The 112295-nt window shown below is 62.7% G+C and carries 106 protein-coding genes, 3 tRNA genes and 1 pseudogene; 53 read left to right on the top strand and 57 right to left on the bottom strand.

Features of this window, described 5'->3' with window-relative positions:
* The 3 genes from N8H22_RS10325 to N8H22_RS10315 form a co-directional block, all read right to left on the bottom strand.
* On the bottom strand, window positions 1-696 hold the full coding sequence (locus N8H22_RS10325; RefSeq protein WP_264590415.1) for a GNAT family N-acetyltransferase: 696 nt from the start codon (window positions 694-696) through the stop codon (window positions 1-3).
* A 98-nt stretch (window positions 697-794) separates the two neighbouring features.
* The gene (locus N8H22_RS10320) at window positions 795-1142 is read right to left on the bottom strand and encodes a TfoX/Sxy family protein (RefSeq protein WP_264590414.1); all 348 of its coding nucleotides are present in this window, start codon (window positions 1140-1142) and stop codon (window positions 795-797) included.
* Window positions 1143-1222: 80 nt separating this feature from the next.
* Window positions 1223-1948, bottom strand: a complete 726-nt coding sequence (locus N8H22_RS10315) for an NAD(P)H-dependent oxidoreductase (RefSeq protein ID WP_264590413.1) — start codon at window positions 1946-1948, stop codon at window positions 1223-1225.
* Window positions 1949-2065: 117 nt separating this feature from the next.
* Here N8H22_RS10315 and gcvA point away from each other — a divergent pair, with 117 nt between their 5' ends.
* Window positions 2066-2971 (top strand): transcriptional regulator GcvA, encoded by a 906-nt coding sequence (gene gcvA / locus N8H22_RS10310; RefSeq protein WP_264590412.1) that lies wholly within the window; start codon window positions 2066-2068, stop codon window positions 2969-2971.
* Between the two features lie 45 nt (window positions 2972-3016).
* On the opposite strand, the gene N8H22_RS10305 is transcribed toward gcvA, so the two are convergent.
* The 5 genes from N8H22_RS10305 to N8H22_RS10285 form a co-directional block, all read right to left on the bottom strand.
* Entirely contained in the window at window positions 3017-3547 is a 531-nt protein-coding gene (locus tag N8H22_RS10305) for a transposase (protein ID WP_264590411.1), read from the bottom strand.
* Between the two features lie 475 nt (window positions 3548-4022).
* Complete coding sequence (locus tag N8H22_RS10300) at window positions 4023-4529, bottom strand: transposase (protein WP_264590410.1); 507 nt, start codon at window positions 4527-4529, stop codon at window positions 4023-4025.
* Window positions 4530-4713: 184 nt separating this feature from the next.
* Complete coding sequence (locus N8H22_RS10295; RefSeq protein WP_264590409.1) at window positions 4714-5517, bottom strand: hypothetical protein; 804 nt, start codon at window positions 5515-5517, stop codon at window positions 4714-4716.
* A 119-nt stretch (window positions 5518-5636) separates the two neighbouring features.
* Window positions 5637-6884: a ribonucleotide-diphosphate reductase subunit beta gene (locus N8H22_RS10290; protein WP_102895811.1), complete on the bottom strand. Its 1248-nt coding sequence runs from the start codon at window positions 6882-6884 to the stop codon at window positions 5637-5639.
* Between the two features lie 309 nt (window positions 6885-7193).
* Window positions 7194-10061 carry a ribonucleoside-diphosphate reductase subunit alpha gene (locus tag N8H22_RS10285; protein WP_264590408.1) on the bottom strand — a complete coding sequence of 956 codons (2868 nt, stop codon included), beginning with the start codon at window positions 10059-10061 and terminating at the stop codon, window positions 7194-7196.
* A 693-nt stretch (window positions 10062-10754) separates the two neighbouring features.
* Between N8H22_RS10285 and N8H22_RS10280 the strand changes: the two genes are divergently transcribed.
* Window positions 10755-11477, top strand: coding sequence for a winged helix-turn-helix domain-containing protein (locus N8H22_RS10280; RefSeq protein ID WP_264590407.1), 723 nt, complete (start codon window positions 10755-10757; stop codon window positions 11475-11477).
* 11 nt (window positions 11478-11488) lie between these two features.
* On the top strand, window positions 11489-13105 hold the full coding sequence (locus N8H22_RS10275) for an ATP-binding protein (RefSeq protein ID WP_264590406.1): 1617 nt from the start codon (window positions 11489-11491) through the stop codon (window positions 13103-13105).
* Between the two features lie 9 nt (window positions 13106-13114).
* On the opposite strand, the gene N8H22_RS10270 is transcribed toward N8H22_RS10275, so the two are convergent.
* Window positions 13115-13828: a 4'-phosphopantetheinyl transferase superfamily protein gene (locus N8H22_RS10270; protein WP_264590634.1), complete on the bottom strand. Its 714-nt coding sequence runs from the start codon at window positions 13826-13828 to the stop codon at window positions 13115-13117.
* Between the two features lie 132 nt (window positions 13829-13960).
* Here N8H22_RS10270 and pap point away from each other — a divergent pair, with 132 nt between their 5' ends.
* Together pap and N8H22_RS10260 are read left to right on the top strand one after the other, a co-directional pair.
* Window positions 13961-15454 (top strand): polyphosphate:AMP phosphotransferase, encoded by a 1494-nt coding sequence (gene pap, locus N8H22_RS10265; RefSeq protein ID WP_264590405.1) that lies wholly within the window; start codon window positions 13961-13963, stop codon window positions 15452-15454.
* Window positions 15455-15563: 109 nt separating this feature from the next.
* Window positions 15564-16748: a thiolase family protein gene (locus N8H22_RS10260; protein WP_264590404.1), complete on the top strand. Its 1185-nt coding sequence runs from the start codon at window positions 15564-15566 to the stop codon at window positions 16746-16748.
* A gap of 239 nt (window positions 16749-16987) precedes the next feature.
* Here the strand turns inward: N8H22_RS10260 and N8H22_RS10255 are convergent, their stop codons facing one another.
* Window positions 16988-18382 carry a class II fumarate hydratase gene (locus tag N8H22_RS10255; protein ID WP_264590403.1) on the bottom strand — a complete coding sequence of 465 codons (1395 nt, stop codon included), beginning with the start codon at window positions 18380-18382 and terminating at the stop codon, window positions 16988-16990.
* A gap of 146 nt (window positions 18383-18528) precedes the next feature.
* Here N8H22_RS10255 and N8H22_RS10250 point away from each other — a divergent pair, with 146 nt between their 5' ends.
* The 5 genes from N8H22_RS10250 (at window position 18529) to N8H22_RS10230 (ending at window position 22919) form a co-directional block, all read left to right on the top strand.
* Complete coding sequence (locus N8H22_RS10250; protein WP_264590402.1) at window positions 18529-19035, top strand: DUF2059 domain-containing protein; 507 nt, start codon at window positions 18529-18531, stop codon at window positions 19033-19035.
* Between the two features lie 10 nt (window positions 19036-19045).
* The gene (locus N8H22_RS10245) at window positions 19046-19342 is read left to right on the top strand and encodes a BolA family protein (RefSeq protein WP_264590401.1); all 297 of its coding nucleotides are present in this window, start codon (window positions 19046-19048) and stop codon (window positions 19340-19342) included.
* A 144-nt stretch (window positions 19343-19486) separates the two neighbouring features.
* Window positions 19487-20422, top strand: a complete 936-nt coding sequence (locus N8H22_RS10240) for a rhodanese-related sulfurtransferase (RefSeq protein ID WP_264590400.1) — start codon at window positions 19487-19489, stop codon at window positions 20420-20422.
* Between the two features lie 93 nt (window positions 20423-20515).
* On the top strand, window positions 20516-21148 hold the full coding sequence (locus N8H22_RS10235; protein ID WP_264590399.1) for a DsbA family protein: 633 nt from the start codon (window positions 20516-20518) through the stop codon (window positions 21146-21148).
* A complete protein-coding gene (locus N8H22_RS10230; protein ID WP_264590398.1) occupies window positions 21141-22919 on the top strand; it encodes an ABC transporter ATP-binding protein in 1779 nt (592 codons plus the stop codon). The genes N8H22_RS10235 and N8H22_RS10230 overlap by 8 nt, the downstream gene beginning before the upstream one ends.
* 72 nt (window positions 22920-22991) lie before the next feature.
* Here the strand turns inward: N8H22_RS10230 and N8H22_RS10225 are convergent, their stop codons facing one another.
* Window positions 22992-23723 (bottom strand): TorF family putative porin, encoded by a 732-nt coding sequence (locus N8H22_RS10225; protein ID WP_264590397.1) that lies wholly within the window; start codon window positions 23721-23723, stop codon window positions 22992-22994.
* A 326-nt stretch (window positions 23724-24049) separates the two neighbouring features.
* Here N8H22_RS10225 and N8H22_RS10220 point away from each other — a divergent pair, with 326 nt between their 5' ends.
* Window positions 24050-26002: a methyl-accepting chemotaxis protein gene (locus N8H22_RS10220; RefSeq protein ID WP_264590396.1), complete on the top strand. Its 1953-nt coding sequence runs from the start codon at window positions 24050-24052 to the stop codon at window positions 26000-26002.
* A gap of 75 nt (window positions 26003-26077) precedes the next feature.
* Here N8H22_RS10220 and N8H22_RS10215 read toward each other — a convergent pair whose 3' ends face one another.
* Complete coding sequence (locus N8H22_RS10215) at window positions 26078-27118, bottom strand: metal-dependent hydrolase (RefSeq protein ID WP_264590395.1); 1041 nt, start codon at window positions 27116-27118, stop codon at window positions 26078-26080.
* Window positions 27119-27253: 135 nt separating this feature from the next.
* On the opposite strand from N8H22_RS10215, the gene arfB reads away from it, so the two are divergent.
* Window positions 27254-27667 carry an alternative ribosome rescue aminoacyl-tRNA hydrolase ArfB gene (gene arfB, locus N8H22_RS10210; protein WP_264590394.1) on the top strand — a complete coding sequence of 138 codons (414 nt, stop codon included), beginning with the start codon at window positions 27254-27256 and terminating at the stop codon, window positions 27665-27667.
* A 13-nt stretch (window positions 27668-27680) separates the two neighbouring features.
* Here arfB and N8H22_RS10205 read toward each other — a convergent pair whose 3' ends face one another.
* From N8H22_RS10205 to N8H22_RS10195, 3 genes and pseudogenes are all read right to left on the bottom strand, one after another.
* On the bottom strand, window positions 27681-28985 hold the full coding sequence (locus N8H22_RS10205) for an MFS transporter (protein ID WP_264590393.1): 1305 nt from the start codon (window positions 28983-28985) through the stop codon (window positions 27681-27683).
* 156 nt (window positions 28986-29141) lie between these two features.
* The gene (locus N8H22_RS10200) at window positions 29142-30467 is read right to left on the bottom strand and encodes a DUF2254 domain-containing protein (protein ID WP_264590392.1); all 1326 of its coding nucleotides are present in this window, start codon (window positions 30465-30467) and stop codon (window positions 29142-29144) included.
* A gap of 72 nt (window positions 30468-30539) precedes the next feature.
* Window positions 30540-30761 (bottom strand): annotated as a pseudogene (locus N8H22_RS10195) (LysR substrate-binding domain-containing protein); the annotation flags it as partial.
* A gap of 198 nt (window positions 30762-30959) precedes the next feature.
* Here N8H22_RS10195 and N8H22_RS10190 point away from each other — a divergent pair.
* Window positions 30960-31850: an alpha/beta hydrolase gene (locus tag N8H22_RS10190; protein ID WP_264590391.1), complete on the top strand. Its 891-nt coding sequence runs from the start codon at window positions 30960-30962 to the stop codon at window positions 31848-31850.
* Window positions 31851-31862: 12 nt separating this feature from the next.
* Here the strand turns inward: N8H22_RS10190 and N8H22_RS10185 are convergent, their stop codons facing one another.
* Together N8H22_RS10185 and N8H22_RS10180 are read right to left on the bottom strand one after the other, a co-directional pair.
* A complete protein-coding gene (locus tag N8H22_RS10185; protein WP_264590390.1) occupies window positions 31863-32786 on the bottom strand; it encodes a hydroxymethylglutaryl-CoA lyase in 924 nt (307 codons plus the stop codon).
* 132 nt (window positions 32787-32918) lie between these two features.
* Window positions 32919-34121 (bottom strand): CaiB/BaiF CoA-transferase family protein, encoded by a 1203-nt coding sequence (locus N8H22_RS10180; RefSeq protein ID WP_104098189.1) that lies wholly within the window; start codon window positions 34119-34121, stop codon window positions 32919-32921.
* A 176-nt stretch (window positions 34122-34297) separates the two neighbouring features.
* On the opposite strand from N8H22_RS10180, the gene N8H22_RS10175 reads away from it, so the two are divergent.
* The 3 genes from N8H22_RS10175 (at window position 34298) to acs (ending at window position 38725) form a co-directional block, all read left to right on the top strand.
* Window positions 34298-35197: a LysR family transcriptional regulator gene (locus tag N8H22_RS10175; RefSeq protein WP_264590389.1), complete on the top strand. Its 900-nt coding sequence runs from the start codon at window positions 34298-34300 to the stop codon at window positions 35195-35197.
* A gap of 146 nt (window positions 35198-35343) precedes the next feature.
* A complete protein-coding gene (locus N8H22_RS10170; RefSeq protein ID WP_264590388.1) occupies window positions 35344-36342 on the top strand; it encodes a TRAP transporter substrate-binding protein in 999 nt (332 codons plus the stop codon).
* A gap of 427 nt (window positions 36343-36769) precedes the next feature.
* Complete coding sequence (acs, locus tag N8H22_RS10165) at window positions 36770-38725, top strand: acetate--CoA ligase (RefSeq protein ID WP_264590387.1); 1956 nt, start codon at window positions 36770-36772, stop codon at window positions 38723-38725.
* A 16-nt stretch (window positions 38726-38741) separates the two neighbouring features.
* Here acs and N8H22_RS10160 read toward each other — a convergent pair whose 3' ends face one another.
* Together N8H22_RS10160 and N8H22_RS10155 are read right to left on the bottom strand one after the other, a co-directional pair.
* Window positions 38742-39875 (bottom strand): mechanosensitive ion channel family protein, encoded by a 1134-nt coding sequence (locus N8H22_RS10160; protein WP_264590386.1) that lies wholly within the window; start codon window positions 39873-39875, stop codon window positions 38742-38744.
* 136 nt (window positions 39876-40011) lie between these two features.
* Window positions 40012-40368 (bottom strand): rhodanese-like domain-containing protein, encoded by a 357-nt coding sequence (locus tag N8H22_RS10155; RefSeq protein WP_264590385.1) that lies wholly within the window; start codon window positions 40366-40368, stop codon window positions 40012-40014.
* Window positions 40369-40828: 460 nt separating this feature from the next.
* On the opposite strand from N8H22_RS10155, the gene N8H22_RS10150 reads away from it, so the two are divergent.
* Both N8H22_RS10150 and N8H22_RS10145 read left to right on the top strand, forming a co-directional pair.
* Entirely contained in the window at window positions 40829-41260 is a 432-nt protein-coding gene (locus tag N8H22_RS10150) for a hypothetical protein (protein WP_264590384.1), read from the top strand.
* 127 nt (window positions 41261-41387) lie between these two features.
* A complete protein-coding gene (locus tag N8H22_RS10145) occupies window positions 41388-43178 on the top strand; it encodes a bifunctional diguanylate cyclase/phosphodiesterase (protein WP_264590383.1) in 1791 nt (596 codons plus the stop codon).
* A 25-nt stretch (window positions 43179-43203) separates the two neighbouring features.
* Here N8H22_RS10145 and N8H22_RS10140 read toward each other — a convergent pair whose 3' ends face one another.
* Complete coding sequence (locus N8H22_RS10140; RefSeq protein ID WP_264590382.1) at window positions 43204-44187, bottom strand: lipid A deacylase LpxR family protein; 984 nt, start codon at window positions 44185-44187, stop codon at window positions 43204-43206.
* Between the two features lie 111 nt (window positions 44188-44298).
* Here N8H22_RS10140 and N8H22_RS10135 point away from each other — a divergent pair, with 111 nt between their 5' ends.
* Complete coding sequence (locus tag N8H22_RS10135) at window positions 44299-44463, top strand: hypothetical protein (protein ID WP_264590381.1); 165 nt, start codon at window positions 44299-44301, stop codon at window positions 44461-44463.
* A gap of 163 nt (window positions 44464-44626) precedes the next feature.
* Here the strand turns inward: N8H22_RS10135 and N8H22_RS10130 are convergent.
* Window positions 44627-44716: transfer RNA gene (locus N8H22_RS10130), tRNA-Ser, on the bottom strand.
* A 224-nt stretch (window positions 44717-44940) separates the two neighbouring features.
* Here N8H22_RS10130 and N8H22_RS10125 point away from each other — a divergent pair.
* From N8H22_RS10125 to N8H22_RS10105, 5 genes are all read left to right on the top strand, one after another.
* Window positions 44941-46239 (top strand): HD-GYP domain-containing protein, encoded by a 1299-nt coding sequence (locus tag N8H22_RS10125; protein ID WP_264590380.1) that lies wholly within the window; start codon window positions 44941-44943, stop codon window positions 46237-46239.
* Between the two features lie 138 nt (window positions 46240-46377).
* A complete protein-coding gene (locus N8H22_RS10120) occupies window positions 46378-47070 on the top strand; it encodes a crotonase/enoyl-CoA hydratase family protein (RefSeq protein ID WP_264590379.1) in 693 nt (230 codons plus the stop codon).
* Window positions 47071-47208: 138 nt separating this feature from the next.
* Window positions 47209-48429: an aspartate aminotransferase family protein gene (locus N8H22_RS10115; protein ID WP_264590378.1), complete on the top strand. Its 1221-nt coding sequence runs from the start codon at window positions 47209-47211 to the stop codon at window positions 48427-48429.
* A gap of 57 nt (window positions 48430-48486) precedes the next feature.
* Entirely contained in the window at window positions 48487-48768 is a 282-nt protein-coding gene (locus tag N8H22_RS10110) for a topoisomerase II (RefSeq protein ID WP_264590377.1), read from the top strand.
* Window positions 48769-48783: 15 nt separating this feature from the next.
* Window positions 48784-49761, top strand: a complete 978-nt coding sequence (locus tag N8H22_RS10105) for a succinylglutamate desuccinylase (protein WP_264590376.1) — start codon at window positions 48784-48786, stop codon at window positions 49759-49761.
* A gap of 43 nt (window positions 49762-49804) precedes the next feature.
* Here N8H22_RS10105 and N8H22_RS10100 read toward each other — a convergent pair whose 3' ends face one another.
* Together N8H22_RS10100 and N8H22_RS10095 are read right to left on the bottom strand one after the other, a co-directional pair.
* On the bottom strand, window positions 49805-50173 hold the full coding sequence (locus N8H22_RS10100) for a YgaP-like transmembrane domain (RefSeq protein WP_264590375.1): 369 nt from the start codon (window positions 50171-50173) through the stop codon (window positions 49805-49807).
* 188 nt (window positions 50174-50361) lie between these two features.
* Complete coding sequence (locus tag N8H22_RS10095; protein WP_264590374.1) at window positions 50362-52395, bottom strand: S9 family peptidase; 2034 nt, start codon at window positions 52393-52395, stop codon at window positions 50362-50364.
* A gap of 438 nt (window positions 52396-52833) precedes the next feature.
* Between N8H22_RS10095 and fadB the strand changes: the two genes are divergently transcribed.
* From fadB to N8H22_RS10070, 5 genes are all read left to right on the top strand, one after another.
* Complete coding sequence (gene fadB, locus N8H22_RS10090) at window positions 52834-54981, top strand: fatty acid oxidation complex subunit alpha FadB (protein WP_264590373.1); 2148 nt, start codon at window positions 52834-52836, stop codon at window positions 54979-54981.
* 18 nt (window positions 54982-54999) lie between these two features.
* Entirely contained in the window at window positions 55000-56175 is a 1176-nt protein-coding gene (gene fadA, locus N8H22_RS10085) for an acetyl-CoA C-acyltransferase FadA (protein ID WP_264590372.1), read from the top strand.
* 141 nt (window positions 56176-56316) lie between these two features.
* Window positions 56317-56544 (top strand): DUF1653 domain-containing protein, encoded by a 228-nt coding sequence (locus tag N8H22_RS10080; protein WP_264590371.1) that lies wholly within the window; start codon window positions 56317-56319, stop codon window positions 56542-56544.
* A gap of 247 nt (window positions 56545-56791) precedes the next feature.
* The gene (gene topA / locus N8H22_RS10075) at window positions 56792-59392 is read left to right on the top strand and encodes a type I DNA topoisomerase (protein ID WP_264590370.1); all 2601 of its coding nucleotides are present in this window, start codon (window positions 56792-56794) and stop codon (window positions 59390-59392) included.
* 166 nt (window positions 59393-59558) lie between these two features.
* Window positions 59559-60077 carry a DUF6586 family protein gene (locus N8H22_RS10070; RefSeq protein WP_264590369.1) on the top strand — a complete coding sequence of 173 codons (519 nt, stop codon included), beginning with the start codon at window positions 59559-59561 and terminating at the stop codon, window positions 60075-60077.
* Window positions 60078-60092: 15 nt separating this feature from the next.
* On the opposite strand, the gene N8H22_RS10065 is transcribed toward N8H22_RS10070, so the two are convergent.
* On the bottom strand, window positions 60093-60938 hold the full coding sequence (locus tag N8H22_RS10065; protein WP_264590368.1) for a DMT family transporter: 846 nt from the start codon (window positions 60936-60938) through the stop codon (window positions 60093-60095).
* A gap of 172 nt (window positions 60939-61110) precedes the next feature.
* Between N8H22_RS10065 and N8H22_RS10060 the strand changes: the two genes are divergently transcribed.
* Window positions 61111-61350 carry a hypothetical protein gene (locus N8H22_RS10060; protein WP_008570830.1) on the top strand — a complete coding sequence of 80 codons (240 nt, stop codon included), beginning with the start codon at window positions 61111-61113 and terminating at the stop codon, window positions 61348-61350.
* Window positions 61351-61408: 58 nt separating this feature from the next.
* On the opposite strand, the gene sulA is transcribed toward N8H22_RS10060, so the two are convergent.
* Both sulA and lexA read right to left on the bottom strand, forming a co-directional pair.
* Window positions 61409-61876, bottom strand: coding sequence for an SOS-induced cell division inhibitor SulA (gene sulA, locus N8H22_RS10055; protein ID WP_264590367.1), 468 nt, complete (start codon window positions 61874-61876; stop codon window positions 61409-61411).
* Window positions 61877-61886: 10 nt separating this feature from the next.
* Window positions 61887-62495, bottom strand: coding sequence for a transcriptional repressor LexA (lexA, locus tag N8H22_RS10050; RefSeq protein WP_264590366.1), 609 nt, complete (start codon window positions 62493-62495; stop codon window positions 61887-61889).
* A gap of 208 nt (window positions 62496-62703) precedes the next feature.
* Between lexA and N8H22_RS10045 the strand changes: the two genes are divergently transcribed.
* The 8 genes from N8H22_RS10045 (at window position 62704) to N8H22_RS10010 (ending at window position 69674) form a co-directional block, all read left to right on the top strand.
* A complete protein-coding gene (locus N8H22_RS10045; RefSeq protein WP_264590365.1) occupies window positions 62704-63411 on the top strand; it encodes a TetR/AcrR family transcriptional regulator in 708 nt (235 codons plus the stop codon).
* Window positions 63412-63450: 39 nt separating this feature from the next.
* A complete protein-coding gene (locus N8H22_RS10040; RefSeq protein ID WP_264590364.1) occupies window positions 63451-63987 on the top strand; it encodes a L,D-transpeptidase in 537 nt (178 codons plus the stop codon).
* Between the two features lie 4 nt (window positions 63988-63991).
* Entirely contained in the window at window positions 63992-64990 is a 999-nt protein-coding gene (nagZ, locus tag N8H22_RS10035) for a beta-N-acetylhexosaminidase (protein WP_264590363.1), read from the top strand.
* Window positions 64991-65016: 26 nt separating this feature from the next.
* Window positions 65017-65751 carry an S-methyl-5'-thioinosine phosphorylase gene (locus N8H22_RS10030; RefSeq protein WP_264590362.1) on the top strand — a complete coding sequence of 245 codons (735 nt, stop codon included), beginning with the start codon at window positions 65017-65019 and terminating at the stop codon, window positions 65749-65751.
* Window positions 65752-65889: 138 nt separating this feature from the next.
* Entirely contained in the window at window positions 65890-66387 is a 498-nt protein-coding gene (locus N8H22_RS10025) for an LEA type 2 family protein (protein WP_264590361.1), read from the top strand.
* A gap of 10 nt (window positions 66388-66397) precedes the next feature.
* Window positions 66398-66589, top strand: a complete 192-nt coding sequence (locus N8H22_RS10020; protein WP_264590360.1) for an SEC-C metal-binding domain-containing protein — start codon at window positions 66398-66400, stop codon at window positions 66587-66589.
* A gap of 7 nt (window positions 66590-66596) precedes the next feature.
* Window positions 66597-67061, top strand: coding sequence for a DUF2489 domain-containing protein (locus N8H22_RS10015; RefSeq protein ID WP_264590359.1), 465 nt, complete (start codon window positions 66597-66599; stop codon window positions 67059-67061).
* A gap of 78 nt (window positions 67062-67139) precedes the next feature.
* Complete coding sequence (locus N8H22_RS10010) at window positions 67140-69674, top strand: penicillin acylase family protein (protein ID WP_264590358.1); 2535 nt, start codon at window positions 67140-67142, stop codon at window positions 69672-69674.
* A gap of 45 nt (window positions 69675-69719) precedes the next feature.
* On the opposite strand, the gene tsaA is transcribed toward N8H22_RS10010, so the two are convergent.
* The 11 genes from tsaA to N8H22_RS09955 form a co-directional block, all read right to left on the bottom strand.
* Window positions 69720-70412, bottom strand: coding sequence for a tRNA (N6-threonylcarbamoyladenosine(37)-N6)-methyltransferase TrmO (gene tsaA / locus N8H22_RS10005; RefSeq protein WP_264590357.1), 693 nt, complete (start codon window positions 70410-70412; stop codon window positions 69720-69722).
* Between the two features lie 97 nt (window positions 70413-70509).
* Window positions 70510-71718, bottom strand: coding sequence for a tryptophan synthase subunit beta (gene trpB / locus N8H22_RS10000; protein WP_264590356.1), 1209 nt, complete (start codon window positions 71716-71718; stop codon window positions 70510-70512).
* 409 nt (window positions 71719-72127) lie between these two features.
* On the bottom strand, window positions 72128-72670 hold the full coding sequence (locus N8H22_RS09995; RefSeq protein WP_264590355.1) for a MerR family transcriptional regulator: 543 nt from the start codon (window positions 72668-72670) through the stop codon (window positions 72128-72130).
* Between the two features lie 62 nt (window positions 72671-72732).
* Window positions 72733-72927 (bottom strand): hypothetical protein, encoded by a 195-nt coding sequence (locus N8H22_RS09990; protein ID WP_264590354.1) that lies wholly within the window; start codon window positions 72925-72927, stop codon window positions 72733-72735.
* Between the two features lie 222 nt (window positions 72928-73149).
* Window positions 73150-73566: a hypothetical protein gene (locus N8H22_RS09985; protein WP_264590353.1), complete on the bottom strand. Its 417-nt coding sequence runs from the start codon at window positions 73564-73566 to the stop codon at window positions 73150-73152.
* Window positions 73567-73675: 109 nt separating this feature from the next.
* Window positions 73676-73885, bottom strand: a complete 210-nt coding sequence (locus N8H22_RS09980) for a hypothetical protein (RefSeq protein ID WP_264590352.1) — start codon at window positions 73883-73885, stop codon at window positions 73676-73678.
* A gap of 207 nt (window positions 73886-74092) precedes the next feature.
* Window positions 74093-74506: a hypothetical protein gene (locus N8H22_RS09975; protein ID WP_264590351.1), complete on the bottom strand. Its 414-nt coding sequence runs from the start codon at window positions 74504-74506 to the stop codon at window positions 74093-74095.
* A 187-nt stretch (window positions 74507-74693) separates the two neighbouring features.
* Window positions 74694-75593 (bottom strand): hypothetical protein, encoded by a 900-nt coding sequence (locus N8H22_RS09970; protein ID WP_264590350.1) that lies wholly within the window; start codon window positions 75591-75593, stop codon window positions 74694-74696.
* Window positions 75594-75785: 192 nt separating this feature from the next.
* Complete coding sequence (locus tag N8H22_RS09965) at window positions 75786-76364, bottom strand: hypothetical protein (protein ID WP_264590349.1); 579 nt, start codon at window positions 76362-76364, stop codon at window positions 75786-75788.
* 107 nt (window positions 76365-76471) lie between these two features.
* Window positions 76472-76705: a hypothetical protein gene (locus tag N8H22_RS09960; protein WP_264590348.1), complete on the bottom strand. Its 234-nt coding sequence runs from the start codon at window positions 76703-76705 to the stop codon at window positions 76472-76474.
* Between the two features lie 83 nt (window positions 76706-76788).
* On the bottom strand, window positions 76789-77181 hold the full coding sequence (locus N8H22_RS09955) for a hypothetical protein (RefSeq protein ID WP_264590347.1): 393 nt from the start codon (window positions 77179-77181) through the stop codon (window positions 76789-76791).
* Between the two features lie 152 nt (window positions 77182-77333).
* On the opposite strand from N8H22_RS09955, the gene N8H22_RS09950 reads away from it, so the two are divergent.
* Entirely contained in the window at window positions 77334-78293 is a 960-nt protein-coding gene (locus N8H22_RS09950; RefSeq protein ID WP_264590346.1) for an integron integrase, read from the top strand.
* A gap of 42 nt (window positions 78294-78335) precedes the next feature.
* On the opposite strand, the gene rimO is transcribed toward N8H22_RS09950, so the two are convergent.
* On the bottom strand, window positions 78336-79658 hold the full coding sequence (rimO, locus tag N8H22_RS09945) for a 30S ribosomal protein S12 methylthiotransferase RimO (protein WP_264590345.1): 1323 nt from the start codon (window positions 79656-79658) through the stop codon (window positions 78336-78338).
* A gap of 158 nt (window positions 79659-79816) precedes the next feature.
* Entirely contained in the window at window positions 79817-80692 is an 876-nt protein-coding gene (locus N8H22_RS09940) for an AraC family transcriptional regulator (protein ID WP_264590344.1), read from the bottom strand.
* A gap of 291 nt (window positions 80693-80983) precedes the next feature.
* Here N8H22_RS09940 and N8H22_RS09935 point away from each other — a divergent pair, with 291 nt between their 5' ends.
* From N8H22_RS09935 to N8H22_RS09870, 14 genes are read left to right on the top strand one after another with little or no spacing between them, the layout of a single operon-like run.
* Entirely contained in the window at window positions 80984-81178 is a 195-nt protein-coding gene (locus tag N8H22_RS09935) for a Flp family type IVb pilin (protein ID WP_264590343.1), read from the top strand.
* 14 nt (window positions 81179-81192) lie between these two features.
* On the top strand, window positions 81193-81711 hold the full coding sequence (locus tag N8H22_RS09930) for an A24 family peptidase (RefSeq protein WP_264590342.1): 519 nt from the start codon (window positions 81193-81195) through the stop codon (window positions 81709-81711).
* Between the two features lie 14 nt (window positions 81712-81725).
* Entirely contained in the window at window positions 81726-83048 is a 1323-nt protein-coding gene (locus tag N8H22_RS09925) for an AAA family ATPase (RefSeq protein ID WP_264590341.1), read from the top strand.
* 12 nt (window positions 83049-83060) lie between these two features.
* Window positions 83061-83852 (top strand): Flp pilus assembly protein CpaB, encoded by a 792-nt coding sequence (gene cpaB / locus N8H22_RS09920; protein ID WP_264590340.1) that lies wholly within the window; start codon window positions 83061-83063, stop codon window positions 83850-83852.
* A 43-nt stretch (window positions 83853-83895) separates the two neighbouring features.
* On the top strand, window positions 83896-85410 hold the full coding sequence (locus tag N8H22_RS09915) for a type II and III secretion system protein family protein (RefSeq protein ID WP_264590339.1): 1515 nt from the start codon (window positions 83896-83898) through the stop codon (window positions 85408-85410).
* Window positions 85411-85424: 14 nt separating this feature from the next.
* Window positions 85425-85694: a hypothetical protein gene (locus N8H22_RS09910; RefSeq protein ID WP_264590338.1), complete on the top strand. Its 270-nt coding sequence runs from the start codon at window positions 85425-85427 to the stop codon at window positions 85692-85694.
* A gap of 10 nt (window positions 85695-85704) precedes the next feature.
* Window positions 85705-87033, top strand: coding sequence for a TadE/TadG family type IV pilus assembly protein (locus N8H22_RS09905; RefSeq protein WP_264590337.1), 1329 nt, complete (start codon window positions 85705-85707; stop codon window positions 87031-87033).
* A gap of 9 nt (window positions 87034-87042) precedes the next feature.
* Window positions 87043-87513: a TadE/TadG family type IV pilus assembly protein gene (locus tag N8H22_RS09900; RefSeq protein ID WP_264590336.1), complete on the top strand. Its 471-nt coding sequence runs from the start codon at window positions 87043-87045 to the stop codon at window positions 87511-87513.
* Complete coding sequence (locus N8H22_RS09895; protein ID WP_264590335.1) at window positions 87513-88013, top strand: TadE family protein; 501 nt, start codon at window positions 87513-87515, stop codon at window positions 88011-88013. The genes N8H22_RS09900 and N8H22_RS09895 overlap by 1 nt, the downstream gene beginning before the upstream one ends.
* Window positions 88007-89224 carry an AAA family ATPase gene (locus N8H22_RS09890; protein WP_264590334.1) on the top strand — a complete coding sequence of 406 codons (1218 nt, stop codon included), beginning with the start codon at window positions 88007-88009 and terminating at the stop codon, window positions 89222-89224. The genes N8H22_RS09895 and N8H22_RS09890 overlap by 7 nt, the downstream gene beginning before the upstream one ends.
* A 2-nt stretch (window positions 89225-89226) precedes the next feature.
* A complete protein-coding gene (locus N8H22_RS09885) occupies window positions 89227-90660 on the top strand; it encodes a CpaF family protein (RefSeq protein ID WP_264590333.1) in 1434 nt (477 codons plus the stop codon).
* Entirely contained in the window at window positions 90657-91643 is a 987-nt protein-coding gene (locus N8H22_RS09880) for a type II secretion system F family protein (RefSeq protein ID WP_264590332.1), read from the top strand. The genes N8H22_RS09885 and N8H22_RS09880 overlap by 4 nt, the downstream gene beginning before the upstream one ends.
* Before the next feature lie 14 nt (window positions 91644-91657).
* On the top strand, window positions 91658-92635 hold the full coding sequence (locus tag N8H22_RS09875; RefSeq protein ID WP_264590331.1) for a type II secretion system F family protein: 978 nt from the start codon (window positions 91658-91660) through the stop codon (window positions 92633-92635).
* Window position 92636: 1 nt separating this feature from the next.
* Window positions 92637-93677 carry a tetratricopeptide repeat protein gene (locus tag N8H22_RS09870; protein WP_264590330.1) on the top strand — a complete coding sequence of 347 codons (1041 nt, stop codon included), beginning with the start codon at window positions 92637-92639 and terminating at the stop codon, window positions 93675-93677.
* 10 nt (window positions 93678-93687) lie between these two features.
* On the opposite strand, the gene N8H22_RS09865 is transcribed toward N8H22_RS09870, so the two are convergent.
* From N8H22_RS09865 to N8H22_RS09780, 18 genes are all read right to left on the bottom strand, one after another.
* The gene (locus N8H22_RS09865) at window positions 93688-94758 is read right to left on the bottom strand and encodes an acyltransferase (protein ID WP_264590329.1); all 1071 of its coding nucleotides are present in this window, start codon (window positions 94756-94758) and stop codon (window positions 93688-93690) included.
* Between the two features lie 49 nt (window positions 94759-94807).
* Window positions 94808-95806, bottom strand: coding sequence for a glycosyltransferase (locus tag N8H22_RS09860; protein ID WP_264590328.1), 999 nt, complete (start codon window positions 95804-95806; stop codon window positions 94808-94810).
* A gap of 118 nt (window positions 95807-95924) precedes the next feature.
* A complete protein-coding gene (locus N8H22_RS09855; RefSeq protein WP_264590327.1) occupies window positions 95925-96137 on the bottom strand; it encodes a hypothetical protein in 213 nt (70 codons plus the stop codon).
* 35 nt (window positions 96138-96172) lie between these two features.
* The gene (locus N8H22_RS09850) at window positions 96173-96463 is read right to left on the bottom strand and encodes a hypothetical protein (RefSeq protein WP_264590326.1); all 291 of its coding nucleotides are present in this window, start codon (window positions 96461-96463) and stop codon (window positions 96173-96175) included.
* Between the two features lie 36 nt (window positions 96464-96499).
* The gene (locus N8H22_RS09845) at window positions 96500-97690 is read right to left on the bottom strand and encodes a glycosyltransferase family 4 protein (RefSeq protein ID WP_264590325.1); all 1191 of its coding nucleotides are present in this window, start codon (window positions 97688-97690) and stop codon (window positions 96500-96502) included.
* A 100-nt stretch (window positions 97691-97790) separates the two neighbouring features.
* On the bottom strand, window positions 97791-98897 hold the full coding sequence (locus tag N8H22_RS09840) for a glycosyltransferase family 1 protein (RefSeq protein ID WP_264590324.1): 1107 nt from the start codon (window positions 98895-98897) through the stop codon (window positions 97791-97793).
* A 71-nt stretch (window positions 98898-98968) separates the two neighbouring features.
* The gene (locus tag N8H22_RS09835) at window positions 98969-100279 is read right to left on the bottom strand and encodes a hypothetical protein (RefSeq protein WP_264590633.1); all 1311 of its coding nucleotides are present in this window, start codon (window positions 100277-100279) and stop codon (window positions 98969-98971) included.
* 8 nt (window positions 100280-100287) lie between these two features.
* Window positions 100288-101604, bottom strand: coding sequence for a hypothetical protein (locus N8H22_RS09830; protein WP_264590323.1), 1317 nt, complete (start codon window positions 101602-101604; stop codon window positions 100288-100290).
* Entirely contained in the window at window positions 101543-102808 is a 1266-nt protein-coding gene (locus tag N8H22_RS09825) for a glycosyltransferase family 4 protein (RefSeq protein WP_264590322.1), read from the bottom strand. The genes N8H22_RS09830 and N8H22_RS09825 overlap by 62 nt, the downstream gene beginning before the upstream one ends.
* A gap of 67 nt (window positions 102809-102875) precedes the next feature.
* Window positions 102876-103382, bottom strand: a complete 507-nt coding sequence (gene rfaH / locus N8H22_RS09820) for a transcription/translation regulatory transformer protein RfaH (RefSeq protein ID WP_264590321.1) — start codon at window positions 103380-103382, stop codon at window positions 102876-102878.
* A 57-nt stretch (window positions 103383-103439) separates the two neighbouring features.
* A complete protein-coding gene (locus N8H22_RS09815) occupies window positions 103440-104186 on the bottom strand; it encodes a WbqC family protein (protein ID WP_264590320.1) in 747 nt (248 codons plus the stop codon).
* Between the two features lie 23 nt (window positions 104187-104209).
* A complete protein-coding gene (locus tag N8H22_RS09810; protein WP_264590319.1) occupies window positions 104210-106420 on the bottom strand; it encodes a polysaccharide biosynthesis tyrosine autokinase in 2211 nt (736 codons plus the stop codon).
* Window positions 106421-106463: 43 nt separating this feature from the next.
* Complete coding sequence (locus tag N8H22_RS09805; protein WP_264590318.1) at window positions 106464-107396, bottom strand: glycosyltransferase; 933 nt, start codon at window positions 107394-107396, stop codon at window positions 106464-106466.
* Window position 107397: 1 nt separating this feature from the next.
* Window positions 107398-108927 carry an oligosaccharide flippase family protein gene (locus N8H22_RS09800; RefSeq protein ID WP_264590632.1) on the bottom strand — a complete coding sequence of 510 codons (1530 nt, stop codon included), beginning with the start codon at window positions 108925-108927 and terminating at the stop codon, window positions 107398-107400.
* Window positions 108928-108951: 24 nt separating this feature from the next.
* Window positions 108952-110130, bottom strand: coding sequence for a DegT/DnrJ/EryC1/StrS family aminotransferase (locus N8H22_RS09795; protein WP_264590317.1), 1179 nt, complete (start codon window positions 110128-110130; stop codon window positions 108952-108954).
* Between the two features lie 79 nt (window positions 110131-110209).
* Complete coding sequence (locus tag N8H22_RS09790; protein ID WP_264590316.1) at window positions 110210-111004, bottom strand: hypothetical protein; 795 nt, start codon at window positions 111002-111004, stop codon at window positions 110210-110212.
* Between the two features lie 1003 nt (window positions 111005-112007).
* Window positions 112008-112084 (bottom strand) — tRNA-Met (locus N8H22_RS09785).
* A 137-nt stretch (window positions 112085-112221) separates the two neighbouring features.
* Window positions 112222-112295, bottom strand: a tRNA-Met gene (locus tag N8H22_RS09780).

Here is a 112295-nt window from a genome sequence, read left to right as displayed (position 1 = left end):
CTAGTGCAAGCGTTTGGCTAACGAGTCTCTCTCGACCAAATGGAGCGCCTGCTGTGCCAGCTGATCGAGCAGGCGGTCACGCTGTTTCTCCGCCTCGCTCATCGCCTTGCGGCCGTTCTGCTGCACCAGGTAGTTGTAGATCTGCCGGACTTCCTTGGACTGGAAGATCGGCTCCAGATCCTGCACCGCCACCACACCGTGGGATGCCTGGCTGCGGGTGTTCATCACCACCTGCGGGCCACGCGCCGCCAACGGCAGGAAGCCCAGCGCCTCGAAGTACGGCACCTTGCCGGCCACGCAGGCCACCTCGGCGTGGGGATAGCGCGTCACCATCGATGCGACCATGGCCCGGCCGATGCCCTGCCGACGATGCTCGGCCTGCACGGCCAGATAAACCAGCGCACAGGCTTCGGGATCGTCCATATACGGCAGGTACAGCGCGAAACCGAGCAGGGTTGCCGGGTCGTCGGCATCCAGCGCCATGATCAGCTCGGGCTTGCCGGCTTGCGCACCGTCCATGCTGTCCAGGTAGCGGTGCACCTCGAAACCCACCACGTACTGGTACAGCTGATACAGCGGGTTGCTCGGCGTGAGCGAGACGGGGCTGATGTCGCCGAGGTAGTCCACCACCATCTGCAACAGCTGACTTTTCAGCGATTCCGGCGGCGGGGTGTCGAGATGGGCGAGGGTGAACATGGCGGTGCTCCGGGGCGGTACGGAAAATGGCGGCATTGTACCGGGCGGTGTACCACGGGCGAGGGCAGGGGAGATGAAGAGCCCGCCCTGTTGGAAACTCATGTCGCTGCGTCTGGCTTCTTCTTCCTCAGTTTGCGCGGCGCCGGCACCGGCATGAGCCGCGCCGTTTCGATCACCAGGCGGCGGAGTTCGTCGGCATCGTCCAGCAGTTCGTCGGCCAGCGGATAGTTCTTCGCGCCGGGATAGGGCGGGGCTTGCGGCAGATCCGGCGCAAGCGTCGCGGCCGCCGGCGAAGGCTTGATGAACAGGCTGTTGTCGCAGACGAACGCGACGACCTTTTCATCCAGATAAAGGGCGTACTCGCCGAACATCTTCCTGTACGTCAGCCGGCTGCCCAGGCCTATCTGCTCCGCCACGTACAGCATGAAATCTCTATCGGTAGCCATGCTCGCTCCGCTGTCTCGCCCGGGTATCAGGCCATGGAGGGTAGCGTGGAAAACCGGGCGTTTTCCACGCCCGGCTCGCATCACACCGGATCGGGCTCGGCCTGCCTCTGCTGCGTGCGGGGAGTGGGTGCTGTCACAGTCGCCTGCAGCCGCGCCACCAGCGCATCCACCTGACGCAGCGCCTCGGCCACCGAATTGGCCAGCAGCTCGCCGCCGATCTCCTGACCTTCGATGGCGATCTGATGGATGCGGGTGATGCCGATGAAACCCAGCGCCGTCGCCAGATTCGGCTCCAGATGGTTCATGTGCGCCATCGCCTCGCCCGGGTTGAAGCCGATGCCGCCTCGGGCGGTGAGGATGACCGCGTGCCGTTCCCGTTCCGCCAGCATGGGCACGTAGGGATCGAGCGGATTGCTCTCGTCCATCCCGACTGTGCGGTTCAGGCGCACCACCTGATCGACCCAGGCCTTGAGCGCCGCCGGCATGCCGAAGTTATAGAGGGGCGTGCCGATGACCAGCAGATCGGCGGCCAGTAGTTCATCCACCAGGGTGTCGCTTTCGGCCAGCGCGTCATTCATCCACGGCTCCCGGCGCTCCTCTGGCGTGAAGGCCGAGGCGATCCAGTCATGGCTGACGAAGGACGGTGGGTTCTGGCCGATGTCCCGGTAGGTCACGCCATCCTGCGGGCGACCGGCCAGCCATTGGCTGACGAAGCGCTGGCTGAGGTGGCGGCTGTGCGAGCCGTGTTCGTCCTTGCCGGCAAGGCCGGGGCGGGCGCTGGCATCGAGGTGCAGAAGGTGCGTCATGGCGAATCTCCTCTGTAAAAGAATTCATCTGTCATTCGCGGCAGAGTCAGCCTAGGGTTAGGCTCTACAGGCGACAAACGACGATTTCTTCCAGATACAGATGAGGAAAACTCAGCCATGGCGCACCGTTGGTTACCCTCACTTTCCGCCTTGCGCGCCTTCGAAGCGGCCGCCCGCCACGAAAGTGCCAAGCAGGCCGCGGAAGAGCTGTCCGTCACCGCCACGGCGATCAGCCACCAGATTCGTTCGCTGGAGGAATCCCTCGGTGTGGCGCTGTTCCTGCGCAAACCGCGCAAGCTGGAGCTGACCGACCAAGGGCGGGAGCTGCAACAGACGTTGGAGACGGCATTCGACAGCATCAGCGCCTCGGTCGAACGCCTGAGCGCGAAGCCCTGTCGCCAGGCGATCACGCTCAGCACTACGCCGGCCATCGCCGTACGCTGGCTGGTGCCTTGGGTCTGCCTGCTGCGCGATTCGCATCCGGATATCGACCTGCGCTTCCATACCTCCCACGAGCCGGTGGCGCTGGATGGTGTCACGGCAGATATCGCCATCCGCTACGGTGACGGTCGCTGGTCGGGGCTGGTGGCGGAAAAGCTGTTCGACAACACCTTCGTCCCGGCCTGCAGCCCGCTGCTTGGTTTGCATTCTGCGGCGGACCTGCCCAAGCACTCGTTGATTCACTTTCGCGCGCAAGCCGCCGTTTCGTCTCCGCGCGATTGGGCTGCGTGGCAGAAGCTCGCCAACGTGCCGGGACTGGACGTCAGCGCCGGGCTGGTCTTCTCCGACGAAACCCACGCCATCTCCGCGGCCATCGGCGCGCAGGGTGTGGCGCTGATGAGTCGACAGCTGATCGAGGACGAACTGAGGGAAGGGCGGCTGGTACAGCCATTCGGGCCGGAACTGGAGGGCAAGCCGTTTCACCTCGTATACCCGGAGAGCCGCCGGGATGACCCGACGATTCGGGCGGTGAGGGAGTGGGTGATGGCTGTGCCGGGTGGGTTGTGTGAGCTGACTGGCTAGTTCGCCACAGCGTAGGGTGGAAAACGGCGAAGCCTTTTCCACGCGTCAGCCCGCATCCCCTGCGAATCCCTCCGCCTCATCACCGCACCAATCAACCGGGTAGACCCCAGCTTCGACTGCCCGATGAAAACTCGAATATGGCCAGTCGACGACACGCTCCACCAAACCGTGCTTTAACGGATTCCGATGCACATAGTCGACGTGATGCCGGTAATCCCGTTCATCCTGAATCAGGTGTTCCCAATAGCGCCGTTGCCAGATCCCGCGTTCGCCGCGGGAGCGCTGGGTTGCCGTCAGTACCTCGGTCTTTGGTAGGCGTCGGGCAAAAGCGAATTTGATGACTTTCCAGCGCAGGGCGAAATCAGCATCGCCGTCCGGTAGCGTCCAGACGCAATGCATGTGGTTGGGCAGAACGACCCAGGCGTCGATAAGGAAGGGATGGCGTAAGCGTGTGGCTCGCACCGTATCGCGTAGCAGGTCGATATGGCGGACCAGCAGGTCGCTGCGACGGTTGAGCAGATTGACTGTGAAGAAATACGTGGCGCCCGGCACTTGGGCGCGTCGGTAGCGGGACATGGCGGCTCATCCTTGAGCGTTGTGTTGGCGGGAGGTCCGTATCGGTGGATAAGCAAAGCGTTATCCACCCTACGCCATCTCAACCGCCCACACCGCCGACACATCGACGTTGCCGGAGGTAGGGTGGAAAACGGCGAAGCCTTTTCCACGCGCCACTTTCAGGCTACCTCGCTCCGGGTCCGTTTGCTCCATCGCCATTCCAGGGGCACGCCGCGAAGGGCCATCCCTGGCCCATCGCGGCTCTCGCGGCATCCATGCCGCTCAACCCCTTCCACGGCGATTCCACTCACCCTCCTGAAGGGGCGGTTGGTGTCGCCTGCCGGTCCGTGCAGAAGAAGCAAATAAAACCAAAGAGCACTCGGGGCGACTCGAAGTCCGTCCCCGTCAGACGGCCGAGTGGAGGTGTTGCGTAGCAGTGTAGGGTGGAAAACGGCGAAGCCTTTTCCACGCGTCATTCCAGATCACCTGCGTATCCCTATGGCTCATCACCGCACCAATCAACTGGGTAGACCCCAGCTCCAACGGCTCGATGAAAACTCGAATAGGGCCAGTAGGCGACACGCTCCACCAAGCCGTGCTTTAACGGATTTCGATGCACATAGTCGACGTGATGCCGGTAATCCCGTTCATCCTGGATCAGATGCTCCCAGTAGCGCCGTTGCCAGATCCCTCGTTCGCCGCGGGAGCGCTGGGTTGCCGTCAGTACCTCGGTCTTTGGTAGGCGTCGGGCAAAAGCGAACTTGATGACTTTCCAGCGCAGGGCGAAGTCAGCATCGCCGTCCGGTAGCGTCCAGACGCAATGCATGTGGTCGGGCAGAACGACCCAGGCGTCGATGTGGAAGGGATGGCGTGAGCGTGTGGCTCGCACCGTCTCGCGGAGCAGGTCGACATGGCGGACCAGCAGGTCGCTGCGACGGTTGAGCAGATTGACCGTGAAGAAATACGTGGCGCCCGGCACTTGGGCGCGGCGGTAGCGGGACATGGCGGCTCATCCTTGAGCGTTGTGTTGGCGGGAGGTCCGTATTGGTGGATAAGCAAAGCGTTATCCACCCTACGCCATCTCAACCGCCCACACCGCCGACGCATCGACGTTGCGTAGGGTGGAAAACGGCGAAGCCTTTTCCACGCGTCACTTCCAGGCTACCTCGCTACTCGCTGGAAGTCCTTTAAGCAGCTTTTTGTATGGGTTCCGGTATTTCGATTATCTGAAGAAGCTTTTTTATTGTGTCAATTTGAGGTTGAATTAAAGGGTGAATATCTTTTTTAAAATTTTCAAGCTTTCCAAAGGCGTTAGCCTCTGTTGAATCTATATTTATGACGCCGATTTTTTTAGGTCCGGCGGTTAGCGGGATAGACAAAATGGATTTGTAGCTTTTGTTGGAAAAAAACTGAGAGATTTCTTTTGCTTGTGTGTCTTTGATGTAGTGAATTTTGTTTTCTTCGATGGCCTTTGGAGCCCCCGGAAGGTTGTTTCCAAGCTTTATGGTGATTGGCTCTCTTCCAGCTAGACGTGTTCCCCAGTGTGTCAAAGTGAGAGAAGGTCCGACTTTTCGTTGGGTTCGGTGGATCATACAGTTGGCGCTTATTTCATGGCCTTCGTGTCTGCTTTTCCCCAAGGATACTTCAACGATGGTTTCTATTTGCCTGAGCGCGGACTCAATTGCTTGACTGCAATCCTTACTCTCGAAACGTCCATGCTGTAGGAGCGTTGTAACGGTTGCGCCGGTTTCGCGAGATGCGCGTTGAAGTGGGTTAAAAGCTTTCTTCGTTTTGTGGTTTTTTACGGCATCTTTTATGTAGTCGGCTGCGATTAAAAGTGCTAATGATAGTGCGGCATAAAGCATGACGTCGGAAGGCCAGCTTTCAAAAGGTAGAATGAATGTTTCTTTGTATTTGTTGAATATGAAGAGTGGTATGCCAATTATTGCTAGGCGTGCAATGAAGCCAAGAATAAATAGAAATATTTTCATGAGGCTTTCAGGTTGTGTTAATAAAAGCCCCGCGCTAGACGGGGCTTTATTTGTCTCGCTATCCGGTTTTATATTCAGATAAGCGATTCTGTGTGTTTCCTATTAGTGTTGGCCTAAGCTCAATCCCAACTCAACGCCCCACCAGTCTGATACTCAATAACCCGCGTCTCAAAGAAGTTCTTCTCCTTCTTGAGGTCCATGATCTCGCTCATCCATGGGAACGGGTTGGTGGTGCCCGGATACTCTTCCTTCAAACCAATCTGCGTCAGACGGCGGTTGGCGATGAATTTGAGGTAGTCCTCCATCATCGCGGCGTTCATGCCGAGGACGCCGCGGGGCATGGTGTCGCGGGCGTATTCGATTTCCAGTTGGGTGCCCTGGAGGATCATCTGGGTCGCTTCGTCCTTCATCTCGGCGTCCCACAGGTGCGGGTTCTCGATCTTGATCTGGTTGATCATGTCGATGCCGAAGTTCAGGTGCATGGACTCGTCGCGCAGGATGTACTGGAACTGCTCGGCGGTGCCGGTCATCTTGTTGCGGCGGCCCATGGAGAGGATCTGGGTGAAGCCGCAGTAGAAGAAGATGCCTTCGAGTACGCAGTAGTAGGCGATGAGGTTGCGCAGGAACTGCTTGTCGGTCTCCGGGGTGCCGGTCTGGAAGGTCGGGTCGGAGATGGAGCGGGTGTATTTGAGGCCCCAGCTGGCCTTTTTCGCGACGCTCGGGATCTCGTGGTACATGTTGAAGATCTCGCCTTCATCCATGCCCAGCGACTCGATGCAGTACTGGTAGGCGTGGGTGTGGATCGCCTCTTCGAAGGCCTGGCGCAGGATGTACTGGCGGCACTCGGGGTTGGTGATCAGGCGGTAGGTGGCCAGCACGAGGTTGTTGGCGACCAGGCTGTCGGCGGTGGAGAAGAAGCCGAGGTTGCGCTTGACGATGCGGCGCTCGTCTTCGCTGAGGCCGTCCTTGCTCTTCCACAGGGCAATGTCGGCGTTCATGTTCACTTCCTGCGGCATCCAGTGGTTGGCGCAACCATCCAGATACTTCTGCCAGGCCCAGTCGTACTTGAAGGGTACGAGCTGGTTGAGGTCGGCGCGGGCGTTGATCATGCGCTTCTCGTCGACGCGTACGCGGGCCGCTTCGCCTTCCAGTTCATTGAGGCCTTCGCGGACGTCCAGTTCGTCCAGCGCGCGCTTGGCGCGGGCGATGGCGTCGGAATCGTCAGCGGCAACGGCGCGGGCTTCTTCCACGGAGCCGGCGGCCTCGTTGTCCAGCTTGGCGGCGGTCTGGCTTGCCGGCTGTGCGGCAGCGGTGGCCGGCGCGGCGGTGGTGGTTTCTTCTTCGTCGAATTCGTCCCAGCTCAGCATGTGCGATTGCTCCTGATGGGGGACCGGGGCTTGGCCGGTCGGATGTATGGGGGCTTTTGCTTGTGCACGCAAAAGCGCGAAATCTGGTTTGGTGTTGCGGGCCATCGAGTGGGGCAACGGTGGATGTGGAAAGCGACATCCACCCTACGAATCAGCCCACAACTCCCACTCGGTGTAAGGGCGGAGCTGGGCGAGTGAGCGCAAGGCGCCTGTCGAGTCGGAATCCCTGAGCGTACAGCTGTACGTGATGGGGTCCGGCTCAGCAGGCAACGCGGCGATCGCCGTCCAGATGCGTCCGCCTCCTTTTTGTTACTGACAGGCTTCGCAGTCGGGGTTATCGATACTGCACGCCTGCGGCACCGGGGCCGGCTTCGGCTCCGCGCTCAGGCTTTCGTCGATCACCGAGCTCACGGCGTTCAGCTTGCCGGTGTTGATGGTGGACTTCTCGGTGCTGGTCGCGGCCAGGGCACGGAGGTAGTAGGTGGTCTTCAGGCCACGGAACCAGGCCATGCGGTAGGTCACGTCGAGCTTCTTGCCCGAGGCGCCGGCGATGTAGAGGTTCAGCGACTGGGCCTGGTCGATCCACTTCTGGCGGCGGCTGGCGGCCTCGACGATCCACTTGGTTTCCACTTCAAAGGCGGTGGCGTACATGTCTTTCAGATCCTGCGGGATGCGCTCGATCTGCTGTACGGAGCCGTCGTAGTACTTGAGGTCGTTGACCATCACCGGGTCCCACAGGCCGCGGGCCTTGAGGTCGTGGACCAGGTACGGGTTGATGACGGTGAACTCGCCGGACAGGTTCGATTTGACGTACAGGTTCTGGTACGTCGGCTCGATGGACTGCGATACGCCAACGATGTTGGAGATGGTCGCGGTCGGGGCGATGGCCATGATGTTGGAGTTGCGGATGCCTTTCTTGACGCGCTCGCGGATCGGCGCCCAGTCTAGGGATTCAGTCAGGTCGACATCGATGTACTTCTGGCCCCGGGCCTCGATGAGGATCTGCTGGGAATCCAGCGGCAGGATGCCCTGAGACCACAGCGAGCCCTGGAAGCTGGAGTAGGCGCCGCGCTCGTCGGCCAGGTCACAGGAGGCCTGGATGGCGAAGTAGCTGATGGCTTCCATGGACTTGTCGGCGAAGTCGATGGCGGCATCGGAACCGTAGGCGATGTGCTGCAGGTACAGCGCATCCTGGAAGCCCATGATGCCCAGGCCCACCGGGCGGTGCTTGAAGTTGGCGTTCTGCGCCTGCGGCACGCTGTAGTAGTTGATGTCGATGACGTTATCGAGCATGCGCACAGCGGTGCGTACGGTGCGCTCCAGCTTGGCCGAATCCAGCTTGCCGTCCTTGATGTGGTTGACCAGGTTGATCGAGCCCAGGTTGCAGACGGCGATCTCGTCCTTGTTGGTGTTCAGCGTGATCTCGGTGCAGAGGTTGGAGCTGTGCACCACGCCGACGTGCTGCTGCGGGCTGCGCAGGTTGCACGGGTCCTTGAAGGTCAGCCACGGGTGGCCGGTCTCGAACAGCATCGAGAGCATCTTGCGCCACAGGTCCTTGGCCGGCAGGGTCTTGAACAGCTTGATCTTGCCGTACTTGGTCAGCTCCTCGTAGTACTCGTAACGCTCCTCGAAGGCGCGGCCGGTGAGGTCGTGCAGGTCGGGGACGTCGGACGGGGAGAACAGGGTCCAGGGGCCGTCGTCGAAGACGCGCTTCATGAACAGGTCCGGAATCCAGTTGGCGGTGTTCATGTCGTGGGTACGGCGACGGTCGTCACCGGTGTTCTTGCGCAGCTCGAGGAATTCCTCGATGTCCAGGTGCCAGGTTTCCAGGTAGGCGCAGACCGCGCCCTTGCGCTTGCCGCCCTGGTTGACCGCGACGGCGGTGTCGTTGACCACTTTCAGGAAGGGCACGACGCCCTGGGATTTGCCGTTGGTGCCCTTGATGTAGGCGCCCAGGGCGCGCACCGGGGTCCAGTCGTTGCCCAGGCCGCCAGCGAACTTGGAGAGCAGGGCGTTATCGCGGATGGCGTCGTAGATGCCGCCCAGGTCATCCGGCACGGTGGTCAGGTAGCAGGACGACAGCTGCGGACGCAGGGTGCCGGCGTTGAACAGGGTCGGCGTCGAGGCCATGTAGTCGAAGGACGACAACAGGTTGTAGAACTCGATGGCGCGGGCTTCTTTCTGCTCTTCCTCGATGGCCAGGCCCATGGCCACGCGCATGAAGAAGATCTGCGGCAGTTCGAAGCGAATGTCGTTCTTGTGGATGAAGTAGCGGTCGTAGAGGGTCTGCAGGCCGAGGTAGGTGAACTGCTGGTCACGCTCATGGTTCAGTGCCGCGCCCAGCTTGGCCAGGTCGTAGCTCTTCAGCTTGGAGTCGAGCAGTTCGAACTCGACGCCTTTCTCGATGTAGGCGGGCAGGGCCTTGGCGTAGAGGTCAGCCATCTCGTGATGGGTGGCGCTTTCGGCAACGCCGAGGAAGCCCAGGGCTTCGGCACGCAGGGTGTCCATCAGCAGGCGCGCGGTGACCTGGCTGTAGTTCGGCTCACGCTCGACCAGGGTGCGGGCAGTCATCACCAGGGCGGTGTTGACGTCCTTCTCGGCCACGCCGTCGTAGAGGTTCTTCAGGGTCTCGCGCTCGATCAGCGCGCCATCGACTTCGGCCAGGCCTTCGCAGGCTTCGGCGATGATGGTCTGCAGACGGCCCATGTCCAGCGGCTGCTGGCTGCCATCGGCGCGGGTGACGCGGATGCTCGGGTGCGGCTGAGCGATGTCGCTGCCGGCTGCGGCGCTGGCGCTCTTGCGCTCCTGGGCGCGGGCTTCGCGGTAGATCACGTAATCGCGGGCGACCTTCTGCTCGCCGGCGCGCATCAGGGCCAGTTCGACCTGGTCCTGGATTTCCTCGATGTGGATGGTGCCGCCGGAGGGCATGCGACGACGGAAGGTGGCGGTGACTTGCTCGGTCAGGCGCGCGACGGTGTTATGGATACGCGAGGAAGCGGCAGCGTTGCCGCCTTCCACTGCGAGAAATGCCTTGGTGATGGCCACGGTGATCTTGTCGTCGGTGTAGGGGACGACGGTACCGTTGCGCTTGATCACGCGCAGCTGGCCCGGGGCGGTAGCCGCCAGATCCGGTGCATCGGCTGATAGCGGGTTCTCGCGAGTGGATTGGTTTTGCATGGGGGCTCCGGATTCTCTTTTGGTCGCGGTATTCGTTCTGGTTTCGGGCTTACTGCGCCCGCAAGGTTCGTCTGCATGTGTCGTGCCGGGGGCCGGTTCATCGATGGCAATGATTCCGGTCAAGGGCGTTCGAGTGACGGAAGAATAGCTTCGTGAAAAACACTGTCAACACAATATGTAGTGTTCTGTTGATTTGTCTGGCACTAGCCTGGAAGTTGTCGGCGACGACGCGCCAGGGTCATTTTCCTGGCGGTGTGTGGGCTCGCCCATCAGCCTGAAACCGTTATTTCGAGCGTTCGGACGAGCGAACCACTTGCCAACACCGCTTTCACGCGGTTTGTGTCTGTCATTGGCTGAGACCCCAAGATGTAGGGTCTGCGCTGCAGCGGGCGACACCATAATGCCGGCCCGGGCCCATTGCAAGGCACCGTCCCTGAACAAGCTGTGGATAAGATGTGGGTGCTTTGTGGGTGAAAAGTGCAGTCGCCAGCGTAGCCCGCGTGCCGTCGAGGGCTGCCCGGCGGGCGACGAAATACCCGATTTTTTCTGCTGCCGATGGCGCTGGCTGATGCCGGCGGCCAACACTATATGTTGTGTTTGTTGCAAGCTCATTTTGTAGGCTTCTGGACGGGCGGGCGTTGGGTACAATGCCGCGCGTTTGTTTCGGTCTGGCGGTGTTGGTCGGAGGCATGGATGGAGCAAGAAGCGTGGCGGATCCTCATCGTCGAGGATGATCGGCGGCTGGCGGAGCTGACCCAGGAATATCTGCAGGGTGCCGGCGCATTCGACGTGGCCATCGAGGCCGACGGTGCTCGTGCGGTCGAGCGCATCGTCAGCGAGCGCCCCGACCTGGTGGTGCTCGATCTGATGCTGCCGGGCGAAGATGGCTTGTCCATCTGCCGCCAGGTACGCGATCGCTATGACGGGCCGATTCTGATGCTCACCGCCCGCGCCGACGATCTCGATCAGGTGCTGGGCCTGGAAACCGGCGCCGACGACTACGTCTGCAAACCGGTGCGTCCACGCCTCTTGCTGGCGCGTATCCGCGCACTGCTGCGGCGCCGCGAAGGCAACGAGGCGCCGGTGACGGACGTCAAGCGTCTGCAGTTCGGCCCGCTGGTGATCGACAGCGCGCTGCGCGAGGCGTGGTTGCGCGGCAAGGGTATCGAACTGACCGGCGCCGAATTCGATCTGCTCTGGCTGCTGAGCGTCAACGCGGGGCGCATCCTTTCCCGCGAGGAAATCTTTTCGCAGCTGCGCGGCATCGAGTACGACGGCCAGGACCGCTCCATCGATGTGCGCATCTCGCGCATCCGACCGAAGATTGGTGACGATCCGGAGCATCCGCGGCTGATCAAGACGGTTCGCGGCAAGGGCTATCTGTTCGTTTCCGAAGCCGCCGAAGCGCTGGTCTAACCGGACGCCCGATGAATTCGATCTTCCTGCGCATCTACGGCGGCATGCTGGCGGTGCTGGTGCTGGTGGCGCTGCTCGGCGCCGGCGGTCTGCAGCTGCTCAATCAGTTTCGTGCGGACGACCACCGCGAGCGCCTGGCCGCCGGCACCTTCCGCCTGATGGCACACAACATGAGCAGCATGACGCCGGTCGAGCGGCGCCAGGCGGCCAACCTGTGGGGGCGTCTGCTGGGGATTCCGTTGCGGGTGCGCACGCTGGATGACGTCAGTCTGGAGGATCGCCTGGAGGCCCGTCTGCTGCGCGGCCAGGTGCTGGTCGAGCAGATTCGTCCGCAGAGCACCACTGTGTTCAGCCTGGTCAGCGCTCGCGACGGGCTGGTGCTGACCGGCGAAGTGGAGCAGGTCAGCGAACAGCTGGCGCGGGCGACCATCTATCTACTGATCGACGAGTTGATCCGCTATCCGGAAACCGAACAGCCGCAGCGGCTGGCGGAGCTCAAGCAGGCACGCGGCTTCGGCTATCCGCTGCAACTGCTGACGCGCGACAGCGCCAGCCTCGACGACGACCAGCGCCGTCGCCTCGACGAGGGCGACACGGTGATGGCGCTGAACAAGGGCGGCGATGGCGTGCGGGTGTTCGCCGCGATTGCCGGCACGTCGTGGATCATGCAGCTCGGTCCGCTGTACCCGATGGATGCCTATCCGCCGCATCTATTGCTGTTGATCGGCCTGCTCGGGCTGTCGCTGATCGGTCTGACCGTCTATCTGCTGGTGCGCCAGCTCGAGCAGCGCCTGAGCGTGCTCGAGGCCGCCGCCACGCGCATCGCCGGCGGTAACCTCGCAGCGCGGGTGCCGGATGCCGGCAGCGACTCGGTCGGCCGTCTGGCAACAGCGTTCAACGGCATGGCCAAGCACTTGCAGCGGCTGTTGGCGGTGCAGCGCGAGATGGTCAGTGCGGTCGCTCACGAACTGCGTACGCCGGTCGCGCGCCTGCGTTTCGGCCTGGAGATGAGTGCCGACGCGCAGAGCGACGAGGCGCGGCGCAAATACCTGGCCGGGATGGACGCCGACATCGACGATCTGGACCGTCTGGTGGACGAGATGCTGGTCTATACGCGCCTCGAGCAGGGCCTGCCAGCCCTCAAGTTCACCCCGGTAGATCTGGCCGCACTGGTGGATCAGGTGATTGGCGAGCTGGCACCGCTGCGTCCGGCGATCCGGGTCGAACGCGGCCACTGCGTGCCGGCGGCCGACGGCAGCAGCTGGGCCGATGCCGAACCGCATTATCTGCGGCGTGCGCTGAGCAACCTGATCACCAATGCCACCCGCCACGCCCAGACGCAGGTGCAGGTCAGCTATGCCATCGACGGCGAGCAGGTCTGGCTGCGCGTCGAGGATGACGGCCCCGGGGTGCCGGAGGCGGACTGGGAGCGCGTATTTACCCCGTTCCTGCGTCTCGATGACAGCCGCACGCGGGCATCCGGCGGGCATGGGCTGGGGCTTTCCATCGTGCGGCGAATCATCTACTGGCATGCGGGCCGCTCGCAGGTTGGTCGTAGCGAGCTGGGCGGGGCCTGTTTCAGCCTGCGCTGGCCGCGTCGCCGTGCGCAGGTGGTGAACGAGGGTTGAGGGCATGCCTCAGAGGGGCACGCTCACCAGGCTCAGCAGATAGCCATCGAACTCGCAGAACTGACCTTCCAGCTCCACGCCACGCCGCCATTGCGCGGAAAGGTCGGTGAGCAGACGCAGGCGCGCGTAGCCGCTGTCGTCGAACGCCAGCAGCTCGGCATCCTGAAAGTAGAAGCGCTGGTTCACCAGCGGGTAGAGCGCCTTGAACAGGCTTTCCTTGAGCGAGAAGGTCAGCGTCACCCGTTGCGCGCGTCGCGCCGCAGACAGATCGGCGTAACCGAGCAGCTCGTTGGCGGTAAGAATCTCGCCGACCAGCCGGTCGGCCCGCTCGGTCGGCAGGCGCTTCTCGATATCCAGGCCAAGGCCGAGCCAGTCGTTGCGTCGGGCAACCACCACACCGGCCCAACCGGCCCCGTGAGTGATCGAACCGACCACACCGGCGGGCCAGCAAGGGGAGCGATCCGGCGCCACGCTCGGCACCGAGGGCACTCCGGTCAACCCTTGCAGCGCTTGGCGCGCGCACAGCCGGCCGGCGAGAAATTCCGCCTGGCGCTTGCTGACGCCATTGGGCAGCGGGATGCCCCAGCGCGGGAAATCCTCGGCATCGAGCAACGCCGGATCGAAGCGCGTACTCAGCAGGCGTACGCCCGGCAGTGCGCGTGGCAACGGCCAGTGGTCGTTCAAGCCAGTGCAGCAGCGGGGCAGGGGTGGCAGCGTGGTCATGCGGCGCATTCTGCCTCAAGCGGGCGTGTTGCGCAGTGCGTCTGCGCTCGCCTTTCATGCGTCGCGGCGGCGCTCGCACGCGCGGCCACCGGCCTGCTAGGGTGAGCGACATTGCCAGACAGGGAGAAACCGATGTTCGAATCCGCCGAGATTGGCCACGCGGTAGACAAGGCCACCTACGACGCCGAGGTGCCGACACTGCGCGAAGCGCTGTTGCAGGCGCAGTACCGGCTGCGGGAACAGGCGCGCTTTCCGGTGCTGATCCTGATCAACGGCATCGAGGGCGCCGGCAAGGGCGAGACGGTCAAGCTGCTCAATGAGTGGATGGACCCGCGGCTGATCACCGTCGAAAGCTTTGAGGTGCCGAGCGACGAGGAGCTGTCGCATCCGCCAGCCTGGCGTTACTGGCGGCGTCTGCCGCCGAAGGGGCGCACCGGCATCTTCTTCGGCGACTGGTACAGCAAGATGCTCGAAGATCGCGTGCACGGGCGCATCGACAAGGCCGAGCTGGAGCTGGCCATCGCCCGCGCGCAACGGCTGGAGCGCCTGCTCTGCGACGAAGGCACGCTGATCTTCAAGTTCTGGTTCCACCTGTCCAAGGCGCAGATGAAGGCGCGACTGGATTCGCTCAAGGACGACCCGCTGCACAGCTGGCGCATCAGCCCGCTGGACTGGCAGCAATCGAAGACCTACGACAAGTTCGTGCGCTACGGCGAGCAGGTGCTGCGCCGTAGCAGCCGTGACTTCGCGCCCTGGTACGTGATCGAGGGCGTCGACGAACGCTACCGCAGCCTGGCAGTCGGTCGCCTGCTGCTCGAGGGATTGCAGGCCGCGCTGGCCGCGGCGGAACAGCCGGTGAACGGCATCTCGCACCCTCATTCGGCGCCGCTCGCGCTGGACCTCGACCGCCTGACGCTGCTCGACAGCCTCGACCTCAGCCAGAAGCTCTACAAGGACAGCTATCAGGTTCAGTTGGCCGAGGAGCAGGCACGCCTGTCGCGGCTGCTGCGCGATCGGCGGATACGCAAGCGCGGCGTGCTGGCGCTGTTCGAGGGCCACGATGCGGCAGGCAAGGGCAGCACCATTCGCCGGGTCACCGGGGCGCTCGATCCGCGCCTGTACCGCACCGTGCAGATCGCCGCGCCGAGCGAGGACGAACGCGCCCAGCCCTGGCTGTGGCGCTTCTGGCGCAATGTGCCGGAGCGCGGCAAGTTCACCATCTTCGACCGCTCCTGGTACGGCCGCGTGCTGGTCGAGCGCGTCGAAGGCTTCTGTACACCGGACGAGTGGTTGCGCGCCTACAGTGAGATCAACGACTTCGAGGAGCAGTTGGTGGATGCCGGCGTGGTGCTGGTGAAGTTCTGGCTGTCGATCGACCAGGACACCCAGCTCGAGCGCTTCAAGGAGCGCGAAGAAACGCCGTTCAAGCGCTTCAAGATCACCGAGGAAGACTGGCGCAACCGCGAGAAGTGGGACGCCTATGCCGGCGCCGTGGCTGACATGGTCGACCGCACCAGCACCGAGATCGCGCCCTGGACGCTGGTCGAGGCCAACGACAAGCGCTTCGCCCGCATCAAGGTGCTGCGCACGCTCAACGAGGCGCTGGAGGCCGCCATCGCCAAGTAGCCGGCGGTGGACGATGGCCGTGCATAGGCGGGCTGAATGGTCGTCGCCAGCGGCGCGTCGGCGACACTATGCTCGGGACATCGCCAACAACAAGATCCTGAGGTGAGCCATGCGTGAAGTGGTAATCGTCGACAGCGTGCGGACCGGCCTGGCCAAGTCCTTCCGCGGCAAATTCAACATGACCCGTCCCGATGACATGGCGGCCCATTGCGTCGATGCGCTGCTGACGCGCAACGACCTCGATCCGCGACTGGTCGAGGACTGCATCGTCGGCGCCGGTTCCAACGAGGGCGCGCAGGGCTACAACATCGGGCGCAATGTCGCGGTGCTGTCGGGGTTGGGCATCGACTGCCCGGGCATGACGCTCAACCGTTATTGCTCGTCGGGCCTGCAGGCCATCGCCATCGCCGCCAACCAGATCGCATCCGGCTGCAGCGACGTGATCGTCGCCGGCGGGGTGGAGTCGATCACCCTCACGGCCAAGAGCCGCAACACTGACCACCTCTACAACCCGATCATCCAGGAGCGGGTACCGGGCATCTACCACAGCATGGGGCAGACCGCCGAACTGGTCGCCCGCCGCTACAACGTCACCCGCGAGCAGCAGGACCGCTACGCGCTGCAGAGCCAGCAGCGCACCGCGCGGGCGCAGGCCGAGGGGCTGTTCGTCGACGAGATTGTGCCGATGCAGGTGCGCTATTTCACCGAGGACAAGGCCACCGGCGAGCGGACCGAGCACGACGGCGTGGTCGATCGCGACGACTGCAACCGTCCGGATACCAGCTACGAGAGCCTGGCCGGGCTCAAGCCGGCATTCGCTGACGATGGTTCAGTGACCGCCGGCAACGCCTCGCAGCTCTCCGATGGTGCCTCGATGACCCTGGTGATGAGCCTGCAGAAGGCCATCGAGCTGGGCCTCAAGCCGCGTGCGTTCTTCCGTGGTTTCACCGTCGCCGGCTGCGAGCCGGAGGAGATGGGTATCGGTCCGGTGTACTCGGTGCCGCGCCTGCTCAAGGCCAAGGGGCTGAAGATCGACGATATCGACCTCTGGGAACTCAACGAAGCCTTCGCCTCGCAGTGCCTGTATTGCCGCGACAAGCTGGAAATCGACAACGAGAAGTTCAACGTCAACGGCGGTTCGATTTCCATCGGCCACCCGTTCGGCATGACCGGCTCACGCACCGCCGGCCACCTGATCCGCGAACTGCAGCGACGCAACCTGCGTTACGGCGTGGTGACCATGTGCGTCGGCGGCGGCATGGGCGCTTCCGGGCTGTTCGAAGCGGTGGGCTGAGCCGAACGGCGATCAATAAAAGAAACCCGCGCCACGGCGCGGGTTTCTTTTTGGCGTTGTAGGGTGGATAACCGCGACAGTGTTATCCACGGTTACCTGCCGACGCTGGCCGATCGTTGCCTCTGGGGTGGCAAACCGGTGGATGGCTGCGGCCATCCACCCTACGATCCGACCGGACACTGTAGGGTGGATAACCGCGCAGCGTTATCCACCGGCAGCGCCGCGCCAGACAAGCCTGCTCAGCCCTGCTGACCGGATTCGAGCATGCTTTCCGGGCGTACCCACTGATCGAACTCCTCATCGGTCAGGTAGCCCAGCTCCAGCGCCGCCTCGCGCAGCGTCTTGTTCTCGGCGTAAGCCTTCTTGGCGATCTCCGCCGCCTTGTCGTAGCCGATATGCGGGTTCAGCGCAGTGACCAGCATCAGCCCGCGCTCCAGGTGCTCGGCCATGCGCGCGGCATCCGGCTCCAGGCCCACCACGCAGTGCGTGTTGAAATTGCGGCAGCCATCGGCCAGCAGGCGGATCGATTGCAGCAGGTTGTGGATGATCACCGGCTTGAACACGTTGAGTTGCAGATGGCCCTGGCTGGCGGCGAAACCGATGGTCACGTCGTTGCCCATGACCTGGCAGGCGAGCATCGACAGCGCCTCGCACTGGGTCGGATTGACCTTGCCGGGCATGATCGAACTGCCGGGCTCGTTGGCCGGCAGCCGCACCTCGGCGAAACCGCCACGCGGGCCGGAGCCGAGCAGGCGCAGGTCGTTGGCGATCTTCATCAGTGCTACGGCGAGCGTCTTCAGCGCGCCGGACAGCGCCACCAGCGGCTCATGGCCGGCCAGTGCCGCGAACTTGTTCGGCGCCGAGACGAAGGGCAGGCCGGATAGCGCCGCCAGTTCCGCGGCGATCGCTTCGGCGAAGCCGTGCGGCGCATTCAGCCCGGTGCCGACCGCGGTGCCGCCCTGGGCCAGCTCATAGACCGCCGGCAAGGTCTGGCGAATTGCGCGCTCGGCGATATCCAGCTGGGCGACGAAGGCCGACAGCTCCTGGCCGAAGGTGATCGGCGTGGCGTCCATCATGTGCGTGCGCCCGGTCTTGACCAGCTTGCCATGGCGCGCCGCCTGCTCGGCAAGGCCGCCGGACAACTCGGCGATGGCCGGCAGCAGGTCTTGCTGGACCGCCCTCGCAGCGGCGATGTGCATCGCCGTGGGGAAGCAGTCGTTGGAGCTTTGCGCGCGGTTGACGTGATCGTTGGGGTGCACCGGACTCTTGCCGCCGCGGTTGCCGCCGGCCAGCTCGTTGGCGCGCCCGGCGATCACCTCGTTGACGTTCATGTTGCTTTGCGTGCCGCTGCCGGTCTGCCAGACCACCAGCGGGAACTGGTCATCGTGCTGGCCGTGCAGCACTTCGTCGGCAGCCTGCTCGATCAGTCGGGCGACGTCAGGCGGCAGGTCGCCGATGCGGTTATTCACGCGCGCGGCGGCCTTCTTGATCAGAGCCAGCGCGTGCAGTACGGCCAGCGGCATGCGCTGGTCGCCGATGGCGAAATTGACCAGCGAACGCTGGGTCTGCGCCCCCCAGTAGGCCTGCTCGGGTACCTCGATCGGGCCCAGACTGTCGGTTTCGGTGCGTGTCATGCTGTGCTCCTGATGAGTGATCAATGCTTAGGCTGTCCGGGCGCGGTGCGGGTTCCGTGCGTCGGCGCCGGTTCTTGAGGCATTGGAACTCCGGGCGCAGAATGTGTCCATTGAGGGCTACCTATTGCCCATTCAGGAAAAATCCAATGTCCATGTTTCGTGTTTTCGGCTTCTGCACCGCTGTGTTTCTCACCCTTGTCAGCGCCGCCGCCCATGCCGACCAGGCCAGCCATGCGCGCAATGCCGAGCGCTTCCTGCAACTGGCCAACGCTGACCGACTCGCCGTGCCGGTGTATGCGCAGGTGCAGCAGATGTTCGCCCAGCGCTTCGCCGAAACCCAGGCGCCGGAGAGCAAGAAGGCGCTGCTCGAGCGCTATCAGGCCAAGGCCGATGCGGCACTGGACAAGGCCATCGGCTGGAAGAAGCTCGAGCCCGAGCTGATCACTCTCTATACCACCCAGTTCACCGAGCAGGAGTTGGCCGGGCTGATCGAGTTCTACCAGTCGCCGCTGGGTAAGAAAATGCTCGCCAAGCTGCCGGAGCTCAATGCGCGTTCGGCCCAGCTGACCCAGCAGAAGCTCGAAGCCGCCGTGCCGGAAGTGAACAAGCTGTTGGCCGAGATGACGGCCGAACTCGATACCCAGAAGCCCTGACGGAGCCAGAATGTCCAAGATCGAACTGATTCAGAACGCCCTGCAAGCGCTCGAGCCGCAGCACCTTGAGGTGTTCGACGAGAGCCACATGCACAGCCGCGGGCAGGAAACCCACTACAAGGCGGTGATCGTGAGCCCGCAATTTTCCGGGCTCAATTCGGTCAAGCGCCATCAGAAGGCCTATGCGGCCATGGGCGAGCTGATGCAGCAGGTGCATGCGCTGGCGCTGCACACCTACACCCCCGAGGAATGGGCACAGCAGACCGCCGTGCCGGCGTCGCCGGTGTGCGCCGGCGGGCACAAGTAACCTCGCCGAGGTCGTTCGGCGGCTGCGAGCACGCCAGCAGCGACTTGTTTGCTAGAATCCGCACCCCGCGCCGGCTCACGCCGGCGCTTTCGTTTTGCTTGCCCCGTCCGCCCTTTGCGAGGGCGACCACCGGAGGAAATCAGCATGACCGCGAAGATCGTCGTCGCGGCGCTGTACAAGTTCGTCGCTTTGCCGGACTACGTCGCGCTGCGCCAACCCCTGCTCGATACGCTCACCGCCCATGGCATCCGCGGCACGCTGCTGCTGGCCGAGGAGGGCATCAACGGCACCGTGTCCGGCAGCCGCGCGGCGATCGATGCGCTGCTCGCCTGGTTCGCCCGCGACTCACGCCTGGCCGATATCGACCACAAGGAGTCGTACTGCGATGAGCAGCCGTTCTACCGCACCAAGGTCAAGCTGAAGAAGGAAATCGTCACCCTCGGCGTGCCCGGGGTCGATCCCAACCAGCGCGTCGGCACCTACGTCGAACCGAAAGACTGGAACGCGTTGGTCGACGATCCCGAGGTGCTGCTGATCGACACGCGCAACGACTACGAAGTCGCCATCGGTACCTTCGAGGGTGCGGTCGATCCCAAGACCGCCTCCTTCCGCGAGTTTCCCGAGTACATCAAGGTGCATTACGACCCGGCCCGGCACAAGAAGGTGGCGATGTTCTGCACCGGCGGCATCCGCTGCGAGAAGGCGTCGAGCTACATGCTCGGCGAGGGCTTCGAGGAGGTCTATCACCTCAAGGGCGGCATCCTCAAATACCTCGAGGAGGTGCCGGAGGCCGAGAGTCGCTGGCGTGGCGACTGCTTCGTGTTCGACAACCGCGTGACCGTGCGCCACGACCTGTCGGCCGGCGATTTCGACCTGTGCCACGCCTGTCGCAGCCCGATCTCCGTGGAAGACCGTCAGTCCGAGCACTACGCTGCCGGTATCAGTTGCCCCCACTGCTGGGACACGCTCAGCGAGAAGACCCGCGCCAGCGCCCGCGAACGGCAGAAGCAGATCGAGCTGGCACGCCAGCGCAACCAGCCCACACCCATCGGGCGCGATCCGCGGCAACCGGACGCATGACCGCCGCGGCGATGGCGGCCTAGGCTGCGCTCCGCGACGACCCGATACTGCGATTCACCCGACCGTCCCATCCGCCACTGGCCCGGAGAAACCATGAGCGCTCGACTGATCTATGTGATGGACCCGATGTGCTCCTGGTGCTGGGGCTTCGCACCGGTGCTGCAGGTACTGGCTGAGCAGGCGCGGGTCAGCGACGTGCCGTTGACACTGGTGGTCGGCGGCTTGCGCCGCGAGCACGCGGCGATGGATCAGGCCGGTCGGGTTCGCACGCTGTCCTACTGGCAGGCGGTGCACGAGGCCACCGGCCAGCCGTTCAACTTCGATGCCGGCCTGCCCGAAGGACTGGTTTACGACACCGAGCCGGCCTGCCGCGCGCTGGTGGCCGCGCGCAGTCTCGAGCCAAGCTGCGTCTGGCCGCTGGCCCAGCTTATCCAGCAGGCGTTCTACGCCGAGGGCCGCGATGTGACCCTGCCGGCGCAGCTGGTCGAACTGGCCGAAGCCGCCGGCATCCCGCGCATCGAGTTCGCCGAGTGCTTCGACTCGCCGGACTGCCGGACCGCCACTGCGGGCGATTTCGCTTGGGCGCAGAATCTGGGTATTGCCGGTTTTCCGACCCTGCTCGCCCAACGCCACGGCCAGCTGGCATTGCTGACCAACGGTTACCAGCCGCAGGAGCTGCTCGCACCGCTGCTGGCGCGCTGGCTGGAGCGCAACGCCCATGCCTGACCAGCTCAGCTGGGCGGAGATTCGCCGCCTCGCCCTGCGTCATCGCAAGGCGCTGTTCCTTGCCAATCTGGTGGCGGTGCTGGCGACGCTGTGCAGCGTGCCGATTCCGCTGTTGCTGCCGTTGCTGGTGGACGAAGTGCTGCTGGGGCAGGGTGACAGCGCGCTGCAGGTCATGGACCAGCTGCTGCCGCAGACGTGGCAGACGGCGGTTGGCTATATCGGCCTGATGCTGGGCGTGACCTTGCTGCTGCGCAGCTCGGCGCTGGTGTTCAACGTCCTGCAGGCGCGATTGTTCGCGCGGCTGTCGAAGGACATCGTCTACCGCATCCGCGTGCGGCTGATCGAGCGGCTCAAACGCATCGCCCTGGCCGAGTACGAAAGCCTCGGCGGTGGCACCGTGGCGGCGCATCTGGTCACCGATCTGGAAACCATCGACAAGTTCATCGGCGAGACCCTCAGCCGTCTGCTGGTGGCGCTGCTGTCGATCGTCGGCACCGCGGCCATTCTGGTGTGGATGCACTGGCAGCTGGCGCTGCTGATCCTGCTGTTCAACCCGCTGGTGATCTACGCCACGGTGCAGCTGGGCAAGCGGGTCAAGCATCTGAAGAAGCTGGAGAACGACAGCACCGCCGGCTTCACCCAGGCGCTGACCGAAACCCTCGACGCGATACAGGAAGTGCGCGCCGGCAATCGCCAGGGTTTCTTCCTTGGCCGGTTGGGGCTGAAGGCGCGCGAGGTGCGCGACTACGCGGTGGCCTCGCAATGGAAGACTGATGCCTCCAACCGCGCCAGCGGCCTGCTGTTCCAGTTTGGCATCGATGTGTTCCGCGCCGCGGCGATGCTCACCGTGCTGTTCTCCGACCTGTCCATCGGCCAGATGCTCGCGGTATTCAGCTACCTGTGGTTCATGATCGGCCCGGTGGAGCAGCTGCTCAGCCTGCAGTACGCCTTCTACGCCGCCGGTGGCGCGCTGACGCGCATCAACCAGCTGCTGGCGCGCGCCGACGAACCGCAGTATGCCGGTAGCCAGGACCCATTCGCCGGGCACGACACCGTGGCCATCGAGGTGCGCGGGCTGCACTTTTCCTATCAGGACGAGCCGGTGCTGGAGGGCTTGGACCTGACCATTGCCGCCGGCGAGAAGGTGGCCATTGTCGGCGCCAGCGGTGGCGGCAAGAGCACGCTGGTGCAGTTGCTGCTGGGGCTGTATCAGCCGCAGGCCGGGGAAATCCGTTTCGGCGGCGTGCCGCTCGCGGACATCGGTCTGAACACGGTGCGCGACAACGTCGCGGTGGTGCTGCAGCATCCGGCGCTGTTCAACGACACGGTGCGCGCCAACCTGTGCATGGGTCGCGAGCGCGACGATGCCAGCTGCTGGCGGGCGTTGGAAATCGCTCAGTTGGCCGATACCGTGCGCCAGTTGCCGCAGGGTCTCGACAGCATCGTCGGGCGCTCCGGCGTGCGTCTGTCGGGCGGGCAGCGCCAGCGTCTGGCGGTGGCGCGGATGGTGCTGGCCGAACCCAAGGTGGTGATTCTCGACGAGGCCACCTCCGCGCTGGATGCGGCCACCGAGTACGCGCTGCATCAGCAGCTGACGCGTTTTCTCAAGGGGCGTACCACGCTGATCATCGCCCACCGCCTGTCGGCGGTGAAGCAGGCGGATCGGGTGCTGGTGTTCGATGGCGGCCGCATCGCCGAGCAGGGCGAGCATCAGCAGCTGATCGCCGAGGGTGGTCTGTACGCCAAGCTGTACGGCCACCTGCAGCACTGATCAGCGGTCGCTGCGTGGAAATGGCCTGACGCGGTTGTCGCCTCCCCCAACGGCAACCGCGCAGGCGCTGACTCAGAAGCTCTTGGAGACCGACAGGGTCAGGTTGGCGTCGCAGTCGTCGTCATCGGTGTAACCCATGTTGGCGACGCACTCGGAGATGTCGGTGTCGCTGTACATCAGCGCAACGTCGAGCGTGGCAATGGTCTTGCTGAGGGTGACGCTCCAGTCGTTGTACTGCTCATCGGCGTCCAGCTCGGCATTCTTGGTGTCGGTATGTCCGTAGGCCAGGCCGAGGCCGATCTCGTAAGGCAACTCGTACTCATAACTGATGAAGGAGTACAGCGCGCTGCTTGGGTCGTAGGCGTACTTGGCGCCGACCGTGAAGCCGTAGGCGCTGAGCTTGCCGATCCATTCGTCGACGTTGTACGAGCTGGCCTGCGGATAGGTGTAGGTGTTCCAGGACAGGTCGTAGCTCAGCCAGTCGGTCAGGTCACCGCCGTAGCCGACGTAGTAGTCGACCTCCATGTCGGCGCCACCGGAATTGCCGGTGAACACCTGATCGTCGACGTTGGATGCCCAGGCGCCGATGTACAGCCCGCTTTCGTGGGCGATGTCCAGGCTGCCCTGTACGGCGCCCGAACCCCCGGTCTGCGATTGCCCGCGCCAGATGTAATCGCTCGCCAGGGTGGCGGTCATGCTGACATCGAAGTCGCCGATGGCCGAAGGTACCGTCTCGCTGGCGGCCAGCGCGCTGAAGCCCATGGTCGAAACAGCGGTGAGCGCAACGGTGAGTTGCTTGAGCATGGTGATGACTCCCTGTTGGTAACGCGAGGGTGTGCCCCTCGTCGCGGAACCTGATCGCTATCAGGCGGGAGCGTCATAGCAGTTTGCTTGCCAATCTCGGAAAAAGCCTTTCCAGTCATGTGGTTATGAGGTTTAGGGATGTGCCTCCCGCTTCGGCAAGCGGCATGATCGCGCTAATTTGAGGCGATAAACGGTCGATTGATCGAGCTCGCACTCTTTTGGGGCTACCGTCAGTCTTAAGGCGCCAAAAAAAGCTAACTATTTGCTCAACTATTAGTACCCTTTGCCGACTTCCAAGCCGTGCCTCACAAAACGGAAATTTTCTGATGCGATCATTTGCCCAACTGTTCACCCACCTGTCCGTCGGTAAGAAGCTGACTCTCGGTTTCGGCATGGTGCTGTTGCTGACCATGGCCGTGGCGGCGACCGGCTTCGTCGCGGTGGATACCACCGTTACGCGGTCGCGGCAGATCAACCAGGTGGCGCAGATCAATGCGGACATCCTTGCGGCCCGCGGACAGGAGCGTGACTACGCGCTAACCCGCCAGGAGCAGTCGGCTGCCGCATTGCGCGAGACGCTGGCCAAGCTGAACGGTGAAATCGACGAGCTGGCAACGGGCGCCAGCAGTGCCGAGCAGGCCAATCTGCAGCGCATTCGGCAGGCCGCAGCGGAATACGGACGCCTGTTCGACCAGTACGGTCAGCTCATTGCCCACGGCGTCGAGCTGCGCAAGCGGATGGGAGTGGCCGCGCAGAAGAGCCGTGAAGAGTTCGAATATATCGAACTGGACATGTACGACGCGGTTCGCGTGTTGCGCCTGGAAGGCGACCGCCTCAAGGGCAGCGATCCGCTGACCGTCGCCGAAGCCACGTCCGGCCTGACCAAGAACATCCTCGACCTGCGCACCCAGGAAAACGCCTATGTCGCGACGAGTGCCCAGGAGGCGGCGGACAGCTGGAATTCGCTGCACTCGGACGTCGTCACGATCGGCAGCAACCTGAAGATCTGGCTGAACGACGAGCAGAAAGGGTCGATGGACACCGCCCTGGCCGAACTGGAGAGCTATCGTCGCGCCTTCGACGAGTTCCGCGACAACCGTAGCAAGCGCCTCGAGGTAGAGCGGCAGATGGCCGAACAATCCCGCCTGGTGATCGAGGCCGCCGATCAGACGCTGGTCGCGGCCACCGAGGAAATGCGCGCCCAGCGTGCTAGCACTTACCTGCTGCTGGCAGTGATCGGTGCGCTGGCGATCATCATCGGCCTGGTTGCCGCCGCCAGCATTTCGCGGATGATCGTGGTCCCGCTGCGCCAGACCGTGGTGCAGGCCCAGCGGGTGGCCAGCGGTGATCTGACCCAGTCCCAGGCGAGCACGCGCGGCGACGAGCTGGGCCAGCTGCAGAATGCCATGCACGACATGACCGACAGCCTGCGCGGCCTGATCGGGCGCATAGGCGGCGGCGTCAGCCAGATCGCGGCGGCGGCCGAGCAGCTGTCCTCCGTCACGGCGCAGACCAGTGCCGGTGTGGAGAAGCAGCGCGAGGAGACCGATCAGGTCGCCACCGCCATGAACGAAATGGCCGCGACGGTGCAGGAAGTCGCGCGCAACGCCGAGCAGGCGTCGGTCGCCGCACAGCAGGCGGACCAGCAATCGCGCCAAGGTGATCGGGTGGTCAGAGGCGCGATCGGCGAGATCGGCAATCTGTCTGCCGAAGTGGAGCATTCGGCACAGGCTATCGAGGCCTTGAACACCGAGAGTGGGCGCATCGGCAGCGTGTTGGAGGTGATCCGTGCGGTCGCCGAGCAGACCAACCTGCTGGCGCTCAACGCCGCCATCGAAGCCGCGCGTGCCGGCGAGCAGGGTCGCGGCTTCGCCGTGGTGGCCGACGAGGTGCGTGCGCTGGCGCGGCGTACCCACGACTCCACCGAGGAGATCGAAGGGCTGATCGGCAACCTGCAGCGCGTCGCGCAGCAAGCGGTCGAGCAGATGGAGACCAGTCGCAACCTGACCCAGCACACCGTCGAACTGGCCAACGAGGCCGGGACGGCTCTGGGCCGTATCACCGAGTCGGTATCGACCATCGAGCAGATGAACCAGCAGATCGCCGCCGCTGCCGAGCAGCAGAGTGCGGTCGCCGAAAACATTTCCGAGAGCGTGACCCGTGTGCGCGACATCGGCGAGCAGAGCGCCAGCGCCAGCGAGCAGACCGCGGCCGCCAGTGCCGAGCTGGCCAGACTCGGGGCCGAACTGCAGGGGCTGGTCCGGCAGTTCCGCACCTGATGGCTGCTCGCTGAACAATCTACCCCGGCCTGGCGCCGGGGTTTTTGTTGGTGTCGATTGCGCCGGCTGCCGGCCTCAGCGTCGGCTCAGGTCGGTTGCCCAGTCGCCCAGCGGCACGTCGGGATGTTGCTGCCAGATGCGCCGCCAGAGCACTTCGAGGCGGCTCAGATCGCCGCGTTCGGCGGGCAGACGCTCAGCATTGTCGAGCAGCGTCCAGCCGCTGCCGTTGCGTTCGGCCAGCGGGAAGCGGAACGGATGGAAACCGGTCATGCCCAGTCGCAGATCGGTGACCAGCAGCTGGCCGTCCTCTTCGTCGTAGCGCAACAGGCCGCCAGTGAACCATTGCAGGCGTGCATGGTGCGGCGAGTCGGTGAGTGCCGCCGCCAGATGCTGGCCGCGTGGCAACGCCACCAGCTGCGGCGGTGCCTCGTCGAGCCAGCCGACCAATGCCTCGTGGTAGCGCTCGCCGTCTACCAGGATTACCCGCCAGAGCAGGCTGTTGAACGGCGTTGGTGTGCTGAACATGCGCTCCGCCTGAATACCCTCGCGCGTCATCTCCGCCAGGACACGTTGCTCGGCCATCTGCTTGCCGGCCACGGTGAAGCCAAGGTAGAGCGAAGACAGCAGCAGCGCGACGGCTGGCCAGTGCGCGGCGCGGCCGCGCAGGCCGGTCAGCCCGGTGACCAGCACCGCCAGCAGTAGCGGCACGCTGTACAGCGGATCGATGATGAACACGCTGGACCAGGCGATTGGCGGCGTATCCAGCGGCCACAGCAGCTGCGTGCCGTAGCTAGTGAAGGCATCGAGTAGTACATGGGTGAGCAGCACCAGCCAGAGCGTGAGAAACAGGCGCGCAGCGGAGTAGCCCGGATCGGGCCGGAATCGGCGTGCGAGGACCGCCAGCAGCAGAGCGAGGCCGCTGACCACGAACAGCGAGTGGCTGAAACCGCGGTGATAGGTCATGTTCGCCACCGCATCGCCATAGTCGATGACCACGTCGAGATCTGGCAACGTGCCGAGCATGGCGCCATATAGCAGGGCCTTGCGGCCTTGCCAGCGACCGAGCAGCGCCGCCTGCACGCTGGCGCCGAGTACTGCCTGGGTGATCGAATCCATCAGCAGGTCCGTGAATCTGGGTGGTTTACCTTAGCCGAGGCCTCGGGGCTGATTGCACGGAAATTGTGTTCAAACCTGTCCGTCATGCCGCGCGCGTAGGACAATCCCGCCAACTCCCTGCGTGCCGAAGGCCCCATGCTGGAAATTTCCAACACCGTGCAGCTGCCCGATGCCGAGATCGAGCTCACCGCGATCCGTGCCCAGGGGGCCGGCGGGCAGAACGTCAACAAGGTATCCAGCGCGTTGCACCTGCGCTTCGATATCAACGCCTCGTCGTTGCCGTCGTTCTACAAGGAGCGCCTGCTGGCGCTACGCGACAGCCGTATCACCAGTGACGGCGTGATCATCATCAAGGCGCAGCGCTATCGGACTCAGGAGCAGAACCGCGCCGACGCGCTGGAACGCCTCGTCGAGCTGATCCGCAGCGTCACCAAGGTGGAGAAGGCGCGACGCCCGACCCGACCGACCCTGGGGTCGAAGACGCGCCGGCTGGAGGGCAAGAGCAAACGCGGTGCGATCAAGGCCGGGCGCGGCAAGGTGGATTTCTGAGGCGCGGCAGCTGTCAGGTGCCGGTGCGTTTTTCCTCGAGCGGTTCTTCGGGCGGCAGGTCGTCCAGGTGCTCCTCGTTGAGCGGTTCGGCAGGCACTGTTTCCGGCGCATCGGGCATCAGCTCCATCACCGTAGGGCTGGTGCGCAGCATCGGCGTGAAATGGCCGTGGGGTTCGGTGACCAGGTCGACAACCCTGCGTGGGCGGTAGATGGCATAGAAGGCCAGAATGCCGAGCGACACCGCGTAGAACAGCGGCAGCGCGACCGGCCCTGCCAGATGCATCAGGCCACCGGCGATGACGGGGCCGAGCGCGGCACCGAAGCCGTTGGCCAGCAGCAGACCACTGGAGCCGGAAAGAATCTCGTCGGGGTTCAGGTGATCGACCATCTGTGCCACAGCGATGGAGTAGATCGAAAACGCCAGTCCACCCCAGACGAACATCAGCCCCAGCAGCGCCGGCCCGGCCTCGAGCACTGTCAGGCCCAGTGGCAGCGCCGCGGCCAGAGCCGCCACCCAGAGCAGTACCGTGCGCCGCTCGAAGCGATCGGAGAGCAGACCGACCGGCCATTGCAGCACCGCGCCGCCGAGGATGGTCATGCTCATCATCAGGCCGATACCTGCGGCATCGAAGCCCACTTCGCTGGCATAGACCGGCGCCAGTCCCCAGAAACCGCCGAGGGTGAATCCCGAGATGCCGGCCGCCATCAGCGGCAGCGGAGCGATGCGCGCCAACTGCAGTAGGTCAGTCGGCGGTACGTCCGGGAGCGTTGGCTGCGGCTGGCGGGTGAGGGTGATGGGCATCAGCGCGCCGCCGATGAGAATGGTCGCCACGGCAAAGAGGGTGAACTCCAGCGGGCTGCCCAGCCCCAGCAACTGCTGGGCGGCTGCCAGCGAGCCGAGGTTCACCGCCATGTAGACGGCGAACACCTGGCCACGCTTCTCGCCATTTACCTGAGCGTTGAGCCAGCTTTCGATGACCATGTACAGCGTCACCAGCGCGACCCCGTACATCACGCGTAGCACCAGCCACACCCAGGGGTTGACGATCAGTACGTGCAGCAGCACCGCGGTTGCCGCCAGCGCGGCGTAGAAAGAAAAGGTCCGGATATGTCCGATGCGCCGGATCAGCGAGGGCGCGAGCCAGGTGCCTATCAGGAAGCCGGCGAAGTAGCCGGACATCAGCAGGCCGATCAGGCCGGTCGAGTAGCCCTCGGCCACCCCGCGCAGCGTCAGCAGTGTATTCAGCAACCCGTGCCCCAGCAGGAGCAGGGCCACGCCGGCGAGCAGTGAGCTGATGGGGGCGATCAAGGACTTCATTAGCGACACCCTAGGTAACGAAGTTAGCGAAAGCAAGTTGCGACGCGACTGGCGTGGTTGACGCTGGGCTGCAACTGGATGATTCGAAAGAAAATGCGGCGACGAGGCTTTCTGAGCGGAGCGGAGCTCCGCCATGTCGTCGACAGCAGGCTGCGCTCAGGATTCCCCTGCGAGGGAGTTCGCCAGCGGCTCGGCAAGTCGCACGGCCTGATTCAGCGACTGCACCGCCTCGGCCACCGCTTGCCGATCCAGCGCACCTTCCAACGAGGTAGCCGCCTGCTCGACGATTGCCTGGGCATGGCGCAGCAGGACGCGCTCGCTGTCGAGATCGGTGGCGCTGAACAACAGGTTCTTGCAGGCCTGCAGCAGCGTCAGCAATACCTGCAGGTCATTGCGGCCGTAGCAGCGCAACGCCCCGAACGCCAGGTGCAGCAAGTGGTGCAGGTCCAACTCGCTGAAATAGATTCGTGGCACGCCTTGTTCGGGGGCGACGTCGTGGGCCGGCAATTTCATGCGTTCGGCGAACAGCACGCCCATCATGTCGATCGCCTTGATCGCCGTGCCGGGGTCGTTGATCCCCGGGCTCAGTGCGCGCACGGCGATCTCGACGATCTGCTTGAAGCCGAAGAAGAAATGCCGGTGGGCATATTCCTCGACGTAGAAATCGAAGCAGTCCAGCAGCTGCTCGACGCAACGCTCGTCCAGCTCGCGGTCCAGCCGTATGAGCGGGTGCCCGGGCATGACGAAGAAGCCGTAATGCACCTGCACGGTCATGCACGCATCCTGCTCGTCCAGCAATGCCTGCGCGGCGCTGACGTTCAGCGCCTTGAAATAGCCCGAGCGCCGAGCCCTTATCGTCAGCCATCGGCGGTCGTCAGGCCAATCCGGGAGCGGGCGTCGGGCCTGTCTTTCGCACCGCTGCTGGAGTTGTGCGTGGGTCTGCTTGTAGACGCGGTTGAGGATGAAGTCGACCTGGATCGACAGCGAGATGGAGCGGATGAAGTACACGAACAGGCACAGGCAGACCACGCCGAGACCCAGCGCGAGGAAGATTCCCAGGCTCGGCACGTTGATGTCGGCGCCTTCCTGAATGGTCGAGATGAGCATCAGCGAGTCGATGATCGTGCCCAGATAAACGCCCAGCACTAGCTGGTGGCTGCGGCTGCTGATCAACCCAGGGATCACCCGCGGCGATAGCGACGAAGCGGCCGAGTTGAGCACTACCATTACCATCGAGAAGCTGAACACCATCAACGAGATGATGCCGCCGACCAGGGTGCCGAGAATCAGCCGGGCGTTGTCGGCATTCTTCACCAGCCCCAGGTCGAGGTCTTCCTTGTAGGGCTGCAACCAGGTCATTTCCAGCACGATGGTGACGAGACACAGGCAGACGAGGCCCAGGGCGATCAGTGTCGGATAGAAGGCGATGCTGCCGATCACCCGGTGATACAGGCGGAACAGCCTGTTGGTCAGTGCGGACATGGTGGCTCCCTGCGATGGTCCGCCGAAGCGGGACTACCCGCCTTTCGGCAGCATCCGGGGCGTAACGTTCGCTCAGGCCGTGTCGCCGGGCGTCAGTGTTGCGATCAGCGCGAGCACGTAGCCGGGCAGGGCATCCCGCTCGCGCACCAGGATGCTGCGTTCGCGCACCGCCCAGGGTTCGTCGAGCGGTACCAGGGCGAACTGCATGGTGCGGCTGCGCCGGCGCGCGGCGGCTTCCGGAATGATGCCGGTGCCGACACCGGCCTCGATCATCCGGCACACCGCCTCGAAGCTCGGCAGCCAACCGCTCCTGAAACCAAGCGGGCTGCCGGCGAAGAGCGCCGCGCAGCCGCGCGGGCAGGGTGCCGTGTGACCTCGCCCAGCTTCTTCGCCAATCAATTTCGCGGCGCCTGTGCAGATGAGACAGGCCCGCTTTTTTTACCCAGGCGAACGCTTATGCTGACCGCTCGACCAACGTAAGGAGACGCCGGCATGAGTCGTTATGCCTTTGTCAGCACGCCGGTGCTGGATATCGCTTATCTCGAATGGAATCCCCGTGGCCAGCAGGTAGCCGTGCTTGTACACGGCTGGCCGGATTGCCCGGAAGGCTGGATCGCCGTGGCCGAGCGCCTTGCCGCGGCTGGCTATCGCGTGCTGTGCCCGACACTGCGTGGTTTCGGGCGGACGCGCTTTATCGACCCGCTGACCCCGCGCAGCGGGCAGCTGGCCGCACTGGGGCGTGACCTGCTGGATTTCATCGACGCGCTGCGCCTCGATCAGCCGGTGCTGGTCGGTCACGACTGGGGCGCGCGCGCAGTGGCCAACGCCTGCGGGCTGCGACACCACGCGGCGGCACGGCTGGTGATGCTGGCGGTGGGCTACGGCACCAATGACCCGAACCAGCACATCTCGCTGAGTCAGGCGCGCAACTACTGGTATCACTGGTACATGGCCACGCCACGCGGTGAGCACACGGTAGTCGAGGATCGCGCGGCCTTTACGCGGCTGCTGTGGGATACCTGGTCTCCGGCCGGCTGGTACGCCGAGGCGGATTTCATCCAGGCGCTGAAGGCGTTCGACAACCCGGACTGGGCTGCCGTGGTACTGCATTCCTATCGCCACCGCTGGGGCTTCGTCGACGGTGATCCGGCCTATGCACAGGACGAGGCGCTACTGCAGCCGGCCCCGGTGCTCGCTGTGCCGACGCTCGTGCTGCACGGCGAGGCCGATACCTGTAACGCACCGGAGACCTCGGCCGGGCGCGAAGCCATGTTCAGCGGGCCCTACCACCGACAGTTGTTGCCTGGAGTAGGTCATTTCCCTCAGCGCGAGGCGCCGCAAGCGGTGGCCGAGGCGATCCTGCAGTTCTGTCAGGGCGTCTGATCAGACGCCTGCTTACTCCATCCACTTCGGTTTCGGATAACGGCGATCGGCCTTGCCTGCCTTGAGTACCGCGCCCGGCACGTCGTGGCCGACCAGTTGGGGCAGGTCGGCGGCGCATTGCAGCAGGCGGTCGAGATCGACGCCGGTGTCTAGGCCCATGCGCTGGAACATATGCACGAGATCTTCGGTGCAGATGTTGCCGCTGGCGCCGGGCGCGTAAGGGCAGCCGCCGAGTCCGCCGAGCGAGGCATCGAAGCGGTCGATGCCGGCGTTCAGCGCTGCCAGCGCGTTGGCCAGGCCCATGCCGCGGGTATTGTGGAAGTGTGCGGTGAATACTGCCTGTGGCCAGCTGTTCAGCACTTCGCGGCAGATTCGCTCGACCTGCGCCGGGTCGGCCATGCCGGTGGTGTCGCAGAGGGTGATGCCCTGCACGCCGATCTCCAGCAGGCGTCGCACCAGCTCATAGATGCGCCGCTCGGGCACATCGCCCTCGAAGGGGCAGCCGAAGGTGGTCGATAGCGAGGCGTTGATGAACACGCCACTGCCGCGAGTGACTTCGATGATTTCGCGGAACTGCACCAGCGACTGCTCAGGCGTCATGCGCAGGTTGGCCAGGCCGTGGGTATCGCTGGCCGACATCACCAGGTTGATCTCGTCCACCTCGCAGGCCAGGGCGCGCTCGCAGCCCTTCACGTTGGGCACCAGCACGGTGTACTCGACGCCCTCCGCACGGCGGATGCTGCGCATCACGTCCTCGGCGTCGCGCAGGTTGGGGATGGCCTTGGGCGAGGTGAAGGAGGTGACCTCGATCTTCGCCAGCCCGGTTTGCGAGAGGCGGTCGATCAGGGCGATCTTGGCTTCGGTTGGCACGAAGTCCGCTTCGATCTGGAAGCCGTCGCGGGTGGCGACTTCCTGGATATAAAGGCGTTTGCTCATGGGAATCCTGTCGGTTGGGCCTTGGCGTAGGGTGGATGACGCTCTACCCATCCACCGTTGTGGTTTGCTGGCTGGTGGACAAGCTTCGCGTTGTCCACCCTACGTATGGGCGCAGGGTGGATGACGCACTGTTCAGATGATCCCGCGCTCGCGCAGGCCCTGGCGTTGTTCATCGGTGAGGCCGAGGCCGGCCAGCACATCGTCGGTGTGCTCGCCCAGTTGCGGGCCGCCTTCGCCGATGCGCCCGGGCGTGCGTGACAGCTTGGGCAGCACGCCCGGTACCTTGAGCGGGCCGGCGAAGGTCTGCACCTGCTCGATCATCTGCCGCGCCAGGTAGTGCGGGTCCTTGACAATATCGGCGGCGGTGTAGGGATAGCCGGCCGGCACGCGGGCGCCCTTGAGTGCTTCGATCACCTCGTCGCGGCTGTGCTGGATGGTCCATTCGCCAATGGCGGCATCGATCAGCTCGGCGTGCTGGGCGCGGCCGTCGTTGTGGGCGAAGCGCGGATCATCGGCAAGGTCTTGGCGGCCCATCAGGGTCATCAGGCGCTTGTAGATGCTGTCGCCATTGCCGGCGATCAGCACGTAGGCGCCGTCGTTGCACAGATAGGAATTGGACGGCGTGATGCCGGGTAGGGCACTGCCAGCCGGCTCGCGAACGTAGCCGAAGGCGTCGTATTCGGGCACCAGGCTTTCCATCATGGCGAACACCGACTCGTACAGCGCCACGTCGATTTCCTGACCCTGGCCGCTACGGTTGCGCTCCTGCAGGGCGAGTAATACACCGATCACGCCATACAACGAGGACAGCGAATCGCCGATGCTGACGCCAACCCGCACCGGCGGCTGGCCCGGATAGCCGGAGAGGTGGCGCAGGCCACCCATGGCTTCGCCGATCACGCCGAAGCCAGGCAGGTCGCGATAGGGGCCGGTCTGGCCGTAGCCGGAAATGCGCAGCATGATCAGCCGAGGGTTCAGCTTCGACAGCTCATCCCAGCCCAGGCCCCATTCTTCCAGCGTGCCGGGGCGGAAGTTCTCCACCAGAATGTCGGCTTCGGCCACCAGCTGGCGGACGATTTCCTGGCCTTCCGCGGCCTTGAGATCGAGCGTCACCGAGCGCTTGTTGCGCGACTGCACATGCCACCAGAGCGAGGTGCCGTCCTTGAGCTTGCGCCACTTGCGCAACGGGTCGCCGACCTTGGGCGGCTCGATCTTGATCACATCGGCGCCGAATTCACCGAGCAGCTTGCTGGCGAAGGGGCCGGCGATCAGCTGGCCCATCTCGATCACCTTGAGGCCCTGCAGCGGCAGGTTCTTGTCTGTCTGTTCGCTCATCACGACACCTGTGCCGGTTGATTCATGGTGCCGAGCATGACCGACCCATCGGCAGCGGACAATTGGCCGTTGGCCAAGTAAGGTTTCGCGCCTCACGAAGGCTAAGACGAAAGGAGCTTTGAAAAGCTTAGGTCGGGCAGCGCATGCTTCGTCTACCGCGAATACGGGAATCCAATATGCGTCGCATTGATTTCGTTACTCTGCGCCTGTTTGTCGCCATCGCCGACGAGCGCAGCCTGACCCGCGCCGCCGAGCGCGAGCATCTGGCGCTGGCGGCGGTGAGCAAGCGCGTCAGCGATCTGGAAGGGCAGCTCGGCGTCAGCCTGCTCTATCGCCAGCCCAAGGGCGTCGAGTTGACGCCGGCCGGCCACGCGCTGCTGCACCACGCGCGCAACCTGCTGGACAACCTGCAGCAGCTGGACGCTGACCTCAGCGAGTTCAGCCAGGGCGTGAAGGGCCATGTGCGCATCCACGCCAACACCTCGGCGGTGATCGAGTTCCTGCCCGAAGACCTGAGCGCCTTTGCCCGCCAGCACCCGGAAGTGAAGATCGACCTGGAGGAGCGCGTCAGCAGTGACACCCTGCGCGCCCTGCGCGAGGGGCTGACCGATATCGGCCTCTTCGCCGGGCACATGCCGGCCGAGGACCTGCAGGTGTTTCCCTACCGCGAGGATCGGCTGGTGCTGGTCACGCCACGTGAGCATCCGCTGGCCGGCCGCGAATGCATTGCACTGCGCGAGGCGGCAGGCTTCGACTTCATTGGCCTGCAGCAGGACGCCTCGCTGCATGCCCTGCTGCAGCAGTCGGCACAGCAGATGGGCACGCCGCTGCGCCTGCGCATCCAGGTGCGCAGCTTCGAGGCGATCTGCCGGATGATCCACACCGGCATGGGCATCGGCGTGCTGCCTGAGCAGGTGGTGCGCAACTACCTGCCGGCGCTGGACGTGGCCATGGTGCCGCTGACCGATGTCTGGGCGCGGCGCGAACTCAAGCTGGGCGTGCGCAACCTGGAAAGCCTGTCGGTGACTGCCCGGCAGATGCTCGAGCACCTCACGCTTCGCGAAGGCCAGGCCTGAACGAAGCCGTTCAGCGGCGCGATCGCGTCACGGCCTTCGCCAACCACGAAGTCGCGCTTGGCCAAATAGCAATTCAGCGCATAGCTGGTGCCGGGGTAGAGTCGGACCAGCTGCATGGCTCACACAACTACAAAACGGAGCTCTCCATGGCACGACTCACCCGTGGCATCACCCGTCTGCTCGCCGCTTCGGCGCTATTCACCGTGCTCGGCGCCCAGGCCGATCCGATCCTGATCAAGTTCTCCCATATCACCGCCGACAGCACGCCGAAGGGCCAGGGCGCGCTGATGTTCAAGAAGCTCGTGGAAGAGCGCCTGCCCGGGCAGGTGGAGGTGCAGGTGTTCGCCAACTCCTCGCTGTACGGCGACGGCAAGGAGATGGAGGCACTGCTGATGAACGAGGTGCAGCTGCTGGCGCCGGCACCGTCGAAGCTTGAGCAGTACACCAAGCAGCTGCAGCTGTTCGACCTGATGTTCCTGTTCGACGACATGGCCGCCGCGCAGCGCTTTCAGCAGTCGGACAAGGGCCGCGCCATGCTCAAGTCGATGGAGGACAAGGGCATCACCGGCCTGGCCTACTGGCTCAACGGCATGCGCCACTTCACTGCCAACAAGCCGCTGCGCGAGCCGGCCGACGCCCGCGGGCTGAAATTCCGCGTACAGCCCTCGGACCTGCAGGCCGCCCAGTACACCGCCCTGCGGGCGGTGCCGCGCAAGATGGCCTTCGCCGAGATCTACCAAGGCCTGCAGACCGGCGTGGTCAATGCCCAGGACAATCCCTGGTCGAACATCTACAGCCAGAAGTACCACGAGGTGCAGAAGTACATCACCGAGTCCGGCCACGGCATCGGCAACTACCTGCTGATCACCAATACGAAGTTCTGGAATGGTCTGCCTGCGGAGGTGCGTGGCGAGCTGGAAGCGATCATCGACGAGGTCACCGTCGAGGTGAACCGTCAGGCCGAGGCGCTGAACGAGAAGGCCAAGCAGGGCGTGATCGACTCGGGCAAGAGCGAAATCCTGGTGCTCAGCGACGAGCAGCGCGCCAAGTGGCGCGAAGCGGTACAGCCGGCCTGGAAGAAGTACGAGGATGAAATCGGCAAAGAGCTGATCGAGGCAGCCCGCGCGGCGAACAGCGAGCGCTGAGGCATACCGTGGCGACGGTCTGTTAGACCATCGTGCAGTGTCCGCTCCTCCAGCAGCGCAGCACAATGCCAGCATCGAATCTGCGTGATCCGATTAAGTGTGTACTGACCGGTTTACTGGTTGGACGGGCGGTCCCGAATGGGGTCGCCCTTTTTTTCGCCCGTCGAAAAGTTCTGCCGTGATGCTGCGGCAGTCCGTACGGAAATGCCTGCACGATCCACTGTCTATGCTTTAGGCAGTGGCCGCGATGACGTTGCGGCGTGCTGCGTGGCGAAACATGTCTGTCAGGCGTTGGTTGGCGGTTTGCGAGCGAGGTCGAGTGCGGCGCCGCTCGAGCAAGCCACTTTGGGTTCGTAGGGGTCGCCTGTAGGACAGGGTTCCACAAACTGAAGTGAAGCGATCACCGGACAGACATGAGGTTATGCCCATGAATGCTGCGTCTCTGTATCCCGTGCGGCCCGAGACGGCCGCGCGTTCGCTGACCGACGAGGCCACCTACAAGGCGATGTATCAACAGTCGGTGGTCAATCCCGAGGGCTTTTGGCGCGAGCAGGCGGCGCGCCTGGATTGGATCAGACCCTTCAGCGAGGTCAAGCGCACGTCCTTCGACGATCACCATGTCGATATCAAATGGTTCGCCGACGGCACGCTCAACGTCTCTGCCAATTGCCTCGATCGGCACCTGGCCGAACGTGGTGATCAGCTGGCGATCATCTGGGAAGGTGATGACCCTTCCGAACACCGCGAGATCACCTACCGCGAGCTGCACCAGGAGGTCAGCAAGTTCGCCAATGCCCTGCGCGGTCAGGACGTGCACCGCGGCGACGTGGTGACCATCTACATGCCGATGATTCCCGAGGCAGCCATAGCGATGCTGGCCTGCGCACGCATCGGTGCGATCCATTCAGTGGTGTTCGGTGGCTTCTCCCCGGAGGCGCTGGCCGGACGCATCATCGATGGTCAGTCGAAGATCGTGATCACCGCCGACGAGGGTGTGCGCGGCGGCAAACCGGTGCCGCTCAAGGAGAATGTCGACGAGGCGCTGACCAACCCGCAGACCAGCTGCGTGCAGAAGATCATCGTGGTGCGGCGTACCGGCACCGACATCCGCTGGCACCCGCATCGCGACATCTGCTACGACGACCTCATGCGCGTCGCCGGCGAGGTCTGTGCGCCGAAGGAGATGGCCGCCGAGGAGCCGCTGTTCATCCTCTATACCTCTGGCTCCACCGGCAAGCCCAAGGGCGTGCTGCACACCTGTGGCGGCTACCTGCTGTACGCCGCGCTGACTCACGAACGGGTATTCGACTACCGCTCCGGCGAAATCTACTGGTGCACCGCTGACATCGGCTGGATCACCGGGCACAGCTACCTGATCTACGGTCCGCTGGCCAACGGCGCGACGACGCTGATGTACGAAGGCGTGCCGAACTATCCGGACGTCGCCCGCATCGCCCGGATCATCGACAAGCACAGGGTCAACATTCTCTACACCGCGCCGACGGCGATCCGCGCGATGATGGCCGAAGGCGCCGCCGCGGTGGCCGGTGCCGACGGATCCAGCCTGCGCCTGCTTGGCACGGTGGGCGAGCCGATCAATCCCGAAGCCTGGCACTGGTACTACGAAACCGTCGGCCAGTCGCGCTGCCCGATCGTCGATACCTGGTGGCAGACCGAGACTGGCGGCATCCTCATCAGCCCATTGCCGGGTGCCACGGCGCTGAAACCGGGCTCGGCGACCAGGCCGTTCTTCGGCGTGGTGGCGGGGCTGGTGGACAATCTCGGCAATCTGCTGGAGGGGCCGGCCGAGGGCAATCTGGTGATCCTCGACTCCTGGCCAGGACAGATGCGCACCATCTACAAGGACCACGACCGCTTCGTCGACACCTACTTCAAGACCTTCCGCGGTATGTACTTCACCGGTGACGGGGCGCGGCGCGACGAGGATGGTTATTACTGGATCACCGGACGGGTCGATGATGTGCTCAACGTCTCCGGTCATCGCATGGGTACCGCCGAGATCGAGAGCGCACTGGTGGCCCATCGCAACGTCGCCGAGGCGGCGGTAGTCGGCGTGCCGCATCCGCTGAAGGGCCAGGGCATCTACGTCTACGTCACGCTGGTGACAGGCGTCGAGCCGAGCGACAGCCTGCGTCAGGAGTTGCAGCAGTGGGTGCGCCGGCAAATCGGGCCGATCGCCGTGCCGGACGTGATCCAGTGGGCGCCGGGGCTGCCGAAAACCCGCTCGGGCAAGATCATGCGCCGGCTGCTGCGCAAGATCGCCACTCATGACTACGACAGCCTTGGCGATATCTCGACGCTGGCCGATCCGTCAGTGGTGCAACAGCTGATTGCCGCGCATCAGGCGATGCAGCGCAGCTGAGCGCGGCCGCTACGGGCTACCGGCCGGGTGACAGCTGCGGCTCGGCCCGGCCGTGGGTTACGTCGGCCGTTAGTTTTTCCTGCGCGACGCGGGCGACGCTCAGTTCCGGGAAGCTGCCGCCGATGAATTCGATCCGGCGGGTCGGGTGAGCGAAGTCCACTTCCAGCTCCCTCAGGCCGTCGAGGAGCGCGAGATTGATCTCCTGCTGCACGTCCATGTACTTGTTGTAGTCGGACGTCTGCATGATGTAGACGACCTCGAACGTCAGCTGGCTTTCGTCGAAGGCCAGGAAGTGCGCACGGTCGAACTGGACCGCCTCCAGTCCTTCGATGATGCGCCGCACCAGCGCGCTCACCTCGCGCACCTTGGCCGACGGCGTGCGGTAGGAAATGCCGAACTTGAAGACGATGCGCCGGGTATTCATGCGCTTGTAGTTGTGCAGGATCTGCTTGAGCAGGTCGGCGTTGGCGCACACCACCTGCTCGCCGCTCAGGCTGCGGATGCGCGTGGTCTTCAGACCGATGTGTTCGATGGTGCCGGCCACCTCGCCGAACACCACGAAATCGCCGATCTCGAACGGTTTGTCGATGCCGATCGACAACGAGGCGAAGATATCGCTGAGCAGGGTCTGTACCGCCAGCGCGATAGCGATGCCGCCGACGCCAAGGCTGGCGACCATCGCGGTGATGTTCACGCCCAGGTTGGCGAGGATCGACAGCAGCATCATCGTCCACACCACCATGCGCAGCATGATGCCGATGATGGTGGTGGTCACCGGGTTGCGCGCCTTGCCGTCGCGGGTCAGGCTGTCCATCCACAACTGCACTGCGGTATCGAGCCATAGGGCGATCTGGAAGGCGAGGGCAATGAACCAGCCGTGGGACATTGCTGCCTCCCAGCGTTCGGGCAGTTCCACGACCTTGAGGCCGATCAGCAGGGAAAAGGCGAGGATCAGGAAGCGGCTGGTGTTCTCCAGCATCTGCGCGGCGATGCCGACGAAACCGCTGCGCGAGCCGTTGAGCAGGCGACGCAGGCGGTTGGTGACCAGTTTCAGGATGGTACGCAGCAGCACATAGCTGACGACGGTGACAGCGACCACTATGGCAGCGTTGATCCACAGGGTTTCGTCCAGCAGAACGTCCCAATTCATCGATTCGATTCCTCCACGACGGCTGGGCGCGCCGAGGCGCGCGCGAGCAAAAGGCTACGGTTTTCAGTAGCCGGTGCCGCCGAGAAGTTCCCTCTGGGATGGAAGCGGGCGCCGCAGTCGCGACGCCTGGCAAGGCTCAGTCGAGCGAAAGGAGCGGCAGCAACTGCTCGTAGCCGCCGCCGTTGATCACGTTGCGGTAGCCCAGTGCGCGCAGTTCATTCTGCGCCAGCGAGGAGCGCCGGCCGCTACGGCAGTAGAGCGTCACGGTAGTGTCTTTGTCAGGTGCGACCTCGGCGATGCTGGCGGCCAGCTCGGTCCAGTCGATATTGATGGCGCCGGGGAGCGCCCCTTCGGCGAACTCGTCGCCGGTGCGCACGTCGATCAGCAGCGTGTCCGGTAGCTGCAGCGCTTGCACGGCGGCGGGACGGTCGATTTCGCCTGCGAGCGCGGAAACACTCAACGTCAGGGCGAGGGTCAAAACTGGCAGGCGCATGGTGGGTCCTCTTGCTGGATGCTGCCGCGCACTTTACCCGAACATCCGAGTGAGGTTGGGCAGGATCAGTATCACTGCGGTGGCGATAACGATCAGTGTGGCCTGCCGAAACTTCTTCTGCTTGAACATCGTGTGGCCTTCTTCTTGTTCTGGACGTGCTGCACTCATTGCGTCTGATTATCCCGGCGCGCCTGGTGATCTGCGTTTCGGGGTGTTGCGCAAATGGGAAGGGCAGCACGTCAGGCGCCTTTTCGCGGCGGACATTGAGCTGTCGTCCGCCTTCCTCCGCTATTCAGTGCCTCGATCTGCGCCTTCAGGACCGTCACGGTTCGCTACATCGGCGCCGGGCTTGTTGAGCAGCAGCAAGTTCCATACCGGAGCACTGGCGTACAGAACATTGCAGCGCCAGCGCTCACGCTGTTGTCCATTGACGGGTATGGCAAACGAATCGGAGGCCTCCATGAATATTCGTAACCTGTCGTGCTTGCTACTCGTCAGCGCGGCGACACCCTTTGCGCTGGCCCAGGACAGCGGTATGACGCTGGAGCAGCAGCGTCAGCGCAGCGGCGCCGAGATGCAGGAGCATCGCGAACAACTGGGCCGCGACATCAACACCATTCGCGAGCCCGCCGCCGATGCCCCGGCCGCGCAATACCCGGCGGAGGATGTGCGTAGCAACCCCCGCGCGCCACAGCTTGAGGATTCCGACCGACGGCAGCCGGGTCGCAGCGACCGGCCCGGCTCATCGCCCCGCCCGGCGACGACGCCGACGCCGATTCCGCATACCAACGGCACCACCGATGGTCCCGCGGGTGGAATGGAAACAGGTGCAGGTAACGGCGGTGCAGCGAGCAGCGGGCCGACCGGCGGTGCGGCGGCGCAGCCAGAATGACGAAAACTACCCGTGGCTGCGGTTGATGATCGCAATTGGCCAGCTCTGTCATGAAGCTGACATGATCGAGGCTTGAAATACGCTGCGCCGCTGATCGTGCGGCGTCTTTCAAGCCACGGGATCTTCCATGACCGTCACCGAGCAGTTGGGCACGCTGGACCGTATTCTTGCCCACGGCGACATCACCACGCTGTTCCAACCCATCGTGTCGCTGTCCGAGCGCCGCGTGCTGGGCTATGAAGCGCTCAGCCGCGGCCCTTCCAACAGCGCCTTGCATTCACCGATCAACCTGCTCACGGCGGCGCGCCACGCCGGTCGCCTCGATGCGCTGGAGGTGAGTTTTCGCCAGAGCGCCTGCCGTCGTTTCCGCGAGGGCGCGCTGCCGGGCAAGCTGTTTCTCAACGCCTCGCCGGAATCGCTGCTCGATAGCAGTCACCGTGCCGGACGAACGCTGGAACTGCTGCATGCCTACGGAATACCCGCCAGCCAGGTGGTCATCGAGCTCACCGAACAGACCCCGACCGACGATTTCGATGTGCTCGATGCCGCGCTGCGCCATTACCGGGCAATGGGTTTCCTGATCGCGCTGGATGATCTCGGCGCGGGCTATTCGAGCCTGCGCCTGTGGTCGGAGCTGCGCCCCGATTACGTGAAGATCGACCGTTATTTCATTGATGGCATCCACCAGGACCGTCTCAAGCGGGAGTTCGTTGAGTCCATCCTGAAGATCGCGCGCGCCTCGCACGCTCAGGTCATCGCTGAGGGCATCGAACTGTCTGAGGAGCTGGCCGTGCTGTCGGACATGGGTGTCGATCTGGTGCAGGGCTATCTGTTGGGGCGTCCCCAGGAGCAGCCGGTCATGGATGTGGATGAGCTGATTTCGGCGCTGTTGGCCGCCCCAGCGCCTGACGTGGACGAGGAGGCGTCGCCGCTGGCGCCCCTGCTGATCGCCCAGCGCGCGATCGGTGCCGACCGGCAGATTGCCGAGCTGCTGGAAATTTTCCGTCTGCAGCCGAGCCTAGGCTCCATCGCGGTGCTGGACGACGAGCAACGGCCGGTGGGCATCATTCATCGCTACCTGATCTCCGAGGCGTTGCTGAAACCGTTCGCCACCGATCTGCTGGCGCGCAAGCCGGTCAGTCGCCTGATGAGTTGCGATTATCTGGCGGTGGAGCTCAGCCAGTCCCTGCAGCAGGTCAGTCGACTGCTGACCAGTCGAGCGCGGCAGCGTGTCGATGAGGACTTCATCATCACGCGCGACGGCCGCTACCAGGGACTGGGACGGGTCATCGATGTGCTCAAGCTGATCACCGAGATGAAGATCCAGCAGGCCCGGCATGCCAATCCGCTGACCTTGCTGCCGGGTAACGTGCCGATCCAACAGAGCCTGACGCGCCTGTTGCAGCAGAACCGGGCGGCGGCGATCTGCTATGTGGACATCGACAACTTCAAGCCTTTCAACGATCTCTACGGCTATGCCAGGGGCGACGAGGTGTTGCTGTGCCTGGCGCAGTGTCTGAACGAGATGGTCGACCCGGCCAGCGAATTCATCGGTCACATCGGTGGCGACGACTTCATGCTGGTGCTCGGATGTGGCGACTGGGAAGGGCGGCTCCAGCGGCTCTTCGCCCGCTTCGAGCGCCGGGTACGCCAGTACTATCGCGCGGAGCATTTGGCTGAGGGGTGCTTCGTGGCAGAAGATCGCACCGGCCAGCCGGAGCGCTATCCCTTGCTGTCGTTGTCGGTCGGTGTGGTGCTGCTGCATGAGCGCCGCTCGGCCGCGCTGGACGCCGCTGCCCTGGCCGGCCTGGCGTCCGATGCCAAGCGCGCGGCGAAAAAACAGGCGGGCTACAGCCTGCACGGGTTGGCGGCGACAGCGGGGAAGGCTGCGTTCGAACAGATGATGTTCGCACCCTAAGGCGTTCTTGGCCTGCGACTTCCACTCACAGCCAGGTCGACAGCGTGATCGAGCCGAACTGGTCGTGTTTCTGCTGGCCTTCGAATTCGTGCGTGCGCCAGACGCTGGCGAATGCCAGCTGCCAGCGCGTCCAGGTCAGCGCCACACCGAGCTTGGCATCACCGACCCATTCGCGGCGATCCACCGAATGGCTGTCCTCGAAGGTATTGCCATCAAGGAGCATGTTCTGCGCCATGTAGCGACCTTCAAGATTGGCGAAGCCATACCAGCCGAAGCCGGGGCCGGGGCGGAAGAACTGGGTGCCGCTCTGCGCCGGCGTGACCGCCGGGATGCTGAAACTGCGGTCCAGATTCCGACCCAGGCGCATACCCAGCCCTGCGGAGGCAAAGGTGTAGAGGTTGCCGAGCGCGAAACCCAGACTGGGACCGTACTCCAGCTCCAGTCCGCCGAGGCGATGCTGCAGCCACCAGCGGTGCTGATACGCGAGGTTGACGAATGGCTCGTTGTGCAGCTGATGGTCCCAACCATTGGGCTCATCGCTGTCGGTGATGTGGTGTACCACGCGCTGCAGTCGCTTGCCGCCTGCAGCAGGGCCGACGATCCCGGCGTCCAGGTGCAGACCTTGGGTGGAACGCCATCCTTCGCGTCGCGTATCGGCGAACAGCGATAACCCGGCGAACATCAGGCCGGCGTACGGCCGGTCGTTCTCGATCAGACCGTCGATCTCGATCTGGTCGGGCGTGTAGATCTGGTGGCCGAACCGCAGGGCGACATTGTCCAGTGCCGCGCTGGACCAGCCGGGCAGGATGTCGGCAAAGTTTCGGCTCCAGTGCAGCGGTTGCGGCTCGAAGCCCCAGATGACTTCCAAGCCGTTGCTGTAATGGCCGTCGCTTCCGGAGGCGATGATGTCGTTCTCGACCTTGAGCGAGAGCGTGTCGGCCGAGGCCAGGAGGGGTGTGGTGAGCCAGGTTGCAAACAAAACGAAACGGCGCAGCACGTTGCGATTCATGTATGTTCCTCCTGCTTTACATTCTTATTTGTATGTCATGTCGGACCGCTGCCATGCGCGAGCGTTCTGCATGCAGGTTTTGATGAACATTTCAGGGGGAAGGGACGTTAGATGTACGAACTGGACGTGATGCTTGGCTTGTTGATGGTGGCATTCGTGCTGCTGATCGTCGGATATGCCGCGCGCGACAAGGGATGGGGCGCCGCAATGATCGGACTCGGTATCGTCGGCGCGATGTCGGTCCTGGCGTACAAGATGTACCTGACCTTCGGCTGACAGGCTCGCCCCTGCCTTCCCGGCATGCCAAACCGCCTCGTTTGGTGCGACATGTCGGGGGCGGGAAATGGGTGGGCGTCGCGGGCTGCCGTGTCGAGCCTGAAGCCCAAAAGCAAAAGCCCCTGATTTCACATGGAAATCAGGGGCTTGCTTGAATCGAATCTGGCGGTGAGGGAGGGATTCGAACCCTCGATACGATTTCTCGTATACACACTTTCCAGGCGTGCTCCTTCAACCGCTCGGACACCTCACCGGATCCCGACGGCGGTTCATGTCCGTCGAGGCGCGCTAATGTAGCCGAACAGGATACGTATGGCAAAAACTTTTTTTAGTTTTTTCATGCGTTTAAGCAGTAGCTACGGTGTCTGACAGTTGGGCTTGGCGATGGCCCGCAGCTTGGCTAAGTTCTCGGACTCAGGCCCCGTTGGTTTTTCTCGCGACAAGCGCGCGGGATGCGGTTGAGCCAGGACTTGCTGTGTGAGCCTATTCAATAACAAGCGAAAACATCGCGATACGGTCCACGTGCCAGGGCGGCGGCGTCTGCTCGTCAGCCAGCTGGAGCTGGGGATGTACGTCTGCGAGCTGGACCGGCCCTGGCGTGAGAGCGATTTCCTGTTTCAGGGTTTCGCCTTGCTCGACGTCGAGCAGATCCGGGCGCTGCGCCAGCGGTGCGACTTTGTCTATGTCGACGAAACCCGGCGCCTGCCATTAGGGGCTGACGGCATGGTCGCGGTATCGGTCAGGCCCACCAAGATCCAGCGCAGCCTGCCGGCCACGCCGTTGTCCGAAGAAATCGAGCATGCCTACGACGCCTTTCATGCCGGTGCGCGCCTGCTCGATGAGGTGCTGGCCGACGTGCAGCTTGGCCGTCCGATCGACACGCGGGCATGCCATGTCGTGGTCAGGCGCAACCTGGAAAGCATGCTGCGAAACGAAAGCGCGATGCTCTGGCTCGCACGGTTGAAGACGCAGGACGTCTATACCAGTCTGCATTGTCTGTCGGTCTCTATCCTGGCGATGGGTTTCGGCAAGCATCTCGGCCTGCCGGATGCCAGGATCGAGCTGCTGGGCATGGCTGGGCTGCTCCACGACGTCGGCAAGATGAAGATCGATCCACAGGTGCTGAACAAGCCGGGCAAGCTCACGACCGAAGAATTCGAGCACATCAAACAGCACCCATCCTTCGGCTACCGGGCCTTGTGCGCGCAGGAGGACATTCCCGGCGCTGCCGTGCAGGCAGCGTACGGGCATCACGAGCGGCTGGATGGTACCGGGTACCCGCTGGGGCTCGATCGCAGCCAGATCCCCTTTGTCACTCGGGTGGTGACCATCGTCGACGCCTTCGATGCGATCACCAGCCACCGGAGCTATGACCGCGCCCGGCCGATCCAGGCTGCCTATGACGTGTTGCGCAGTGGCAGCGATCGACAGTTCGACGAGCGGCTGGTCGGCGAATTCATTCGCTGGCTCGGGGTGTTCCCGGTCGGTTCGCTGGTGGAGTTGCACTCGGGCGAGGTCGCGCTGGTGCTGGAGCGGCATGCGCAGTTGCAGTTGCGGCCGAAGGTGGTTGTTCTGCGTGATGCGCAGAAGAATCCCTGCGCGCCTCGTTATCTGGATCTGTCGCGCATCACGGTGGACAGCGAAGGTACGCCTTATCGAATCAGCAATGGCCTCGCCGATGGCACTCACGGTCTGTTCATTGCCGATGACCAGCTGCAGGCCATCCTGCATCCCGAGTCGCTGGCGGTGCTCGAACTGGATACGGAGTCGAGTTAAGGCGCCGCTGACGACGCTGGCACGGGCTCGACGAGCTTGCCACGCCGGCCTGGGGCTGACCGGCCAGTCAGTCACGGCGCTTTACCCAGGCGATGGCGGTGGGTAACGTCTGCGCACTTCAAGAACAAGGAGTTCGCCATGAGTGAGCTGATTTCGTACCAAATCGAGGATGGGATCGCGACGCTGACCCTCGCCAACGGCAAGGTCAACGCATTGTCCCCGGCCATGTTCGATGAGCTGAACGCTGCGCTGGACCGCGCCGAACAGGATCGCGCCGTGGTGATTCTCACCGGGCAGCCGGGCATTCTCTCTGGCGGCTATGACCTCAAGGTGATGACTTCGAGCCCGCAGAATGCGATGGCGCTGGTGGCCACCGGGTCGCGCTTCACGCGGCGAATGCTGGCGCACCCGTTCCCGATCATCGTTGCCTGTCCGGGACATGCCATCGCCAAAGGCGCTTTCCTGTTGCTGGCGGCCGATTACCGCATCGGTGTCGAGGGCACCTTCCACATCGGCCTCAACGAGGTGCAGATCGGTATGACCATGCATCATGCCGGCATCGAGCTGGCGCGTGATCGACTGGACAAGGCGGCGTTTCAGCGCTCGGTGATCAATGGTGAGCTGTTCGATCCGCAGGGCGCGGTGCAGGCGGGTTTCCTCGATCGCATAGTGCCGGCTGGTGAACTGCTGGCGGTAGCGGCGGCGGCGGCGCAGCAGCTGAAGAAGATCAACATGGTTGCGCACAAAAACACCAAGCTGAAGGCGCGCAAGGCACTGCTGGACACGCTCGATCAGGCGATCGAGCTGGATCAGCAGCACTTCGGGCTGTAAGCCTGGGCCTGTCGCGGCAGAGAAATTTTCTGCGGATTGCTCATTCCTGACGATCCTGCGTTTACACTGCGCCTGTAACGCCCCGCCGATGGCGGGGCGTTTTCATTCCTATCAGTGTCGCATCGCAGGAGAGCCCCGATGTCCGCCCCGCATACCCCGGTAGAACGCGCCGATTTCGACCAGGTCATTGTTCCCACCTTCGCCCCCGCCGCCTTCGTGCCGGTCCGCGGTCTGGGTTCGCGAGTCTGGGATCAGAGCGGTCGAGAGCTGGTGGACTTCGCTGGTGGCATCGCGGTCAACGCCCTCGGGCATGCTCATCCCGCGCTGGTGGCGGCGCTGACCGAGCAGGCCGGCAAGCTCTGGCATATTTCCAACATCTATACCAACGAGCCGGCGCTGCGCCTGGCCAAGAAGCTGGTCGCCGCGACCTTTGCCGATCGTGCCTTCTTCTGCAATTCCGGCGCCGAAGCCAACGAGGCGGCTTTCAAGCTGGCGCGTCGCTATGCTCACGATGTCTACGGTCCGCAGAAGTTCGAGATCATCTCGGCGGTCAATAGCTTCCACGGCCGTACGCTGTTCACCGTCACGGTGGGCGGCCAGTCGAAGTACTCCGATGGTTTCGGGCCGAAGATCGAGGGCATCACTCATGTGCCCTACAACGATCTCGCCGCGCTGAAGGCCGCGATCTCCGACAAGACCTGCGCCGTGGTACTGGAACCGATTCAGGGCGAGAGCGGCATCCTGCCGGCCGAACAGGCCTATCTGGAGGGCGCGCGCCAACTGTGCAACGAGCACAATGCGCTGCTGATCTTCGACGAAGTGCAAACCGGCATGGGGCGCACCGGCGAGCTGTTCGCCTACATGCACTACGGTGTCACCCCGGACGTGCTGACCAATGCCAAGAGCCTGGGTGGCGGCTTCCCGATCGGCGTGATGCTGACCACCAATGAGGCGGCGGCGCACCTGAGCGTCGGCACCCACGGCACCACTTATGGCGGCAACCCGCTGGCGTGCGCCGTTGCCGAGACGGTGGTGGACATCGTCAACACGCCAGAGGTGCTCGAAGGCGTCAAGGCCCGGCACGAGCGCTTCAAGGCCCGGCTGCTGCAGATCGGCGAGCGTTACGGTGTGTTCAGTCAGATACGCGGTCGCGGCCTGCTGATCGGCTGCGTGCTGAGCGAAACCTGGAAGGGCAAGGCCGGCGCCTTCTGTGTGGCGGCAGAAAAAGAGGCACTTATGGTGCTGCAGGCTGGTCCGGACGTGGTACGTCTGGCACCCAGCCTGGTGATCGATGAGGCCGATATCGAAGAAGGCCTGGATCGCTTCGAGCGCGCCATTGCCAGCTTGACTCAAGCCTGATTTTTCTTTGACGAGGCGGCTCGGCCGCCTCGCGTCTTACTAGCGAGAGCAATTCGAATGAGCGATAGCCTGCAACTGGTTCTGGAAGATGTCGACGGAACCCAACTGGAAACCTCCTGCACCCGTTTCGCCGTGATTTGGCAGGGGCGCGAAGTGTGGATTCAGCAAGTCGGCAATGGTCAGCTGATGATCGGTGTGGATGTCGAGGACGGCGATACCGAGTACGCCAATCTGGTATTGCGTCCACTGGCGACCAACCTGGTCAGCCTGCAGCTGGAGATGGAGCCGGTGGAGTCCGACGACGAAGAGCATGTGCACGGACCTGACTGCAACCACTGATGGCGGTATGCCGGCATGCTCGCTTTGGGCAAGCTGCTGGAGCTGACGCTCGCCGGGCGTGAGCCTTGCGAGAAGATCCAGCTCACCCCGCAAGGGGTGAAGCTGCGCTGGCTGGCCGAAGGGGCCATGCTGGTGACACCGCCCGATGGGCTGGACGATGGCCTGGACCTGCTGCTGTCGGCGGGTATTCACGGCAACGAGATCATTCCTATCCAGCTACTCGATCGCCTGGTACGTGCCCTGGCGCGCGGCGAGCTGCTGCCGCGTGCGCGCTTGCTGGTGCTGTTCGGCAATCCGCTGGCGATGCGCGCGGGCAAACGACAGCTCGATCAGGACCTCAATCGGCTGTTTTGTGGCGCGCACCGCCTGGCCATTGGCGCTGAAGCAGCGCGCGCCGCGGCGCTGGAACGCCTGGCGACGACATTCTTTTCCGCGCCTGAACGTCTGCGACGCCATTACGACCTGCATTCGGCGATGCGTCCGTCGCGTCTGCCGCAGTTCGCCATCTGTCCGTGGCGCGCTGGCGAGCAGGTTTCTGCGGCTGCGCTGGAGCGGTTGCGAGAGATGGGAGTCACGGGGGTGCTGTTTCAGCAACAAGCGAGCAGCACCTTCAGCGCATTTAGCGCGATTCAGCTGGCCGCGGAGGCGTTCACACTGGAGCTGGCCGAAGGTGACGAAGCGTGGCGGTGGCTCGATCGGCTGGAGCAGAGCTTGTGGGGGATGCTCGAGGGTCGGGTGGTGCCGAGCGCCGCTGCGCCACCGCTGCAACATTTTCGCATCGCCCGCGAGATCATCAGGCGCAGCGCGGGCTTTCACCTGTGCGTGCCGCCAACCATCGAGAATTTTGCGCCACTGGCACAAGGCAGCGTCGTGGCGGTGGAGGGCGACGGCCGTCAGTGGCTCGTCGAGGAAGCGCAGGCGCGGCTGCTATTCCCGATGCCGGATGTGGCGCCAGGGCAGCGCGCCGGGCTGATCGTGGTGCCGTGCGAATGAACGTCGCGGTCATCCCGGGAGCGCGTGCGACGGGTTGGGCTGACTAGCCGAGGCCGGTGGAGCCGCCAGCCGGAGTTTCCAGCCCTTGGTTGCCGGTGACTGTTGCGGTTGCCGTGGCTGCCTCGGCATTGCGGCGCATACGCTGGCGGTCGGTTTCACTCTGCTCCAGCGGCAGATGCCGGGAAGTGCCTTCGGCCATTGCCGCCTGTTCGTTGATCTCGCTGAATATGCGTTTGGCTTCGCAGCGTCCGGTCACGCCGCGACTCAGGGCCATGCCGCCCATGGCCAGCTGCAGCAGGCCGCCAAGCCCGCCGCGACGCAGGCCCTTGCCCAGAAGATACAAGCCGCCGGCGAGCGAAGCGGCGCGTTCCCAGCCGTGGACGTTTTGTGCGTTCGAAGAGGTGCGATTCATTGCGTGGACTCCGACGAGGATATTCTCAATGACTGACTCTCACCGACGCGGACCGTTCGCGGTCGCGGGTCGGCAGGTGCGGATATCCACGCGTTTCAATGTCGCATGCCTCGACTCAACCCATCCGCTGATCGCCGGAGAGGGGCTGAGTGATGCGGTTGCTGCCGGGTGGGGCGGGGCTTGCAGCGCTAGCCAGCCATGCCGAACACCTTGAGTACGAAGGCGTACTCCAGCGCCACGTCCTTGAGCGCCTGGTAGCGACCGCTCATGCCGCCATGCCCGGCGCCGAACTCGGTCTTGAGCAGCAGCAGGTTGTCGTCGGTGCGGGTGGCGCGCAGCTTGGCGACCCACTTGGCGGCTTCCCAGTACTGCACGCGGCTGTCGTTGTAGCCGGCCACGGCGAGCAGCGGCGGGTAGGCCTGGGCCCGGACGTTCTCGTACGGCGCATAGGCGCGGATGCGTTCGTGCACCTCGGGCTGGTTCGGGTCGCCCCATTCGTCGTACTCGGTCACGGTCAGCGGCAGGTCGGCATTGAGCATGGTGTTGAGCACGTCGACAAAGGGCACCTCGGCGATCGCCGCACCGAACAGTTCCGGACGCAGGTTGAGCACCGCGCCGATCAGCAGCCCGCCGGCGCTGCCGCCGCTGATGGCCAGGCGCGGCGACGTGGTGTAGCCGTCGGCCAACAGCTGTTCGGCGCAGGCGATGAAGTCGTTGAAGGTGTTCGGCTTGTGTTCCAGCTTGCCGGCGCGGTACCAGGCTTCACCCAGATCACCACCGCCACGCACATGGGCGATGGCGAAGACGAAGCCGCGGTCGAGCAGTGACAGTCGTGCGTGGGAGAACCAGGGGTCGAGGCTGTGACCGTAGGCGCCGTAACCGTAGAGGTAGAGCGGCGCCGGCTTGCCGAAGCTGTCGCGGCGGCCGACCAGGCTGATGGGAATCTGCGTGCCGTCCTGCGCGGTGGCCCAGATGCGCCGGCTTTCGTAGGCGTCGGCATCGAACGCGCCTTCCACCGGGGTTTCCTTGAGCACCTCCTGGGCGCCGTCGGCGAGAGTCAATTGGCGGATCTGCGCCGGGCGGTTCAACGCCTCGTAGCGCACGCGGATCACCGTGCTGGTGAATTCCAGCGAGTTCTGCACGTGCAGGCTGTAGGCCGCATCGGGCAGCTGCAGGCGATAGGGCTGAACGCCCTGCGATCGCACCTCGATCACCGGCAGGCCGCTTTCGCGCAGGGTCAGGGTGATCGCCTCGGCGTTCAGGCTGACGTCCTCGAGCATCACCGCGTCGTCATGCGGGACCAGCTCCTGCCAGTGCTCGCGGCCCGGCTCGGCCTCACTGGCGTGGTAAAGGGCGAAGTTGATGCCTCCCTGGTTGCTGCGGATCAGCCAGCGCCACTGGCCTTCGTACAGGCCATGGTCGGGGAAGTATTCGTGGTCTTCCTGGCGTGGCGCCAGGCATGTCCAGTTGCCTTCCGGCTGGTCCGCCGACAGTACCCAGGCTTCGCTGGTGGTCTTGCTGTGGGAGAGGATGACCAGCTGGCGTTCGGAGCTGGCGCGGTAGCAGTGGACGAAGAAGCGCCCGTCCGGATCGTGAAACACCGCGGCGCTACCGGTCTCGCCCAGGCGATGGCGGTAGATCCGGTGCGGCCGATGGGTCTCGTCCAGCTCGCCATAGAAGAGCGTCTGGCTGTCGTTGGCCCAGGTCATGCTGCCGTCGCAGTTGTCGAAGGGCAGCTCCGTTACCGCGCCGCTGGCCAGGTCCTTGACGTACAGCCGGTAGATCTCGTCGCCTTCGCGGTCGAGGCTGTAGGCGAGCTTGCTGTGGTCCTGGCTGATGCTGAAGGCGCCCAGCGACAGGAAGCCGCCGCCGGCCAGCTCGTTGGGATCGAGCAGCAGCTGCTCGGCGCTTTCGTCCACCATGAGCGAGCCATCCAGCGGGCGCGGGCAGCGGTAGTGCCGCGGGTACTCGTCGCCAGCGGTGGTGCGCTGGTAATACAGCCACGGACCCCAGGGCGAGGGTAGGGACAGATCGGTTTCGCGAATCCGGCCTTTGATTTCCTGGAACAGGGTTTCGCGCAGTTCGGCCTGCTCGGCGAGCTGTTCTTCGAGGTAAGCGTTCTCCGCCTTGAGATAGGCCAGCACATCGTCGGCGTCGCGATTCTCCAGCCAGCGAAAGGGATCGGTGCCGATGTCGGCGCGGGCGATGGGGGCTTGGGACATGCAGTACTCCGGATTCGGTGGGTGCGTTGACCGTACATGGCGTGCAACGAATTGCGGCAGTGTACCTGCTCGACTGCGTCTAGGATTGACCCGGTTGGTGCAGTCCCGGTTTCAGCTTTTCAGCCTGCCCGGGCAATGCCTTCATCGCTGTGGTGAATGCAGGCAGATCGGCGTTGTCGATGGTGACTAGGCAGTCGCGAAATTTCCGCTGACAGGTGACTTTCGGTTAGGCAAACCAGCCGATTGACAATGCTGCGCTTTTCCCCGAAGGTGTGCCGACCCAAATCAAACGGGCGTATGAATCGAGCGTTTGCCAGAGCAGATGCCGGTCACCCGGATTATCGTGTCGGTGGGTGTCGTTCGCCGCAAGGCGCGGTCGAGTCAGGGCCGAAGACGTGAGACACGTAACGTTCAGCTTCCATACCTGGAGATCAGTTGATGATTTACGAAGGTAAAGCCATCACGGTTAAGGCTCTTGAGAGCGGCATCGTCGAATTGAATTTCGACCTCAAGGGTGAGTCCGTCAATAAATTCAATCGCCTCACTCTCAACGATCTGCGCCAGGCTGTCGACGCCATCAAGGCCGACGCTTCGGTCAAGGGCGTGATCGTCACCAGCGGCAAGGACGTATTCATCGTCGGCGCCGACATCACCGAATTCGTCGACAACTTCAAGTTGCCCGATGAAGAGCTGGTTGCCGGCAACCTCGAAGCGAACAAGATCTTCAGTGATTTCGAAGACCTGGGCGTACCCACCGTGGTCGCCATCAACGGCATCGCCCTGGGTGGCGGTTTCGAGATGTGCATGGCTGCCGACTATCGCGTCATGTCCACCGCCGCCAAGGTCGGTCTGCCGGAAGTGAAGCTGGGCATCTACCCGGGCTTCGGCGGCACCGTGCGCCTGCCGCGTCTGATCGGTGTCGATAACGCCGTCGAGTGGATCGCATCCGGCAAGGAAAACCGTGCCGAAGACGCGCTCAAGGTTCATGCAGTCGATGCCGTGGTCGCTCCGGAGAAGCTGCAAGCCGCTGCACTGGATCTGGTCAAGCGCGCCATTTCCGGCGAGCTGGACTACAAGGCCAAGCGTCAGCCGAAGCTGGACAAGCTTAAGCTCAACGCCATCGAGCAGATGATGGCCTTCGAAACCAGCAAGGCCTTCGTGGCTGGCCAGGCCGGCCCGAACTATCCGGCCCCGGTCGAAGCCATCAAGACCATTCAGAAAGCCGCCAACTTCGGCCGCGACAAGGCCATCGAAGTCGAGGCCGCCGGCTTCGTCAAGCTGGCCAAGACCTCGGTTGCGCAGAGCCTGGTCGGCCTGTTCCTCAGCGATCAGGAGCTGAAGAAGAAAGCCAAGGCCTACGACAAGCAGGCCCGCGACGTGAAACTGGCTGCCGTACTCGGCGCCGGCATCATGGGCGGCGGCATCGCCTACCAGTCCGCCGTCAAGGGCACGCCGATCCTGATGAAGGATATCCGCGAAGAGGGTATCCAGATGGGTCTGGACGAGGCCTCCAAGCTGCTCGGCAAACGTGTCGAGAAAGGCCGTCTGACCGCTGACAAGATGGCTCAGGCGCTCAACGCGATCCGCCCGACCATGTCCTATGGTGATTTCGGCAATGTCGACATCGTCGTCGAAGCCGTGGTCGAGAACCCGAAGGTCAAGCACGCTGTGCTGGCCGAGGTGGAAGGCCACGTTCGCGAAGACGCGATCATCGCTTCCAACACCTCCACCATCTCCATCAGCTACCTGGCCCAGGCGCTCAAGCGTCCGGAAAACTTCTGCGGCATGCACTTCTTCAACCCGGTACACATGATGCCGCTGGTGGAAGTGATCCGTGGCGAGAAGACCAGCGAAGTGGCTATCGCTACCACCGTCGCCTACGCCAAGAAGATGGGCAAGAGCCCGGTCGTGGTCAACGATTGCCCGGGCTTCCTGGTCAACCGCGTGCTGTTCCCGTACTTCGGCGGCTTCGCCCGCGCCATCGCCCACGGTGTCGACTTCGTTCGCGCCGACAAGGTGATGGAGAAGTTCGGCTGGCCCATGGGCCCGGCCTATCTGATGGACGTCGTCGGCATGGACACCGGCCACCACGGCCGTGACGTGATGGCTGAAGGCTTCCCGGATCGCATGAAGGACGACACCCGCACGGCTGTCGATGTGATGTACGAGGCCAACCGCCTCGGCCAGAAGAACGGCAAGGGCTTCTACGCCTACGAGATGGACAAGAAGGGCAAGCCGAAGAAGGTCGTCGATGCCCAGGCCTACGAGCTGCTCAAGCCGATCGTTGCCGAGACGCGCGAGCTGTCGGACGAGGACATCATCAACTACATGATGATCCCGCTGTGCCTGGAAACCGTGCGCTGCCTGGAAGACGGCATCGTCGAAACCGCTGCCGAGGCCGACATGGGCCTGATCTACGGCATCGGCTTCCCACCCTTCCGTGGGGGCGCGCTGCGCTACATCGATTCGATCGGCGTCGCCGAGTTCGTCGCGATGGCCGACAAGTACGCCGACCTGGGCCCGCTGTACCACCCGACCGCGAAGCTGCGCGAGATGGCTGCCAACGGCCAGCGCTTCTACGGTTAATCGAGGGAGAGAGAATTCATGAGCCTGAATCCAAGAGATGCAGTCATCGTCGACTTCGGTCGCACCCCGATGGGGCGCTCCAAAGGCGGCATGCACCGTAATACCCGCGCTGAAACCATGTCCGCACAGCTGATCGACGGCGTGCTGGCGCGCAACCCGAAGATCGACCCGGCCGAAGTCGAGGACGTGATCTGGGGCTGCGTGAACCAGACCCTTGAGCAGGGCTGGAACATCGCGCGCATGGCCTCCTTGCTGACGCGCATTCCGCACACCAGCGCTGGCCAGACCGTGAGCCGCCTATGCGGTTCGTCCATGAGCGCTCTGCACACTGCCGTGCAGGCCATCCAGACCGGCAATGGCGACGTGTTCGTTATCGGTGGCGTGGAGCACATGGGCCACGTCAGCATGATGCACGGCGTCGACCCGAACCCGCAGCTGTCGCTGTACGCCGCCAAGGCGTCCGGCATGATGGGCCTGACCGCCGAAATGCTGGGCAAGATGCACGGCATCACCCGCGAGCAGCAGGATGCCTTCGGTGAGCGTTCGCACCGCCTGGCGCACAAGGCGACCGTGGAAGGCAACTTCAAGGACGAGATCATCCCGATGGAAGGTTTCGATGAGAACGGCTTCCTCAAGGTCTTCGACTTCGACGAAACCATCCGTCCGGACACCACCCTGGAAAGCCTGGCCGCACTGAAGCCGGCGTTCAATCCGAAGGGCGGTACCGTAACTGCAGGTACGTCCTCGCAGATCACCGACGGCGCGTCCTGCATGATCGTCATGTCCGCTCAGCGCGCCAAGGATCTCGGCATCCAGCCGATGGCCGTGGTTCGTGCCATGGCGGTGGCGGGTGTCGATCCGGCGATCATGGGTTACGGTCCGGTGCCTTCCACTCAGAAGGTGCTCAAGCGCGCCGGCCTGACCATCAATGACATCAGCCACGTCGAGCTGAACGAAGCCTTCGCCGCACAGGCCCTGCCGGTGCTCAAGGACCTCAAGCTGCTCGACAAGATGGAAGAGAAGGTCAACCTGCACGGCGGCGCGATCGCCCTGGGTCACCCGTTCGGCTGCTCCGGTGCGCGTATCTCCGGCACCCTGCTGAACGTGATGAAACAGAACAACGGTACGCTCGGTGTCGCTACGATGTGTATCGGTCTGGGCCAGGGGATCAGCACGGTCTTCGAGCGCCTCTGACAGACAGATGCAAACGACTGCGCTAGGCTGCCAGCCAGGTTCGCGAGACCGCGAGCATTGACTGTCGGTCGGCGCAAGGAAGCCGGGGCCTGGTGCCCCGGTTTTTCTTTTTATAGAACAGTGTTCACGTAGGAGGCTGGCATGCAGGTGGAGCCCGGGCGCTATCGCCATTACAAGGGGCCAGAGTACCGGGTGTTTGCGGTGGCGCGACATTCCGAGACGGAAGAGTCGATGGTGTTCTATCAGGCACTCTACGGCGATTACGGACTCTGGGTACGGCCGTTGTCGATGTTCGTCGAGACCGTCGAAGTCGACGGTGAAACCGTGCCCCGGTTCGCCTTGATCGAAGCCGAGCCGAGCCGCTACTGAGAGGCTGATAGGCTTGCTCATCCGGCGCCGCGCTTGACCTTGCCGCGGTCGCCACTATATATAGCGGTGCTTTTCGGACAGAGTGGCGGCTATCGCACTCGGTCTTGCGACATCGATCGCAGTCGGAAGGCTCATCTACAGTGCATCACTGCTGATGCAAGGGGACTGGCCCCCAGCTGCAGATGTGCGCGCAAATTGCCGGAGGCGTTTCCTCCGTTCACCTCTAGATTCAGGAACTCTCCTCTCCATGGGTAAATCGCTGGTCATCGTGGAATCACCGGCCAAGGCCAAGACAATCAACAAGTATTTGGGCAACCAGTACGTGGTGAAGTCGAGTATCGGCCACATCCGCGACCTCCCCACCAGCGGTTCGGCCAACAAGGAGCCGGCCAAGCGTGGCAAGGCTGCGGCGGCTGAGGCACCGGCGTTGTCGCCCAAGGAGAAAGCCAAGCGTCAGTTGTTCGCGCGCATGGGGGTTGATCCGGAGCATGACTGGAAGGCCAAGTACGAGATCCTGCCCGGCAAGGAAAAGGTGATCGAGGAGCTTCGCCGTCTGGCCAAGGAAGCCGACACCATCTACCTCGCAACCGACTTGGATAGAGAAGGGGAGGCCATTGCCTGGCACCTGCGGGAGTCCATCGGCGGTGACGATAGTCGTTACAAGCGTGTGGTGTTTAACGAGATCACCAAAAAGGCAATTCAGGACGCGTTCTCGCAGCCCGGCGAGCTAGATATCAATCGAGTCAATGCCCAGCAGGCTCGGCGTTTCCTCGACCGCGTCGTCGGTTACATGGTGTCGCCGCTGCTGTGGGCGAAGATTGCCCGCGGCCTGTCCGCTGGCCGGGTGCAGTCGGTGGCGGTGAAGCTGGTGGTCGAGCGTGAGCGCGAGATTCGTGCCTTCGTTCCCGAAGAGTATTGGGAGGTGCACGCGGATCTGGCGACCGCGCAGCAGGCCAAGGTGCGTTTCGAGGTCGCCCGCGAGAAGGGCGAGGCCTTCAAACCACTGAACGAGGCGCAGGCCAACGCCGCGCTGGAGAAGCTCAAGGGCTCGAGCTACAGCGTAAGCAAGCGCGAGGACAAGCCGACCAGTAGTAAGCCTGGGGCACCGTTCATCACCTCCACGCTGCAGCAGGCCGCGAGCAATCGCCTCGGCTTCGGCGTGAAGAAGACCATGATGATGGCTCAGCGGCTCTACGAAGCGGGCTACATCACCTATATGCGTACCGACTCGACCAACCTCTCGGCCGACGCGATCACCATGGTGCGCGGCTTCATCGAGAGCGAGTTCGGTGACAAGTATCTGCCCGAGAAGGCGAACGTCTATTCGAGCAAGGAGGGCGCTCAGGAGGCCCACGAGGCGATTCGCCCGTCAGACGTCAATCTGCGGCCCAATCAGCTCTCCGGCATGGAGCGTGACGCCGAGCGCCTGTACGAGCTGATCTGGCGCCAGTTCGTCGCCTGCCAGATGCCGCCGGCGCAGTACCTGTCCACCAGCGTGACGGTCGAGGCCGGTGACTTTGAGCTGCGCGCCAAGGGCCGCATCCTCAAGTTCGACGGCTACACCAAGGTCATGCCGCAGCAGAGTAAGGCCGGCGAGGACGACGTGCTCCCGGAAATGAGCAAGGGCGACGCCATGAAGCTGCTCAAGCTCGATCCGAGCCAGCACTTCACCAAGCCGCCGGCGCGCTACTCCGAAGCGAGCCTGGTCAAGGAAATGGAGAAGCGCGGTATCGGCCGGCCGTCCACTTATGCGGCGATCATTTCCACGATTCAGGATCGCGGCTACGTCTCGCTACACAACCGCCGCTTCTATTCGGAAAAGATGGGCGACATCGTCACAGAGCGCCTTTCCGAGAGCTTCGAGAACCTAATGGACTACGGCTTCACCGCCGGCATGGAAGAGCATCTGGACGATGTGGCTCAGGGCGAGCGCGAGTGGAAGCATGTGCTCGACGAGTTCTACGGCGACTTCAAGAAGAAGCTCGAACAGGCCGAGGGCAGCGAGCACGGCATGCGTGCCAATCAGCCGACGCTAACCGACATTCCCTGTAAGGTCTGCGGCCGGCCGATGATGATCCGCACGGCCTCCACTGGCGTGTTCCTCGGTTGCTCGGGATACAGTCTGCCGCCCAAAGAGCGTTGCAAGTCGACGATCAATCTGGTGCCGGGCGATGAGATTGCAGCGGATGACGAGGGTGAGTCCGAATCGCTGGTGCTGCTGGGCAAGCATCGCTGTCCCATCTGCAGCACTGCAATGGATGCCTACCTGCTCGACGAGAAACGCAAGCTGCACATCTGCGGCAACAACCCCGACTGCCCCGGCTATGAGATCGAGGAAGGCCAGTACCGCATCAAGGGCTATGAAGGTCCGAGCCTGGAATGCGACAAGTGCGGCAGCGAGATGCAGCTCAAGACGGGGCGTTTCGGCAAGTTCTTCGGTTGCACCAATAGCGAGTGCAAGAACACCCGTAAATTGCTGAAGAACGGTGAACCTGCGCCGCCGAAGATGGATGCTGTGAAGATGCCCGAATTGCAGTGCGAGAAGGTCAACGACACCTACGTGCTGCGCGACGGTGCATCCGGTCTGTTCCTGGCTGCGAGCCAGTTCCCGAAGAACCGCGAGACCCGCGCGCCGCTGGTGAAGGAGCTGATCCCGCACCGCGACGAGATTGATCCCAAGTACCACTTTCTGTTGGACGCACCGCAACAGGATCCGGAAGGCCGACCTGCCGTCATCCGCTTCAGTCGCAAGACCAAAGAGCAGTATGTGCAGTCCGAGGTCGAGGGCAAGCCGACTGGCTGGAAGGCCTTCTTCGTCGGCGGCAAGTGGAAGGTCGAAGAGAAATAATCGCAGCGGCGGTAGGCCAGGGACGTGCTGGAGTGCGTCATCTGGCCTGACTGAGTCGCTCAGCAGCGAGGTCAGTCCGTGCTGCGTGGCCTTTCTTGCGGCTCTGGCATTGGCGCTCGCGCGGGTCCATCCTTGCAGCACTTTCTTGCCATTCGGAGAGCGTCTCATGGCTCACGAGTTCTATACCCGAACCAACCAGAAAATCTACTTCGCAGGTCTGTCGCTGGACAGCTGGCGCAAGGCCGAGGAGTCGGGCTCGCTGAATGCGCAGGGGCTGATCCAGGCCGAGCGTGAGGCGAGCCTGTTCCATCTCTACGGCGCGCTGTTGGGACTCTGTCATGAAATCGCGGGCTACTATCGTTCTCCTGGTGCCGGTGCGCCGCGTGTCGAGCTGATCCTGACGCGTCCGGTACTCGATGCAGCGCCTAGCCCTGAACTGGCGGAGCTGGTGGAGCTGGTCGAACAGAGGGAGACTTGGCTGGCCTGTCTGCTGGAAGCCTATGCGGCGCTCTTCGAGCCTCCGCGTGCGCCGGTGACAGCGAAGACTGATCCACGCCAACCGCTTATCGAGACCGTCAGTGTTGAAGAGCAGGCCCCAGTGTTGGCCCGGGCTGAACTCGAACTCTGGCGACAGAACCTGAAAAGCTTGGCCTTGCGCTTTCGCGAGTCGCTGACCGAGTGGTGAGCGGGCGCTTCCACATCATGACTGTTCCGGCTTGCGAGTCAGCATGACGAGGGCAATGCCACAGAGAATAGCCGTACCGGCGATCAGCAGGCGGCCCGTCAGTGCTTCGCCAAGCAGCAACGCTCCGGCAACGGCGGTCAGCAACGGCACGCTCAGTTGCACGCTGGCGGCCTGGATCGCCGTCAGACCGGGTAGCGCCGAATACCAGATCGCGTAGCCGACGCCGGAGGCGAGGGCACCCGAGAGCAGGGCGTAAACCAGGCCCGGGATATCCCACTGCAACTGATTCCAGGCCGACAGGCTCAGCAGGATGCCCAGCGGCACCGCTCGCACGAAGTTACCGGCCGTGGCATTCAGCGGATTGACGGTCCCGCGTCCCCGCAGCGAATAGATTCCCCAGGCGACTCCGGAGGCCAGCATCAGCAGCGCAGCATGCCATGATGGCGCGCTACTGCCCGGCAGCAGCAGAAATATCAGGCCGCCCATCGCCAGGATGAGGCCGACTACCTGCCAGTGGCCGAAGCGCTCGCCACGTATCAGACCCCACACGATCATGCTCAATTGTACGGCGCCGAACAGCAGCAACGCGCCGGTGCCGGCGTCGAGATGCAGATAGGCGAACGAGAACGCCGCGGCGTACACGAACAAGGCCACCGCACCGTACCAGTCACCGTCCGGTATCGCGCGACGTTCCCGTCGCAGCATCAGAAGCCAGAGTGTCAGCGCACCGCCAAGCAGGCGCACGCCGGTGAAGCTGGCGGGGTCTATGGCGGTGTCTCGCAAGGCGATCCGGCACAGCAGCGAATTGCCGGCGAAGGCAAGCATGGCCAAGGTGGTAAGCAACAGAATGCGGGGCGTCATGGAGACTCGGCCTGTTCTTGTGTGTGTTGTGCTGGGCAGTGTCGGTCCGAGTAATGCTACGTCGTGGACGGTCACCCATGAAACCCGGCCATGGTGGGTTGCCTGATGCCGGAAGGCTGCTGCCTTGATGGTCGGCTGGTACAATGCGCGCCTTTCTCGGAGAGCTGATCGAATGCCTACCTCGTTTCTGGAAATTGTCGAGCTACCTGACGGCCGCATCGTACTGCGCCGTGCCGAAGACGAAGAGGTGCTGGTGACGCTGGATTTCTCCGATGACGCGAAACTCTTTCTGCAGGGCCAGCATGTGGAGATCGCCAAGGCGATGTTCAACGTAGGTGTGCAGATGGCTGGACGGATGTCAGAAGGTGATGGCGAGATCGAGTACGAGGATGAGCCGCGGGTACTGCACTGAGCGAGGTGGGTGTAGCGGGGAATTCGGCACGATCCATGTGCCTGTCGGGACTATCTAGCTAGCGGCCTAGGCGAATGTTGAGACTCTGAGCGCTGCCCTGGCTGGCGGCGCTATGCAACGTGCTGCGCATGCGGGCATCCATGTGAGCAAACCAGCTGACGACGGTGTGGCTACAGCCGGAAGTCAGCGCCTTGCAGGTCAGCTCCAGTGCGCCCTGAATACCGCGAGGTTGCAGCAGAATGATGCGTTCGCGATTCAGCCCGGTTTCGCGCAGCCAGTGGGATGACAGAAATGCCGGAGGGGCGACCAGCGTCAGCCAGCGGCTGTCGGGAGCATCGCTGAGTTCGCGCAGCATAGGGGCGAGTAGCAGCCGACAGTGCTCGCTGTTGCCGCTCAGGCTCAACTCACTCAGGCGCTCGAGTTGCGGCGGCGGTGGTTCGGCGAGAAAGGGCGGCATGCCATGAGCGATCAGCCCCTCGAAGAGAGACAGCTGCGGCTTGGCGTTTGTCGTGGGGAGGTACTGCATCGAACGTCTCCTAGCGGCGTATCACGCCGACACTCAAGCCCTCGATCACGAAGTCTTCATGTTCGAGATCCACTTCGATAGGTGCGAACTCGGGGTTCTCCGCCAATAACCAGACTTTGTCACCTTCGCGCTTGAGGCGCTTGACGGTAACCTCTTCGCCAACCCGTGCGACGACGACCTGACCGTTGCGCGCGTCGCGGGTGCTGTGGACGGCCAGCAGGTCGCCATCGAAGATGCCGATGTCCTTCATGCTCATGCCACGTACCCGCAGCAGGTAGTCGGCGCGCGGGTGGAAAAATGCCGGATTGATCTGGCAGGATTCTTCGACATGTTGCTGCGCCAGAATGGGCGCTCCTGCGGCTACCCGACCAATGATCGGCAGGCTGCCTTCCTGTGTGGCAGGCTCGAAATCCGGAATGCGTATCCCGCGCGAGGCGCCGGGCGTCATCTCGATAGCGCCTTTTCGCGCCAGGGCCTTCAGATGCTCCTCGGCAGCATTGGGGGACTTGAAGCCGAGCTCATGGGCGATTTCCGCTCGGGTGGGCGGGTAACCGTTGTCTTCCAGGCAGCGCTTGATGAAGGCGAGGATTTCCGACTGGCGAGGCGTCAGCTTGATCATGGCGGTCTCTGTTCTTTTATACAGTGACTGGGATTATATACAGTGATCGAGCCTTGGCAATTGCTGTTTTTGTCGCGCTTCAATGCCGTCGGATGATTCGGGGATGCTGGCGCGACGACAAGGCGCTAGTGTCATACCCGACTTTCGTGGTTGACTTGCTTTTTGGTGAAACGTAAGTTTCAAACAGATGTTCGTCATTGGAGGGGGCATGGCGCAGTCCGAAACAGTTGAGCGCATTCTGGATGCAGCGGAACAGCTGTTCGCTGAAAAAGGCTTTGCCGAGACTTCGCTTCGCCTGATCACCAGCAAGGCTGGCGTTAACCTCGCTGCGGTGAACTATCATTTCGGCTCGAAGAAAGCGCTCATCCAAGCGGTTTTCTCGCGTTTTCTTGGCCCGTTCTGTGTCAGCCTAGAGCGCGAACTCGATCGGCGGGAGGCACTGTCAGACAAGCCGGACACGCTTGAGGAGTTGCTGGAGATCCTGGTCGACCAGGCGCTCGCTGTTAAACCGCGCAGCGGCGACGATCTGTCGATCTTCATGCGTCTGCTCGGCCTTTCCTTCAGTCAGAGTCAGGGTCACTTGCGGCGCTATCTCGAGGATATGTACGGCAAGGTGTTCCGCCGCTACATGATGCGCGTGCATGAGGCTGCGCCGGCGATTCCGCCGATCGAACTGTTCTGGCGCGTGCACTTCATGCTGGGGGCTGCGGCATTCAGCATGTCCGGAATCAAGGCCCTGCGGGCGATCGCGGAGAACGACTTTGGCGTCAAGACGTCCATCGAGCAGGTCATGCGGATGATGGTACCGTTCCTGGCGGCAGGCATGCGTGCTGAAAGCGGGGTTGGGGATTCGACGTTGGCCGAGGCCCATCCCAAGGGCCGGCGTAATGCCGTCGCCATGCCGGCTAAGGGCTGAGGTTCTAGGTTGTCCCTCCATCGGCTAAGCTAGCCGCCCATGACCATTCTCGATTGTCTGTATATCTCTCTTGCTGACCAGCAGCTCTATGGCGTTGCCGAAGGCCGGTTGAGCTGTCGCTTTCCCGTTTCCAGCGCGCGTAACGGCGCAGGTGAGAGAAATGGCTCCGGTTGTACGCCGCGCGGACTCCATCAGGTGCGTGCGCGTATCGGTGCGGGTTTGCCGATGGGCGCGGTGCTGCGTGGTCGGCGCTGGACCGGGGAAATCTGGTCTGCGGGATTGCATCAGCAGTTTCCCGGTCGCGATTGGATTCTGAGCCGCATCCTCTGGTTGAGCGGGTGCGAGGTCGGCGTCAACCGGCTGGGCGAAGTCGACACCTTTCGCCGCTATATCTACCTGCACGGCACCCCCGACTGTGAGCCCATGGGCGTAGCGCTCTCTCATGGCTGTATTCGAATGCGCAATGCAGACCTCGTCCTGCTATTCGAGCAGGTGCCGCTGCATTGCCCAGTATTTATAGAAGAGGCTTCGCACCCGGAATGGGCTGCGGCCGAGATCGATCAAGGATTCGCGTAACCTCATGCAAGGCTCACTGATGCTGGATATCGGCGGTACTTGGCTGACCGCCGAGGATCGTCAACTGCTACGTCAACCGGAAGTCGGCGGGCTGATTCTATTCGCCCGTAACATCGAACATCCGCGCCAGGTGCTGGAACTGTGCCGTTCGATCAGGGCCCTGCGTCCGGAGCTGTTGCTGGCAGTGGATCAGGAGGGTGGCCGTGTCCAGCGGCTGCGCCAGGGATTCGTGCGACTGCCGGCGATGCGGGAGTTTTCCCATTGTGTCGACGGCGTCAGACTGGCCGAGGCCTGCGGCTGGGTAATGGCCACTGAAGTGGCGGCGGTGGGCCTGGATTTCAGCTTTGCGCCGGTGCTGGATCTCGACCATCAGCGGAGCACGGTCGTCGGTTCTCGGGCTTTCGAGGCCGACCCCGCACGCGCGATCGAGCTGATTGCGGCGTTCGTCAGCGGCATGCGTGCGGCGGGCATGGCGGCAACTGGCAAGCATTTCCCCGGTCACGGTTGGGCCGAGGCGGATTCGCACGTGGCAATTCCGGTCGACGACCGTAGCCTTGATGAGATTCGGGCTAACGATCTGATCCCGTTCAAGGCGTTGGCCGGCGTGCTCGATGCGGTAATGCCAGCTCATGTCATCTTTCCCAAGGTCGATGATCAGCCGGCGGGTTTCTCCAAGCGCTGGCTGCAGGACATTCTGCGCGGCGAGGTGGGCTTCCGCGGTGTGATCTTCAGCGATGACCTGTCCATGGCCGGCGCGCACGTGGCAGGCGATGCGGCCGCGCGGATCGAGGCAGCCCTGCATGCCGGCTGTGACATGGGGCTTGTGTGCAACGATCGCGCGGCTGCGGAATTAGCGCTCGCGGCCCTCCAGCGTCTGGATGTGAAACCTGCTCCGACGTTGGCGCGCATGCGCAGTGCCGGGATCGCTTCGCTGGATTACAAGCAGCATCCGCGCTGGCTGGAGTCGGTCGGTATGTTGCGTGGCGCCGGTCTCATCGACTGAATAATCCCGTTTTCGAGGAAATCTCCATGACTGTTCATGCAATCATCGGCGGCACCGGGCTGACCGAGTTGGATGGTCTCGTGCTGCGCGAGACCAAAGCGATCGAGACGCCGTACGGGTCGCCATCAGCGGATATCGTTTTCGGTGAATATGCTGGCCGTGACGTGTTGTTTCTGGCGAGACATGGACATCCGCATCGTATTCCGCCGCATCAGGTCAACTATCGGGCCAATGTGTGGGCGCTCAAGCAGGCCGGCGCGCAAGCGATCGTCGCGGTAAATGCCGTGGGTGGCATTCATGCGGCGATGGGGTCGGGGCACTTCTGTGTGCCGCATCAGGTCATCGATTACAGCTATGGCCGCGAACATACCTTCTTCGAGGGTGATATCGACCACGTCACCCATATCGACTTCAGCTTTCCCTACGATGGGGATCTGCGCGAACGACTCATCGCGGCGCTTGCGGCGCAAGGGTGTGCGTTCAGCAGCCACGGCGTGTATGGCTGCACCCAGGGCCCACGCCTGGAAACGGTCGCCGAAATCGCCCGTATGGAGCGCGACGGCTGCGATATCGTCGGTATGACTGGTATGCCGGAGGCGGTACTGGCGCGCGAGCTGGACTTGCCGTATGCCTGTCTGGCGCTGGTAGTCAATCCTGCCGCCGGCAAGTCGAGTGGCGTGATCACCATGAGCGAGATCGAGGCGGCACTCGTCGAGGGCATTGGCAAGGCGCGCGCGGTACTGGCCCGTATCCTGGCGTAAGCACAGGCAGGGCGAGAGGGCGACGGTAAACGGAAACAGGATTGTCATCGTGGCGCGTGAGACTGTTCATTTTGTGGCGCCTCCCCGTTGCGGCAGAAATGTTGCTTGCTACACTGAGCCGTCCTTTGGAGTATCGGAATGCTTTACCAGCCACGCAGAATAAGAATGCTAAGCACCGTGGTGCTGCTGAGTCTCTTCAGCCTCCTTGCCGGCTGCTCCACTTGGTTCGGCGCCTCATTCCAAGATCCGAAAGTCGAGCTCGCCAAGGTCGAAATCATCAAGGCGCGCCTGCTGGAGCAGCAGTTCCTGCTGCGCTTTCGCATCGACAATCCCAACGATCACAGCCTGCCGGTGCGCGGGCTCGTCTATACCGTCCATCTCAACGACATCGAACTCGCCAGCGGCGAGTCCAGTGGGTGGTTAACGGTGCCGGCCAACGGTTTCGACTATTACGAAGTGCCGGTGCATACCAACCTGTGGAAGCACATGAAGTACATCGTCCGCCTGTTGGAGAAGCCTGATCGTCCGATTCGCTATCGGCTCGACGGCGAGATAAAGATCGGCATGATGCTTGGTCGGCGCGTGCACGTTGCGTCCAATGGCGAGATAATTCCCGGCAATTTCATCCCTGAGTAGTCCACGCAACATGAATCACGAAACTCACGTCCACGGCCCAGACTGCAATCACGACCATGACCACGAGCATCATCACGTGCACGGTCCGCACTGTAATCATGGGCATCACGAGCCGGTACGCAATCCGCTGAAGGATGTCGGCCGCAACGACCCTTGCCCGTGTGGCAGCCAGAAGAAGTACAAGAAGTGTCACGGCGCCTGATCCGGCCATGACTCCGCTTGCTCTCGTCCTGCTGATCGGTGCGCTGCTGCTGATCCTGGCCCTAGGCGGCTATGCGCTTTACCTGTGGCGCCGGGTGTGGCGCAACGAACGGGCAGTTGCCGAGGCGCAAGCCCAGCGTCATGCTGCACTCGCCGCCGACCTGCGAGTTCTTGCCAGCAGTCTGTTGGACGAGCAGCTACCGCTGATCGAAGGCGCTATCCGCATCAAGGTGTTGCTCGACAATTACGACTCGGCGCTCGGTCAGGATCCGCGTTGCCAGGTTTTCCAGCTGCTCTTCGAGGCGACCGAACAGGTGCCGACGCATGCGGCCTGGAAGGCGTTGGACAAGAGCGAGCGCCGTCGTCACGAAGCCAGCTTCAGTGCTCTGGAGTTGCAGCACAAGGCGGAAGCCCGGCGCTCGGCGCGCTGGCTGCTCGACGAGGCTCTGCCTAAAGCTAATGACGCGGCCTGAGAGCGCCAACTCGTACCGCAGCACGTTGTCCAATCGTCCATTATCTCCACCGACTTGCCGTTCCTTCAGGAGCCGTCGATGTCTCTGCGTCTGCCTTTCCCGCTGATTCGCCTGGCCCTTGGTACGGCGATCGGGCTCGTCGCCCTCACTGGCTGTCAGTCCTATCTGGACAACCGCTACAGCGCAAGCCTGCCGCCGGCACAGGGCATTCAGCCGCTGGCGGGCCTGGCCGGCAGTGCGAGCATCCGCCGCAACCCGCTGGGCATGCCGCTAATCGAGACCTCTTCGTTTCATGATGCGCTGTTTGCTTTGGGCTATGTCCATGCCACGGATCGCCTGAGTCAGATGGTCAGCCTGCGCCTGACCGCTCAGGGACGGCTGGCCGAGATGGCTGGGCCGGGTGTGCTGGAAATCGATCGTTTCATGCGGACGGTGAATCTGCGCCAGAGCGCCGAGCTGCTCTATCGCGAAGCCTCGCCGCGGATGAAGAAGTTCTTCGAGGTGTATGCACGCGGCGTCAACGCGTATCTGTTCCGCCATCGCGACAAGTTGCCGATGGATCTTGCCGAGTCCGGTTATCGCCCCGAGTACTGGAAGCCCGAAGATTCGGTGCTGGTGTTCTGCCTGTTGAATTTCGGCCTGTCGGTCAACCTGCAGGAGGAAATTTCCGCTCTGGTCATGGCGCAGAAGGTCGGTAGCGACAAGCTTGCCTGGTTGCTGCCGACCTATCCGGACGAGCCGCTGCCGATCGAGGAAGCTGAGAAGCTGAAGGGTCTGAATCTGGCCGGGCAGATTCCCGGGCTGGCAGCGCTTGACCGCGCCGCGACGCAGGTGGCATCGCTGAACATGCTGGGCGTGGCCGCTTCCAACAACTGGGCGATCGCAGGCAGTCACAGTCGTGGCGGCAAACCATTGCTGGCCAACGATACCCATCTGCCACTGTCGATGCCGTCGTACTGGAATTTCGTGCAGATTCGCTCCCCGAAATTCCAGGCCGCTGGCGTGTCCATCGCCGGCGTGCCGGCCGTGGTCGCTGGTTTCAACGGCAAGTTGGGCTGGGGGATGACCATGGTCATGGGCGACAACCAGGACCTATTCCTCGAGCAGATTCGTCGTGAAGGTTCGCGCCTGATGTACCTGGCCGATGGCAAGTGGCTCGCGGCCCGCGAGCGTCATGAAACCTTCTTCATCAAGGGACAGCGACCGGTTCGCGAGATCATCTACGAAACCCGTCACGGCCCGTTGCTCAACAGTGCACTCGGCGAGCGCAAGCATCCGATCCAGCCGCTGCAGCTCAGCAGCGGTTACGGCCTGGCGCTCAAGACCACGCAGCTGGAGGCGGATAAGTCGCTGGATGCGTTCTTCGATCTGTCTCGTGCGCAGTCGGTCGATCAGGCTTTCGCGGCCACCGGCAAGATCGGTGCGGCGGCGCTGAACATGGTATTTGCCGATCGTCAGAGCATCGGCTGGCAGGTGACCGGGCGTTTCCCCAATCGACGCGATGGCCTTGGTCTGATGCCATCGCCAGGCTGGGAGGGGCGTTACGACTGGGACGGCTTCGCCGATCCGATGCTGCATCCGTACGATCAGGATCCGGCGCAGGGCTGGCTGGGTACGGCCAACCACCGCACTGCGCCGCGCGGCTATGGCATGCAGCTGTCCAGTACGTGGTATGCGCCGGAACGCTTCGAGCGCCTGGCTGAGCTGGCCGGGCGCGGCAAGCACGATACCCGCAGCATGATTGCCATGCAGTACGACCAGACCACCTCATTCGCGGCCAAACTCAAGGCCATGTTCGACGGGCCGGGCATGGCCCAGCCGTTGCAGGCGGCCATCAAGGCTCTGCCGCCGGCTCAGCGGACCAAGGCCGAGGAAGCCTACAAGCGTCTCATGGCCTTTGATGGCCGATTGGCCGCCAGCTCGGCAGATGCTGCGCTGTACGGCGCCTTCCTGCATGAAAGTGCGCGCCAGACCTTTCTCGATGAGCTGGGACCGGATGACAGCCAGGCCTGGAAAGCGCTGCTGCAGGTGTCCGGCCTGTCCTATTCGGCGCAGGCCGACCATCTGCTCGGCCGCGACGACAGCCCCTTCTGGGACGACATCGGCACGCCACAGGTCGAGGACAAACCGGCGATCCTGGCCCGCAGCCTGGCCGCGGCGGTGAATCTGCTGGAGGCGCAGCTGGGGCACGATCGCAGCGCCTGGCAGTGGGGCAAGCTGCATCGTTACGAGTGGCTTACCGGCAGTACCCAGCTGGCGCCGCACCTGCCGGCGGGGCAGGGGCGCTCGATCAAGGCGCTGCACGGTTATCTGGATCGCGGTCCCTATCCGGCGGGGGGCGACCACAGCACGCTGAACGTCTCGGCGTATCGCTGGGGCGAGGGGTTCGACACCTGGCTGGTTCCGGCGATGCGCATCATCGTCGACTTCAACCGCGCCGAGCCGATGCTGGGGCTGAACAGCTCGGGTCAGTCAGGTAATCCGGCCAGCCCGCACTATGCGGATGGCATCGATGCCTGGATGAAGGCGCAGTACCTGAGTTTCCCGTTCCAGCCGGCGAATCTGGACAAAGCCTACGGCACTCGGCGGCTGTTGCTGACGCCGGCTAAGTAGCCGGCTAGTTCCCGCCATGCGACTCGGGCGCCTGGCGGGACGCGCTCAATCACTTACCACCTCGAGCACGCGGATCAGCTCCGGCGTCGGATAGTGCCAACGCACCTGCACGTCCCAGAACTGCGTGCCATAGCGTCGCTCTGGTTCGGGCGTCTGATAGGCCGGGCGGGGGTCCTGCGCCAGGCATTGTTCGATCAGTTCCACCAGCGGCTCACCCAGGCGCAAGGCTTCGCGCTGAGCCTGAGCGAGGCCCTGTGCGCTCCACTGCACCTCGACCAACGGTGGCGGTGCTGCCGCCATCGCGTTGGTCGCATCGGGCAGGGCGTCCGCGTAAGGGACGTACGGCTTGATGTCGAGAATCGGCGTACCGTCGAGCAGATCGATCCCCGATAGCAGCAGCCGATTTGGCTCCACCTTGTCCAGCTTGACCACTGACTGGCCGATGCCGTTGGGGCGATGGGTCGAGCGCGTGGCGAAAACGCCCATCATGCGGTTACCGCCCAGGCGCGGCGGCCGCACCCTGAGACGTGGCTGATCTTCCAGCGCCTGGTGGAACAGGAACAGCAGCCATACGTGGCTGACCTGCTCCAGCCCGGCCACCGCCTCGCCGGTATCGAACGGCGGCAGCAGCTCCAGCACACCGCGTGCGGCAGGGGCTAGCTGTGGCTGGCGCGGGATGGCGAACTTCTCTTTGAAGCAGGAGTGCAGGATGCCGACAGGGCGGACGTGATGCAGCATGGAAGGCGCCCGGGGAAAGGAAGCGAGGCTGCGGATGATACGCGTCGGGCGTCGTGAGAGCACCCCGCACCCGGTTGGGCGCGGGGCGTCCGCTCGATTAGAGGTTGAGCAGGCGGGCCACGTAGTCAGCGTCCTTGTCACCACGGCCGGACAGGTTGACCAGAATGTGCGCATCCTGCGGCAGTGTCGGCGCCACGCGGATCGCCCAGGCTACCGCGTGGGCGCTTTCCAGCGCCGGGATGATGCCTTCCACGCGCGACAGGGTCATGAACGCGTCGAGGCATTCCTGATCGGTCGCGGTCTGATAATTCACCCGGCCGAGATCCTTCAGATAGCTGTGCTGCGGGCCGACACCGGGGTAGTCCAGCCCGGACGCGATGGAGTGCACGGCTGACGGATTGCCCTCGGCATCTTCCAACACGTAGCAGGCCATGCCATGCAGTTCTCCGGGCTTGCCCTTGGACAGCGTGGCCGAGTGGCGGCCGGGCTTGTCCAGGCTCTCGCCGGCCGGCTCGATACCAACCAGCTCGACCGCAGCATCCTCCAGGAAGGCGGTGAACATGCCCATGGCATTGGAGCCGCCACCCACGCAGGCGACGACCTGATCGGGCAGGCGGCCATGTTTGGCCAGGAACTGCGCACGCGCCTCGGTACCGATGATCGACTGGAAGTCGCGGACCATCTTCGGGAACGGATGTGGGCCGACCACCGAACCGATGGCGTAGATGTAGTTGTGCGGGTCCTTCAGGTATTCCTCGAAGGCGCTGTCCACCGCTTCCTTGAGCGTCGCGGCGCCGCGGGTCACCGGCACCAGCTTGCAGCCGAGGATCTTCATCTTGGTGACGTTGGGGTGTTCCTTCTCGATATCCACCTGGCCCATGTGGATCTCGCAGGGAATACCCACCAGCGCGCAGGCGGTGGCCAGGGCCACGCCGTGCTGACCGGCGCCGGTCTCGGCGATCACCTTGGTCTTGCCCATGAATTTGGCCAGCAATGCCTCGCCCAGGCAGTGGTTGATCTTGTGCGCGCCGGTGTGGTTCAGGTCCTCGCGCTTGAGATGAATCTGCGCACCACCGAGCTGCTGGGAGAGGCGGCGAGCATGGAAGATCGGGCTTGGGCGGCCCACGTAGTCGGCGAACAGGGAGGCCAACTCCTGCTGGAAGTCGTCGCGCTGGCGGATTTCTTCGTAGGCCAGATTGATGTCGTCCATCGCCTGCTTGAGGTGCGGCGGCACCAGCTGGCCGCCATAGGGGCCGAAATATCCGTTGGCATCAGGCATGGCGGCGAAGCGCGAGTCTTGGGTCATGGGCGTGCGAGTCCTGTAGGGGCCGTGAAAATTGGCAGTTTATCGGGAGGCAATTCGTTCCGGGCTGCGGCAGATCAGCATGCGGGCCGGCCTCGTGCATCCACAGCGATCAGCGTGGCGCGTGGTTGTCCGCCGAGGCAGCACTGAACGAGCTGCCAGACCCCGCAGTCGCGGCGATAGCGGGTATTCATGCGCGACCCGGGCCGAGGCGTGGGCGGATTCTACGCCGCCTCACCACAATCGCGGAATCCGGCGCGAGGTCAGCAGTACGTGGCCCAGGACCGAGGTCGTTCTTCCAGCAATAGCTGGTTTGGGCGGAGCTTGGCCGCTGGGGAGGCGGGCGGCAGATTGCTCCTCAGCCGCAGCGTGGAACTAGCCGGCCTGGGTGCAGGCTCGGTTGAATCCGGCGTTAGCCATCACCCTCGGTAGCTTGGCGCCTTGAGAATTGGCGGATCGAAGCAATTTCCTCCGGTGCTATCCCGAGCGATTCCAGAAAATCCTGATGCGCATCAGGCGACATCTTCTCGAATTCCGCATGCCATTTTTGCATTCCTTCTTCGTTCAATCCGGTGGAGGCGAGTAGCGCAATCCACTGCGCCTTGGTCATTGAACGACTCTTTCGCAGCACCTGCGCGTCGCCGAGCAATTGGGCGATGACGTGTTGTTGCTGTCGGAGTTTGGCGATTTCCTCGTTGACCTTCTGCAAGTGACGTTCCAGCACCACAGGAGCCGATGCGCCATCGGCCTGTAATAGCGTTCCGATGACATCCAGCGAGAGCCCCGCATCGCGATAGGTCATTATCCTTTCCATGCGCTGCACATCGCCTTCGGAATAAAGGCGATAGCCAGACGAACTGCGCGCCGATGGCGAAAGGAGGCCGATTTCGTCGTAGTAGAGAAGTGCACTACGAGACAGCCCAACGCGCTTCCCAAGTTGCCCCACTGTATACATGCCGATAATTCCTCGGGAGGGCGAGGCCAGGCCCCGCGGGGGGATTGGCCTCCCCAAGTGCATCAACCAAGCTGTGAGAACTTCCTGACGTTCAGGATCTCTTCTGCGTCAAGACCGATCCATTGCAGAAACGATTGATGTTGGGCCGGATATCGCCGCTCAAATTCACGGTGCCACCTGTGCATCATCGCCTCATCCAGTCCTGTGGCTTCAAACAGCTCTATCCATTGCTCCTGGGTCATGTTGACCGCGGTCATGTGATCTCTCCTAACGCTTCATGGCTGACGACACCACGCCGTCAGCCACCAACTCTGGAGTGTCAAGTAATAGACAGGTCAAGCTGTGCCACGGATTTTTGGCCAGAGTCTACGGGGAGGTGTCTGCGAAACTATGGGCGATTCAAGGATCGAAAAAAGCTTTCCTCACTGCTTGTGGGGAGAGTTCATATACGCATTGTTAGGCGCTATTCGTGACGGACTTTAATTGCCATTGCGTGGCCTGAAGTCTGAGATCGAAAATGGAGTTTTTTCTTTTATAAGTACTTCGATGGCTTCAAATGTATTTGCGGCTTCATTAAGCAGTGGATTTTCCTTTGCTGCTTGTAATGCCCACACTGCTATCCTATAACCTTCGCCGTCTTCTTTGATGCAAGCTGTATATTTAATTGTGGCTTGGCTTTTTTCTGAGTAGATAGTTGCGAGTAAAGGTTCACTTTTTAAAAAGGCTATTTGTTGTGTGCGAAGTGATTTTTGGTTTTCTGATTTCTCGGACCTATCAAGGCGCTTAGCTATTGAAATGGCAAATAATGAAACAATTACCCAGCCATAGTGCTCATGGCGGCCGCTTCCATGTGTTGTGCTAATCCATTCAAGAATTGGTGGTAAAAATTGATCCATCTATATTGCCTAACGTTTGACGTGAGGGGCGGCCGGAGCCGAAGGTGGAGGGAACCTAAAGCGTAGCTTTGGGCCGTCCCTCTCGACGGAATTGTTAGGTGCGCCGTGGCTACTGTGCTCGTTTAATTGCATCAGCCAACTCCCATGCTTTGCTACTGAGCGCAGCGAACTTTTCATTCAACTCAATGTGCCCGGGTTTCCACTCAAAGACGCCATCTTTGCAGATCTGGCCGAGAATGACATCGTTAAGTGAGCCCATGCCGCCATATGCCGAAAGAAGGTGCTCGATACCCGAGTAGTCTGAGTTGAGCAGACGCATTCTTGCTTTTCGCATCCAACCGCACCAGTGGGCGTTTCCATCGCTTTCGAGAACGAAGGCGAGTTCAGCCAGTATGCCAATTAGTTCCTGAGTTTTCGGGCCCAAAGTAAAAGCACCTAACGTTTGGCTAAGGGGCGGCCGCGAGCGTAGCTTGCGGACGTCCAAGTGAGCGAAGCGAACGACTTGAGACAAGTGTTAGGTGCATACCTACTCGGTATAGGCTTTGATATAGAAATAATCTGCATTGCTGTCGGAACCAAAGAGTGAGATCGAACGCATTCCTTGAAGAGGCTCCCATCGCATTGTGAAGTCATTTTTGAAGGATGGGTTTTGAGCTTTTATGCCAATTGAGCCCAACGTGCCCTGGTTGAAGGGAAGCTTGTCGATGCCTTCAACGGTAATCCAGTCAGCCTTGCCTCTGATAAAGACAATTTCAGTCTCTGCTTTTTCATATGTGCACTTTCGGCCGTGTTTTGTACTTGTACACTCCGTTGGCTGGCCAAGCATCTCAGCTACTGCTGTTTCTGATTTTCCGATGATTCCGGGCACGTCAATAAGTCTGTCATTGGCGAGCAGTGCTGGTGATGAGAGGGCGGCGATTGCAATTAAGAGTGCTCTCATTCGGCGATTATCCTGTGTTGTACCTAACGTTTGGTTAAGGGGCGTGCTTTAGCCCGTCCCAGTGAGCGAAGCGAACGGTTTGAACCAGTTGTTAGGCGCGTTATCACTGGTGCTAGGTGTGGAGTATTTATTTTTTAGTGTGCATTGACTCTTGTGCAGCAATATAAGTTTTTGCGAAAACTTTAAGTCAAACTCCCCAGCCTTTACTTTTTGGCCAGTTCTCATGTGTTACCTCAAGTCGAGTCTTGATACCCTCAGCTAATGAATGGCAAAAATCCCGATATTCAGAGCGGCGCCAATGCCCAGATTTTGATTTAAATAAGGTGTAAGAAATTCTGACGTCGTATTCCGTAACCCAAACATTTTGAGGTGTAGATACATCTATGCTGTAAAGTCTTTGTAGTGAGAAGGGTTCGACCTCAAAAATGAAGTGAGGGTTTTTTAAAACAACCTTTGAGCCATTGGTTTGTACGGAGCTGTTAGGTGGCAATATTGAATATCCACCAAAGTCGTGAGCAACTTCAGGTGATATATCGAAGAATCTAAAATTAGAGTTGCGTAAAGCAACCCCCTCAAGAATAACGGCATCTTTGCCAGCATCGGATTTTTTTCTATATGTTTCAGTGTATGAAGACGGCGAAGAGTATTTCTTGGACTTCCAATCTCTGTAGTCGGATGCTAAGTAAGAAATTGCATTAATCTGAATGAGTTCAACTCCAACCTCTGGAGCATAATTTTTATCTAGGTCTGATTTCAGGTACGACAACGATCCGCTATCTTGATAGCGAAGAAGGCCACAATCGCCTCTGTGGTTGGGTGGAACCAAAAAGCTAAATAAATCTGCGTTATCCGATACGCAAATGTATGTATTAAATCCTGATTTAAAAGATTCTTCTTTTAGCTCGACAAAAACTGAGTACGCAAAAATAATAAATGCCCCGAGCATTGTCATCCAGCTAGCGGCTACTGATTTGACGCCAAAATTTGGGATAACTATTTTGACTAGTAGGGCGAGTAAGCAAATGAAAATAATTGATACGAGCAATACTTCAAGTGAAAGCTCGTATTCCATGATTTTTTTGAACATTTCATCCTCGCCAAGTAAGTTCAAGCATTCCGTATGGGTCAGGTTTAAATCGTATAAGTGGCGTAATTTATTATTATAGCTGGCTAGTCAATCTTTCATGCGCACATTTAGTTGCCTGAAGCGTCTAACGTTTGGTTAAGGGGCGGGCTTTAGCCCGTCCCAGTGAGCGAAGCGAGCGGTTTGAACCACTAGTTAGGTGCTTGACTGTGAATGTACCTGCTGCAAAAGAACATCCTCAGCTTTTGCGAGCTTTTCGAACAAAGTGTTAGCCGATTCTGACGCACTGCGTGGAACTTCAGGGCCCTGAATTAAAAACTTTCCGTGCGCTGCGAGCCCTAATGCACTAGATATGAGTTTCTTTGCCTCAGCGCCTAAAACCGCTCCGTGTTTTGACATGAATAAGCTAAGCAGCTTCTCAATATTTTTAAAATCGTGAGCGATTTCTTCACAAGCCTCATCCCAATCCATCTGCGGATGTGATAGTGGCGGCAAGATACTTCTAAGTAAATTTACGAACTCAGACGTTGCTTCAAATTCTCGCTCGAAAATGAATTCGGATTTTTTGAGTTTTATTTTGTAACTTTCAGTCTCTTGCGTGAGCTGCGTTCTAAGTGCTTCAAGGGCGCGTGTGTGATCAGCTTTTTCTTTTTCCATGAGCCTGTTCGCCCATACTTTTCCGAGCCAGTTAGAAAAGCCAAAGATTATTAGCGCTCCACCACCAAGAGAGCCAAGAACCGCACCGCTGACTCCTAAAATCTCAGTCAAGTTCACGTTTTAACTCCATATGGCACCTAACGGTTAAGCTAACAGGCGAGCAAAAGCGTAGCTTTTGCGAGTCCAGTGAGCGGGGCGAACGGTGTTGAGCGCATAGTTAGGTTTCACGACAGACTCCCAAATAAAGCGATTTTGGAAAGAATTTTTTCAAATTTTCGAAAACTTGCTTCTCCACATAAAGCCGATGGAAGCAGCAAGACGAAACCAAAAAGCGCGCCGATAAATGCTCCTATTCCAGACCCGACTAGCACCATGAATAAGCCGAAAGCCAAGAAGATAGCCCCAACTAATGCAAAGCCTCTTCGTGAGCGAGTTTGGTCTGGGTAGCGGTTGAGCATGTGATACCTAACGTTTGGTTAAGGGGCCGGCTTTAGCCGGTCCCGAGTGAGCGAAGCGAACGACTTGAACCAGTAGTTAGGTTTCACGTATACCTCGATGGTAGCTCGCCGCCAGATTTGATGGCCTCAAAAACAGTATTAGGGTTTGACTGGCACCAGTAGCGAAAGAATAGAGTACCGTTTGAGTTATTCCAAATTTGGCCCGCGGTAATATTTTGCTCTGTGATTAGCTTTGGCTCTGCCCACTGCTGCGCTACGACACCGACACAGCCTTTTCCGTAACCTTGGGTATCTATTAGCCAAGTTGCATTTCCGCCTGCAATTCCTGCTAGAGAGCAGGCTTTTTGAGCCAAATTTAAGACTTCAATTAAGGTTGTTTCAGCCGAGACTGATAAAAGCGCCATGTGCGACTGACAGTCGTCACCTGCACAGACACTATCACGGTCAACTTTTAGCTTGATTAGCGGCGCGGTCATTTGGAGTGGAACCTAACTATAAGTAGGCGACATAAGTGGCGTAAAAAACTACGCCACATATGTCGCATAAAATTCCTTGTCGCCTTGCAAGTCCTTGTCTAGCCTGAAAAACGCATCAGCAGATGCGACATGAATCAGGGAGCAACAGCGACATGGATATCAAGCCTAGGCTGCTCGACCAGGTGCGAGGGCAGATTCGATTGCGACACTATTCGATTCGTACCGAAGCTGTCTATTTGGAATGGATCAGGCGTTTCATTCGTTTTCATAAGTACCGACATCCACAGGATATGGGCGCGTCTGAGGTGGAGGCCTTTCTCAGTGATCTGGCAGTGCGCCGTGATGTTTCGGCGTTCACGCAGAACCAAGCGCCGTCGGCGATTCTGTTTCTGTACAAGCAGGTGTTGCAGATAGAGTTGCCGTGGCTGGAGGGTGTGATCAGGGCGAAGCGTTCGCAGCGGCTGCCGGTGGTGTTGACCCGGGAGGAGGTGGCGAGCGTGCTGGCGCAACTGGATGGCACGCTTTGGCTGGTGAGCAGCCTGCTATATGGCTCGGGTATGCGGTTGATGGAGGTGCTGCGCTTACGGGTCAAGGATGTGGAGTTTTCCCGCTTGGAGATCCTGATCCGCGACGGGGCAAAAGGACAGGTAACGATGTTACCGAGCAAGTTGGTGGCGCCCCTGCAGTTGCATCTGGAAAGGGTGAAGCAATTGCACAGGCAGGATCTGCTGGAAGGTTATGGCAAGGCCAACCTGCCCCATGCGCTGGCGCGCAAGTATCCGAATGCAGCGGCGGAGTGGGGCTGGCAGTTCGTGTTCCCGTCGATCAATCGTTCCGAGGACCCGCGCTCTGGCGGCATCTTCCGCCATCATCTGCACGAGAAGACCATCCAGCGAGCGATCCGTAACGCGGTGCGCCGGGTCGGCCTACATAAGCCAGCGACCCCGCACACGCTGCGCCACTGCTTTGCCACGCATTTGCTGGAGAGCGGCCAGGACATTCGCACGGTGCAGGAGCTGCTCGGCCATGCTGATGTGAAAACCACGCAGATCTACACCCATGTCCTCAATCGCGGTGGTCTGGCGGTGCTCAGCCCGCTCGACCGCCCATGAAAAAGCCCCGCATGGGCGGGGCTTCTTTGGCAGGCGCGGTGATCAGATCACTTCGGCCCAGAGGTCGTACTCGTCGGCGTTGGTGACGCGCACGCGTACCTTGTCGCCCGGCTGCAGCGGCTGTTCGCTGTCGACGTAGACCATGCCGTCGATCTCCGGGGCGTCGGCCCAGGAGCGGCCGATGGCGCCATCTTCGTCCACTTCGTCGATCAGCACGTCCATCTCGCGGCCGACTTTCAGCTGCAGGCGCGCTGCGCTGATGGCCTGCTGGTGGGCCATGAAGCGGTCCCAGCGGTCCTGCTTGATCTCGTCCGGTACCGGCTCCAGGCCCATGGCCTCGGCCGGTGCGCCGTCGACCGGCGAATACTGGAAGCAGCCGACGCGGTCGAGCTGAGCTTCGGTCAGCCAGTCGAGCAGGTATTGGAAGTCTTCTTCGGTCTCGCCGGGGAAGCCGACGATGAAGGTCGAGCGGATGGTCAGCTCGGGGCAGATCTCGCGCCACTTCTTGATGCGTGCCAAGGTCTTGTCCTCGAAGGCCGGGCGCTTCATGGCCTTGAGCACCTTCGGGCTGGCGTGCTGGAAGGGGATGTCCAGGTACGGCAGGATCTTGCCGGCGGCCATCAACGGGATCACGTCGTCGACGTTCGGGTACGGATAGACGTAGTGCAGGCGCACCCAGACGCCCATCTTGCCCAGCTCCTCGCACAGCTCGAGCATGCGCGTCTTCACCGGCCGGCCGTCCCAGAAATCCAGCTTGTACTTGAGGTCGACGCCGTAGGCGCTGGTGTCCTGGCTGATCACCAGGATCTCCTTCACGCCGGCCTTGACCAGGCGCTCGGCTTCGCTGAGTACGTCACCGGCCGGGCGGCTGACCAGCTTGCCGCGCATCGACGGGATGATGCAGAAGCTGCAGCTGTGGTTGCAGCCTTCGGAAATCTTCAGGTAGGCGTAGTGACGCGGGGTGAGCTTGATGCCCTGTGGCGGCACCAGATCGACGAAGGGGTCGTGCTCGATGCTCGGCGGCACCACTTCATGCACGGCGTTGACCACCTGCTCATATTGCTGCGGGCCGGTAACCGCCAGCACGCTGGGGTGCACGCCGCGGATGTTGTTCTCGTCCCCGCCCATGCAGCCGGTGACGATCACCTTGCCGTTCTCGGCGATGGCCTCGCCGATGGCGTCCAGCGATTCCGCCTTGGCGCTGTCGATGAAACCGCAGGTGTTCACCACCACCACATCGGCATCCTCGTAGGACGGCACGATCTGGTAACCCTCCATGCGCAGCTGGGTGAGGATGCGTTCGGAGTCGACGGTTGCCTTGGGGCACCCCAGGCTGACGAACCCGACTGTTGGCGTTTTGCTCATCGACTTTGAACCTCGAAAACCGCGCATGAAAAAGGCGCGCGAGTATACAGAGCTGGATGTTTTTTAGCCAGATAGTGTGGCGTGCGTGGTCGGTGTCGCCGCTGCCTGCCATCGTCACGGGTAACGATGGCAGGGTTGCAGAGGCGATTCACCGGCTGTCAGGAGCCGACGTCCAGCCTCAGGGCGTCGGGATACGCCGGGGCGGCATCCTGCAGATCCTGTTCGACGACCACCGCCGCGAGCGGGCGTCCGCCGTTGCGGTATTCGCTCGGGGTGCAGCCGACGAACTGCTTGAATGCACGGGCGAAGTACGACGGATCGCGAAAGCCCGCGTCATAGCCGATGGTGGTGATCGGCATCTGGGTGTTGTCCAGCCGATCCTTGGCGAACTCCAGGCGCTTTCCCAGCATGTATTCCAGGTAACAGACCCCGTGCACCTCCCTGAACAGGCGGCTGAAGCGCGAGGGCGTCAGGCCGCACAGCAGGGCCAGTTCCTTCTGGTCGAGGTTCTCGCAGAAGTGCTGGTCGATGTATTGGGTCGCACGAACCAGCAGCTGATGCTTCTGGTGGTCGACGGTCAGGCGGATGCTTGGTGGCAGCTCCGGGTAATGCTCGCTCAGCGCCCTGCGCGAGCCGACATTGCTGCTCTGGCGCAGCTCGTAAAGCCGCTCCAGCGCCTGGCGGTAGCGCTGCAGCTCGGCCGGCGACAGTGGCAGCGTGACGTACTCCCATACGCCAGAGCGCATCGCCCATACGGCCAGCTCCTCGGAATGCTGGACGGTGAACATGCTGATGGGGATGGAGGGCGCGGCGCGTTTGACCTGTTGCAGCTGGTTCAGGCCCAGCGCATCCGGGCGATCGAAATGCATGCAGATCATGTCGACGCGCCGGCTTCTGGTGCTATCGGTGAGGCTATGTGCTTGTACCAGGCGGCATTCGCTGAACGCCGTGAACTGGTTCATCAGTGCTTCGGTGCTGCGGTCGTGGGTTAGATCGACCCATAGGAGCAGGGGTCCCTGCGGCGAGTTAGACATCTTCACTAGCTCTGCTTTCTTACTTGTCCTTACGAACAGTATTGGCAAACGGCCACTATGGATAAGAACGGATTCTGCTAAGCAAGTGACGATATGGCCATTTGCCGTTATGAGGACGCTATTGACGCCAGAAGTCCGTCGCAGAGCCTTCCGTGGCAATCGGCAATTGAGTCCTAGCGATGCGCAATTGAGTCCTAACGCCGGAGCGGGTCGGCTGACTAGTGTTCACCTCAGCGGCGCATGGAGCGTTGCCAGCCGTTGAACAAACCACTCCTCAGTGAGGTGAGCGAAATGACCATTCAAACGATCAAGACTGCGGTGCTGAAGTTCGCGAAGGACGAAGACGGGCTGACCATCGTGGAGTACGCGGTGGCGGGAGGGCTGATTACGGCGGCTGTCGCGCTTGCATTTACCAATCTTGGTGCTGCCGTTCTTGCCAAGATCAACACGATTATCACGGCGCTTGGCGGAACTCCTGCGTCTTAAGCCTGGCCATTGCGATGACCGCTCAAGGCTGGCTCAGCGGGCTGTTGCTGCTCACGCTGTTGAGCTATGCGGTGGTCAGCGATGTACGCCACCACCGCATTCCCAACCTCCTGGTCCTGACGGGGCTGGCGCTGGGGCTGACCGGGCAGCTCTTCATGGGCGGTCTGGGCGGGCTGGGGCAGGGGATGCTGGGGGCGCTGATCGGCTTCGGCCTGTTCCTGCTGCTCTATGCGGCAGGTGGTATGGCCGCCGGTGATGTGAAGTTGATGGCCATGGTCGGGGCGTTTCTCACGCCGCAGCAGGCGCTGGCCGCCACGGCGGCGAGCCTGATGGCCGGCGGCCTCTGCGGGCTGGCCCTGGTGCTCTGGCATGGTCAGTTTCGGCAGACCCTGAGCCGCTACGGCGTGATGCTGCGCAGTCATAGCTACCTGGCGCCCGGCGCCGGGGAAGTCGCCGGTCAACCGTTTCCCTACGCCATCGCGATTCTTCTCGGAACGGCCGCCAGCGGCCTGTGGTTCCACGTCAATTCCTAGCGCGGGAGACCGCCATGTATGCAGTCAGCGATAGCGATGCCTACCCGAGCGAGCGCGAAGCGGTGCAGCGGCTGGCGCCGCAGCCACGCACTATCGCGGAGACCGGGCTGAGCGATCAGCTACTCGCCGATCTGCTGTGCAAGCACCTCCATGAAGGCGGCGCGCTGGATATGGTACGCCTGGTCGAGCGGCTGGCGCTGCCCGGCGCGGTGCTGGAGGAAGTGCTGGCCCTGCTGCGCAAGGATGGCCGTATCGAGGTGCTCGGCCAGCACAACGGCCAGGCCCTGCGTTACGGCCTGACCGAACGTGGCCGCAATGCCGCGCGCGATGCGCTGGAACGCAGCGGCTACATCGGCGCTGCGCCGTTTCCGGTCAGTACCTACCGTTCGCTGGTCAAGGTGCAGACGATCCACCACGCGCGGGTGAATGCCGAGAAGATGCGCTCGGCCTTCAGCGGTGTCGTGCTGGCCGACGACCTGCTCGACCAGCTTGGCGTGGCGGTCAATTCCGGCCGCGCCATCATGATCTACGGCCCTGCCGGCACCGGTAAGACCTACATCAGCGGGCGTCTGGTCCGCCTGTTCAGCGAAGCGATCTGGGTGCCCTATGCCATCGCGGTCAACGAGGCGGTGGTGGAGATCTACGATCCGCAGATTCACCAGCGGCTCGACGACCGCGACCAGTACAACAGCCTGCTGTTGAGCGAAGGTATCGATCGCCGCCTGCTGTGCTGCATGCGCCCGCTGGTGGTGTCCGGCGGCGAGCTGAGCATGGAGCAGCTGGACGTCCGCTACGACCCATTCAGCCGCCGCTACCTGGCGCCGCTACAGCTCAAGGCGAGTAACGGCCTGTTCATCATCGACGACCTCGGTCGCCAGCGCATGCCGCCGGCCGAGCTGTTCAATCGCTGGATTGTGCCGATGGAGGAGAAGCGCGACTTCCTCAACCTCGGCGGCGGGCAACAGTGCGTGCTGCCGTTCGACATGATTCTGGTGTTCTCCACCAACCTCAATCCGCTGGAGCTGGCCGACGAGGCCTTCCTGCGGCGGATCGGCTACAAGCTGCGCTTCAACTACCTCAAGCCGCTGGAATACGAACGCATCTGGCGTCAGGAGAGCGAGCGTCTGGGCATCGCCTTCGACCCGCTGCTGCTGCGCTACGTGCTGCGCGAGCTGTACGAGGCGGAAGGGATGCCGCTGGTGCCGTGTCACCCGCGTGACCTGCTGGGCATGGCGCTGGACCGGCAGCGCTACATGGAACGCAGCGGCCCGCTGACGTCCGACGACCTGCAATGGGCCTGGCGCAACTACTTCGTTCAGCTCGAATTTCTCGGATAAGGAGACACAGCCATGGGCTCTCGTACTCTCACGCTGATCGCGCTTTCCCTGCTGCTGGGGCTCGGTGCGGTCTGGATGGCCAACAACTGGCTGAGCGCGCGGCTTGATGCCGGGCCGGACGACAAGTCGCAGAACGTGGTGGTCGCCACCACCGAGATTCCCTTTGGGCAGATGGTCGAGGCGCAGCATGTGACTTTGGTGCGTATGCCCAAGGGCACGGTGCCGGACGATTCGTTCGATACCACCGAGGGCGTGATCGGCAAGATCGCCACCTTCGGCATGCTGCGCGGCGACGTGCTGCGTGGCGCGCGACTGGCCGAACACCTGGGTGGCAGCACGCTGGCGTCGCTGATCGCCACCGACAAGCGCGCGGTGTCGGTGCGCGTCGACGATGTGGTGGGGGTCGGCGGCTTCCTGCTGCCGGGCAACCGCGTCGATGTGTTGGCCACCAAGCGCAAGGGCAACGGTGACGAAGCCGAGGCCAAGACCATTCTCGAAGACCTGCGCGTGCTGGCCGTCGACCAGACCGCCAGCACCGACAAGACCCAGCCGGTCGTAGTGCGTGCGGTGACTCTGGAAATGAGCTCCGAGGAAGCCGAAAAGCTGGTCAAGGCCATGACCGAAGGCCGCCTGCAACTGGCGCTGCGCAATCCCCTGGATAACCAGAAAAAAACCGTGGCGGCACCGCCTCCGGCCCCGGTCGCCGCGGCGCCGAAGCCAGTGGTGCGCCGCCGTGCGCCGGCGGATGTCGGCGTGACGATCATCCGCGGCACCCAGGTGAACGTGACCAACGTGGGCCGGTAAGACGACGCGCGGCCACGACGGCCTGACACGCAAGGAGATGGACATGAAGAACATGCGCAGAGTGGGGGCCATGGCCCTGGTGCTGGGAACCCTGACGTTGCTGTCCGGGTTGGCGGCGGCCGCCGAGGCGAAACCGGCGATCCTTGCCACGCCAGCGGCCAATATCAGCGATGTCCAGGTGCCGATCTACAAGTCGCGGGTGCTCACCACGCGCACCGCGGTCAAGCGCATCTCGGTGGGCAACCCGGAAATTGCCGACATCCTCATCACCAGCCCGACGCAGCTTTATCTGCTCGGTCGTTCGCTGGGCAGCACCAACGTGCTGCTGTGGGACAGCAGCAATCGCCTGATCGACAGCCTCGATCTGGAGGTGGTGCACGACCTCAGCGGCCTGAAAAGCAAGCTGCATCAGGTGCTGCCCAACGAGCCCATCGAGGTATTCAGCGCCCAGGGTGCACTGGTGCTGCGTGGGCAGGTCAGCAGCGCCGCGGTGATGGACAGCGCGCTGAAGCTGGCCCGCAGCTACACCGAGCAGGCGACTGGCGATGCCAAGAAGCAGGGCGCGAGTCCCGTGGCGCAGCAGTCGTCGCAGGAGCCGCTGCAGCTGATCAACCTGCTCAGCATCGGCGGCAGCCAGCAGGTGATGCTGGAAGTGAAGGTTGCCGAGATGCAGCGCAACCTGTTCAAGAACCTCAACGTGCGCTTCAACGCACTGGACTTCGGCTCGTCCGGGCGCTGGTCGGGCGGCGGTTTCAACAACGGTCAGGGGCTGGGCTTCGACGACGACGGTTTCGTCAATCCGACCACACTGTTCGGCGATGGCACCGGCATCTTCGGCCAGTTCCTCTCCGACAACTTCCTCTTCAACGTGGTGCTCGAGGCGGCCAAGGACAATGGTTCGGCCAAGGTGCTTGCCGAACCGACGCTGACCACCCTGACCGGGCAGCAGGCGGAGTTCATCTCCGGTGGCGAGTTCCCGGTGCCGATCACCGAGGATGACGGCATCACCATCGAGTTCAAGGAATTCGGCGTCGGGGTCAAGTTCCTCCCGGTGGTGCTCGATTCCGGGCGGATCAACCTGAACCTCAACGTGTCGGTCAGCGAACTTTCCAATGCCAACTCGCTGGTGCTGGACACCGGGCTGGAAAGCATCCTCGGCAACGGCGTCAACCAGGTCATTCCGTCGCTGACCAAGCGTAGCGCGCAGTCCACCGTCGAACTGGGTAACGGCCAGACCATCGCCATCGCCGGCCTGATCAGCGAGAACACCCGCGACTTCGTCAGCCGTTTCCCCGGTTTGGGTGACGTACCGGTGCTGGGGCAGCTGTTCCGCAGCCAGCAGTTCATCCACGGCGAAACCGAACTGGTGATCCTGGTGACGCCGCACCTGGCGCAGCCGGTGGACGCCAAGACGGTGCGCCTGCCCACCGAGCATTTCGTCGAGCCCAGCGATGCGGCGTTCTACCTGCTCGGCAAGACCAAGGGCCGCGGCGTCGACCGTGCAGTGCCAGTGAGCCTGGGCATCAGCGAAGGCCGCTTCGGCCACGACCTCAAGTAAGCGGAGTCGCCATCATGAAAATCCTGCCCTATGCCTGCCTGTTCACCCTGCTGGCTGGCTGCATTCCGTACCAGGAAGGTCGCGTCGGCCCGCTTGGCAGCACGGTCAACGCGACGCTGTACCAGCAGATCGCCGACAAGAATGTCGCTGCCAATCCTGGCACGGCACTCTCGCCGGTCGGCACCGATGGCCCGCTGACCGAGCAGGTCATCGACAGCTATCGCGGTGTTACTGGTGATGCGCAGCAGGTCGCGCAGCCGATTCAGATCAACGTGGGCAACTGAGGTCCGCGCCATGAACGCCTCCCGCATGGTTCGTCCGCTCCCGCAGCGTCAGCGTGGCTCGGTCATGGTGCTGATCGTCGTGGCGCTGGCGTCGATGCTGCTGATGGCGGCGCTGGCGCTGGACGGCAGCCACATGCTGGTCAACAAGACGCGCCTGCAGAACGCGGTGGACGCCGCAGCCCTGAGTGGCGCCAAGACCTTGCAGCAGGTCATGGGCTCGGGCAATGCCAGCAGCCTGGCGCAGGACGCGGCGCGGGCGACATTCCGCCTCAACGCCCAGGCGGCCGGCAACGGCGAACTGGCCGCCGCGCTGGGCGACAACCTCAGCGGCCTGGTGCGCGTCGACCTGGCGGCCAGCGTCTACGGGCCGTTCTCCTTCCCGGGACCGGTGGATGCACGCTACGTGCGGGTCAGCGTTGCCGATCTGCCGCTGGCGGGCTTCTTCTGGGGCATGCTGCAAGCGTTCGGCAGCGCGGTGGACAAGGAGGTGGCGGCGATCGCCACCGCCGGGCCGAGTCCGACCAGCCCGTGCAACATCGCGCCGCTGATGGTGTGTGGCAATCCCGGTCAGCATGACCCGGACGACGGGCTGTTCTGGGGTTATCGCTTCGGCGATCTGGAAGTACTCAAGGGCGCGGCCGGCAATGACCCGGTCATCGGGCCGGGCAATTTCCAGCTGATTCGCCTGGGCGACAACAGCGGCGGCGCGGATGTGCGCGAGGCGCTGGCCGGCGGCATCGATCAGTGCAACAGCGTCGGCGAGACGGTGGAAACCGAGCCGGGCAACACCGTCGGCCCGGTCTCGCAGGGCTTCAACACGCGCTTCGGCCAGTACGCCGGTGCGCTGTCCAACGGTGCCGATGAATATCCGCCGGACCTCGTCACCGATTTCACCGCGCCGCGGATGACCTACAACGACAGCACGGGGCAGGCCGAGTATCAGGGCGAGGTGGTCAGTTCCAACGGCGGCAATCTCTCCACCGCCAGCACCGCGCTGCTCGACTACAACGACTGGCATCAGCGCGTGGCCGACTGTCCCAATGGCTGCCGCGCGGACGGTGTGTTCGAGCGGCGCATCCTGAAGATCGTGCTGGGCAATTGCACCGGCAGTTCCGGTGGCCAGACCTCCGTTCCGGTGCTGGGCTTCGGCTGCTTCTTTCTGGTCCAGCCGCTGCCCACCGGGGGCGGCAACGACGCGCAGATCTTCGGCCAGTTCGTCAGTGATTGCGAAGGTGACAACGTGCCGGACAGCAACCCGGTGAACGACAGCGGCCCGCAGATCATCCAGCTGTACAAGACCTATATCGACAACAACCGGACGCCGAGCAGCGATTCGTAGGAGGCGGCCATGAACAGCCAGGGACTTTGGGCAAAGGCACGACAGCGGGGGCTGGCGATGGTGGAACTGGCCATCGCCTTGCCGTTGCTGTTGTTGCTGCTGCTGGCGATCGGCGAGGTCGGCCGCTTGCTGTTCCAGTACAACAGCCTGCTGCAGGCCAGCCGTGACGCCAGCCGCTTCGTCGCCGGGCAGGCCTGGAATCGCACGCTGGGGCGGATCGAACTGACCGCCGAGCTGCAGCAGCAGGCGCGTGCGCTGGCGGTGTATGGAGTGCCAGTCGTACAGGATGGCCGCGAGCCGCTGGTGACCGGGCTGAGCACATCCCAGGTGACGGTCAGTGCGCTGGGTAGCGATCACGTGCAGGTCAGCATCAGCTATCCGTTCCAGCCATTGTTCGGCGGTGGCATTCCGAACTTCGGCGCTGGCGGTGCCTCGCTGAGCTTTCCCCTGGTCGCAACCACCGTGATGAGGGCGCTGTGATGAACGCGAAACGCATGCGTGGCGTGTACGTGGTGGAGTTCGCCCTCGTCGGGCTGCTGCTGTTCATCGTGCTGTTCGGCGTATTGGAGATGGGCCGGCTGTTCTTCACCGTCAACGCGCTCAACGAAACGGTGCGCCGCGGTGCGCGCCTGGCGGCGGTGTGCGAGATCCACGAGCCACGCATCCTGCGCCGGGCGATCTTCAACGCCGCCGAGGACAGCGGTACCAGCAGCCTGATCGCCAACCTGGAAACCGCTGACCTGACACTGGTTTATCTGGATGACAGTGGTACGCCGATCGCCAACCCCGCACAGGCGGGTGCCACAGGGTTCAGCGCGATCCGCTACGTCCAGCTGCGCGTGGAGAACTTCACGTTCGACCCGCTTATTCCTGGCCTGAGGGGCGTGATCACGCTGCCGCCTTTCACCTCGACGTTGCCGCGCGAAAGCCTCGGCCGTCATGCCGAATCCGATGCAGTTCCGGAGATTACCCCATGCTGAATACCCTCGAGATTCCCAGCGCTGTCACGGTCGGGCGACAGGGCCTGCGGCTGCTGATCAGCGGCCGCGATGCTGGCGAACTGACCCGGTTGAAGGCGCAGGCCCAGCAGCTGCCTGGGGTGCAGGTCACTACCCGGCTGGTGAGCAACGGGCATACCGATCCGCTGTACGGCCTGGAGCAGATGCCCGACATGCTCCTGCTACACGTCAGCCATCTGTGGCGCGAGGAGCTCGCCGCATTGCTGCAGCATCCGCTGCAGCAGCGTCCGCCGTTGCTGGTCTGCGGTCCGCAGGATGACCGCGACTGCATGCGTCTGGCGATGCAGGCCGGTGCACGGGATTTCCTGCCGGAGCCGTTAGTGGAGCAGGAGCTGCTTGCCGCCATCGGACGAGTCGCACTGGAGGCTCGCGACGGCCAGATCACCGGCGGTCAGGTGATCGCCATCATGAATGCCAAGGGCGGCTCGGGTGCAACCATGCTGGCTTGCAATCTGGCCCACAGTCTCAGCGCCTTTGGCCGCCGTACGCTGCTGCTGGACCTGGACCTGCAGTTCGGCAGCGTCGCCCATTGTCTGGATATGCACCCGACCCACAGCCACATGGAAGTGCTGCAACGCATCGATGATCTGGACGCCGTCGCGCTGCACGGCTTCTGCAGCCACTTCAGTCCGACGCTCGATGTGCTCGGTGGGCGCACCGGTGAACTGTGCCTGACCCAGGACGTGCAGCTGGAACAGCTCGAGGCGCTGCTGCGGCTGGCGCGCACGAGCTACGACTGGGTTGTGGTTGACCTGCCGCGGCAGATCGACCACCTCACCGGCATCACCCTGGAGCAGGCCGATCACGTTTATGTGGTGCTGCAGCAATCGCTCAGCCACCTCAAGGATGCCGTGCGCCTGGTGCGCATCATGCGCGACGACCTCGGCATTCGCGGTGACCGCCTGCAGATGGTGGTCAATCGCTACGACAAGACTGCACCGGTCAGCCTCAAGGACATAGCCGACGCCCTGCATTGCGGAGAGCCGCAGCGGCTGCCCAACGATTACGCGGTGATCAACGAAAGCCAGAACACCGGCGTGCCGCTGGGCCTGCATGCGCCACGGGCGGCGCTGACGCAGGGTATTCGGCAGATGGCCCAGGAGCTGCTCGGTAACGAAGTCGCCGAACCGAGCCTGATCAAGCGCACCTTCGGCCGACTATTCAGGGGATGACCATGCTCAGCGAACTGCGTAACCGCCTGCAGGCAGGCAAACGCGTCCCGGCCAAGCAGCCGGTTCCCGGCCCCAGTCCCGAGCGGGCGGAGACCGGCATGGCGTGGGAGGCGCCGGTGGTCGAGACACTCTACGAGACCCGCAGCCAGCTCAGTTCGACCGACGCCGAATGGCGGGAAAAGATCTACCAGCAGCTGCTCAAGGTCATGGACCTGTCGCTGCTCGATTCGCTGGAGCCGGCGGACGCGGTGTGGCAGATCCGCGAGATCTGCCAGCGCCTGCTCGACGAGCACGCGGCGCCGGTCAGTACGTCCGGCCGCCAGCTGATCATCAAGCAGATCACCGACGAGGTGCTGGGCCTCGGGCCGCTGGAACCACTGCTGGCCGACAGCACGGTGTCGGACATCCTGGTCAACGGTCATGCCTCGGTCTACGTCGAGCGCCACGGCAAGCTGCAGCGCACTGACGTGCGCTTTCGCGATGACCGGCATCTGCTGAACATCATCGACCGCATCGTTTCGACCCTTGGTCGGCGCATCGACGAATCCTCGCCGCTGGTGGATGCGCGTCTGAAGGATGGTTCGCGGGTCAACGCGATCATCCCGCCGCTGGCCATCGACGGGCCGAGCCTGTCGATTCGCCGCTTCGCGGTGGACCTGCTGAATGCCGAGAGTCTGATCCAGATGGGCACCCTGACGCCGGCCATCGCCCTGGTGCTCAAGGCCATCGTGCGCGGGCGGATGAACGTGCTGGTGTCCGGCGGCACCGGCACCGGCAAGACCACCATGCTCAACGTGCTGTCGAGCTTCATCCCGCACAACGAACGCATCGTGACCATCGAGGACTCCGCTGAGCTACAGCTGCAGCAGCCTCACGTGGTGCGCCTGGAAACGCGTCCGGCCAACATCGAGGGGCGCGGCGAGGTCAATCAGCGCGAGCTGGTGCGCAACAGCCTGCGTATGCGCCCTGACCGTATCGTCATCGGCGAGGTGCGCGGCCCGGAAGCGCTGGACATGCTGGCGGCGATGAACACCGGCCATGACGGCTCGATCACCACCATCCACGCCAACACCCCGCGCGATGCGCTGAGCCGCATCGAGAATATGGTGTCGATGAGTGGCGCGACGTTCCCGATCAAGGCCTTGCGTCAGCAGATCGCCTCGGCCATCGACGTGGTCATCCAGCTCGAACGCCAGGAAGACGGCAAGCGGCGGCTGGTCAGCGTGCAGGAGATCAACGGCATGGAGGGCGAAATCATCACCATGACCGAGATCTTCACCTTCGAGCGTCGTGGCATCGGCGAGCACGGCGAGGTGCTTGGTGATTACCGCGCGACGGGCATGGTGCCGAGCTTCCGTGACGTGCTGGCCAAGCGCGGTATCGAGCTGCCGCTGGAGCTGTTCCGGCCGGACTGGATGGAGGGCATGCAGCCATGAACCAGGTGCCCACCGAGTTCATCCTGATCTTCCTCGGCATGATCTTCGTCGCGGTATTCCTGCTCAGCCAGGGGCTGACGGTGCCGGTATTCGGCGAAGCGGGGCGGATGCGCAAGCGCATTCGCACGCGCCTGCACCTGCTCGAACAGGCCAACGATCTGCCGAACATGCAGACCCTGTTGCGGCAGAAGTACCTGACGCGCCTGTCACCGCTGGAGGCGGCACTGGAGCAGCTGCCGCTGATGGACAAGCTGGCGCAGATGATCGAGCAGAGCGGCCACGACTACCGTGCCTACCGGGTGGTGCTGCTGGGCGCCGTGCTGGCCGTGCTGGTAGCGATTGCCAGCTGGCTGCTGCTGCATCTGTGGTGGCTGGCGCCGCTGCTGGGGTTTCTGGCGTTCTGGCTGCCGATCCTGAAGATCAGTAGCGACCGCGGCAAACGCTTTGCCGAGTTCGAGGAGGGGCTGGCCGATGCGCTGGATTCGATGTGCCGCGCGCTGCGCGCAGGCCATCCGTTCAACGAGACGCTGCGGCTGGTGGCCGAGGAGCAGAAGGGGGCGGTAGCCCATGAGTTCGGCCTGACTTTTGCCGACATCAACTACGGCAATGACGTGCGTCGGGCCATGCTCGGCCTGTTGGAGCGGGTGCCGAGCATGACGGTGATGATGCTGGTGACCAGCATCCTCATCCACCGCGAAACCGGCGGCAACCTGACCGAAGTGCTGGAGCGCCTGAGCCGGCTGATCCGCGGGCGCTTCCGCTTCCAGCGCAAGGTCCGGACGCTGTCGGCGGAGGGCCGCATGTCGGCCTGGGTGCTGATCTCCGTACCGTTCGTGCTGGCGGCGGGAATCATGCTGACCACACCGGAATACCTGCCGTTGCTGATCAACGAGCCGATCGGGCAGAAACTCAGTCTGGGTGCGTTCGGCGCCATGCTGGTGGGCATCTTCTGGATTCGCCGGATCATTCGTATCCAGGTTTGAGCGGGGGCGCAGTCATGGACTATCTGTACGGTCTGGTTCGTAGCGTGGTCGCCGATGAGCAGTTGGTGCGGCTGATCTTTCTGGCGGCGGTTGCGTTGAGCGTGGTGCTGGCGGTAGCCACCACGACGGTGCTGGTGATGGGGCTGCAGGATCCGATGCGCCGCCGCCTGGCGCTGATCAAACGCGCTGGCCAGCATGGCGGTGAGCTAGGCGTCGGTGAGCCGCCGCGGGGCAACCTGCACGTGTTGCTGGAGCAGGTTGGCCAGCGCTTCGTCAGCAAGGAGGGCGAGCAGCTGTCCGGTACCCAGGCGCTGTTGCTGCACGCCGGCTACCGCTCGGCGTCGGCGGTGCAGATGTACTGGGCGATCCGCCTGCTGCTGCCGCTGGTGCTGCTGGCCGCAACCGTACTGCTGCTGCCGCTGGTGACGCTGCCTTCGCTGTCGACCGGCCTGATGGCAGCCGGGATTGCGGTGGGCCTGGGCTGGTTGGCGCCGGCAGTGTTCGTCGAGAAGCGCAAGAACGCCCGGCAGACCCGCCTGCGCGGTGCCTTTCCCGATGCGCTCGACCTGATGGTGGTTTGCGTGGAGTCGGGCCTGGCGCTGCCGCAGGCAATCGAACGGGTTGCCGAGGAGATGGCGGTGAGCCAGGCCGAGCTGGCCGAGGAGCTGGCGATGGTGAACGCCGAGATTCGCGCCGGGATATCCAGCGCGGTGGCCCTGGCGCACCTGGCCGAACGTACCGGACTGGAGGACATGCGCGGGCTGGTCAGCCTGCTGGCGCAGAGCATCCGCTTCGGAACCAGCGTGGCCGACACCCTGCGCATCTATGCCGACGAGTTTCGTGATCGCCGGACCCAGGCGGCTGAAGAACAGGCCGCCAAGATCGGCACCAAGTTGGTATTTCCGCTGATTTTCTGCCTGTGGCCGAGCTTTTTCCTGGTCGCCATTGGCCCCGCCTTGATCGGCGTACTCAAAGCGTTCGGGAGACTCTGAAATGAGAAGAATCACGCTGCTGCTGGCACTGCCGATCATCCTTACCGGCTGCCAGTCCATGGGCCCGGAGCCAGGCGAGGGGCGTTCCATCTATTCCGGTAACAATTCGGTGCTGTATCGGGCACGTCAGCAGGCCGGTTCGCTGGAGCAGGCGCTACAGCTTGCCGACATGGCTTATCAGGCGGGGGATCTGGATCAGGCGCTGTTCCAGTACCTGCGCGCGCTGGAGCTGGAGCCCAAGCAGTATTCCGCGCTGGTCTGGGTGGGACGGATTCACCGCGAACGCGGCAACATCCAGCTCGCCGAACTGGCGTTCGACGACGTGCTGCGCAAGGCGCCCGATGACCTCGATGCGCTGGCCGAGATGGGCATGTTGCAACTGGCCAAGCGTGACCAGGACCGGGCGCGCCAGCTGCTCGACCGGGCCATGCTGCTGGACCAGCAGCGGCTCGGTGGCGCGCCGCTTACCGCGCTGCCAGCGGTGGACGCGCTCAAGGTGGACCGGCAGTCGCCGGTGCGGCTCTACAACGCCCTGGGCGTACTGGCCGACCTGAACAACGACTTTGCGCAGGCCGAGCGATACTACCGGCTGGCCTTGCAGATCGAGCCGCGCTCGGTGCTGGTGCAGAACAGCCTTGGTTATTCCTACTACATGGCTGGCCATTGGCAGGAAGCCGAGCACGTGTTTCGTCGCGCGCTCGATCGCAACACCGCTTACGCGCCGCTGTGGCGCAACTACGGCTTGCTGATGGCGCGCACACAGCGCTACGAGGAGGCGCTGTCGGCCTTCGAGCAGATCGGCTCGCGCGCCCAGGCCAGCAACGATGTCGGCTACATCTGTCTGGTAGAGGGCAAGCTGGACGAGGCCGAGCAGTTCTTCCGCAGCGCGCTGGAGCAGTCGCCGTCGCACTATGCCACTGCCTGGGACAACCTCGAGCGTGTGCGCCAGCTGCGCAAGGTCCGTCAGCTGGGCGTTGGTCATGTGCAGCCTGAAGCAGTCGCTGCGGCATCGGCCGAGGTCAAGGTATTCGCGGTGCCTTAAGTGTTTCGCGTCAGCGATTGAGCGTTGCTGCCACTACCGTTTCGCTGGTGCGTCGCGCCCGTGGCAGGTAGCGCTTGAGCGCCAGCGCCGGCGCTTCGATCAGATGCCACGACAACATGGCGGCGCACAGGCTGGCAGCGAAACCCAGCGCCATGAATGGCAGGAGCGGCAGGCTGCCGCCGCTCCAGTACATGATCAGCTGCTGGAGCGGGAAGCTGAAGATGTAGATGCCGTAGGAGAAATCCCCGGCCTTGCCGAAGCCCGAGAGCCGCGGAATCTTCAGGTGCGCCAGGTAGATCACCAGATAGGGCAGCGTCAGTGCATGCAGCAGCGGCCAGTATTCGGTGCGCGCACCGACCAGGTTGGCGACCAGCAGCAGCACGGCGGCCTTCCATGTCCAGGGGATGTGCTTGCGGTACAGATACAGCACGACCCCGGAATAGAAGAACACGCCCAAGCGGGTGAACTTGCGCAGCAGATCGCTCTGCAGATCGAACGTCGGCATCAGGTAGAAGTGTGTGCCGATCAGCAGGGCGAGCCCGAGCAGGGCGGTGCTGCGGCCGAACAGCTTCAACACGCCGAGCAGCAGGACCGAGACATACATCATCACCTCGTAAGGCAGCGTCCACACCGAGCCGTTGACCGTGTCAGGAAACGGGTTGTCGACGAACACGCCGGGCAGGTGGAACTGGGTCAGCAGCGCGATATTGCTCAGGTAGCGCAGCGTCTGGCCGTCGCTCCAGTACTCGTCGAGCGGCCAGCGCGTCGCCAGCGGCCCGACCACCAGCACGGTCAGCAGAATGGCGATGCACAGCGCCGGGAAGATGCGTAAGGCGCGCTTGCCGAAGAACTCGATCGGGTTGCGACTGTTGAGCCAGGACGCGGCGATCAGGAAACCGCTCATCACGAAGAACACGTGTACGGCGATGTCCGCCGTGTCGTAGCTGCCGGTAAGCAGGCGTAGCGGTTCGGTCGCGCCGCGGCCGGACAGCCAGAAACTGTGGCCGAACACGACTGCCGAGGCGGCCAGGAAGCGCAGGAAGTCGAAGTTGTTTTCACGCGGGTCGGGGGATTCGCTCATCGCAAGCAACCTATCGATCAGGATGGACGTCGGCCGGGACGTTGCCGCATCACTGCAGCGGAAATGCTTTGCTCATGCCGAGCGCGCTGGTTTCGCCGTCGCGAATCGCCTGTTCGATCAGGCGCAGACGCTCCGGCGTATTGCGACGGCGGGCAATGTGCCGCAGCAGGTATAAAAAGATTCTGCGGTTGAGGCGAAACAGCCACGGCGATCCGGCCCAGACGTGGGTGTCGAACCAGGCCTGGTTGCGCGCGGTGTAGTACGCGCGGAAGTCGGAGTTGCCGAGCAGGAAGGCCTCATAGATGTTGCGGGTATGCGCCTTGATGTTCCACGACAGCTCCAGCTCGTCGATCAGCGCATCGGTCAGCAGGTACAGCTTGCCGCCATCCTCGGTGATGCGACGGGTGTATTCGGTGTCGTCGGCATACAGCACCAGTTCACGCAGCGGCACGCCGATGCGCTCGTAGAGGCTGCGATGGGCGAGCATGCCGCCGTAGGGCGCGAACGGCAGGCTGATGCGCTGGGGCGGTGTGCCGGTCGGCTTGCCCCAGGGCAGGCGGCGCCAGAGTTTGTACGGCAGCTGGGCGATGTGAAAGCCGAAGTAGCTCGAACGTGGCTGGATGGCGAAGCAGGCCGGCACGCCCTGGGCGATGTCGGCCTGCTGCGTCGGGCGAAATCCCAGCACCGCGACCCGCGCCACTCCGTGCTGGCGGCCCAGCACTTCCAGCTCGCGATGCAGGATGTCCACCGCGGCCGGTGTCGGTGCGTTGTCATCATCCATCATCCAGATGTACTCGGCCCCCCCGCGCAAGGCGGCTTCGATGCCCACTGCATAGCCATTGGCCGAGCCGCTGTTGTGCGGCAGGGCGATCAGTTCGACCTGCTCCGGCCAGCGTTCGACCAGGGTATGCAGCGGGGCGGTGGCGGCATTGCTCACCACGACTACCCGGCCGATCTGCGCGAACGCCAGAGCACGTTCGACCAGTTGGCGCAGGTAGCCCAGCCGGTCGCCATAGGTCACGGTCACAATCGTGGTACTGCGCTTCATCGTTATCTCGCAAGGCTGCCAACACCGCGCTGACGGGCGCGAACAAGCGCGCCGCCGACACGGTTTCCGGCAGTGTTGATGTAGGGGCTGTGCCACCGGCCAGGTGTGGGCCCGGCGCTCAGGCTTTATCCGGGGCGAGCAGGGGCGCCATGTCGCTTGGCTCTGCCGTAGCCTCGTGGTCCGCGTCGTTGGGGCAGAACATCGCGTGGAAGATGGCGATGAACCCTTCCTTCGGGTCTGTCCCGTCCGTGTCTGGCGCGGGAATGATTTCGGTATAGGAATAGCCATCGGCGAGGATCAGCGAGCGTCGGGTCTTGCCTTCGCGATGCATGGTGTCTCTCCTGCGCGGGTACTGCGCACTGTCGTTCAGAATGAGTAGCGGCGTTCGTCCACGGCTCTGGGTAGCGCACGACCGGATGCCGGCTCGGCGATGACATGCCCTTGATAGAGGCGCGGTGCCGCAGTAGCGGGGCGAGTTACAGGCGCTGTACAGGCCGGTTGCGCCGGCGGCGTGGCCGGCCGCCCGTAGACGACGATGTCGGGGCTGCTGGTCGGCCGGCAAAGCGGTTGTGCTTGCTCCGCGTGGACTGCCTCGCCGGTCAGAAATACGAAGCCGAGGGTGCAGCCGGTTTTCATCCAGTTCTTTACGGTGTTCATCCTTGAAGTCTCCGAGGGTGAGTGGATCGAACCTGCTCAGGCGTGCTTGGCCGAGTACAGCGGCTGTGCGGTCGAGCGGCTTTGCAGGGCCATTTGGCCGTCGTGGAGCGACACTTCCCGTATCCGCGCCTCGACGAAGGCTTTCATCTCCTGCTTGAAGCGCTCGCCGCCAAAGCGTTCGGCGTTCTTCCGGCAGTTTGTTGCGCTGATCCGCGGTCGCTGGGTTTCGAAGCTGTGTACCGCTGCGACGATCGAATCGATGCTCTGTTCGGGGTAGAACACCCCGGTGGGTTTTTCATGTTCCAGCCCGCGGACGGTTTCCAGCACGCCGCCGCGGGCGAAGGCGATGACCGGCGTACCGCAGGCCTGCGCCTCGATCGGGGCGATGCCGAAATCCTCTTCGGCGGCGAAGACGAAGGCCTTGGCGCGCTGCATGTGCTGGCGCAGCACCGCGTCGTTCTGATAGCCCATGAGGGTGACATTGGGGCCGGCAGCCGCGCGGGCCTTCTCCATTTCCGGCCCGGTGCCGATCACCACCAGGCGCTTGTCCGGCATCGCCGCGAAGGCTTCGATGATCAAGGGAATCTTCTTGTAGGGGACCATGCGCGAGGCCGTCAGGTAGAAGTCTTCCTTGGCTTCGTGCAGGGTGAACTTGCTGGTATCCACCGGCGGATAGATCACTGTGGACTGGCGCCGGTAGCTCTTGTTGATGCGCTTGGCGATGAAGTAGGAGTTGGCGATGAACTCGTCGACGCCACTGGCGGTGCGCTGGTCCCACATGCGCATGTAGTGCAGCAGCATGCGCGCCAGCTTGGCCTTCATGCCGCGGTCCAGGCTGGCATCGTGCAGGTACTGGTGCTGCAGGTCCCAGGCGTAGCGGATCGGCGAATGCACGTAGCTGATGTGCAGCTGGTTGGGGCCGGTGAGCACGCCCTTGGCCACCGCATGGCTGCTGGAAATCACCAGGTCATACGGCGACATGTCGAGCTGCTCGATGGCCAGCGGCATCAGCGGCAGGTACTTCTGGTAGGCGGTGCGCGCCTTGGGCAGCTGCTGGATGAAGGTGGTGGTCGCGCGTTTGCCGCCCAGTCGGGCGCGGTCTTCATCGGACAGGAAGTCGATCACGGCAAACAGATCGGCTTCCGGCCAGGTGTCGCATAGCGCGGCGAGTACCCGTTCGGCCCCGGCGTAGGTCACCAGCCAGTCGTGAACGATGGCGATTTTCATGGGGTCACCTCAAAAATTGGATGTGCGCGGCGGCAGGTCGCGGCAGCGATGGATGCAGTGCGGTAGCGGCAGTAGAAAAGGGGTCCGAGTGCTGGCGCGGCTAGCGGCGGCCGGGAGTCCAGCTGGCAAGCGCGGGCTGTTTGCGTTTGCCGACCAGCGTGCGATCGATCAGGCGGGACACCACCTTTGCCGATGTTTCCCAGGAGTAGCGCGCCACGTTGGCCTGGCCGCGCTTGCGCAGGTCGCTGCGCAGGCTGGCGTCCTGCAGCACGCGGCTCATGCATTGCGCGATCGAGTTGATATCCATCGGGTCGAAGTACAGCGCGCTTTCGCCGAGCACCTCGGGAATCGAGGCGGCACGCGCAGCGATCACCGGGCAGCCGCAGGCTTGCGCTTCCAGCGGCGGAATGCCGAAGCCCTCGTACAGCGAGGGGAACACGAATGCCCGGGCGCCCTGATACTCCTCCAGCAGTTCGTCATCGCTGAGGCGGCCGAGCATGCGGATGCGCTGGTTGCCGTTGACGCTGTAGTTGCCGGCGGAGAACACCGAGTGGGTATTGCCGACGATTCGCAGTTCGACATCGTCGAAACCTTCCAGGCTGAGAAATGCCTTGACCATCCGTTCGAAGTTCTTGTGTGCGTTGGGCGAGGACACGGCCAACAGATAGGGCTGCGCGGCGCCCTGGCAGGCGCTGGCGCAGAACGGTCGGAACCGTGGTGACACCGCGTTCGGCACGACGCAGATGTTGTGAGCCGGGTATCCGTAGTACTGCGAGATTTCACTCCGCGAGAATTCGCTGACGGTGATCAGTGCCCTGATGCGCTTGAGCAGCAATGGCGTCATGGTCCGGTAGAAACCCCGGAACAGCCGCGAATAGCTTTCCGGGTGACGTACGTAGGTGATGTCGTGATGGGTTGCGATCTGGTTGCAGTAGGCCAACGGACCCGTGTTGCACAGCGAAACCAGTGGCGGGTTGCCGTGGCGTGCCAGCCACAGTGGCAGGTCCAGTTGCTCCCAAAGGTGGCCGCGGTTGCGGCCGATACGACGCACGTTCAGTTGCTTGGCGCTTTCACGCAGATGGAGGTCATGTGGCGCAACGAACAGCAGATCGTCGCGCAGTTTTCCCAGTTCGAGGCACACTTGCTCGGCAAAGCGCTGCACCCCGCGAATATCCTGGGACAGAAAACGAGCGTTGATCACGATCATGGGATTCTACTCCTGTAGCGGCCTGCATGCGGGTGCAAGCCTTGGTTCGGTCCTGTTACGACTGCCCCGGCTCAGCGCGCCGCCGTTACCGGGCGGGTGCTGATGACCTTGGGAAACTCATTGAGCTCGATGCGTGCCGTGCACGTCCGGCCGGCGCTCGGGCAGTTCCAGCGAATGTCGCTGGTGAAACGCCCCCGCTGGGGTTGCGCGGTGTCCAGCAGTTGTACGTTGCCGGCATGTCCGGCGCGGGTCTCTATGGCGTGCGTACGCGGGCGGCCGCCACTCCAGGCGACGATCAGCTCTTCAGTGCCTTTGGCGAAACGCAGCAGCACCACGTCGTCGTTGGCGCGTCGTTCCTGACCGCGCAGTTCGTACTGGCTGACGATCTCGCTGATCGCCTGTAGCACGGCGTAGGCTGGCTTGGCCGAATAGTCGTGGCGCAGCAGGCCGAAGTTGTGTTCACGCTCGCGCCGATCGGTGCCGTCGTTCCTGAAGTCGTACCACCACATGCCCTTGATGTTCGGCAGGGTTCTGGCGAGGAAATAGCTGCGTGCCAGATAGGCTGCCTGCAGCGTTTCACTGATCCCGCAGGCGCCCTCGTGGGCGGGCCAGGCCATCTCGGTGAGGTACAGCGGCACCGGCCGGCCGGCGGTCAGAGTCAGTTGCTGGTCCACTTCGGCCAGCCAAGCGATCCATGCCTCGGGGGTGTTGCGCCGCCAGCCGCGGCAATGCACGTAGGGGTGCAGCGACAGGCCATCCACCGATTGCAGCACGCCATTTTCCACCAGTCGCTGAGCGAAGCCGGACTCGATCCCGAGTGTGGTCACGGCGCCGGCCAGTACGCGCGCATCCGGGTCGTGCTGGCGGATGATGCCGGCGGCATCGGCGATCAGGCGTGAATAGTCCTGGGTGAACGCTGGGCTCTTCGGATCTTCCACATCCCACTCGTTCCACACCTCATAGTGCGCGACCTGGCCTTTCAGGCGCTCGGCGAGATGCGCGACATAGCGGTTGAAGGACGCGCGGACCGGCTCGCTGCGGGGCTTTTCGCCGTCGCCGTGGAAGCGGTTGCCGTAGCCGAGGATGAACAGCGTATCCAGCCCGTGCTGACGGGTATCGGCCAGGTAGCGCGGCCATGAGGGTTCGATCACCAGGCGGTTGCGCTCGCGCTCGACATAGGCCCAGTGCGCGTCGGTGCGTACCGAGGTGATGCCGGCAGCGCTGATCAGTGCGCTGGGCTGCTTTCGCACATCGCCCTTGTGCAGTTCGTGGGAACAGACACCGACGATGAACAGCGGGCCGTCCGTTTGCGCCGCGGCGCCAAGCGTGAAGCCGAGCAGGCTGCCGAGCAGCGCCGCCTGCAGCAGCGGGAAGCGAATCATCATCTACCTCATCCTTGAGTTGATGTTCCAACCAGATTGCGTGGATCGATCATGCGTGGCGCCATCAGGCTGGCCGTCGCTGAGCGGGCGGGGGTGAGTACATGGGAAACCGCCAGGCCGACGAACAGGCTGGCGATCGATACCTCCAGCACGTCGGTAGCCCATGCCACCAGGCACACGCAGAAGACACTGCCGAGCAGTCCGGCGCGGATGCGTGGTCCGCGCTCGTACAGGCGCAGCAGTAGCGGCAGCACCAGCAGATACAGCACCACGCCGAATACCCCGAGCATCCCCCACAGATACAGTGCCGTGTTGTCGGCGATGGCCAGCAGTTCCAGACCGTTGATGGGGAACGCCGTGCCGCCGCTGCCCACAGCGCCGAAGCCAGCGCCCCACCAGATCGAGGCGTGGCTTACGACGATATCGATGAAGTTCGGCCAGCTGTTGACTAGGCGGTCGGCAAACGAGGCCAGCAGGCTGCTGCTGACAGCGGCGATCGGGTCGATGCGCAGGACCAGACTGGCGATCGGCAGGGCGAGACCGCCGAGGACGGCCAGCAGGAACGCCGTGGCACTGGCGAAGCGGTACGCGGCGAACAGCAGCATGAGCAAGGTGACCACGTACGCGGCCATGGTGGACTTGTTGGTGGTCAGCACGATGCCCACCAGCGATACGCCGTAGAGCAGCACCCGCAGCAACCGTGAAGGGAGGAACGCGGCCAGGAACAGGCTGTAAACCGCGATCATCACCGACAGGCTGGTGGACATGCGCGCGAAACCACCGATGCGGTCGATGTCGTCCATGGCCCAGGAGCGATTGCCGCTGAGCTCGACGTCGCCAAGCATGTAGCTGTAACCCTTCCACGGCACGCTGCTGTACATGTCCAGAGCGATGCCGACGAACGAGGCGAGCAGGCAGAAGCCGATCACATGGGTCAGCAGCGTCAGCCTGTGCTCCAGATGCCGCCCGCAGATCACGCCGAACAGCAGCGGGATGTACATGAACAGGGCAAAGCCGATATTGGCCAGCCCGGCGCCATGCAGCATGGCCAGCCAGCTGGATGTCACCAGCGCCAGCAGCACCAGCCAGAACAGTGGCCGGCCCTTGTAGCTGAGCAACTCCAGGGCGAGGGCGGCCAGACAGGCGATCTTCGGCAGATACAGCAGCCAGGACACCCCGGCCATGGCGGCGTAGTAGCGCAACGCACCGGAGAAGGTCTCGGCCAGCAGCAGCGAGGCGACGATCAGCGTCAGCAGGGTCGGCTTATCGATCTCGAGCGGATGCGATTCGCGTGGCCGGGCGGTGATCAGCAGGCTCTGGTTCATGGTGGATTCTCGTTCCCTGAAGCGTTTTGCGCAGGATGGACTGGTACTCGTCCAGCATCCGTTCCGTATCCAGCATCGGCTCCACACTCGCGCGGGCCCGCCTGGCCAGGCGCTGACGCAGCTCGGCGTCGACGTACAGCCAGAGCATCGAGGTCGCCAGGGAGTTGGGCTCGTCCGGCGAGCAGATCAGGCCGTTGAGGTTGTCCTGGACGATCTCCGGCAGGCCGCCGCGATTGGTGGCGATCACCGGCACGTGGTTGGCGCAGGCCTCCACGGCCACCAGGCCGAAAGGCTCATCCCAGAGCGACGGCACGACCAGCACGTCGATGCTGCGCAGGAACTCGTCGGACTTGCGGTAGCCGTGAAAGCTGACCTTGGCCGGGTCGGCCATGGCCTTGAGCTTGGCTTCGTAGTCCAGCTTGCCGCGCCCGGCGATATCCAGGCGCGCGTCGATGGCCAGGCTCTGGAACTGCTCGATCAGCCAGGCGACGCCCTTGTTCTCCGACAGCGTGCCGATATAGCCGAAGCGCAGTGGCACGGCGGATGAGTCCGGCGCCGCAGGGCGCTGCTCGGCGTTGGCGTCGGTGCAGTTGTGCACTACGTAGCGGTTGGCGTTGGTGAAGAAACCGTGACTGGTGATCCGCTCCAGCACGAAACGGCTGACGCCGACGACTGCCGCCACCTGGGATGAGGCGCCGGCGTGGTGGGTGCGGAATATCTTGCATTGCGTGCACTGGCGCGAGCAGGCCCTGCCGTGGTTGAACATGGTGTCTTTCGGGCACAGCAGGTAGAGGTCGTGCAGCACCTGAACGATCGGCACGCCGGCGGCGCTGATCTCGTCCCAGGCGGAAATCGACCAGCCGGTGAGGTTGTTGCTGACCACGATATCCGGTTGTTCCAGGTCGATCACCGCGCGCACATAGCGACGCATGCGCTTGTTGTAACGATCCAGCACATGCCAGCCGATCCGCGCGAGGCGGCCGGGACGCTGCTGGGTGAAATGCCAGTAGAGGTTGTAGAGGCCAGCGCGATAGACCCGAATGTCCTCTTGCACCTGCTGCTGCAAGCCGGCCTCCGGTCCGGTGGCCAGTACTGCCACGTCACAGCCGCGCCGCTGCAGGCCTTCGGCCAGCTGACGCAGCACCACTTCTGCACCACCACCGACGTGGGGTGGATAGAAGGCGTTGAGGAATAGGATCTTCATCGATTCGAGACTCGCTGTTGGCCATACAACCACCAGGCCAACCGCTGCGTGCGGTTCGCGTGGCGACTCATGCAAAACACTGCAGATAGTGGTTCGGCACCCGGACTCTTTGCTGACGTTGCAGCAGGTTGAGCAGGATGATCGAGCGCTGCTCGCCATCGGTGGCGACGAAAATCGCTTCCAGGTCCTGGAAGCCGCCACCGGTGACATGGACCCGCTCGCCCGGCTGAAACGCTGGCGTGGCAGCGGAAGCAGCCGGTGCGGCGATTCGTTGTCGCAGTTGGTCGATCAGCTCGTCCTGTACCGGTAGCGGTTGACCGCCGAAGCTCACCACGCGGCTAACACCGCGCGTCGAGCGAATCGGATACCAGTTGTCCTGATCGCGATCGAGGCGGATGAACAGGTACCCCGGAAACAATGGTTCGACATGCTTGGACTGCGCCTTGGAAGTCGGTTGGGTACGCAGCGGGCGGTAGCACTCGAAGTTCTGGCGGCACAGATGCTCTTCGGCACGCGCCTCCTGGCGCGGTTTGGTCTGGATGAGGTACCAGCGGGGTGAATTGAGCGGTGTCATGTGGCGTCCTTCCCGTGAATGAGCCGGCCAACTTCCCAATGGCCAGGGTGAAAATGATCAGGCGAGGTGCAGGGTTGGCCTCGACTCGCGGCCTTCGATGACGGAGAAGCGGCCGAGCATGTCCTTGATGGCTTCCTGATCGTTGAACATCAGTACGTCGATGATCGATAGCGAGGGCACGAACGCGTGTTTGAGCTGCGGGTAGGTCAGCTCGTCGTCCATGCGCAGGAAACGCAACAGCAGGCCTTCGGCGCGAAAACGCGCCGGGCAGTACAGGTCGATCCCGCCGATGGGGTTGAGGTACAGCTCACCGTCCATGCGCCGGGCGATCTGGATGACCCGGTCCTGCTTGTCCATCACCGGCGGCAGACAGAGGTCGGAGCCGCGGAAGATCGGCGTGGTGATGCCGATGTACTGGCACAGGCGACGCAGCGAATGCTCGGTGAACAGCGCCAGGTTGCGCTCGGGGTACTCGAGGATCGAGCGCAGCAGCGGCATGACGCTGGCGTGCTGCGGCGCCTTGGCATAGCAGCGCTCGAGCATCTTCAGCAAAGCTTCGGCTTCCCGCTCGAAATCGTCGCTGAGCCAGCGCTGGTTGATGCGCTCGCCCAAATGGCCTTTCTTCAGGGGGAAGGTGATCAGCTTGGGCTGGCCGTTGACCAGAACCCGGTTACGGTTCATCCATGAGCCCTTTTCGTACTGGAGGTCATCGCCCAGCACGAAGACATCGCTGACGTTGATCAGTTGAAAGTAGCCCAGATACGGAAAAAGGTAGGGCTGCATCATGGCGATGGTTCGGAACACGGGGCATCTCCTTGTGCGGGTGTTCAGGCTTTCTGGGGATAGCTGTAGTAACCGTAGGCGCCGGTGTCGTACGCCGAATTCGAGGCGCGCCGCTTGACGCCATTGAGAATGGCGCCCTTGAGCAGCACACCGTTATGCATCAGGCGTCGTTTGGCGGCCTCGATCTGCGCGGCGGTGCTCATGCCGAAGCGCGTGACCAGCAGGCTGGTGCCGGCCTGCTGGGCAACCAGCACGGCATCGGTCACGGCCAGTACTGGCGGGGTGTCGACGATGATGAAGTCGTAGAAGTTCTCGGCGTCCTTGAGCAACTTGGCGAAGTTGTCGTGCATCAGCAGCTCGGACGGATTGGGTGCATTGCAGCCGCACGAGATGAAATGCAGGTTTTTCTGTGCGGTATGCCGAACTACCTCGCTCAGCGGCATTGCCGAGGCAAGCGCATCGGACAGGCCGTGGCGCGGCGTCAGATCGAAGATCTTGTGCAGGTAGCCGCGGCGCATGTCGGCATCGATCAGCAGCACGCGCTGGCCACTCTGCGCGATCACCGCCGCCAGGTTGCTGGAGACGAACGACTTGCCCACCGCCGGCGTCGGGCTGGTGATCATCAGGACCTTGTTGCGCGCTTCGAGCATGGCGAACTTGAGGCTGGTGCGCAGGCTGCGCATGGACTCCACTGCCAGGTCGGCTGGATCGCTCAGGCTGAGCAGCTTGGCCAGCCCGTTGTGCACCTTGCACGCCTTGTGCAGTTGTTCCTGCTTGCTCGAGAAGGGCGTGGCGGCATACACCGGGATACCGAGCTTCTCGATCACGTCGGGGCTTTCCACGCCGCGATAGAACGCCTGGCGCAGCAGGATGACCATTGCCGATACCAGCAGCCCGAGGAACAGGGCGATGCCGACGATCAACGGACGGATCGGCTTGGCTGGCTTCTCGGTGGTGGTGTAGGCGTTGTCGATGATGCGCACGTTACCGATGGTGCCGGCGCGCAGGATGTCCTGCTCCTGTGCCTGATTCATCAGCAGGGTGTAGGTTTCGGTGGTGACCTCCATGTCGCGCTTGAGCCGCAGGAGCTCCTGCTGGGTTTCCGGCAGGGCATCGACCTTCTTGAGCAACTGATCCTTCTGCGCCTGCAGCTGGCCGATCTTGGTCATCAGGGTCTGGTAGATCGGGTGCTCGCGGGTGTACAGGCGGTTGTACTCGACGCGCTTGAGGTTGTGCTCGGACAGCAGTTTTTCTATGTCGACGATCTGTTCCAGCACCGACTCGGTTTCGATGCTGATATCCACCGATTTGGCGCTGGTCTGATAGTCATTTAGCGCCGCCTCGGCTTTCTCCAGCTCCTTGCGCACCAGGGGCAGCTGCGAGCGCAGGAACTCCAGACGCTGCGCCGCTTCGGCCGAGCTGCGCTCGACGTTCTGGCGAACGTACAGGCTGCTGATCTCGTCCAGTACGTCGTTGGCCTTCTGCGCGTCGGGATCTTCCAGCGACAGGTAGATGATGCCCGAGTCCTTCCCGGCTTCACCCACCTTGAGGCGATCCTGGTAGTCCAGCGCTGTGGTCTGCGAGCGATTGCGCACCAGCACGAACTCGGTGTCGGGGCGCGCCACCAGTTCGCTGATCTGTACCTTGAAGCCGCGACTGGCGACGGCCTGGCCCACTTTGCCACGCAGGATCACGGCCTGCTCGTCGTCCTGGATGTGATAGGCGCCATCCGCGCCGGTCACCAGGGTCAGCTTCTCGCCCAGATATGCCGGCGGAACATCCAGCTGGAACACTTCGATCTTCTCGCCGCCCCAGGCGTAACTGGTGAGTCCGAGCAGCGGTGTGGCGAGGTCGCCGTCGGTTTCCGGGTCATGCTGGCGCGCGAGATAGCCACCCAGCAGCGGCAGATACTTCGGTTTGGCAGTGATGTAGAGCTTCAGATTCTGCACCGTCTTGCCCAGCACGGCGCGTGATTTGAGCAGCGAGATCTCGGTGACGGCCTGGGAGACCGAGTCCGGCCGGGGCACGACTTCCGGGACGCCGGTGATACCGGTTTTCTTCGGCTCGATCTGAATCATTGCGGTGGCTTCATAGATCGGCGTGGCGACCACGGCATAGGCGATGCCGAGGGCAACGAAACAGCCTGTGATAGCGGCAATCAGGCCCTTGTGATCGAAGGCCGTGCGCATGATGCCTGCCAGGTCGATACGGCTGTCCGTGTCGTATTCCAGCGAAGAGCGGGTCAGTGCAGTCATTTGGGGTCCATCCTGATGGTGCGGTGAAGCGGAGTTCTGTGGATCAGCCTTTCGCCAGCCGCGGGCTCAAACGGCGCAGCAGATTGAGCCCGAGGTTCTGAGCGACGCTGGTAAGCGCCTGGAGCTTGTTCGGTGGGGAGATGAGCGACAGGCACTCACCGATTACCTGCACCAGGAAGTATTCGTGCAGCGCTCGATTGCCGATGCGCTGGTAATAGCGCGCGAGGCAGTAATGGGCATGCATCGTCATCTGGATACGCTGCTTGCTCGAGCGCATGGAGAAGATGCCGCCTTCGTGGACGCGATAGGCCGCCGGCTCGATCTCGGCAATGAACTTGCCCTTGCCATAGGCGCCGAGCAGCGACCACCAGCAGATATCCAGCACCTCCACGCGCAGGAGTTCCGGTGGCAGTTCCTGCAGCAGGTTGCGAAAACATACGGTCAGCGTCGAGATCGGCCGGCCTCGCATCAGCTCCAGAGCGGTGGCGTCCTTGCGGTACTTGCCGGTGAACTGCGGGCTGCGAACGATTCCCTGGCTGTTGAACACGAAGGCATCGTGGTAGGTCAGCACGTAGTCGCGATTGCGTTCGAGAAAGTCCACCTGGATCTGCAGCTTGCGCGGGTCGGTCCAGTAATCGTCGCCCTCGCAATAGGCGATGTACTTGCCGGCCGCTCGGGCGAACAGCCGGGTGCTGAACGGCACGCCGAGGCTGAACTGGTTCTGCTGCTGGTAGATCGGTTTGACGATGCTCGGATAGCGCGCCGTATAGTCGGCGATGATCGTTGCGGTCGTGTCCGTCGAGGCATCGTCGTGCACGATCACTTCGAAGGGGAAATCCGTTTCCTGCTGGAGGAAGCTTTCCAGGGTCTTCCTGATAAAGGCGGCGTGGTTGTAGGTCAGGCAGATGACGCTTAGCAATGGTTCGGTTTTGCCATTCCAGCGCAATCTGATGGCCTGTTCGCTCTTCAATTCCATCTCACAGACTCGGTTTGGTGATCAGTACGTAGAGTTTGAGAACCAGCGGCTTGGAGCTGGCGGCGACCAGCAACAGGCAGATCAGGCCGCTCGTGGCGAGCCCGAGCAGAATGTCGATGCGGTCGTCGCTGGCGATGGCGTCGAACAGTGGTTCGCCGATCAGCAGGCCCAGGATCGTCATCGCGGTGATACGCAACAGGTCCCGCAACCAGATGCCATGCAGGCCGGGAGCGAAGCGCTGGTGCACCATCGGCGGCCAGATGATGAAGGTGACCAGGCGTAGGCCGAACCAGGCCAGCGCCGCGCCAAGGACGCCGTGTGCCATTACGGCGTAGATCACCAATGGAATGCTGATTGCGGTGGAGACGACGCTGTACCAGATGTGCAGGCGCAGTTGCCCGTAGGCGTACTGCAGGTAGAACTGGAACGCTCCCACCGCCATGATCGCGCTGCCCATGACATACCAGGCGAGGATCGGCTCGCTCCATGCGGCGGCCTGGGCATCGCCGGTCCAGGCGAAGATCAGCTCGCGCGAGTGGAAGGCGATCACCGCCGCCATCGGAAAGAGCACGCTGCAGACGAAGCGGCTGGCGTTGAGGTACAGCGCGCGCATGTCGGCGATCCGCCCCTCGGCGGTCAGCATGGTCATGCGCGGCAGCAGCGTCTGCACCAGTGGATTGGTCAGGGTGAGTAGGCCGGTGGCGATCAATGCCACCAGCGAGAAATAGCCGTACTCCTTGAGCAGCAGCACGTTCGAGAGCAGCACCTTGTCCAGCTGGGTGAGGATGATCCACAGCACCGACGTCAGCGTCATCCCCGCGGCGAAGGGCAGTACCGGCTTGACCACGCTCCAGTCGAAGCCGGTGAACAAGTGTGGATTTGGCATCTGGGTATAGGCCTTGGAAGCCAGCAGCAGCGTCTCGATCAGTGCTACGGCGACCTGGAATACGAAGAAGTCCCGTGGGTCCTGGGTGATGAAGGCAACCAGGAAAAGTCCGCCGAAGTAGCGAAGGGTGGCGATCAGCATGTTTGCGCCGTTCAGCCAGCCGTGTAGCTCCAGCCCCTGCAGGCCGCTCTTGTACAGGGTCGCGTATAGCCGCAGGCCAACCAGCACGCCCATCAGACTGATGCACTGCACGATGGTCGCGCTGCTCAGCTCATGGGCCTGCAGCCAGTGGTCGGCAATCCAGCCACTGGCGCTGTGGATGCTCAGCCAGGTCAGCAGGGTGATCGGTACGAAGATGATCTCGAACGAGCGCAGCAGTCGACCGGGCTCGCTCAGTTCGCCGAAATCGGTCTTCTGGCCCCGATAGTGCGCCACCTGCCGGACCAGCGAGGGGGATAGCCCGGCATCGAGCAGTTGCAACCAGGCCTGCAGCACCGCGAAGAAGCCGATCAGGCCGTACGCCTCGGCGCCCAAATGGCTGAGGTAGAACGGCAGGATGATGATGCCGACCAGCAGTGCGTACGCCTGGCCCAGGTAGTTCAGGCCGGTGTTGCGCAATACCGAAAGCCGTTTCGGATCGGGCATGGTGATTGGATCTTCCATGAAGTTTCAGGAGATGCGTTTGCAGGCAGCGCCGCTCAGCTGTGGCGTTGCGAGCAGACCGAAGGCTTCGGCCAACGGATGGAACATGGCGCGGCTGGCTTGTTCGCTGTGGATCGATTCCTGGATCAGTGTCTGGATGACTCTGTTCTGCACCTTGACCGGCAATCCCGGGTAGATCGGCAGGCACAGCACCTTACGGCTCAGCGCCCGTGAGCGTGGTTGTGGCACCTGAGGTTGCAGGTACTCGAGTGTGTCGAGCGACGGGTAGAAGTAGCGGCGCGGATTGATGCCGTTATCGTTCAGTTGTTCGCGACTACGCAGCAGCTGGCGCTCACTTGCCAGCGCAATGGGGAAGTAGCTGTAGTTGCGTTGGCTGTCGGGTTGCGGCAGCTGCAGCTCGAAATAGTCCGCCAGCGCGAGCTCGTAGCGATGGCCGATCTCGGCGCGCTGCTCAAGGATGCCTTCGATATCGTCGAGGATGCACAGCCCCATCGCTGCTGCGAACTCATTGAGTTTGGCGTTGATGCCGATGCCTTGAATGACGTCGGTATCGACGATGCCGAAGTTGCACAGCAGCCTTATCCGCGCTGCGAGCGCATCATCGTTGGTGACGATCGCGCCGCCCTCGATGGTATGGAACAGCTTGGTGGCATGAAAACTCAGGGTGCTGATATCGCCCCAATTGAATACCGACTGGCCACCCAGGCGGACGCCAAAGGCGTGGGCACCGTCATAGACGACCTTCAGGTCGTGCTTGGTGGCGATCTGCTGGATACGTTCAACGGCGCAGGGATTGCCGAATACATGCGTCGCGACGATGGCAGTGGTGTCGTGCTCGATTCGTGCCTCGATCTGATCCGGGTCCAGGTTCCAGGTCGCGCTGTCGATGTCGGCGAAGATTGGCCGGATGCCTTCCCACTGCAACGAACTGGTGGTGGCGACGAAGCTGAACGGCGTAGTGATCGCGCTGCCGGTGATGCCCAAAGCCCGATAGGCGATCTGCAGTGCAATGGTGCCGTTGTTGGTGAGGATGATGTTTTTCACCCCCAGGTACTCCTTCAACCGCTCCTCCAGCGCCAGCACCAGTGGGCCGTGGTTGGTCAGCCAGCCGGTGTTGTAGATGCGGTCGACATACGCCATGAACTTCTCTTTGTTGCCCAGATAAGACTTGGTCACGTTGATCATGTCGATTTCCTTATCGGCGCCATTCGGTCCGATGTCCGGTTGCCGGCGAGAGCTGCGGTGAGGGAAGCGGGCGGTTATTTCAGACGGGTTGGTGATCGCCAACCTGGCTGGCACGACGGGCTCGATGCTGATTGATGGTGAGGATCAGGCTGGTCAGCAGGCTGCCGGCGTGCGGATCGCCGTAATGGAAAATCGCGGTGGCACGGCGAAATGCGGGATTGCAGGGTTCGTTGGCGTGCAGTGAGCGATAACCCCAGAACAGATAGAGATTGCCCGGCACCAGCTGCAGGCGCTGCGGCCTGAGCAGCCGCAGGACGATCCCGAGGCTGATCAGCTTGCGACTAAATGCGTTCTGCACCAGCGCTTTTTCCGCCACGTTGATCAACACGTTCGAGCGCACGCGCCGCAGGTTGGGAAACACCAGCAGATGACCGCGCTCGTTCTCCTTGCCCTCTTGGGGGATCTCGACGGGCACCAAGGCAGTCACCAGCGTGGCGTCGAAATGAAAGCAATTCGACTCCCGGCGGCCGCTGTCGCCTTGAACACAGCGCAGCACGGGGAAGATTTCGCTGCTCGGTGCTGTCTGCCCGGCTCCTTGGCGATAAACCTCCTGGAGCAGCGACTGGAGCTCAGGAGCCGCTTTCAGCGAAACCAGCAGACTCCCCGCCAAGGCGGTGTCGCCGTGGTGGGCGAAGTATTGGCCGTTATGGATATTGGCCTCGGTCGCCACTTGCTCTCGAAGCTGTGCTAGTTGTTGCTCATTGAGGAAGCCAGGAATGCAGGCGTAACCGTTTTTATTCATATCCTGAGCGATAGCAGCAATGACCTCATCGCCGAAGTTAAGAAATTGAGGGCGCACGAGTTTCTCCCGCATAAAAAGGCTTTGATATGAAGAATTGCTGTTAATTACCGGTGGCTTGCGCCTGAGTGAAGCTCTCAATCAGTGTGATGTGAGGCCGGTAACGTACTGAATGAAAAGGAAATCGTCGCTTCCTTGCGTCGCTTCTTGTTGGGCGAGGCAATTGACAATGCCAGCGTGGATAGTTTTCTGGTTCGACTATCTGCGATTTATTTCAGGCAATGCTACCGCCCATCAACTATTAAAAGTTGATAAAAGCAGCTTCTAAAAACATCGCAGCTATTAGGCCAGGTTGGTTGTGTATAACTGCAAGGCGCGAATGGCTTAATTTGGGCAAAGCTACCGCACTCGGCTAATCTTTCAGCTCGCAAAAAAGACAGAATCTAAAAGTGCCGCAGTATTGACAATTTTCTGGCTTAACAGAGGCGTAAAACTTCGCTGCTGAACTTGATCGTTCCCAATGATCTTAACTGCTCGCAACGCACCACTCCGTTTCGATAATAGGTATCCGACATTATGTGATCGAAGTCAAGAACTCGAGACGGTTTTTTGTTGTCGTCGTTGCTTGTGGTTGATTTGATCGCGTAACTAAATGAATAAAAAGGAAAAATATTTTTGACGCCACCGCGAGAGGAATCAATCCTTAGGCGGATTGCGGGCCATAAGGTCGTTCTAAGGTGACTTCGCGGACAAAAGTTGACTGTTTTTATCGATTATTTTGCTGCTTATCGAAATAAAGGAAAACTTTTAAACGCGGCTTGTAATAACAATATGTTTGGGCGGTGGCGATTCGCGCGGAGATGCGCTTAGGCGGGGCACAAGATTGCTATCGTCGAAAGCGATGCCGAGGCGACATTCTTGAAAGGGGGAGGGCGGCGATGGTGCGGGCGGGCGACTCATCGTCTTTCGCGGCCGAGTCTTCGAGAAATTCAACCGCATCGTCACTTGGCCGCAACGCGCTCCGTTGTCGACCGTCCTGAAACGAAAAAGGCCACTCGCTTGAGTGGCCTTTCTAAATTGGTTGCGGGAGCCGGATTTGAACCGACGACCTTCGGGTTATGAGCCCGACGAGCTACCAGACTGCTCCATCCCGCGCCGTGAATTCTACTGTCTGAGAGTGGCATGTCAAGCATTCATTCGAAAAAATGTTTTTTATTCAGCCAGTTAGCTGAATGTGTGGCACGGCTGCACTGAAACGAAAAAGGCCACTCGTTTGAGTGGCCTTTTTAAATTGGTTGCGGGAGCCGGATTTGAACCGACGACCTTCGGGTTATGAGCCCGACGAGCTACCAGACTGCTCCATCCC

Origin of the sequence: Stutzerimonas sp. S1 (assembly GCF_025966695.1) — a bacterium.
GTDB lineage: Bacteria > Pseudomonadota > Gammaproteobacteria > Pseudomonadales > Pseudomonadaceae > Stutzerimonas.
The sequence above is the reverse complement of the archived record's forward strand: the minus strand, read 5'-3'. Positions and strand labels throughout refer to the sequence as shown.

What these genes read in the sequence shown, in the direction of transcription:
- N8H22_RS10325 (WP_264590415.1), bottom strand. Translation starts at nt 696, where the DNA reads ATGTTCACCCTCGCCCATCTCGACACCCCGCCGCCGGAATCGCTGAAA.
- N8H22_RS10320 (WP_264590414.1), bottom strand. Translation starts at nt 1,142, where the DNA reads ATGGCTACCGATAGAGATTTCATGCTGTACGTGGCGGAGCAGATAGGC.
- N8H22_RS10315 (WP_264590413.1), bottom strand. Translation starts at nt 1,948, where the DNA reads ATGACGCACCTTCTGCACCTCGATGCCAGCGCCCGCCCCGGCCTTGCC.
- gcvA (WP_264590412.1), top strand. Translation starts at nt 2,066, where the DNA reads ATGGCGCACCGTTGGTTACCCTCACTTTCCGCCTTGCGCGCCTTCGAA.
- N8H22_RS10305 (WP_264590411.1), bottom strand. Translation starts at nt 3,547, where the DNA reads ATGTCCCGCTACCGACGCGCCCAAGTGCCGGGCGCCACGTATTTCTTC.
- N8H22_RS10300 (WP_264590410.1), bottom strand. Translation starts at nt 4,529, where the DNA reads ATGTCCCGCTACCGCCGCGCCCAAGTGCCGGGCGCCACGTATTTCTTC.
- N8H22_RS10295 (WP_264590409.1), bottom strand. Translation starts at nt 5,517, where the DNA reads ATGAAAATATTTCTATTTATTCTTGGCTTCATTGCACGCCTAGCAATA.
- N8H22_RS10290 (WP_102895811.1), bottom strand. Translation starts at nt 6,884, where the DNA reads ATGCTGAGCTGGGACGAATTCGACGAAGAAGAAACCACCACCGCCGCG.
- N8H22_RS10285 (WP_264590408.1), bottom strand. Translation starts at nt 10,061, where the DNA reads ATGCAAAACCAATCCACTCGCGAGAACCCGCTATCAGCCGATGCACCG.
- N8H22_RS10280 (WP_264590407.1), top strand. Translation starts at nt 10,755, where the DNA reads ATGGAGCAAGAAGCGTGGCGGATCCTCATCGTCGAGGATGATCGGCGG.
- N8H22_RS10275 (WP_264590406.1), top strand. Translation starts at nt 11,489, where the DNA reads ATGAATTCGATCTTCCTGCGCATCTACGGCGGCATGCTGGCGGTGCTG.
- N8H22_RS10270 (WP_264590634.1), bottom strand. Translation starts at nt 13,828, where the DNA reads ATGACCACGCTGCCACCCCTGCCCCGCTGCTGCACTGGCTTGAACGAC.
- pap (WP_264590405.1), top strand. Translation starts at nt 13,961, where the DNA reads ATGTTCGAATCCGCCGAGATTGGCCACGCGGTAGACAAGGCCACCTAC.
- N8H22_RS10260 (WP_264590404.1), top strand. Translation starts at nt 15,564, where the DNA reads ATGCGTGAAGTGGTAATCGTCGACAGCGTGCGGACCGGCCTGGCCAAG.
- N8H22_RS10255 (WP_264590403.1), bottom strand. Translation starts at nt 18,382, where the DNA reads ATGACACGCACCGAAACCGACAGTCTGGGCCCGATCGAGGTACCCGAG.
- N8H22_RS10250 (WP_264590402.1), top strand. Translation starts at nt 18,529, where the DNA reads ATGTCCATGTTTCGTGTTTTCGGCTTCTGCACCGCTGTGTTTCTCACC.
- N8H22_RS10245 (WP_264590401.1), top strand. Translation starts at nt 19,046, where the DNA reads ATGTCCAAGATCGAACTGATTCAGAACGCCCTGCAAGCGCTCGAGCCG.
- N8H22_RS10240 (WP_264590400.1), top strand. Translation starts at nt 19,487, where the DNA reads ATGACCGCGAAGATCGTCGTCGCGGCGCTGTACAAGTTCGTCGCTTTG.
- N8H22_RS10235 (WP_264590399.1), top strand. Translation starts at nt 20,516, where the DNA reads ATGAGCGCTCGACTGATCTATGTGATGGACCCGATGTGCTCCTGGTGC.
- N8H22_RS10230 (WP_264590398.1), top strand. Translation starts at nt 21,141, where the DNA reads ATGCCTGACCAGCTCAGCTGGGCGGAGATTCGCCGCCTCGCCCTGCGT.
- N8H22_RS10225 (WP_264590397.1), bottom strand. Translation starts at nt 23,723, where the DNA reads ATGCTCAAGCAACTCACCGTTGCGCTCACCGCTGTTTCGACCATGGGC.
- N8H22_RS10220 (WP_264590396.1), top strand. Translation starts at nt 24,050, where the DNA reads ATGCGATCATTTGCCCAACTGTTCACCCACCTGTCCGTCGGTAAGAAG.
- N8H22_RS10215 (WP_264590395.1), bottom strand. Translation starts at nt 27,118, where the DNA reads ATGGATTCGATCACCCAGGCAGTACTCGGCGCCAGCGTGCAGGCGGCG.
- arfB (WP_264590394.1), top strand. Translation starts at nt 27,254, where the DNA reads ATGCTGGAAATTTCCAACACCGTGCAGCTGCCCGATGCCGAGATCGAG.
- N8H22_RS10205 (WP_264590393.1), bottom strand. Translation starts at nt 28,985, where the DNA reads ATGAAGTCCTTGATCGCCCCCATCAGCTCACTGCTCGCCGGCGTGGCC.
- N8H22_RS10200 (WP_264590392.1), bottom strand. Translation starts at nt 30,467, where the DNA reads ATGTCCGCACTGACCAACAGGCTGTTCCGCCTGTATCACCGGGTGATC.
- N8H22_RS10190 (WP_264590391.1), top strand. Translation starts at nt 30,960, where the DNA reads ATGAGTCGTTATGCCTTTGTCAGCACGCCGGTGCTGGATATCGCTTAT.
- N8H22_RS10185 (WP_264590390.1), bottom strand. Translation starts at nt 32,786, where the DNA reads ATGAGCAAACGCCTTTATATCCAGGAAGTCGCCACCCGCGACGGCTTC.
- N8H22_RS10180 (WP_104098189.1), bottom strand. Translation starts at nt 34,121, where the DNA reads ATGAGCGAACAGACAGACAAGAACCTGCCGCTGCAGGGCCTCAAGGTG.
- N8H22_RS10175 (WP_264590389.1), top strand. Translation starts at nt 34,298, where the DNA reads ATGCGTCGCATTGATTTCGTTACTCTGCGCCTGTTTGTCGCCATCGCC.
- N8H22_RS10170 (WP_264590388.1), top strand. Translation starts at nt 35,344, where the DNA reads ATGGCACGACTCACCCGTGGCATCACCCGTCTGCTCGCCGCTTCGGCG.
- acs (WP_264590387.1), top strand. Translation starts at nt 36,770, where the DNA reads ATGAATGCTGCGTCTCTGTATCCCGTGCGGCCCGAGACGGCCGCGCGT.
- N8H22_RS10160 (WP_264590386.1), bottom strand. Translation starts at nt 39,875, where the DNA reads ATGAATTGGGACGTTCTGCTGGACGAAACCCTGTGGATCAACGCTGCC.
- N8H22_RS10155 (WP_264590385.1), bottom strand. Translation starts at nt 40,368, where the DNA reads ATGCGCCTGCCAGTTTTGACCCTCGCCCTGACGTTGAGTGTTTCCGCG.
- N8H22_RS10150 (WP_264590384.1), top strand. Translation starts at nt 40,829, where the DNA reads ATGAATATTCGTAACCTGTCGTGCTTGCTACTCGTCAGCGCGGCGACA.
- N8H22_RS10145 (WP_264590383.1), top strand. Translation starts at nt 41,388, where the DNA reads ATGACCGTCACCGAGCAGTTGGGCACGCTGGACCGTATTCTTGCCCAC.
- N8H22_RS10140 (WP_264590382.1), bottom strand. Translation starts at nt 44,187, where the DNA reads ATGAATCGCAACGTGCTGCGCCGTTTCGTTTTGTTTGCAACCTGGCTC.
- N8H22_RS10135 (WP_264590381.1), top strand. Translation starts at nt 44,299, where the DNA reads ATGTACGAACTGGACGTGATGCTTGGCTTGTTGATGGTGGCATTCGTG.
- N8H22_RS10120 (WP_264590379.1), top strand. Translation starts at nt 46,378, where the DNA reads ATGAGTGAGCTGATTTCGTACCAAATCGAGGATGGGATCGCGACGCTG.
- N8H22_RS10115 (WP_264590378.1), top strand. Translation starts at nt 47,209, where the DNA reads ATGTCCGCCCCGCATACCCCGGTAGAACGCGCCGATTTCGACCAGGTC.
- N8H22_RS10110 (WP_264590377.1), top strand. Translation starts at nt 48,487, where the DNA reads ATGAGCGATAGCCTGCAACTGGTTCTGGAAGATGTCGACGGAACCCAA.
- N8H22_RS10105 (WP_264590376.1), top strand. Translation starts at nt 48,784, where the DNA reads ATGCTCGCTTTGGGCAAGCTGCTGGAGCTGACGCTCGCCGGGCGTGAG.
- N8H22_RS10100 (WP_264590375.1), bottom strand. Translation starts at nt 50,173, where the DNA reads ATGAATCGCACCTCTTCGAACGCACAAAACGTCCACGGCTGGGAACGC.
- N8H22_RS10095 (WP_264590374.1), bottom strand. Translation starts at nt 52,395, where the DNA reads ATGTCCCAAGCCCCCATCGCCCGCGCCGACATCGGCACCGATCCCTTT.
- fadB (WP_264590373.1), top strand. Translation starts at nt 52,834, where the DNA reads ATGATTTACGAAGGTAAAGCCATCACGGTTAAGGCTCTTGAGAGCGGC.
- fadA (WP_264590372.1), top strand. Translation starts at nt 55,000, where the DNA reads ATGAGCCTGAATCCAAGAGATGCAGTCATCGTCGACTTCGGTCGCACC.
- N8H22_RS10080 (WP_264590371.1), top strand. Translation starts at nt 56,317, where the DNA reads ATGCAGGTGGAGCCCGGGCGCTATCGCCATTACAAGGGGCCAGAGTAC.
- topA (WP_264590370.1), top strand. Translation starts at nt 56,792, where the DNA reads ATGGGTAAATCGCTGGTCATCGTGGAATCACCGGCCAAGGCCAAGACA.
- N8H22_RS10070 (WP_264590369.1), top strand. Translation starts at nt 59,559, where the DNA reads ATGGCTCACGAGTTCTATACCCGAACCAACCAGAAAATCTACTTCGCA.
- N8H22_RS10065 (WP_264590368.1), bottom strand. Translation starts at nt 60,938, where the DNA reads ATGACGCCCCGCATTCTGTTGCTTACCACCTTGGCCATGCTTGCCTTC.
- N8H22_RS10060 (WP_008570830.1), top strand. Translation starts at nt 61,111, where the DNA reads ATGCCTACCTCGTTTCTGGAAATTGTCGAGCTACCTGACGGCCGCATC.
- sulA (WP_264590367.1), bottom strand. Translation starts at nt 61,876, where the DNA reads ATGCAGTACCTCCCCACGACAAACGCCAAGCCGCAGCTGTCTCTCTTC.
- lexA (WP_264590366.1), bottom strand. Translation starts at nt 62,495, where the DNA reads ATGATCAAGCTGACGCCTCGCCAGTCGGAAATCCTCGCCTTCATCAAG.
- N8H22_RS10045 (WP_264590365.1), top strand. Translation starts at nt 62,704, where the DNA reads ATGGCGCAGTCCGAAACAGTTGAGCGCATTCTGGATGCAGCGGAACAG.
- N8H22_RS10040 (WP_264590364.1), top strand. Translation starts at nt 63,451, where the DNA reads ATGACCATTCTCGATTGTCTGTATATCTCTCTTGCTGACCAGCAGCTC.
- nagZ (WP_264590363.1), top strand. Translation starts at nt 63,992, where the DNA reads ATGCAAGGCTCACTGATGCTGGATATCGGCGGTACTTGGCTGACCGCC.
- N8H22_RS10030 (WP_264590362.1), top strand. Translation starts at nt 65,017, where the DNA reads ATGACTGTTCATGCAATCATCGGCGGCACCGGGCTGACCGAGTTGGAT.
- N8H22_RS10025 (WP_264590361.1), top strand. Translation starts at nt 65,890, where the DNA reads ATGCTTTACCAGCCACGCAGAATAAGAATGCTAAGCACCGTGGTGCTG.
- N8H22_RS10020 (WP_264590360.1), top strand. Translation starts at nt 66,398, where the DNA reads ATGAATCACGAAACTCACGTCCACGGCCCAGACTGCAATCACGACCAT.
- N8H22_RS10015 (WP_264590359.1), top strand. Translation starts at nt 66,597, where the DNA reads ATGACTCCGCTTGCTCTCGTCCTGCTGATCGGTGCGCTGCTGCTGATC.
- N8H22_RS10010 (WP_264590358.1), top strand. Translation starts at nt 67,140, where the DNA reads ATGTCTCTGCGTCTGCCTTTCCCGCTGATTCGCCTGGCCCTTGGTACG.
- tsaA (WP_264590357.1), bottom strand. Translation starts at nt 70,412, where the DNA reads ATGCTGCATCACGTCCGCCCTGTCGGCATCCTGCACTCCTGCTTCAAA.
- trpB (WP_264590356.1), bottom strand. Translation starts at nt 71,718, where the DNA reads ATGACCCAAGACTCGCGCTTCGCCGCCATGCCTGATGCCAACGGATAT.
- N8H22_RS09995 (WP_264590355.1), bottom strand. Translation starts at nt 72,670, where the DNA reads ATGTATACAGTGGGGCAACTTGGGAAGCGCGTTGGGCTGTCTCGTAGT.
- N8H22_RS09990 (WP_264590354.1), bottom strand. Translation starts at nt 72,927, where the DNA reads ATGACCGCGGTCAACATGACCCAGGAGCAATGGATAGAGCTGTTTGAA.
- N8H22_RS09985 (WP_264590353.1), bottom strand. Translation starts at nt 73,566, where the DNA reads ATGGATCAATTTTTACCACCAATTCTTGAATGGATTAGCACAACACAT.
- N8H22_RS09980 (WP_264590352.1), bottom strand. Translation starts at nt 73,885, where the DNA reads ATGCGTCTGCTCAACTCAGACTACTCGGGTATCGAGCACCTTCTTTCG.
- N8H22_RS09975 (WP_264590351.1), bottom strand. Translation starts at nt 74,506, where the DNA reads ATGAGAGCACTCTTAATTGCAATCGCCGCCCTCTCATCACCAGCACTG.
- N8H22_RS09970 (WP_264590350.1), bottom strand. Translation starts at nt 75,593, where the DNA reads ATGTTCAAAAAAATCATGGAATACGAGCTTTCACTTGAAGTATTGCTC.
- N8H22_RS09960 (WP_264590348.1), bottom strand. Translation starts at nt 76,705, where the DNA reads ATGCTCAACCGCTACCCAGACCAAACTCGCTCACGAAGAGGCTTTGCA.
- N8H22_RS09955 (WP_264590347.1), bottom strand. Translation starts at nt 77,181, where the DNA reads ATGACCGCGCCGCTAATCAAGCTAAAAGTTGACCGTGATAGTGTCTGT.
- N8H22_RS09950 (WP_264590346.1), top strand. Translation starts at nt 77,334, where the DNA reads ATGGATATCAAGCCTAGGCTGCTCGACCAGGTGCGAGGGCAGATTCGA.
- rimO (WP_264590345.1), bottom strand. Translation starts at nt 79,658, where the DNA reads ATGAGCAAAACGCCAACAGTCGGGTTCGTCAGCCTGGGGTGCCCCAAG.
- N8H22_RS09940 (WP_264590344.1), bottom strand. Translation starts at nt 80,692, where the DNA reads ATGTCTAACTCGCCGCAGGGACCCCTGCTCCTATGGGTCGATCTAACC.
- N8H22_RS09935 (WP_264590343.1), top strand. Translation starts at nt 80,984, where the DNA reads ATGACCATTCAAACGATCAAGACTGCGGTGCTGAAGTTCGCGAAGGAC.
- N8H22_RS09930 (WP_264590342.1), top strand. Translation starts at nt 81,193, where the DNA reads ATGACCGCTCAAGGCTGGCTCAGCGGGCTGTTGCTGCTCACGCTGTTG.
- N8H22_RS09925 (WP_264590341.1), top strand. Translation starts at nt 81,726, where the DNA reads ATGTATGCAGTCAGCGATAGCGATGCCTACCCGAGCGAGCGCGAAGCG.
- cpaB (WP_264590340.1), top strand. Translation starts at nt 83,061, where the DNA reads ATGGGCTCTCGTACTCTCACGCTGATCGCGCTTTCCCTGCTGCTGGGG.
- N8H22_RS09915 (WP_264590339.1), top strand. Translation starts at nt 83,896, where the DNA reads ATGAAGAACATGCGCAGAGTGGGGGCCATGGCCCTGGTGCTGGGAACC.
- N8H22_RS09910 (WP_264590338.1), top strand. Translation starts at nt 85,425, where the DNA reads ATGAAAATCCTGCCCTATGCCTGCCTGTTCACCCTGCTGGCTGGCTGC.
- N8H22_RS09905 (WP_264590337.1), top strand. Translation starts at nt 85,705, where the DNA reads ATGAACGCCTCCCGCATGGTTCGTCCGCTCCCGCAGCGTCAGCGTGGC.
- N8H22_RS09900 (WP_264590336.1), top strand. Translation starts at nt 87,043, where the DNA reads ATGAACAGCCAGGGACTTTGGGCAAAGGCACGACAGCGGGGGCTGGCG.
- N8H22_RS09895 (WP_264590335.1), top strand. Translation starts at nt 87,513, where the DNA reads ATGAACGCGAAACGCATGCGTGGCGTGTACGTGGTGGAGTTCGCCCTC.
- N8H22_RS09890 (WP_264590334.1), top strand. Translation starts at nt 88,007, where the DNA reads ATGCTGAATACCCTCGAGATTCCCAGCGCTGTCACGGTCGGGCGACAG.
- N8H22_RS09885 (WP_264590333.1), top strand. Translation starts at nt 89,227, where the DNA reads ATGCTCAGCGAACTGCGTAACCGCCTGCAGGCAGGCAAACGCGTCCCG.
- N8H22_RS09880 (WP_264590332.1), top strand. Translation starts at nt 90,657, where the DNA reads ATGAACCAGGTGCCCACCGAGTTCATCCTGATCTTCCTCGGCATGATC.
- N8H22_RS09875 (WP_264590331.1), top strand. Translation starts at nt 91,658, where the DNA reads ATGGACTATCTGTACGGTCTGGTTCGTAGCGTGGTCGCCGATGAGCAG.
- N8H22_RS09870 (WP_264590330.1), top strand. Translation starts at nt 92,637, where the DNA reads ATGAGAAGAATCACGCTGCTGCTGGCACTGCCGATCATCCTTACCGGC.
- N8H22_RS09865 (WP_264590329.1), bottom strand. Translation starts at nt 94,758, where the DNA reads ATGAGCGAATCCCCCGACCCGCGTGAAAACAACTTCGACTTCCTGCGC.
- N8H22_RS09860 (WP_264590328.1), bottom strand. Translation starts at nt 95,806, where the DNA reads ATGAAGCGCAGTACCACGATTGTGACCGTGACCTATGGCGACCGGCTG.
- N8H22_RS09855 (WP_264590327.1), bottom strand. Translation starts at nt 96,137, where the DNA reads ATGCATCGCGAAGGCAAGACCCGACGCTCGCTGATCCTCGCCGATGGC.
- N8H22_RS09850 (WP_264590326.1), bottom strand. Translation starts at nt 96,463, where the DNA reads ATGAACACCGTAAAGAACTGGATGAAAACCGGCTGCACCCTCGGCTTC.
- N8H22_RS09845 (WP_264590325.1), bottom strand. Translation starts at nt 97,690, where the DNA reads ATGAAAATCGCCATCGTTCACGACTGGCTGGTGACCTACGCCGGGGCC.
- N8H22_RS09840 (WP_264590324.1), bottom strand. Translation starts at nt 98,897, where the DNA reads ATGATCGTGATCAACGCTCGTTTTCTGTCCCAGGATATTCGCGGGGTG.
- N8H22_RS09835 (WP_264590633.1), bottom strand. Translation starts at nt 100,279, where the DNA reads ATGATTCGCTTCCCGCTGCTGCAGGCGGCGCTGCTCGGCAGCCTGCTC.
- N8H22_RS09830 (WP_264590323.1), bottom strand. Translation starts at nt 101,604, where the DNA reads ATGAACCAGAGCCTGCTGATCACCGCCCGGCCACGCGAATCGCATCCG.
- N8H22_RS09825 (WP_264590322.1), bottom strand. Translation starts at nt 102,808, where the DNA reads ATGAAGATCCTATTCCTCAACGCCTTCTATCCACCCCACGTCGGTGGT.
- rfaH (WP_264590321.1), bottom strand. Translation starts at nt 103,382, where the DNA reads ATGACACCGCTCAATTCACCCCGCTGGTACCTCATCCAGACCAAACCG.
- N8H22_RS09810 (WP_264590319.1), bottom strand. Translation starts at nt 106,420, where the DNA reads ATGACTGCACTGACCCGCTCTTCGCTGGAATACGACACGGACAGCCGT.
- N8H22_RS09805 (WP_264590318.1), bottom strand. Translation starts at nt 107,396, where the DNA reads ATGGAATTGAAGAGCGAACAGGCCATCAGATTGCGCTGGAATGGCAAA.
- N8H22_RS09800 (WP_264590632.1), bottom strand. Translation starts at nt 108,927, where the DNA reads ATGCCCGATCCGAAACGGCTTTCGGTATTGCGCAACACCGGCCTGAAC.
- N8H22_RS09795 (WP_264590317.1), bottom strand. Translation starts at nt 110,130, where the DNA reads ATGATCAACGTGACCAAGTCTTATCTGGGCAACAAAGAGAAGTTCATG.
- N8H22_RS09790 (WP_264590316.1), bottom strand. Translation starts at nt 111,004, where the DNA reads ATGCGGGAGAAACTCGTGCGCCCTCAATTTCTTAACTTCGGCGATGAG.